Origin of the sequence: Paenibacillus contaminans, assembly GCF_003285015.1 — a bacterium.
GTDB classification, from domain to species: Bacteria; Bacillota; Bacilli; order Paenibacillales; family NBRC-103111; genus Paenibacillus_V; species Paenibacillus_V contaminans.
In genome coordinates this window covers 288,358-403,700 of the sequence record NZ_QMFB01000003.1, presented here as the reverse complement: position 1 = coordinate 403,700, position 115,343 = coordinate 288,358, and the positions used below count along the sequence as shown (strand labels likewise).

At 53.0% G+C, this 115,343-nt stretch carries 97 protein-coding genes and 1 other annotated feature (2 of these 98 only partly in view); of the genes, 78 read left to right on the top strand and 19 right to left on the bottom strand.

Features of this window, described 5'->3' with window-relative positions; translation table 11 throughout:
* The 13 genes from DQG23_RS08295 to hemL form a co-directional block, all read left to right on the top strand.
* Positions 1-217, top strand: the end of a protein-coding gene (locus tag DQG23_RS08295; protein ID WP_113030338.1) for a non-ribosomal peptide synthetase module. Its footprint begins 362 nt before the window's first position; 217 of the gene's 579 nt are visible here — the last part of the coding sequence; its start codon lies beyond the left edge, outside the window; its stop codon occupies positions 215-217.
* A gap of 378 nt (positions 218-595) precedes the next feature.
* Complete coding sequence (speD, locus tag DQG23_RS08290) at positions 596-997, top strand: adenosylmethionine decarboxylase (protein WP_113030337.1); 402 nt, start codon at positions 596-598, stop codon at positions 995-997.
* A 260-nt stretch (positions 998-1,257) separates the two neighbouring features.
* A complete protein-coding gene (locus tag DQG23_RS08285; protein ID WP_113030336.1) occupies positions 1,258-1,788 on the top strand; it encodes an S-adenosylmethionine decarboxylase in 531 nt (176 codons plus the stop codon).
* An 81-nt stretch (positions 1,789-1,869) separates the two neighbouring features.
* A complete protein-coding gene (gene hemA, locus DQG23_RS08280; protein ID WP_113030335.1) occupies positions 1,870-3,282 on the top strand; it encodes a glutamyl-tRNA reductase in 1,413 nt (470 codons plus the stop codon).
* A 118-nt stretch (positions 3,283-3,400) separates the two neighbouring features.
* Positions 3,401-4,225, top strand: coding sequence for a cytochrome c biogenesis protein CcsA (gene ccsA / locus DQG23_RS08275; protein WP_113030334.1), 825 nt, complete (start codon positions 3,401-3,403; stop codon positions 4,223-4,225).
* A gap of 30 nt (positions 4,226-4,255) precedes the next feature.
* Entirely contained in the window at positions 4,256-4,936 is a 681-nt protein-coding gene (locus DQG23_RS08270) for a precorrin-2 dehydrogenase/sirohydrochlorin ferrochelatase family protein (RefSeq protein ID WP_113030333.1), read from the top strand.
* Positions 4,937-4,998: 62 nt separating this feature from the next.
* Positions 4,999-5,958, top strand: a complete 960-nt coding sequence (hemC, locus tag DQG23_RS08265; protein ID WP_113030332.1) for a hydroxymethylbilane synthase — start codon at positions 4,999-5,001, stop codon at positions 5,956-5,958.
* A 132-nt stretch (positions 5,959-6,090) separates the two neighbouring features.
* The gene (gene cobA, locus DQG23_RS08260) at positions 6,091-7,659 is read left to right on the top strand and encodes a uroporphyrinogen-III C-methyltransferase (protein ID WP_113030331.1); all 1,569 of its coding nucleotides are present in this window, start codon (positions 6,091-6,093) and stop codon (positions 7,657-7,659) included.
* Between the two features lie 112 nt (positions 7,660-7,771).
* Positions 7,772-8,764: a porphobilinogen synthase gene (gene hemB / locus DQG23_RS08255; RefSeq protein ID WP_113030330.1), complete on the top strand. Its 993-nt coding sequence runs from the start codon at positions 7,772-7,774 to the stop codon at positions 8,762-8,764.
* Positions 8,765-8,792: 28 nt separating this feature from the next.
* A complete protein-coding gene (locus tag DQG23_RS08250; protein WP_113030484.1) occupies positions 8,793-9,704 on the top strand; it encodes a Gfo/Idh/MocA family protein in 912 nt (303 codons plus the stop codon).
* Between the two features lie 235 nt (positions 9,705-9,939).
* The gene (hemE, locus tag DQG23_RS08245; RefSeq protein WP_113030329.1) at positions 9,940-11,010 is read left to right on the top strand and encodes a uroporphyrinogen decarboxylase; all 1,071 of its coding nucleotides are present in this window, start codon (positions 9,940-9,942) and stop codon (positions 11,008-11,010) included.
* Positions 11,007-11,939, top strand: a complete 933-nt coding sequence (gene hemH / locus DQG23_RS08240; protein ID WP_113030328.1) for a ferrochelatase — start codon at positions 11,007-11,009, stop codon at positions 11,937-11,939. Before hemE ends, hemH begins: the two co-directional genes overlap by 4 nt.
* A gap of 77 nt (positions 11,940-12,016) precedes the next feature.
* Positions 12,017-13,318, top strand: a complete 1,302-nt coding sequence (gene hemL / locus DQG23_RS08235) for a glutamate-1-semialdehyde 2,1-aminomutase (protein ID WP_113030327.1) — start codon at positions 12,017-12,019, stop codon at positions 13,316-13,318.
* Between the two features lie 414 nt (positions 13,319-13,732).
* Here the strand turns inward: hemL and DQG23_RS08230 are convergent, their stop codons facing one another.
* The 4 genes from DQG23_RS08230 to DQG23_RS08215 form a co-directional block, all read right to left on the bottom strand.
* Positions 13,733-16,120, bottom strand: coding sequence for a helix-turn-helix domain-containing protein (locus tag DQG23_RS08230; RefSeq protein WP_238177800.1), 2,388 nt, complete (start codon positions 16,118-16,120; stop codon positions 13,733-13,735).
* A 231-nt stretch (positions 16,121-16,351) separates the two neighbouring features.
* Complete coding sequence (locus DQG23_RS08225; protein ID WP_113030325.1) at positions 16,352-17,227, bottom strand: carbohydrate ABC transporter permease; 876 nt, start codon at positions 17,225-17,227, stop codon at positions 16,352-16,354.
* Positions 17,228-17,262: 35 nt separating this feature from the next.
* On the bottom strand, positions 17,263-18,240 hold the full coding sequence (locus DQG23_RS08220; protein WP_113030324.1) for an ABC transporter permease: 978 nt from the start codon (positions 18,238-18,240) through the stop codon (positions 17,263-17,265).
* 144 nt (positions 18,241-18,384) lie between these two features.
* The gene (locus DQG23_RS08215; RefSeq protein WP_113030483.1) at positions 18,385-20,001 is read right to left on the bottom strand and encodes a type 2 periplasmic-binding domain-containing protein; all 1,617 of its coding nucleotides are present in this window, start codon (positions 19,999-20,001) and stop codon (positions 18,385-18,387) included.
* 349 nt (positions 20,002-20,350) lie between these two features.
* On the opposite strand from DQG23_RS08215, the gene DQG23_RS08205 reads away from it, so the two are divergent.
* A complete protein-coding gene (locus DQG23_RS08205) occupies positions 20,351-24,271 on the top strand; it encodes a polysaccharide lyase family 8 super-sandwich domain-containing protein (RefSeq protein WP_113030322.1) in 3,921 nt (1,306 codons plus the stop codon).
* A gap of 316 nt (positions 24,272-24,587) precedes the next feature.
* Here DQG23_RS08205 and DQG23_RS08200 read toward each other — a convergent pair whose 3' ends face one another.
* Positions 24,588-26,171 carry a phosphodiester glycosidase family protein gene (locus DQG23_RS08200; protein WP_238177799.1) on the bottom strand — a complete coding sequence of 528 codons (1,584 nt, stop codon included), beginning with the start codon at positions 26,169-26,171 and terminating at the stop codon, positions 24,588-24,590.
* 452 nt (positions 26,172-26,623) lie between these two features.
* On the opposite strand from DQG23_RS08200, the gene DQG23_RS08195 reads away from it, so the two are divergent.
* From DQG23_RS08195 to DQG23_RS08180, 4 genes are all read left to right on the top strand, one after another.
* Positions 26,624-27,511: an RluA family pseudouridine synthase gene (locus DQG23_RS08195; protein WP_113030321.1), complete on the top strand. Its 888-nt coding sequence runs from the start codon at positions 26,624-26,626 to the stop codon at positions 27,509-27,511.
* A 195-nt stretch (positions 27,512-27,706) separates the two neighbouring features.
* Positions 27,707-29,080, top strand: a complete 1,374-nt coding sequence (locus DQG23_RS08190; RefSeq protein WP_113030320.1) for a LysM peptidoglycan-binding domain-containing protein — start codon at positions 27,707-27,709, stop codon at positions 29,078-29,080.
* A 184-nt stretch (positions 29,081-29,264) separates the two neighbouring features.
* Positions 29,265-29,894 (top strand): TetR/AcrR family transcriptional regulator, encoded by a 630-nt coding sequence (locus DQG23_RS08185; RefSeq protein ID WP_113030319.1) that lies wholly within the window; start codon positions 29,265-29,267, stop codon positions 29,892-29,894.
* 40 nt (positions 29,895-29,934) lie between these two features.
* Positions 29,935-30,801, top strand: a complete 867-nt coding sequence (locus tag DQG23_RS08180) for an alpha/beta fold hydrolase (protein WP_113030318.1) — start codon at positions 29,935-29,937, stop codon at positions 30,799-30,801.
* Positions 30,802-30,946: 145 nt separating this feature from the next.
* Here DQG23_RS08180 and DQG23_RS42540 read toward each other — a convergent pair whose 3' ends face one another.
* Positions 30,947-31,111 (bottom strand): hypothetical protein, encoded by a 165-nt coding sequence (locus tag DQG23_RS42540; RefSeq protein ID WP_192894562.1) that lies wholly within the window; start codon positions 31,109-31,111, stop codon positions 30,947-30,949.
* Positions 31,112-31,355: 244 nt separating this feature from the next.
* On the opposite strand from DQG23_RS42540, the gene DQG23_RS08175 reads away from it, so the two are divergent.
* The 11 genes from DQG23_RS08175 to DQG23_RS08125 all read left to right on the top strand — a co-directional run bounded on the left by DQG23_RS08175 (position 31,356) and on the right by DQG23_RS08125 (position 47,764).
* Positions 31,356-32,972 carry a type 2 periplasmic-binding domain-containing protein gene (locus DQG23_RS08175; protein ID WP_113030317.1) on the top strand — a complete coding sequence of 539 codons (1,617 nt, stop codon included), beginning with the start codon at positions 31,356-31,358 and terminating at the stop codon, positions 32,970-32,972.
* Between the two features lie 132 nt (positions 32,973-33,104).
* Positions 33,105-34,025: an ABC transporter permease gene (locus tag DQG23_RS08170; RefSeq protein WP_113030316.1), complete on the top strand. Its 921-nt coding sequence runs from the start codon at positions 33,105-33,107 to the stop codon at positions 34,023-34,025.
* Between the two features lie 16 nt (positions 34,026-34,041).
* Positions 34,042-34,932, top strand: coding sequence for a carbohydrate ABC transporter permease (locus tag DQG23_RS08165; protein WP_113030315.1), 891 nt, complete (start codon positions 34,042-34,044; stop codon positions 34,930-34,932).
* 201 nt (positions 34,933-35,133) lie between these two features.
* On the top strand, positions 35,134-36,945 hold the full coding sequence (locus DQG23_RS08160) for a sensor histidine kinase (RefSeq protein ID WP_113030314.1): 1,812 nt from the start codon (positions 35,134-35,136) through the stop codon (positions 36,943-36,945).
* Positions 36,920-38,536, top strand: coding sequence for a response regulator (locus DQG23_RS08155; RefSeq protein WP_113030313.1), 1,617 nt, complete (start codon positions 36,920-36,922; stop codon positions 38,534-38,536). The genes DQG23_RS08160 and DQG23_RS08155 overlap by 26 nt, the downstream gene beginning before the upstream one ends.
* A gap of 589 nt (positions 38,537-39,125) precedes the next feature.
* The gene (locus DQG23_RS08150; protein WP_113030312.1) at positions 39,126-41,822 is read left to right on the top strand and encodes a valine--tRNA ligase; all 2,697 of its coding nucleotides are present in this window, start codon (positions 39,126-39,128) and stop codon (positions 41,820-41,822) included.
* Between the two features lie 137 nt (positions 41,823-41,959).
* Positions 41,960-43,312, top strand: coding sequence for a bifunctional folylpolyglutamate synthase/dihydrofolate synthase (locus tag DQG23_RS08145; RefSeq protein WP_113030311.1), 1,353 nt, complete (start codon positions 41,960-41,962; stop codon positions 43,310-43,312).
* Between the two features lie 7 nt (positions 43,313-43,319).
* Entirely contained in the window at positions 43,320-44,702 is a 1,383-nt protein-coding gene (gene murC / locus DQG23_RS08140) for a UDP-N-acetylmuramate--L-alanine ligase (protein ID WP_113030310.1), read from the top strand.
* Between the two features lie 142 nt (positions 44,703-44,844).
* The gene (locus tag DQG23_RS08135) at positions 44,845-46,320 is read left to right on the top strand and encodes an SPOR domain-containing protein (RefSeq protein ID WP_113030309.1); all 1,476 of its coding nucleotides are present in this window, start codon (positions 44,845-44,847) and stop codon (positions 46,318-46,320) included.
* 212 nt (positions 46,321-46,532) lie between these two features.
* Complete coding sequence (gene gap, locus DQG23_RS08130; protein ID WP_113030308.1) at positions 46,533-47,582, top strand: type I glyceraldehyde-3-phosphate dehydrogenase; 1,050 nt, start codon at positions 46,533-46,535, stop codon at positions 47,580-47,582.
* Positions 47,558-47,764, top strand: coding sequence for a GapA-binding peptide SR1P (locus tag DQG23_RS08125; protein WP_113030307.1), 207 nt, complete (start codon positions 47,558-47,560; stop codon positions 47,762-47,764). The genes gap and DQG23_RS08125 overlap by 25 nt, the downstream gene beginning before the upstream one ends.
* Positions 47,765-47,914: 150 nt before the next feature.
* Here the strand turns inward: DQG23_RS08125 and DQG23_RS08120 are convergent, their stop codons facing one another.
* Together DQG23_RS08120 and DQG23_RS08115 are read right to left on the bottom strand one after the other, a co-directional pair.
* The gene (locus DQG23_RS08120; RefSeq protein ID WP_113030306.1) at positions 47,915-49,015 is read right to left on the bottom strand and encodes a phosphatidylinositol-specific phospholipase C/glycerophosphodiester phosphodiesterase family protein; all 1,101 of its coding nucleotides are present in this window, start codon (positions 49,013-49,015) and stop codon (positions 47,915-47,917) included.
* A 165-nt stretch (positions 49,016-49,180) separates the two neighbouring features.
* Complete coding sequence (locus DQG23_RS08115) at positions 49,181-49,525, bottom strand: YckD family protein (RefSeq protein ID WP_113030305.1); 345 nt, start codon at positions 49,523-49,525, stop codon at positions 49,181-49,183.
* Positions 49,526-49,780: 255 nt separating this feature from the next.
* Between DQG23_RS08115 and DQG23_RS08110 the strand changes: the two genes are divergently transcribed.
* The 8 genes from DQG23_RS08110 (at position 49,781) to DQG23_RS08075 (ending at position 60,500) form a co-directional block, all read left to right on the top strand.
* On the top strand, positions 49,781-50,896 hold the full coding sequence (locus tag DQG23_RS08110) for a response regulator (RefSeq protein WP_113030304.1): 1,116 nt from the start codon (positions 49,781-49,783) through the stop codon (positions 50,894-50,896).
* 346 nt (positions 50,897-51,242) lie between these two features.
* Positions 51,243-54,698 carry an S-layer homology domain-containing protein gene (locus DQG23_RS08105; protein ID WP_113030303.1) on the top strand — a complete coding sequence of 1,152 codons (3,456 nt, stop codon included), beginning with the start codon at positions 51,243-51,245 and terminating at the stop codon, positions 54,696-54,698.
* 304 nt (positions 54,699-55,002) lie between these two features.
* Entirely contained in the window at positions 55,003-55,764 is a 762-nt protein-coding gene (locus DQG23_RS08100) for a DUF2087 domain-containing protein (RefSeq protein WP_113030302.1), read from the top strand.
* A gap of 31 nt (positions 55,765-55,795) precedes the next feature.
* Complete coding sequence (locus DQG23_RS08095; RefSeq protein ID WP_113030481.1) at positions 55,796-56,209, top strand: GIY-YIG nuclease family protein; 414 nt, start codon at positions 55,796-55,798, stop codon at positions 56,207-56,209.
* Entirely contained in the window at positions 56,206-57,444 is a 1,239-nt protein-coding gene (locus DQG23_RS08090) for an MFS transporter (RefSeq protein WP_113030301.1), read from the top strand. The genes DQG23_RS08095 and DQG23_RS08090 overlap by 4 nt, the downstream gene beginning before the upstream one ends.
* A gap of 256 nt (positions 57,445-57,700) precedes the next feature.
* On the top strand, positions 57,701-58,942 hold the full coding sequence (locus DQG23_RS08085) for an aspartate aminotransferase family protein (RefSeq protein ID WP_113030300.1): 1,242 nt from the start codon (positions 57,701-57,703) through the stop codon (positions 58,940-58,942).
* Positions 58,939-59,682 (top strand): amidohydrolase family protein, encoded by a 744-nt coding sequence (locus tag DQG23_RS08080; protein WP_113030299.1) that lies wholly within the window; start codon positions 58,939-58,941, stop codon positions 59,680-59,682. The genes DQG23_RS08085 and DQG23_RS08080 overlap by 4 nt, the downstream gene beginning before the upstream one ends.
* Positions 59,679-60,500 (top strand): amidohydrolase family protein, encoded by an 822-nt coding sequence (locus DQG23_RS08075; protein ID WP_113030298.1) that lies wholly within the window; start codon positions 59,679-59,681, stop codon positions 60,498-60,500. The genes DQG23_RS08080 and DQG23_RS08075 overlap by 4 nt, the downstream gene beginning before the upstream one ends.
* A 226-nt stretch (positions 60,501-60,726) precedes the next feature.
* Here DQG23_RS08075 and DQG23_RS08070 read toward each other — a convergent pair whose 3' ends face one another.
* Both DQG23_RS08070 and DQG23_RS08065 read right to left on the bottom strand, forming a co-directional pair.
* Positions 60,727-62,127 carry an extracellular solute-binding protein gene (locus DQG23_RS08070; protein ID WP_113030297.1) on the bottom strand — a complete coding sequence of 467 codons (1,401 nt, stop codon included), beginning with the start codon at positions 62,125-62,127 and terminating at the stop codon, positions 60,727-60,729.
* Positions 62,128-62,447: 320 nt separating this feature from the next.
* Positions 62,448-63,743 carry an N-acetylmuramoyl-L-alanine amidase gene (locus DQG23_RS08065; protein ID WP_158560349.1) on the bottom strand — a complete coding sequence of 432 codons (1,296 nt, stop codon included), beginning with the start codon at positions 63,741-63,743 and terminating at the stop codon, positions 62,448-62,450.
* Positions 63,744-63,952: 209 nt separating this feature from the next.
* On the opposite strand from DQG23_RS08065, the gene DQG23_RS08060 reads away from it, so the two are divergent.
* Entirely contained in the window at positions 63,953-64,195 is a 243-nt protein-coding gene (locus DQG23_RS08060; protein WP_113030295.1) for a DUF4321 domain-containing protein, read from the top strand.
* Positions 64,196-64,248: 53 nt separating this feature from the next.
* Positions 64,249-64,908 carry a Maf family protein gene (locus DQG23_RS08055; RefSeq protein WP_113030294.1) on the top strand — a complete coding sequence of 220 codons (660 nt, stop codon included), beginning with the start codon at positions 64,249-64,251 and terminating at the stop codon, positions 64,906-64,908.
* Positions 64,909-65,098: 190 nt separating this feature from the next.
* Here the strand turns inward: DQG23_RS08055 and DQG23_RS08050 are convergent, their stop codons facing one another.
* Positions 65,099-65,254 (bottom strand): DUF1540 domain-containing protein, encoded by a 156-nt coding sequence (locus DQG23_RS08050; RefSeq protein WP_113030293.1) that lies wholly within the window; start codon positions 65,252-65,254, stop codon positions 65,099-65,101.
* Between the two features lie 160 nt (positions 65,255-65,414).
* Here DQG23_RS08050 and DQG23_RS08045 point away from each other — a divergent pair, with 160 nt between their 5' ends.
* The 13 genes from DQG23_RS08045 to DQG23_RS07985 all read left to right on the top strand — a co-directional run bounded on the left by DQG23_RS08045 (position 65,415) and on the right by DQG23_RS07985 (position 78,608).
* Positions 65,415-66,248 carry a sensor histidine kinase gene (locus DQG23_RS08045; protein ID WP_113030292.1) on the top strand — a complete coding sequence of 278 codons (834 nt, stop codon included), beginning with the start codon at positions 65,415-65,417 and terminating at the stop codon, positions 66,246-66,248.
* Positions 66,245-66,904, top strand: coding sequence for a response regulator (locus tag DQG23_RS08040; RefSeq protein ID WP_113030291.1), 660 nt, complete (start codon positions 66,245-66,247; stop codon positions 66,902-66,904). Before DQG23_RS08045 ends, DQG23_RS08040 begins: the two co-directional genes overlap by 4 nt.
* A gap of 99 nt (positions 66,905-67,003) precedes the next feature.
* Positions 67,004-68,329, top strand: a complete 1,326-nt coding sequence (gene rpoN, locus DQG23_RS08035; protein WP_113030290.1) for an RNA polymerase factor sigma-54 — start codon at positions 67,004-67,006, stop codon at positions 68,327-68,329.
* A 658-nt stretch (positions 68,330-68,987) separates the two neighbouring features.
* A complete protein-coding gene (gene radC, locus DQG23_RS08030) occupies positions 68,988-69,677 on the top strand; it encodes a RadC family protein (protein ID WP_113030289.1) in 690 nt (229 codons plus the stop codon).
* Between the two features lie 57 nt (positions 69,678-69,734).
* Positions 69,735-70,769 (top strand): rod shape-determining protein, encoded by a 1,035-nt coding sequence (locus DQG23_RS08025; protein WP_113030288.1) that lies wholly within the window; start codon positions 69,735-69,737, stop codon positions 70,767-70,769.
* Positions 70,770-70,869: 100 nt separating this feature from the next.
* Positions 70,870-71,736 carry a rod shape-determining protein MreC gene (gene mreC, locus DQG23_RS08020; protein ID WP_272949034.1) on the top strand — a complete coding sequence of 289 codons (867 nt, stop codon included), beginning with the start codon at positions 70,870-70,872 and terminating at the stop codon, positions 71,734-71,736.
* A 5-nt stretch (positions 71,737-71,741) separates the two neighbouring features.
* Positions 71,742-72,272: a rod shape-determining protein MreD gene (mreD, locus tag DQG23_RS08015; RefSeq protein ID WP_238177798.1), complete on the top strand. Its 531-nt coding sequence runs from the start codon at positions 71,742-71,744 to the stop codon at positions 72,270-72,272.
* Positions 72,273-72,340: 68 nt separating this feature from the next.
* Entirely contained in the window at positions 72,341-73,000 is a 660-nt protein-coding gene (minC, locus tag DQG23_RS08010; RefSeq protein ID WP_113030287.1) for a septum site-determining protein MinC, read from the top strand.
* 125 nt (positions 73,001-73,125) lie between these two features.
* Positions 73,126-73,920, top strand: a complete 795-nt coding sequence (gene minD, locus DQG23_RS08005) for a septum site-determining protein MinD (RefSeq protein WP_113030286.1) — start codon at positions 73,126-73,128, stop codon at positions 73,918-73,920.
* A gap of 6 nt (positions 73,921-73,926) precedes the next feature.
* Positions 73,927-75,081, top strand: coding sequence for an FtsW/RodA/SpoVE family cell cycle protein (locus DQG23_RS08000; RefSeq protein WP_113030285.1), 1,155 nt, complete (start codon positions 73,927-73,929; stop codon positions 75,079-75,081).
* Between the two features lie 180 nt (positions 75,082-75,261).
* Positions 75,262-76,353, top strand: coding sequence for a M23 family metallopeptidase (locus tag DQG23_RS07995; protein WP_113030284.1), 1,092 nt, complete (start codon positions 75,262-75,264; stop codon positions 76,351-76,353).
* On the top strand, positions 76,346-77,221 hold the full coding sequence (locus DQG23_RS07990; RefSeq protein ID WP_238177797.1) for a M50 family metallopeptidase: 876 nt from the start codon (positions 76,346-76,348) through the stop codon (positions 77,219-77,221). Before DQG23_RS07995 ends, DQG23_RS07990 begins: the two co-directional genes overlap by 8 nt.
* Before the next feature lie 145 nt (positions 77,222-77,366).
* The gene (locus DQG23_RS07985) at positions 77,367-78,608 is read left to right on the top strand and encodes an Rne/Rng family ribonuclease (RefSeq protein WP_113030283.1); all 1,242 of its coding nucleotides are present in this window, start codon (positions 77,367-77,369) and stop codon (positions 78,606-78,608) included.
* A gap of 186 nt (positions 78,609-78,794) precedes the next feature.
* Here the strand turns inward: DQG23_RS07985 and DQG23_RS07980 are convergent, their stop codons facing one another.
* Together DQG23_RS07980 and DQG23_RS07975 are read right to left on the bottom strand one after the other, a co-directional pair.
* Positions 78,795-80,228, bottom strand: coding sequence for an SGNH/GDSL hydrolase family protein (locus tag DQG23_RS07980; RefSeq protein WP_113030282.1), 1,434 nt, complete (start codon positions 80,226-80,228; stop codon positions 78,795-78,797).
* A gap of 25 nt (positions 80,229-80,253) precedes the next feature.
* The gene (locus tag DQG23_RS07975) at positions 80,254-80,913 is read right to left on the bottom strand and encodes a GntR family transcriptional regulator (protein WP_113030281.1); all 660 of its coding nucleotides are present in this window, start codon (positions 80,911-80,913) and stop codon (positions 80,254-80,256) included.
* Between the two features lie 311 nt (positions 80,914-81,224).
* On the opposite strand from DQG23_RS07975, the gene DQG23_RS07970 reads away from it, so the two are divergent.
* From DQG23_RS07970 to obgE, 7 genes are all read left to right on the top strand, one after another.
* Positions 81,225-81,539, top strand: coding sequence for a cupin domain-containing protein (locus DQG23_RS07970; protein ID WP_113030280.1), 315 nt, complete (start codon positions 81,225-81,227; stop codon positions 81,537-81,539).
* Positions 81,540-81,601: 62 nt separating this feature from the next.
* Positions 81,602-82,723 (top strand): mandelate racemase/muconate lactonizing enzyme family protein, encoded by a 1,122-nt coding sequence (locus tag DQG23_RS07965; RefSeq protein WP_113030279.1) that lies wholly within the window; start codon positions 81,602-81,604, stop codon positions 82,721-82,723.
* A 128-nt stretch (positions 82,724-82,851) separates the two neighbouring features.
* Positions 82,852-82,931, top strand: a sequence feature (ribosomal protein L21 leader region).
* Positions 82,932-82,945: 14 nt separating this feature from the next.
* The gene (rplU, locus tag DQG23_RS07960; protein ID WP_113030278.1) at positions 82,946-83,257 is read left to right on the top strand and encodes a 50S ribosomal protein L21; all 312 of its coding nucleotides are present in this window, start codon (positions 82,946-82,948) and stop codon (positions 83,255-83,257) included.
* Between the two features lie 9 nt (positions 83,258-83,266).
* Positions 83,267-83,602, top strand: coding sequence for a ribosomal-processing cysteine protease Prp (locus DQG23_RS07955; RefSeq protein WP_113030277.1), 336 nt, complete (start codon positions 83,267-83,269; stop codon positions 83,600-83,602).
* A 14-nt stretch (positions 83,603-83,616) separates the two neighbouring features.
* Positions 83,617-83,928: a 50S ribosomal protein L27 gene (rpmA, locus tag DQG23_RS07950; protein ID WP_113030276.1), complete on the top strand. Its 312-nt coding sequence runs from the start codon at positions 83,617-83,619 to the stop codon at positions 83,926-83,928.
* A 155-nt stretch (positions 83,929-84,083) separates the two neighbouring features.
* Positions 84,084-84,809, top strand: a complete 726-nt coding sequence (locus tag DQG23_RS07945; protein WP_113030275.1) for a Spo0B domain-containing protein — start codon at positions 84,084-84,086, stop codon at positions 84,807-84,809.
* 31 nt (positions 84,810-84,840) lie between these two features.
* A complete protein-coding gene (obgE, locus tag DQG23_RS07940; RefSeq protein WP_113030274.1) occupies positions 84,841-86,211 on the top strand; it encodes a GTPase ObgE in 1,371 nt (456 codons plus the stop codon).
* A 205-nt stretch (positions 86,212-86,416) separates the two neighbouring features.
* Here obgE and DQG23_RS07935 read toward each other — a convergent pair whose 3' ends face one another.
* Positions 86,417-87,007: a PadR family transcriptional regulator gene (locus tag DQG23_RS07935; protein WP_113030273.1), complete on the bottom strand. Its 591-nt coding sequence runs from the start codon at positions 87,005-87,007 to the stop codon at positions 86,417-86,419.
* A gap of 182 nt (positions 87,008-87,189) precedes the next feature.
* On the opposite strand from DQG23_RS07935, the gene DQG23_RS07930 reads away from it, so the two are divergent.
* Positions 87,190-88,662, top strand: a complete 1,473-nt coding sequence (locus tag DQG23_RS07930; protein ID WP_337589393.1) for an MDR family MFS transporter — start codon at positions 87,190-87,192, stop codon at positions 88,660-88,662.
* A 265-nt stretch (positions 88,663-88,927) separates the two neighbouring features.
* On the opposite strand, the gene DQG23_RS07925 is transcribed toward DQG23_RS07930, so the two are convergent.
* On the bottom strand, positions 88,928-90,223 hold the full coding sequence (locus DQG23_RS07925; RefSeq protein WP_113030272.1) for an aspartate aminotransferase family protein: 1,296 nt from the start codon (positions 90,221-90,223) through the stop codon (positions 88,928-88,930).
* A gap of 277 nt (positions 90,224-90,500) precedes the next feature.
* Here DQG23_RS07925 and DQG23_RS07920 point away from each other — a divergent pair, with 277 nt between their 5' ends.
* Positions 90,501-91,307 carry an IclR family transcriptional regulator gene (locus DQG23_RS07920; protein WP_113030271.1) on the top strand — a complete coding sequence of 269 codons (807 nt, stop codon included), beginning with the start codon at positions 90,501-90,503 and terminating at the stop codon, positions 91,305-91,307.
* A 112-nt stretch (positions 91,308-91,419) separates the two neighbouring features.
* Here the strand turns inward: DQG23_RS07920 and DQG23_RS07915 are convergent, their stop codons facing one another.
* On the bottom strand, positions 91,420-91,941 hold the full coding sequence (locus DQG23_RS07915; RefSeq protein WP_113030270.1) for an NUDIX domain-containing protein: 522 nt from the start codon (positions 91,939-91,941) through the stop codon (positions 91,420-91,422).
* A gap of 1,651 nt (positions 91,942-93,592) precedes the next feature.
* On the opposite strand from DQG23_RS07915, the gene DQG23_RS07895 reads away from it, so the two are divergent.
* From DQG23_RS07895 to yajC, 13 genes are all read left to right on the top strand, one after another.
* Positions 93,593-94,027 carry an ACT domain-containing protein gene (locus DQG23_RS07895; protein ID WP_113030269.1) on the top strand — a complete coding sequence of 145 codons (435 nt, stop codon included), beginning with the start codon at positions 93,593-93,595 and terminating at the stop codon, positions 94,025-94,027.
* An 89-nt stretch (positions 94,028-94,116) separates the two neighbouring features.
* Positions 94,117-95,403, top strand: a complete 1,287-nt coding sequence (locus DQG23_RS07890; RefSeq protein WP_113030268.1) for a homoserine dehydrogenase — start codon at positions 94,117-94,119, stop codon at positions 95,401-95,403.
* A 191-nt stretch (positions 95,404-95,594) separates the two neighbouring features.
* Positions 95,595-96,578 (top strand): homoserine kinase, encoded by a 984-nt coding sequence (thrB, locus tag DQG23_RS07885; protein WP_113030267.1) that lies wholly within the window; start codon positions 95,595-95,597, stop codon positions 96,576-96,578.
* On the top strand, positions 96,575-97,471 hold the full coding sequence (gene pheA, locus DQG23_RS07880) for a prephenate dehydratase (RefSeq protein ID WP_113030266.1): 897 nt from the start codon (positions 96,575-96,577) through the stop codon (positions 97,469-97,471). Before thrB ends, pheA begins: the two co-directional genes overlap by 4 nt.
* A gap of 408 nt (positions 97,472-97,879) precedes the next feature.
* Complete coding sequence (locus DQG23_RS42740; protein ID WP_202865892.1) at positions 97,880-99,742, top strand: LysM peptidoglycan-binding domain-containing protein; 1,863 nt, start codon at positions 97,880-97,882, stop codon at positions 99,740-99,742.
* A 75-nt stretch (positions 99,743-99,817) separates the two neighbouring features.
* The gene (locus tag DQG23_RS07865; protein ID WP_238177796.1) at positions 99,818-100,513 is read left to right on the top strand and encodes a BofC C-terminal domain-containing protein; all 696 of its coding nucleotides are present in this window, start codon (positions 99,818-99,820) and stop codon (positions 100,511-100,513) included.
* Between the two features lie 328 nt (positions 100,514-100,841).
* A complete protein-coding gene (ruvC, locus tag DQG23_RS07860; RefSeq protein ID WP_113030264.1) occupies positions 100,842-101,414 on the top strand; it encodes a crossover junction endodeoxyribonuclease RuvC in 573 nt (190 codons plus the stop codon).
* A 42-nt stretch (positions 101,415-101,456) separates the two neighbouring features.
* Positions 101,457-102,089 (top strand): Holliday junction branch migration protein RuvA, encoded by a 633-nt coding sequence (ruvA, locus tag DQG23_RS07855; protein WP_113030263.1) that lies wholly within the window; start codon positions 101,457-101,459, stop codon positions 102,087-102,089.
* Between the two features lie 18 nt (positions 102,090-102,107).
* Positions 102,108-103,118: a Holliday junction branch migration DNA helicase RuvB gene (gene ruvB, locus DQG23_RS07850; protein ID WP_113030262.1), complete on the top strand. Its 1,011-nt coding sequence runs from the start codon at positions 102,108-102,110 to the stop codon at positions 103,116-103,118.
* Between the two features lie 210 nt (positions 103,119-103,328).
* Complete coding sequence (locus tag DQG23_RS07845; RefSeq protein ID WP_113030261.1) at positions 103,329-105,446, top strand: SpoIID/LytB domain-containing protein; 2,118 nt, start codon at positions 103,329-103,331, stop codon at positions 105,444-105,446.
* A 6-nt stretch (positions 105,447-105,452) separates the two neighbouring features.
* Complete coding sequence (queA, locus tag DQG23_RS07840; RefSeq protein WP_113030260.1) at positions 105,453-106,574, top strand: tRNA preQ1(34) S-adenosylmethionine ribosyltransferase-isomerase QueA; 1,122 nt, start codon at positions 105,453-105,455, stop codon at positions 106,572-106,574.
* A 97-nt stretch (positions 106,575-106,671) separates the two neighbouring features.
* Positions 106,672-107,808 (top strand): tRNA guanosine(34) transglycosylase Tgt, encoded by a 1,137-nt coding sequence (gene tgt / locus DQG23_RS07835; RefSeq protein WP_113030476.1) that lies wholly within the window; start codon positions 106,672-106,674, stop codon positions 107,806-107,808.
* 146 nt (positions 107,809-107,954) lie between these two features.
* Positions 107,955-108,326, top strand: a complete 372-nt coding sequence (gene yajC / locus DQG23_RS07830) for a preprotein translocase subunit YajC (RefSeq protein ID WP_113030259.1) — start codon at positions 107,955-107,957, stop codon at positions 108,324-108,326.
* A 328-nt stretch (positions 108,327-108,654) separates the two neighbouring features.
* Here the strand turns inward: yajC and DQG23_RS07825 are convergent, their stop codons facing one another.
* Together DQG23_RS07825 and DQG23_RS07820 are read right to left on the bottom strand one after the other, a co-directional pair.
* The gene (locus DQG23_RS07825; protein WP_113030258.1) at positions 108,655-109,491 is read right to left on the bottom strand and encodes a phosphatase PAP2 family protein; all 837 of its coding nucleotides are present in this window, start codon (positions 109,489-109,491) and stop codon (positions 108,655-108,657) included.
* Positions 109,492-109,580: 89 nt separating this feature from the next.
* Positions 109,581-109,970, bottom strand: a complete 390-nt coding sequence (locus DQG23_RS07820) for a TIGR04086 family membrane protein (RefSeq protein ID WP_113030257.1) — start codon at positions 109,968-109,970, stop codon at positions 109,581-109,583.
* A gap of 177 nt (positions 109,971-110,147) precedes the next feature.
* On the opposite strand from DQG23_RS07820, the gene DQG23_RS07815 reads away from it, so the two are divergent.
* Positions 110,148-111,458 carry an ArsB/NhaD family transporter gene (locus tag DQG23_RS07815; protein WP_192894561.1) on the top strand — a complete coding sequence of 437 codons (1,311 nt, stop codon included), beginning with the start codon at positions 110,148-110,150 and terminating at the stop codon, positions 111,456-111,458.
* Between the two features lie 187 nt (positions 111,459-111,645).
* The gene (locus DQG23_RS07810; protein ID WP_113030256.1) at positions 111,646-112,329 is read left to right on the top strand and encodes a DUF421 domain-containing protein; all 684 of its coding nucleotides are present in this window, start codon (positions 111,646-111,648) and stop codon (positions 112,327-112,329) included.
* Between the two features lie 25 nt (positions 112,330-112,354).
* Here the strand turns inward: DQG23_RS07810 and spoVB are convergent, their stop codons facing one another.
* Positions 112,355-113,926 carry a stage V sporulation protein B gene (spoVB, locus tag DQG23_RS07805; protein WP_113030255.1) on the bottom strand — a complete coding sequence of 524 codons (1,572 nt, stop codon included), beginning with the start codon at positions 113,924-113,926 and terminating at the stop codon, positions 112,355-112,357.
* 211 nt (positions 113,927-114,137) lie between these two features.
* Between spoVB and DQG23_RS43575 the strand changes: the two genes are divergently transcribed.
* On the top strand, positions 114,138-114,518 hold the full coding sequence (locus tag DQG23_RS43575; protein WP_337589392.1) for a post-transcriptional regulator: 381 nt from the start codon (positions 114,138-114,140) through the stop codon (positions 114,516-114,518).
* Positions 114,519-114,812: 294 nt separating this feature from the next.
* A protein-coding gene (gene secD / locus DQG23_RS07795) for a protein translocase subunit SecD (RefSeq protein ID WP_113030254.1) crosses the window boundary here: on the top strand, positions 114,813-115,343 show its beginning. 699 nt of this gene lie beyond the right edge of the window; the window shows 531 of its 1,230 coding nt (coding positions 1-531); it begins with the start codon at positions 114,813-114,815; the stop codon falls past the right edge of the window.

Below are 115,343 nucleotides of genomic sequence, written 5' to 3'. Positions count from 1 at the left end.
AATGAAAGGCGATCTGGAGAAAATTATCTATGAGCACAAGGATACTGTCGGAGATCTGGAACGAATGTACCGCAGCAGCGAAGCGGAGTGTGAAATTCAGAAGATCTGGCAGGAAATCGATTATTTTCTCGATTTGCGCAACCGAAGCGGAGAGAAGGCTGCAATCGACGAGCACCTGAAAATGCTCTCGCAACGATTGTTCGTGCTGGAAGCTTAAAACACGGAAACGAAAATTCTTGGCAATTATGACAAATAGTTGAACTGATGGCCCGCCATGTGCGGGTCTTATTGTTTATTTTCGCTTGCAAAATCGTTTGCGGCATCTTGCTTCGGCATGAAAATGGCTTCATTAAGGCACTTACGGAGATCGATCTGCATATGCTGTTCAGCGGGTGCCAAAAGCTTCCTTCATAAAAAAAAGTATTGCTTTTCTGGTCAATAGATGTTATTTTTATCTTCGTTGAAAACTTTATAGGAACCAGGATTCACTCAGGACATGTAATGTTGCGAGAGATTATTCCCTCGAGAAGTGAATGACGTAGGTCCTAGCGGATGAAATCAAACAATTTTATTCCTAGGAAGGGGGAACCGGAAGATGGAATATTCAACTTTCGGGCGCCACGTTGCCGTTGATACTTGGGGAGTAGATTTTGACCTTCTCAATAACGCGGAATGGCTGCAAGCACAAATGGTAGAAGCTGCTGAGGTTTGTGGTGCGACCGTACTATCTGTTCAAGCCAAACAATTCGAACCACAAGGTGCAACGGTCTTAGTCATGTTGTCAGAAAGCCATATCTCGATTCATACGTATCCTGAGAGAGGTTTTGCCGCACTTGATTGCTATACATGCGGTGAAACGGTTGATCCTCAGCTGGCTATCGATTATATGGTATCGGTACTGAAGCCAGAGACGGTACACGCGAAGAAGCTCATTCGTGGACTCGGCGAGCTGAAGGTAGAAACACCTGCGATCCGTCAAGCCGAAACGGTCAAATAGCCTACGGCGTAGATAATGAAGTTTTCCGTATATACGCATATAACCTAACCATGGAGCAATCCATGGTTATTTGTTTTGATCCATGTCCATACAATGAAACCATTGGGGCTACCAGTTTCGGGGGCTCCGCAAAGTACGCGGATTAACTACGAAGCTTTACTTGGCCGGGGATAATTTCAGGACCCGTTAAGTACTCGGTTCATGCTTCGAAAGTTAAGCGTCGCTTGGTGGCGGATAACGATGGATGCGGAGGGGACAAAATGGGAAAACTGCGTATAGGAAAGCTGGCGGTCTGGCTTTTTGCGGGACTTGTGATCGGGGTGACGCTCCTTCAGCTCTCCGGAGGAAAAAAAGGCGAGCAAGGGCACGAGAATGCGGCGCACTTGCTTTATCAGGTGTCGCAGTTTCAGATGGAGCTGCTGGCGAATGCGGTGTCCGAAGCGGAGAAGGCCAAAGATACCGGGCAGCTTGATGCGCTTAAACAAGCGGCTTACTCAGCAAATTTTACGCATGAGCGGCTTGTAATGGCGGAGGGGGAACAGCTCTCCGAGCTTGCCTCCATGCAGCAGGTGCTCCAATATATCGTCAGGCTGCAAATTGCCGGCAAACGGGCGCTTAAGCCGGAAGAGGCGGAGACGCTGCAAGCGGTCGGCAAGCTTTATCAAACGATGAGCGAGGACTATGCGAAGCTCATGACATCTGGCGGAGGCGTCATTTCGTCGCAAAACGACAAACTCAAAAAGACGGACAAAATGATTGTCGAGCAGTTAAGGGACATGCAGAAGCATTAATTTCATACATTTTTCAAAGATTGCGGTGGGGTTGTACCGGATCTATGCTATAATTGAGGTTGCGAAAGGAGGGTGAACACAATGCATATTATCGCGGTCGGTCTAAACTATCGGACGGCTCCTGTCGAAATACGCGAGAAATTTGCTTTTATGGCGGAAGAGCTCGCTTCAGCGCTGCAAAGGCTGCGACAAACCAACAGCATCCTCGAATGTGTAATTGTGGGCACCTGCAATAGAACGGAAATATACGCAGTTGTCGACCGGATGACCCTATGCGGTCATTATATCCGCGAATTTATGGAGAATTGGTTTGGCGTGTCGCGCCATAATTTCAATAAGCATCTGTATATTTACGAAGATCGCCAAGCTGTCGAGCATCTGTTCCGGGTAACCAGCGGACTCGATTCGATGGTGATCGGCGAAACGCAAATTCTCGGCCAGGTGCGCGACGCCTTTTTGCTTGCCCAGCAGGAGAAAACGACGGGGACATTGTTCAATACCTTATTCAAACAATCGATTACGCTGGCGAAGCGGGCTCACTCGGAAACGTCGATCGGCGAAAATGCGGTATCGGTCAGTTATGCCGCTGTGGAGCTCGGCAAACGGATTTTCGGAAGCTACGCGAATAAAACGGTCGTCATTATCGGAGCAGGCAAAATGAGCGAATTGACTGCCAAGCATTTGCATGCCGGCGGCGTACGCAAAGTGCTCGTGGTCAACCGGACGAGTTCCCGCGCCAAGGAGCTGGCAGAGAAGTTTCACGGCATTGCTTGTTCGATGGATCAGCTTGCCGATTGCCTGGCCGAAGCGGATATCGTAATCAGCTCGACCGGCGCTTCCAAGATCGTACTGACCAAAGCGGATGTACAGCGCGTTCTGCCTAAGCGGAAATCGCGTCCGCTTTTCATGATCGATATCGCCGTGCCGCGCGATTTGGATCCGGCTATCGGCGACTTGGCGAACGTATATCTTTATGATATTGACGATTTGCACTCCATTGTCGACAGCAACTTAGCCGAACGCCGTAAAGAAGCCGTTAAAATCGAAGGGATGATCGCGGAAGGGATCGCCGCATTCGAGCAATGGTACAAAATGATCGGCATGGGTCCCGTCATCAACGCCCTGCAAACGAAGGCAAACCGCATTCATGAGGATACGCTGGAAAGCATCCTCAATAAGCTGCCGGAGCTTGACGAACGGCAAGTGAAAGTAATCCGCAAGCTTACCAAAAGCATCGTAACGCAAATGCTTCGCGACCCGATCCAGCGCGTTAAGGAAATGGCGGGGGAGAAGAAGGGCGACGAAGCGCTGGAGCTGTTTACCCAGTTTTTCGCGTTGGAGGCCCTGCTCGAGGAGAAGAAGGAAACCGAACGCCTGGAGACGAAGGAAAGATCGGCCCCAGTTCACGTGCGTCAGCTCGTATCCGCGCGAGCGGACGAGCCGCAGGTAGACATCCGCGGATTGGCGGGGGCAGAGATGCTAGTTCGGCCATAGGAGCTTCGACCGTTTGCCTTTTCGTTCTCTGAGGCAGGTTATCGGGGCTCTCCGCAAAGTACTCGGAATAAACTTCGATGCCTCACTTCACTTTGTGGGGTTGATAGAGGAGGAACGCATGGTTAAACAAACCTGGCTATTCGATGCGATCCTTTACATATACGCCCTGGGCCTGCTGTTTTACTTCTCCGACTTCGCGAAAGCGAACCGGAGCGCCAAACGGATGGGAACAGGGCTGCTTATTTTTGTATGGGTGCTGCAATCGTTTTACTTGGCGTCCCATATATTCGAACATGAGCTTCTCAGCGCATACACCAAAACGGAAACGCTGCTCCTGTTCGCTTGGGCTGTTTTGACGCTTTCGCTTATCATAAACAGATTCCTGAGGGTAGAACTCTTCGTATTTATTATTAATATAGGCGGGTTCGCCGCATTCGCTTTTAACGTGTTCGGAAATCCGGAAATGGTGCCGAGCCGCCCAGGGTGGGAAATCGATGACGAATTGCTGTTTGTGCACATTTCGCTTGCGGTAGCCGCGTACGCTGCGTTTGCGGTAGCCGCTGTATTTTCCGGCATGTATTTGTTCTTGCACCGCCGTCTCAAGGGAAAGCAGTGGTCTCCGGCAGTGAAAAGGCTCCCGAGTCTGGAAAAAATCAACACTTACGCTTTTCGCGCTTCGATAAGCGGAATTCCGCTGCTTGTCGCAGCACTGGCGCTCGGCATCGTATGGGTTCTTTTGCAGGGAGATGCGGTTCTCCTGCTTGATGCGAAGGTTATCAATTCGCTCGTCGTACTTGCCGCTTATTTGTATTATTATTTGATGCGCCAGTTTTTCCAGCCTGCGGGAAACCGGCTTGCGTTATGGAATCTGTACGCGTTCGGCATCGTGCTGTTGAATTTGATATTGACGAACTATATGTCTTCCTTTCATCATTGGCTGTAAGTGGCGTAAGAAGCATAAGGGTGTGAGAAGATGGGCGACCGTAATGCCGGCAATTATTATCCGATCATGATCGATTTGACGAATAAACGATGCTTGGTCGTAGGCGGAGGAAAAATCGCCGAGCGAAAGATAGAATCGCTGCTTGCATCTAAAGCGGATGTCGTCGTGATCAGCCCGGCGTTGACGGAGCGGATCGCCGATTTGGCGGCAGCGGGGAAGGTAGCCGTTTTGCTCCGAAATTATGAAGCGGGCGATACGAAAGGCGCCTATTTGGTCATTGCGGCTTCAAGCGATTCGTTCGTAAACGAACGGGTTCGCGACGAAGCGTTGGCTGCAGATCGGCTTATAAGCGTAGTGGACAAGCCGGAAACGGGGAGTTTTATTCTTCCTGCCGCTTTTACCCGGGGGAAGCTTCAGGTGGCGGTATCCACCTCGGGAGCGAGTCCGACGCTTGCGCGCGATATCGTTAGCGGGTTGAAGGCGAAGTATGGGCCGGAGTACGAGGTTTATCTCGATTTTTTGAACGAGTTTCGTTTGAAAGTGCGCCGGTTGGTCAATGATGCAGAGCATAGGCAGGCGCTTGCAAGGGAAATCGTCAGACTCGATGTGCTGGGGCGCATACGGAGCGGCGATTTTATGCGATTTCGCGACGATTTGTTTCGCAAGCTTGAAGCGGAAACGGAAGCTTTCGGGCTTGAAGACTGGTTATAGGGACAGCTGGTTAAGGCGATAGATTACAAGTTCGCCGATTGAATAGACTTGGGGGTTATACTATGCGGACAATTGTAGTTGGGACAAGACAAAGCGCTTTGGCGATGACGCAAACGCTGCAGGTGATCGAGCATCTTAAAGAGATTTCCCGCAGGGATGGGATCGAGTGCGAGTTTACCGTTCGTAAAATTTTGACAAAAGGGGATCAAATCCTGGATGTTACGCTATCGAAGGTAGGCGGCAAAGGGCTGTTCGTTAAAGAAATCGAACAAGCGCTGCTTGACGGCGAAATCGATATGGCGGTTCATAGCATGAAAGACATGCCTGCGGAGCTGCCGGAAGGGCTCGTTATCGGAGCCGTGCCGAAGCGGGAGGATCCGCGCGATTGCTTGATCTCGCGTGAAGGCTACACGAAGCTGGAGGAGCTGCCGCAGGGAGCGAAGGTCGGGACGAGCAGCCTGCGCAGGGCAAGCCAGCTCAAGCATCAGCGGCCCGATCTGCAGATCGAATCCATTCGCGGCAATATCGACACGAGGATCCGGAAGCTGGAGGAAGAAGGCTTCGACGCGATATTGCTGGCGGCAGCCGGGCTTCATCGGATGGGATGGAAGGATCGCATTACGGCCTATTTGCCGGCCGATGTATGCATACCGGCAGTCGGTCAAGGAGCGCTTGGCATCGAATGCCGCGGTGCGGACAGCTTTATGCTCGAGCTGCTCGGCAAGTATACGGATAACGAGACAAAGCTTTGCGTTACCGCTGAGCGCAGCTATCTTCGTACGCTTCAAGGCGGATGCCAGGTTCCGATCGGGGCATATGCTCGTTTGGAGCCGGCCGGCGAAGGGGATAACACGGCTCCGCTTCTTACGCTTACGGGCATCGTCGGTTCGGCGGTCAGCGGAGAGCTGCTGCGTGAAACCGTTACGGGCAGCGAGCCGGAACGGATTGGAGATAAACTGGCGCAATCGATGATCGCGCTAGGCGCGGACCGGATGCTCGCGGAAGTTGCGGCGCAGCCGTAAACATATTCGCCTGCGTTACAGATTAATAAGCCCTGCTTGAGGCGGACTAAACCTGCGATAAACGCCGGCGTATTCAGGCGCGGGTAGGCGTTTATCCTTGAATATTCGGGGTTACAGGAGGAATCATACTTCATGCCGAACGGTACAGGTATCGTTTATTTGGTCGGCGCGGGACCGGGGGATCCGAAGCTTATATCGCTCCGCGGGCTCGAAGCGATCCGCAAAGCGGATGTCGTCGTTTATGACCGATTGGCGAGTCCGCGGTTGTTAAAGCATATGAAACAGGGCGCCGAGAAAATATTCGTCGGCAAGCTGCCGGACAAGCATATGCTCAAGCAAAGCGAAATCAATCGGCTGCTAGCCGATCTTGCTTTGCAGGGCAAGACGGTTACAAGGCTCAAGGGCGGCGATCCTTGCGTATTCGGCAGGGTCGGCGAGGAAGCCGAGCTGCTGGCGGAACACAATATACGGTTTGAAATTATTCCCGGAATCACTTCGGCGATCGCCGTACCGGCTTATGCGGGCATCCCGGTCACGCATCGGGATTTTACTTCGTCGTTTACGATCGTAACGGGTCACGAATATAACAACAAAACGTATTCCGATATCGACTACGCCAAGCTAGCTTCCGCTACCGGGACGATCATTTTCCTGATGGGCGTCGCCAATATAGCGAATATTCGCGACCAGCTGCTTAAGTGCGGGAAGCCTTCCGATTTGCCGGTTGCGCTTATCCGCTGGGGGACGTGGATGGAGCAGGAAACGCTCGTGGGGACGCTCGAGACCATCGTCGAGCAAGTTCAGGAGGCGAAGTTCCAATCGCCTGCCGTCATCATTGTCGGCGAAGTCGTACGGCTTCGCGAGAAGCTTGCCTGGTTCGAGCATAAGCCGCTTTTCGGCAAACGGATATTGGTGACGCGCTCGCGGACTCAAGCAAGCGAGCTGGCGGATCGAATCGATGAGCTCGGCGGAGAAGCGGTCGAATTTCCCGTCGTGCACATGCGTCAGCCGCTGGACGGCGGAAAGCTTCAGGAGCTGGACAACGCCCTATTGCAGCTCGATCGTTATGACTGGGTCATGTTTACAAGCGTGAACGGGGTCGAATTTTTCTTCCAACGGCTGAAGGAGCTTCGCATCGATGTGAGGCAAATGCACCGTGCCCGTATTGCGGCGGTAGGACCAAGAACGGCGGAATGGCTGCTTGACCGCGGTCTCGTTTCCGAATCGCTGCCCGCGAAATTTCAGGCGGATTCGTTATTCGAGCTGCTGGAGCCGATGCTAGAGGCTGGACAGCGCGTCCTGCTTCCGCGAGCGGACATTGCGGCCAAATGGCTTCCGGGCAAGCTCCGGGAGGTTGGCTTGGATGTGACGGAAGCCGATGTTTATGAAACCGTGCTGCCGGAAGAGGACGAGGGCGAGGAGATTATCGAAATGCTGCGGAACGGGCAAATTCATGCCTTGACGTTCACAAGCTCTTCCACAGTAACGAATCTGATGGCTATCCTTAAAAGAAGAGGCATCGAGAAACCTGCCGATTTGCTTTCGGGTATAACGGCTGTTTGTATCGGTCCGATTACAGCCGAGACCGCTCGTCAGGCGGGGCTTCAAGTCGAAGCTGTCGCCGAGGAAGCGACGATCGAATCGCTTGTGCAGGCGCTTGCCGCTGCGCCGATTACCGCGAAATCCAAAGGCGCTGAATAAACGCCTGGCCGCAGCTGCGGCGAAATGCGAACACATCTGATATCATATTCGTTATAAGTAGTAACGACATCTACATGCAGCGACAATACGAAACGATTTGGAGGCAGTTACGATGGCATTCCCCGTTGTTCGCCATCGCCGGTTGAGAGGCTCTCAGGCGATGCGCAATATGGTCAGAGAAAATCAAGTTACCGTACACGATCTGGTGTACCCGATATTCGTTACCCATGGCACGAATGTTAAAGAGCAAATTCCGTCGATGCCCGGCGTGTATCATTTCTCGCTGGATACGCTTGAAGAGGAATTGAAAGAGATCGTTGCCTTGGGCATTCAAGCGGTTCTCCTGTTCGGGGTGCCGGCTTATAAAGATGCGGTAGGAAAATCCGCTTCGGATGACGAGGAAATCGTCCAACAGGCGACGCGGCGGATCAAAAGCTTGTATCCCGAGCTTCTCGTTGTCGCGGACACTTGCCTTTGCCAATTTACCGATCACGGGCATTGCGGCGTCATTCATGTAGATCCGGTGACCGACCGCGCAACGGTCGACAATGATCTTTCGCTCGAGCAGCTCGTCAAAACCGCTGTATCGCAAGCCCGCGCCGGTGCGGATGTCATTGCGCCGTCGAATATGATGGACGGATTCGTTCATGCGATCCGCACGGGTCTTGACGAGGCCGGCTTCGAGCATGTGCCGATTATGTCGTATTCGGTCAAATATGCATCGGCATTTTACGGACCGTTCCGCGACGCGGCTCATTCGACGCCTCAATTCGGCGACCGCAAAACGTATCAAATGGACCCTGCGAACGTTCGCGAAGCGATGCGGGAAGCGGAGTCTGATGTTATCGAAGGCGCGGATATGCTGATGGTCAAGCCGGGCCTCGCTTATTTGGATGTCGTTCGTATGCTCAAGGACAGCTTCGATCTGCCTGTCGTCGTTTACAACGTAAGCGCGGAGTATTCGATGGTGAAAGCGGCGGCGGAAAAAGGCTGGATCAACGAGCAGGCGATCGTCCTCGAAATGATGACCGGCTTTAAACGTGCCGGCGCCGATATGATCCTGACATATTTCGCCAAAGATGTCGCCAAATGGCTGAGAGGGTGAACCGCTCGTGAAGCGCATCCGAATCGGTATGATCGGCATCGGAGATATCGCGCGCAAGGTGTATTTGCCGCTCTTATCCCAGCATCAATCGGTCGAGCTTGCAGGCGTGATGAGTGCGACAGCGGCAACGGTGCAGCGTACGGCGGAAACGTACCGGATTCCGTTCGGCACCACGCGTTTGGATGAGCTGCTGAACCTCGGCTTGGATGCCGTTTTCGTACATAGTCCTACGGAAACGCATCGCGAAATCGTGTTGGCTTGCCTGCAGCGGGGAATGGCGGTTTATGTGGACAAGCCGCTCTCATACGATATCCGGGAATCCGAGGAAATGGCCGCTTATGCGGAAACGAAAGGGCTGCTGCTTGCGGTGGGCTTTAACCGGCGCTTTGCGCCATTGTATGGGGAAGCGAAAGCATGGGCGGAGGCTTCCGGGGGCTTCGACAGCTGCACGGCGCTGAAGCATCGGACGAAGCTGCAGAGCCATGATGCGAAGCGGACGTTTTACGACGACTTGATTCATATGCTGGATTTGCTCGTTTGGCTCGGTGGTCCCGATTATGAATTGATCGGCAAGAGGCAGCGCGCGGACGGCGGAGGCAGGCTGCTCGACGCAGCCGGGATGCTCGCCTTCGGCGGCTCGAACGGTCCGCTCGGCAAGTACGAGATGGTGAGGACGGCCGGCGCCGATCTGGAGAAGCTGGTACTGCACGGCAGCGGCCGTTCCGCGGAGGTAATCAACATGGAGCAGGCGATGTTATGCGAGCATGGAGCCGCTCCGCTGCAGCGCGGCTTCGGCAGTTGGGATACCGTGCTGATGAGGCGCGGCTTTGCCGGTGCGGTCGAGCATTTTCTCGCAAGCTTGCAAAATCCGGATACATGCGGGATACGCGCCGATTTGACGCTGTCGACTCATCGGCTCGCGGAGAGGCTTGCGGAGTAGTGGCAATCAGAAACGAGCGCGGAAGGACGGCGAGCAATCGCGATGGCCGGTCCCGTGCTCGTTTTTATTTAACATATAACTCTACCGGCCGCGATAGGGATGTAAGCTTTTCATAATTCCGGATTGCATCGCTTTGTCATACTTTTGTCGGTTTCTGTGCACGTATGGATGTTGTTGCGCTCTCGTAAAACGGGCATAATAAAAAGTATTGGACATATGGAAATGAGGGGAACGAATGAGTTACAACGATACGTTCATTAAAGCTTGCCGGAAGGAGCGGACGGAGACGGTTCCGGTCTGGTATATGAGGCAGGCGGGACGCTACGATCCGGATTACCGCAAGATTAAAGAAAAATACAGCTTGCTTGAAATATGCAAACAGCCGGAGCTTGCGGCCGAAGTTACGCTTATGCCGATCCGAAAGCTGGGCGTCGACGCGGCGATTTTATATTCGGACATCATGAATCCGGTCGCTTCGATCGGCATCGATTTCGATATCGTCAAAAATATCGGGCCGGTTATCCATAATCCGATCCGGTCTGCGCAAGACGTAGAGCGGCTGCGTCCGATCGACGTCGAAGGGGATCTCTCGCATATTTTGGAAACCATCCGTATATTGGATCGCGAGCTTGAAGTTCCGCTCATTTCGTTTGCCGGCGCTCCGTTTACGATCGCGAGTTATTTGATTGAAGGCCGGCCCTCTAAAAACTATTTGAAAACGAAAGAGCTTATGTACAGTGAGCCGGCCGTTTGGCATTCGCTAATGCAAAAGCTCGGCGATATGGCGATTACATACCTGAAAGCGCATATCGCTTCGGGAGCGAAAGCCGTGCAGGTATTCGACAGCTGGGTCGGGGCGTTGTCTCCCGCCGATTTCCGCGAGTTCGTGCTGCCGACGATCCGCCGCATTTTTGACGAGCTCAGCCATCTGAACGAGCCGAAAATATACTTCCCCGGCGTAAGCTCGGGCGAGCTGCTTCCTGAATTGAACGGGATCGCGGCGGACGTCATCGGCCTGGACTGGCGGGTATCCTTGCAAGAAGGACGCCGGCGTATCGGCGACCGTTATGCGGTGCAGGGGAACCTGGATCCGACGGTATTGACGGCACCGATGTCCGTTATCGAGAAATACGCGAAGGACATTATCGATCAAGGCATCGAACGTCCCGGCTTCGTGTTTAATCTCGGCCACGGGTTGTTTCCGGAAGCGTCGCTCGAGAAGCTGCGCGAGCTGACCGGATTTATACACCGTTATTCGCGCGAAGCGATTGCGGAGCATTCAGCGGAAGGAAGGGATTCCAAGTGAGCAAAAAGCATATCGGCGTCCTCGTGATGTCCTACGGCACGCCTGAAAGCATGGACCAAATCGAGGCCTACTACACGCATATCCGCCGCGGCTCGCCGCCTTCGCCGGAGCAACTGCAAGAGCTTGTCGACCGGTACGACGCGATTGTAGGCGGCTTCTTCCCGCTGCGCGAAAATACGAATAAGCAAGTAGCCGCGCTCGAAGCGGCGTTAAATGCCGGCGCTGACGAAAATACGGCCTATCGGTGCTATCAAGGACTGAAGCATGCGTCTCCATTCATTGAAGACGGTATCGCCCAGATGGCGGCGGACGGCATTAAAGAGGCTGTAGGCGTCGTGCTTGCGCCTCACTATTCGGTTATGAGCGTCGGCAGCTACATCAAGCGGGCGCAGGAAAAAGCGGATGAGGCGGGCCTCAGCATCCGTTTCGTGAAAAGCTACGAGCTCCATCCGAAGCTGATCGAAGCGTTGACGAATCGCGTCAACGACGCATTGGACAAATTTGAGGATCGGAATGCCGTACGCGTCATTTTTACAGCTCACAGTCTTCCGGAAAAAATTCTCGAAATGCGCGATCCGTACGTCGATCAGCTTATGGCATCCTCCAAGGCGGTCGCCGAAGCTTGCGGGATTACGAATTGGCAGTTCGGCTGGCAAAGCGCGGGACGTACGGCAGTGCCATGGCTCGGTCCAGACATTCAGGATACGCTGCGGACCATTCATGAGGAAGAGCAAGTGAAAAATGTGCTTATTTGTCCGATCGGCTTCGTTTCGGATCATCTTGAAGTGCTGTACGATGTCGATATCGAGTGTCAACAGCTGGCCGCCGAGCTCGGCATGCATCTCGAGCGCACCGAATCGCTCAACACCGATCCTCTCTACATGGAAACGCTGCGCGATGTCGTCGTTTCCGAGGCGAGCGGGGACTAAAACTAGCGTCGAGCGGCAATTAGATGCTCCAAATAATCGGCTTCAAACAGCCATTTACGAGATAGGAGATGTTGTACATGTCGGATCATTCCAGCAGCAGAATCGACAAGCTGTCGAGCGAAGCGTTCGCCGAAGCGAAGCAGTACATTCCAGGGGGAGTCAACAGTCCTGTGCGCGCATTCAAGTCGGTCGGACTGACGCCGGCTTTCATGAAAAGGGGAGAAGGCTCGCGCATTTTCGATATAGACGGCAACGAATTTATCGATTACGTATGCTCGTGGGGACCGCTTATTCTCGGCCACGCGCATCCGGAAGTGGTGGAAGCGATCAAGCGGACGGCGGAGAACGGAACCAGCTTCGGCGCGCCGACCGAGCTCGAAACGGCGATGGCCAAGCTCGTTTGCGAACGCGTGCCGTCGCTCGATCTCGTGCGGATGGTCAACAGCGGCACGGAAGCGACGATGAGCGCGCTGCGTCTTGCAAGAGGCTTTACGGGTCGCAGCAAAATTTTGAAGTTCGAAGGCTGTTATCACGGGCATGCCGATTCGCTGCTGATCAAAGCAGGCTCGGGCGTAGCCACGCTCGGACTTCCCGATAGCCCGGGTGTACCGGAAGGCGTAGCGGTTAACACGATTACGGTTCCTTATAACGATCTTGATTCGGTGAAGGTCGCTTTCGAAACGTACGGCGAAGATATAGCGGCGATTATCGTCGAGCCGGTTGCCGGCAACATGGGCGTCGTGCTGCCGCTGCCGGGCTTCCTGCAAGGGCTTCGCGACATTACGAAGCAATACGGCAGTCTGCTTATTTTCGACGAAGTCATGACCGGCTTCCGCGCCGGCTACAACTGCGCGCAAGGCCGCTTCGGCATTACGCCGGACCTGACCTGCCTCGGCAAAGTAATAGGCGGCGGACTTCCCGTCGGCGCATACGGCGGCCGCCGCGATATTATGGAGCGGATGGCGCCGACCGGCCCGATTTATCAGGCGGGCACATTGTCGGGGAATCCGCTCGCGATGGCAGCGGGTTATACGACATTGTCGCTTGCTACGCCAGAGGTGTATGAGGCGCTGGAAGCGAAGTCGGCCCGTCTGGAAGCAGGCATGCTGGCGAATGCGAAGAAATACGGCGTATCGAGCACCATTAACCGGATCGGCTCGATGGTTTGCCCTTTCTTCACCGAGCAGCGCGTAATCAACTACGAAACGGCCAAATCATCCGATCTGAACAAGTTCAACCGCTATTTTGCGAACCTGCTCGACCTGGGCATCAATGTGGCGCCTTCGCAATTTGAAGGCATGTTCGTTTCCGCCGCGCATACGAACGAAGATATCGATGCCACGATCGAAGCGCACGGCGAAGCGCTGCGTAGATTGTAAGTTCACCCTGGCGGCTGTCGGAAGCGATTGCGCGCCTTAGTGTGCATGGAAAGCCCCTATCCTCTTCTATCGAGGGTAGGGGCTTGCGATTTTCAGGCAATGCATGCAGCACGTAAAAAGCTGCCCCTGAAGCCGGTTTATAGCTTCGAGGGCAGCTTTTTAAAGTAACTATCCGGCTGATTGTTCGATTTCCCGGTAAACGCGCCAGTGCTTAGCTTATGCTTACGAAGTCGCTTTCTTTGAAAGCGTTTAGGATGGGAAACCGTTCATCCTTACACTGCCATAAAGGCTCCTCGATGTGCTGTAGTCCGAAATAGCCCGCTTGGGGCAAGGAATCGAGGTTCGCTTACCTCCCACACGCGCAAAAGTATTGCGATGCACCAAAGGACCGTCCGTGATTCCGGACGGTCCTTTTTAGCCTGCCGGGTCCGGCTTGATCGTCTCGCGGTATTTGCCGGGCGTAATGCCCTCCAGCTTTTTGAAGGCGCGGATAAAGACGACATCGTTCGTGTAACCGACCATTTGCGCGATATGGGCGTTAGTCAGCTCTTTGTTTTCCATCAGCCGTTTGGCTTTCTCGATCCGTTTGCGGGTGATGTAATCCAGCAGGTTTTGCCCCTGGTTCTTCTTGAAGAAGGTGGAAACGTATTGCGGCGTCATGCGGAATCGGTCTGCGACGAGCGCAAGCCCGAGGTTCGGATCGTCGAGATTCGCATCCACAAGGCTGACGATCTCCTGAAGCAGGACGGTGCTGTGATCCGTTCGTTCGACCTTGAACGAGCCGGACAGCGTCCGGAACAGCTCCTTTGTTTTGACGTGCATGCCTTCGGCCGTCGGGTGGCTGAATACTTCCTTAAGCGGATCGAAATCCGTGCCCAATACTTCCTTAGGATTCATGTTCGTCGCGTTGACGATTTTCAGAAACGTGCTGATTACGTTGAAGAACAAGCATTTGCCCAGCTCCGGCGTGATATGGGTGGAATCGAAGTTCATCGCGTAAATCGTGTCGAGCAGCCGGTCTGCGCTGTCGGTATCGCCGCTGCGAACGAAATTGATGAGCTGTATTTCGGTTTCCAACGGGTAATAGTAATGCTGCTTGGCATCGGTAATGTCCTCGAAATGAATGATGGCGTTGCTGCCTTTGACCAGCCTATATTCTAGGGCGGCCAAAGCTTCCGGATAGGAGTCTCGTATCGATTGGGGCCCCTCGTGGATGCCTCCGGCGGCGACGGTGATGTCAAGCTTGAAACGGTCCGGGATGACTTGGCTGAACGCCCCGGTAATGTCCCGTACGTCTTTCGCTGCAGCCTCAATCCTGTCCGGATTCAAATTGACGAGAAACGCCAGGCGATCGCGATCGAGCTCTACCGCAAAGCCTTTATGATTTTGTCCGATCAAGTCGGCTCCGATATTCGAAATAATAAAACGGGCAAGCGCCCATTGCTGCTCGGATTTTTCCCCGCTAAAGCGGCTAATGTCCTCGATTTTGACAAGGAGAACGACGAAACGGTCGCTGATGAACGAAATGTTCATAAAATCCAGCGTTTTATCGTCTTTGCCGGCCGTATCGACATCCATATAACCCCGTACGAGCCGGGATAAGTAATTGGCGCGAATAACGGGCGTTTGTTGGGTTAACATGCTTCGAAGATTTTTCTCCTCGTGAAAGGAGCCTTCGATCGTCTGCCGTATAAATTCGTATTCGTTATAAGCGGGCGGCCCTTCCATTTCTTTGCCGCGCAGGATGGCGTTCACCGTTTTCTTAATGGGACTGTAATTGCGGTAAGCGACTGCATAAACGGCGGCAAGGCCCGCAATCAAGCAAAGAATGAACAGCAAGGTCGACCAATTCTGAATCGTGTTGACCTGCTGCATAAATACGTCGCTCGGCGTGACCGACACGTACTTCCAGCCTGCTTTTTGCGAAGATGTCACTGAAATCATTTGCCGGACGCCGTTCATGACATAATCGAAAGGCTCTCCGCTTTCGTTCACGCGTTTCATAATATCAACGGGAAGCGGTTCTTGGCTCGTTCCCATAATCGTTCTGCCTGTGTTGTCGACAATATAAATCAGACTGTGGCTTGCCGACTCCAGCTGGGCGAACATTTCCTTGATCTGGCTTACGTCGATTAAAATGATCAGATTGCCGAGCACATCGTTCTGCGACCGGATCGGCAGCGATTGCGCATATGTCACGACATCGCTGGGCACGTATTCGATATTCGAGGAAGCCTCATGACCCGGAACAAGCTCCGCTGCGGGCAAATACGTCATGACGTGTGGAGAAAGCAGCAGCGTTTGCCGCCACTCCTCGTACGACATGCTTTTGTAGGTGTAAGAGTTTTCGTAGAATGTCCGCGAATCCGTCAGCATATCCCCTTTAACGATCGTATCGCTGGCTGCGAAATATACGTAATAATCATAAATAAAGCTGCTGACCATGCTGCGGAAACGGCTCAGCTTGTTTTGCTTGAAATCGATAAATAAATACTTGTCCACGCTGTCCGCATCGGGCGGAATTTTCAGCATGTAGTCAAGCTTGGAATCGAGCGTAATTTGGCCCATCAGCACATCGACTTCCGACAGCTTGTTGTCGAGCGTCAGCTTCAGCTGCTCAAGCATCGCCTTATTGGAGCGGTTCGCGCCTTTTTCCAGGCTATTCTCGACCTTGGTATACAAGAAAAGCCCCATGGCAAGCGGAATCAACAGGATAAACAAATTCGATAGGATCATCGTCATCAGCGCGCTCTTGCGAACACCGATTTGAAGCCAGCGATGCGGCAATTTCACAAACGTCACGCCCATTCCTCAAATAACTTTGTCTGACCATTGTAACCCGAAGCTCTCAGGCAAGCAAAATGGTTATTTTGGGCAGAAAATATATTCTCCGCTGATTGTTCCAATTCCCTGTAAACGCGCCCGTCTTAAGCTTTTGCTTTCGAAGTCGCTTTCTCCGAAAGCGTTGGGACGGCGATGCCGTTTATCCTTGGGAGAGCGCACAACCTACTGCAGGATGGAGCCACGAGCTTATTATTCCTTGATCGCCCCGATCATGACGCCTTTGACGAAATACTTTTGCAGGAACGGATACAAGCAAATGATTGGAAGCGTCGATACGATAATCGTTGCGTATTTGATCGTTTCGCCGATCGCATACTTATCGTCGCTGGCAGCGCCCGTCATCATCGAGTCGGTGTTGTTGGCGATCAATATTTCGCGAAGCACGAGCTGAAGCGGGTAATCCTCACGGTTGCGCAAGTACACAAGCGCGCTGAAATAGGAATTCCAGTGACCGACCGCGTACCATAAAATCATAACAGCGATTACCGGCATGGACAGCGGGATAATGATACGGAACAGAACCGTCCAGTCGCTTGCCCCGTCCATTTTGGCGGATTCCTCGAGGCTTACCGGCACGCCTTGGAATGCGGTGCGCATAATAATCATGTTAAACGTGTTGATCGCTCCGGGAATAAGCAGCGCCCACATCGTGTTCATCATGCCGAGGTCGTTGACGAGCAAATAGGTAGGAATAAGACCTCCGTGGAAAACCATCGTGACGACGATAAAAAACATGATGATGTTTTTAAAATACAATTTCGGCCTGGACAGCACGTATGCGCCGATTGCCGTCATGACGAGGTTAATCGCCGTGCCGAGCACTACATAGAGCAGCGTGTTCTGATAGCCCTGCGTAATCATCGGGTTGTCGAAGACCGCTTTGTAGGCGCCGAGATCGAAGCCGACCGGCATAAAAAGAAGGCCGCGATGCTGCAGGAAGTTTGTGGCGTTGCTGAGTGAGGCGAACAGCACGTACAGAAACGGATACAAGGTGACGAGGCAAAGGCCGATCATCAAAAGGGTGTTGACGTATCCGAACGCTCGTTCTCCGGCGGAAAGTTTCATGATCGTTTCTCCTTTCTAAAGTCCTGCAAAGTCGTTTACCACAGCTTGTTTTCGCTAAAGCGCTTGCTGAGGCTGTTCGCGGCGACGATCAGGATGAAGCTGACCGCGGAGTTGAACAAGCCGACCGCAGCCGTAAAGCTGTAGCTCGCTTCAAGAACCCCTTTGCGGTATACATAAGTCGAAATAACGTCTGCCGATTCGTAGGTTAACGGGTTATAGAGCAGCAGCACTTTCTCGCTGCCGACCGATAGCATGTTGCCCATGTTCAGAATGAACAGGATGACGATCGTCGGCATGATGCCCGGAATCGTAATGTGGAGCGTCTGCTTCCAGCGGTTCGCTCCGTCCATGCGCGCGGCTTCGTACAAGGTCGGATCGATATTGGCGATCGCGGCCAAGTAAATGATGGAGCCCCAGCCGATGCCTTGCCATATGCCGGACGAGACGAATAGGAACCGGAACCAGCCGGCTTCCTTCAAGAAATCGATCGGCTCGGCGACGCCGAAAGAGGCGAGAATTTGATTAATCAGGCCGTTGCGGCTCAAGAAATCGACCATCATCCCTGCAACGACAACTATCGAAATAAAGTGAGGCAAGTACGAGATCGTCTGCACGACCCGCTTGAATATCGCATTGCGGATCTCGTTCAGCAGGAGGGCGAGGATGATCGCCGCCGGAAAGCCGAAAATAAGCTCGTACACGTTGATCAGAACGGTATTTTTGAGCAGCCGCCAAAAGTAGATGCCGTTAAAAAAGCTTTCGAAATGCTGTAAGCCTACCCAAGCGCTTCCCCATATGCCTTTGGCGGGAGAGAAGTCCTTGAATGCGATTTGCAGACCGTACATCGGCCCGTAGTGAAAGATGATATAGTATGCGATGACGGGCAGCGCCATCAAATAAATCGGCCAATGCCGTTTAATATCGGCGCGGATCGTCTGCCAGACGGTCGGATCTTGATAGATGGGCTTCGGGGCTGCAGTGCCCGTCAGCGCTTTAGCGGAGCTTTGCGCCATCGGCGTTCCCTGCCTTTCGTGTTTTGCGAGATATGCAAACCGGGAGATGAACGAAAATCATCTCCCGGTCCGCAACCGGTTTCATGTTCAGGGGATCCCCGCAGAGTCAACTGCAGAGCTGCACATCACTTTGCGGGGGTTATTTTAGCGTTTGTTGTAGCGCTCGAGCGCCGCTTGTTGAATTTTAACGGCATCGTCGATGCCCATGGATTGTATTTTCTTGACGTATTTATCGAAGTTTTCGATCGGCTCGGCGCCCATAATAAACTTGAGCAGCATTTCGTCGCGGTACGTTTCGATGTCGGTCATAACGGAAGCGAACTTGCTGGCTTCGTCCTTCGTCGGCGTTACAAGCGGCATTTTGCGTTCGGCTGTCGGCTTCGACCATACTTCGAGCGCGTCTTTCTGCGTAGGCAGCGCCAAGTATTGCATCTGGAAGTTGTCGCTCATCACGAACGGCGCGCTCCAAGTAGAGCGGTTGTGCTTGGCGAACGACTGCTGCAGGCTGACGCCGCTCGGCGGATTCAAGACTTCAGGCAGGAAGACGGCTTTACCGTTCTCCATTTTGTAGCTGACGCCTTCTTTACCGTAGTTGAACAGGAGATCGCCTTTTTCGCCGTATGCATAGTCGAGCCATTTGACGGTTTCGATCGGGTTTTTGTTCGACGTCGTGATTGCGGCGCCTACGCCGTTCGCCGCGAAGTCTTTTTGTCCCCAGATCGATTTGTCGCCCGCCTTCAGTACCGGGTATGGAGCGGCGACCAGCTTGAAGTTAGGATCCTTATCCTTCATCAGGTTGGCGTATTTGCCGATGCCTCCGCCATTATAAAAGACGGATGCGCCAAGCAGGTTCGTCGTCATTTTGTTGTCATACAGCTTGTCGTTCGGCGCCGCGAAGTCTTTGTCGAGCAGTCCTTCCTTGTACCACTTGTTCATCGTGGCGAGGAATTCCTTGTATTCCGGCTGAATCGGGCCGTATTTCACTTTGCCGCCGTCTTGATAGAAGCTGTAGTTGATGCCCCATGCGCCAAGGAACGGAGCGTCTACGCCGATCATCGCTTTGTCGAGGTAGAACGGAATTTCATCCGCTTTGCCGTTGCCGTTCGGATCCTTCTCTTTAAACGCTTTCAAGACGGTATACCATTCGTCGATTGTCGTAGGCATTTTGAGGCCGAGTTTATCTAGCCAGTCTTGACGGACACCAGGGCCGAAAAACACTCTGACCTTGTCGCCGCCGCGAAGGAACGGGAACGAATAAATACTGCCTTCGTCGGTCATGATTTGCTTTTTCCAGTCGGGATGATCGGCTAGAAGTTTTTTCAGGTTAGGCGCGTATTTGTCGATCAGATCGTTCAATTTAATTATTTTATTGTCTTGGATCGCTTTCTCCGGTCCTCCGGGATAATTGCTCGTCCAGATCGTTTCGATGACGTCGGGCAGCTGATTGGAGGCAAGCATCAAATTGAATTGTTCTTTAGATTGTTGAGCGTCAAGCGGCGGATGCTGAAATTCGACCTTCGTGCCCGTTATTTTTTCTAATTCTTTGTACATTTCCATCTCGGCGTACGTTTTCATTTGCGAAGCGGCCGCAGAGTGATTGGCTACCCAATAAGTAAGATTCGTCAGCTTCGGCGGCTGCGATTCTGCTGCCGGTTTGGGCGATGATGACGAGGAAGTATCTCCTCCGCTTTTGTCGCTGCCGCATGCGGCGACGGATACGGCGAGTGCGGATGCGAGTGCGACGGTTCCTGCTTGCTTCATTTTTTTGTTCAATGAAAGCGCCTCCCTTTTAATTTGAATGATAACGGTTGCTCTTTAAGCCGGACGGTTTAGCCGGCCTGTGTTCACAGTGTAGCCTTCGGAAGAGGAATTTGAAACTTTCACCTTTTCAATTCGGACAGTACTTTCGTAAGATTGCCGCGCCGGAAGAAAAGAAGTCAGTCTCACATTAAAAATCGGCAGTGTACTTTCGTATGCCTGTTGGTTATAGTCTTGGGCATCGGCCGCAGGGCCGGTAACCATGGAAAACCCCCGCAAAGTGCCGCTGACCTCTTAAGCCAATCTTACATTGCGGGGAGCTCCAATTATACAATAAAAAGGAGTGAAACATTTGCGGAAAAAAACGGCATTTGTTGCTGCAGTCGCCTTGATGTTCGGGACTTGTTTACCGGCAGTACCCGGCTCGACCTTTTCTGTAAACGCTGTCAATGCGGCGGAAGGGGCTCAACCGAATCTGATGCCGAACGGCGGATTCGAATCGACCGTTACGACTACGCGCAACAAATGGACAAACAACATTGAGCCTGCGGGCGGATGGGGGGAATGGTTTGCGAGCGGAAGCGGCAAAGTGACGGTCGATACGTCCGTCTATCATGAAGGGAGCAAGTCCGTAAGGATCGATCACGATTCGTCGAGCAGAACCGCGTTAAGCATTACGGTCCCGGTGTCGCCCGGGCAGCATTACAAGCTGGGCGCGTGGATCAAGACGGATAACGCAGTTTCATCCGGCGGGGTATTCGCAAGGACGCAATATCTCGACAGCGCAGGCAAAAAAGTCGGGGACGGACCGGCAACGGCCAAACTGAGCGGGACGAACGATTGGACGCTGCGGGATGCGTTAATGAGCGTACCGGCCGGCGCGACGAAGCTCAAGGTGGAGCCTTTCTTCGAAACCGGCACGGGAAAAGCTTGGTTCGACGATGTGTCGCTGACGAAATGGGACGGCTTGACGGGGCTGGGGCTCGACCGGAGTGCGGCGTCGATCGGAAAAAACGAGACGATCGCGCTGGCGCCTATTTTTACGCCTGCGGATGCGCTGGACAAAAGTGTCGTCTGGACGTCTTCGAATCCGGGCGTAGCGGACGTCGTTGACGGCTTGGTTACCGGTACAGGCTACGGCACTGCGGTCATCAAAGTTACGACCAAGGACGGAAAGCTATTTGCCGAATGCCAGGTTAGCGTCGAACCGCCGGAAACGATGCAATCGTATGACGAGCTTCGGAGCATTTGGCATGACAAGCTGGTCGGAGGGAAGCAGTCGAATACGTCGGATCCGGACATTGCCGCCTATTTGACCGGGCTGGCCGGCAAAGTGACGAATGCCGAGGGCACAGGACGCTGGGATACGATGGCCAAATCGTCCGGCCGTACCTTTTTGTGGAGCGATTTGACAAGTACGACCGATTCGTCCCAACTATCGACGGCTTACGGCGCATTACGCACGATGGCGCTCGCTTATGCGATCGAAGGCTCATCGCTTTATGGCAATGAGGCGCTGCGGGACGACATAATCGGCGGCCTCGATTGGATGTATGAGAATCGTTACAACGAGAGAAAGACGGAGTACGGCAACTGGTGGGACTGGGAGATCGGAACGCCTCAGATCGTCAACGACATTCTGGTGCTGATGTATGACGATCTGACGCCGGAACAAATCGGCAACTACATAAAGCCGATCGATCGTTTCGTCCGCGACCCGAAAGTCAGAACGCTCAACGGAGTGAAAGAAACCGGCGCCAACCTGTTGGACAAAGCGTTCGTCGTCAGCCTGCGCGGCGTGCTCGGCAAGCTCGGCGCGAAAATCGTTCAAGGCCGCGACGCAATGGGGCCGGAGTTCGTATATGCGAGCAAAGGAGACGGCGTATACGAAGACGGCTCTTTAGTTCAGCACACGAATATTGCCTACACCGGAGGTTACGGCTCGGTATGGCTTAACCGCGCTGCCGACATGATGCTGCTGCTGAACGGTTCTCCCTGGCCGGTCGAGGATCCGAACGTAAACAATGTTTACGATTGGGTATTCGATTCCTTCGAGCCTGTCATTTACAAAGGACTTATGATGGATATGGTTAACGGAAGAGGGATTTCGCGGCAAACGGCGGGTAATGCGAGAGGAGTCATTATGACGATCTTGCGGTTGGCCGAAAGTGCGCCCTCCGATCAGAAGCTTGCGATTAAGCGAATGGTGAAGGAATGGATCGTGACGGATAAGTCGTTCGCGAATTATACGGACGGATTGCCGGTTTATGAAATGAATCTCGTCAAAAAGCTGATGGGCGACGCATCGATAACGCCGCGCGGCGAGCTCGTCAAGCACCAAGTATTCGCCGGCATGGACCGAGTCGTGCATCTAAGGCCCGGTTACGGCTTCGGCATCAGCATGTTCTCCGACAGAATCAGCGCTTTCGAATACGGCAACGGCGAGAACGTCAAGGGCTGGTATACCGGAATCGGCATGACCTATTTATACGATGACGATCTCTCGCAATACCGCGACGATTATTGGCCGACAGTCGATTCCTACCGGCTGGCAGGAACGACGACGGACGGCTCCTATTTGACGCCGAAAGACTGGGCTTCTTATTTGAATCCCCGGTCGTGGGTTGGCGGTTCGTCGATCGAGGGGCTTTATGGGGCGGCAGGTATGGATTTCTCGCTGGACAAAAGCACGGGAAGCAAGCTGCAAGGCAAAAAATCGTGGTTTTCGTTCGATGACGAAATCGTAGCGCTAGGCTCGGGCATTTCGGGAACCGACGGACGCAAGGTGGAGACGATTGTGGATAACCGCAAGCTGAACGATAGTGGTGGCAATTCGCTGACGGTTAACGGCACGGTCAAACCGGACGCCGCCGGATGGTCGGAATCGTTGTCAAACGTGGAGTGGGCGCATTTGGAGGGCAATGCCCCGAATACGGGAATCGGTTATTATTTCCCGGGAAAGGCGGACATAAGCGGATTGCGCGAAAACAGAACCGGAGCATGGAAAGACATCAATTCGGGCGGCAGCTCCGATCCGCTGACACACAGCTATATGAGCCTGGCTTTCGACCATGGCGTGAATCCGGCCAACGCCTCTTATTCATACGTGCTGCTTCCGAATAAGGATGCGGCGGCGACGGAGCTTTACAGCCGAAATCCGTCCGTTGAAATCGTCAGCGGGACGAACGATGTTCATGCCGTAAAGGAAACGTCGCTGGGCATAACGGCGGCAAACTTCTGGAAAGCGGGAACGGCGGATTTCATTACGTCCTCCAATCCGGCATCCGTTATGGTAAGAGAGACCGATGGGGAGTTAAAGCTGGCGGTATCGGATCCGACGCAGAAGCAAGGAGTCGTAACGATCGAGCTGAACAAGAGGGAGCTGTCTCTTGTCGGCAAAGACGACACGGTGGAAGTTGTGCAAACGTCCCCGACCGTTATAGTGAAAGTAAATGTAGGCGGCTCGGCCGGCAAAACGCATGTCGCTTCATTTCGGGATACGGTTACGCCGGTAACGAGCGATGACGCGGCGAACGGCTGGCACACGTCTTCTCAAACGGTCACGCTGACGGCGACCGACGCGGGAAGCGGAGTAGCCGGAACGTTCTTCAGCATTAACGGCGGCGCGGAATCGCAAGGCGGCTCGGTCGAGCTGAGCGAGGACGGCGTGTTCGAAATCAGCTATTTCAGTGTGGATGTTGCAGGCAATCGGGAGCAAGCGAAGTCGGCGCAGGTAAGGATCGACCGGACCGGTCCGTCTGTGGAAGCCCCGGCAGCGGCCGGCGGCTCCGTCGCGATAAGCGTGTACCGTACGGACGCGGTGAACATATCGTTCACGATAACGGATCCGCTTAGCGGGGTAGCCTCGGCAGAGGTGAAGCTGGACGGGGGAATGGTCAGCCAGCCGGTCTCCTTGTCTCCATTGACGTTAGCGGCAGGCGATCATACTATCGTCGTTACGGCCGCCGACAACGCCGGGAACGTAACGGTTCAGCCGTTTACACTTAAGGTGCTCATGGATGCGGATCATCTTGACGATATGCTGCAGTACGCTGCCGCTCAAGGCTGGATCACTCATCACGGCATCTTGAACAGTCTGATGTCGAAGGCGGAGCATATCCAAAAGCAGCTTTCGGGCGGGGAAGTGAAGAGCCAAGCATTCAAGCCGCTGCAGAACGAAGTGCAAGCGCAGGCGGGCAAAAAAATCGAAGCCGGATTTGCAAGCAAACTGCTGGCCGATATCGAGTATATGATCAGTCGCTTAAGCGAGTAACGATACAATCGCGCAGCAAAAAACCGAATCTGTTCCGGAAGGGGCTTACTCCGATTTAATCCGAAATCCGATCGAAGCCGAATGAAAAAAAAGGCTGTCTTCACATCGTCCGAATAAGACGAGAAGACAGCCTTTTTTGTAGGGCGTGTCTGAAAACCCACTCAGTGGCATCTTTCACCGCCTTTTCGCCCCCTGCTTCGTTCCGTTTGCTTGACGTACCCCCGGTACGCCTTCACAAACGCGCCTTGCATGGAACGAAAATTCAGCAAAATCTGCTCCCCTCGGAGTTCTCAGACACGCCCTAGTATGTATGACATCAGTTTGGCTTGACCGTTTGGTTTTGCTGCGTTTGTCCTTGAACGGCGGCTGTCTGGCCGGATGGCGCAGTCGATTGCGTGCCGGCGCCGGTTGTCGTCGGCTTCGGCGTCGTTGCCGGACTAGGCGGTACGGTGCCGTTAGGCGATGCTCCGTTCGTTTCGGCGGGTGAGGCGGACGCCTTCGGCGTACCGCCCGTTCCCGGCGATGTTGTTGTTCCCGTTCCCGGCGAGCTTCCGCCGGGCGTAGCCGTGGAGCCAGGCGGCTTGGGCGAGTCGCTTGGCTCTCCGGCTGGTTTGGAGCTAGGCGTAGACGAAACGTTAGGCGATTCCGTCTGGCGCGGCGTGCCGCTCGGCTTCGACGTTACCCCGCCTCCTGGTTTCGTGCCGGTTGAATCGGGCGATTTCGAAGGTACCGGCGTCGTTTTCGGAGTGGAATTAAGCTGCCCTTTTTTGCGTAACTCCTCTTGCTCCTTCAAAAACTCCGGATGTGTCTTGGCGCCGCCCGCATCGATTTTCTTAAGGCCGTCCCAAATATGATCCGCATCATATTCTTCCGGATGGTCGAAAATAAGCAGGGCGGAAGGCAAGCGGCGTTCGCCGTATCGGCTAGCCGGCTTCGTAAGCAGCTCGCCGTCGACGACCAATTCCGACGAGGCCCCTCCGTCAAGGAAACCGGCGTTCTGAACGTCATCCTCGAGGAATAGATCCTGTACCTCACGCAGCGTCGCACCTAAACTGTAAGGCGGTTGCCGTCCGTCTATGACGATGAATATGAGCGTACCGTCCGCTTTCTGGCCGACCGCCGTACGCGGACCGATTCCCCAGCCGCCGTCGCCCTGGGTAATAAGCGGTTTGCCGTCGGCAATAATCCGCGGCTTCCAGAACACGGCTTCTTGCACGCCTTGCTTCATTAATTCGTCAATGCTGTACAAGCCTACGACAAGCTTGCCTTCTTTCGTAAATCCGATCGAATGCTGCGGAACGCTGCCTTCATGCTCGGTAAAAATAACTTCTCCGCCGGACATAATAAAGCCGATAGGGGCAAAACCGTTCCCAAGGCCATCCGGGTCGTAGAAGGCGCCGCCGTTCACGCCGGCCACCGCTCCGGTCCGCTTCACCATGTCGGTGATGCGCTCGCCTTCGCCTTGCTTGTTCGGCACGACGACGCGCACGGTCGTCGGATCGTATACGGTCATCTTTTTGCCTTTCCAGGTCGGACCGGAAATATCGTCAACTTTTATCAATTCGTCAATCGTACGGTTTTTCTTCGAACCCTGCTTCGTGATTTTAATGCGGCTCAAATCGACATGGCCTTGACCCATCGCATCGGTCGTATCCTGCAGCAGTTGAACCATTTCATCGCGCATTTGCGCGCCTACGAACATCCAAGCCCAATCTCTGTGCTGCGTCGTGATAACGGTCTCCGCCATCCATTTGCGGATTTTAAGGCCGGGCTCGGTAAGAAACAAGAAGCTGGAGGTCAGGAAAGCCAGGCCGAAAATAACAAACAGGCTTCGTTTCAGCCAGCTCCAGCGCCGAAGTCCGTTCAAAGCGCTCGTCCACATGTTGACTGCGATATGCAATTGTATTCCACTCCCATGAAATCTGTATTTGTCTAATAAACCGGATTTTAGTCGTCTGTCGAATGATGAAAATGAAAATACCACCCGAATATTTTAACATATCGGAATATGAAAAAGTAGTATGAAAGACTTACCTGAAAACCAAATTATTCCGCGGCGAAAACAAATACGCTTTCATCCACTTTACCAGTGTCTTGGAAGCGTATTTGTTTCTTTTAAGGGAATTGCCAGTTCGCGACTCTAACCTTCGGAATAGCCTTTTCGCCGCGTTGGCGTCGATATCTCCGTTTATTTTTGCTACAATCAGGATCAGCATACTATCGAACGATGCAAGGAGGAACGTTTGTGAGTAAATACAATTTTTGGGGTTTTCCGTTTGATTTGCTGGTCCTGTGCGGCTTTTTTGCCTTTTTGCTGGCGCTTATTTTATTTTTTGCGGCGAGGCGGCAGCGATGATCCCTTATAGCCGAAAAGGCGAGTGGCTGGAGCTGCCCCTCTCGGCAGCGCAGGCCGGATTGCCTGCTGTCGAAGCGGCGGCCGTCGTACTGCCGCCCGCTTTCGCTAAGAAGCTGAGCGATTCCGGAGGGATCCGGATGACGGGCGGCAAAATGCGGCTAAGACTGTTCCCGGAGGAAACGGACCGATATACGGACGAATGGTCGGATCAATGGCAGGATGTCGAGGTGCTGTATGAGGACGATTTTTGCCTGGTAGCGAATAAACCGGCCGGAATGGCCGTCCATCCGTCTTCCAGCGAGCAGAGGGGGACGCTTGCGCATGCGGTTGCAGGCCATTATGCCTGCAATGGAGAACGCTGCAAGGTTCGTCATATTCATAGGCTGGATGAGCATACGAGCGGCCCGGTTTTATACGCCAAGAGCGAATTGGCGCAATTCGCGCTTGATGAGGCGATGCGCCGCAAAGCGATCGGCCGTATCTATATCGCGTTCGTCGTCGGACTCGTCCGCGAGCAATCCGGAATCGTCGACGCTCCGATCGGCAAGGACCGCCATCATGGCTCCAGACGCCGTGTCAGCCAATCCGGCGATCCTGCGCTTACCCATTTTGAAACGGTAGAATCGCTTCATGGCGCTACGCTGATGAAGCTTCGCTTGGAAACAGGGCGAACGCATCAGATTCGCGTGCATATGAGCCATCTCGGCCATCCGCTTCTTGGCGACGTCCTGTACGGCGGATCGGACAAGCTGATCGGAAGACAGGCGCTCCACGGCGCTTCTCTCGTATTCGGCCATCCTTTTACAGGGGAAGAGATTACGGTGGAGGCCAATTGGCCGCACGATCTGGAGGAACTCTACCGGAAGCTGAAAAGGGACAAGTGAAAAATATAGTCATGCTCCCTCCCATAAGCCCATATATATGAATAGAGACCGTTTGACGGGAACGCATGTTGTTGGCGTCAAGACGGGACGGTTTCGCGTTATCGTTAAGCCTGAACGGCGGTAATGCACGGTTGACGATCCGTTCCGTCGGTAGGACGACTCTAGCTGGGGTAACACTTGAAGGGAGGGGTTTGCGTGACGGAGCGGCAAGGCGGCTTACGTTTTGACATTTATGAGCGCGTACATCTTTCGGACGAACTAGCGGGGATTAAAGAGCTGGATGAAATCGAGCTGCTGCCACAAATCCAGGTGCGCACGGAAGGCGATCAAGCGGTTTTGAAAGGGAATTTATGGCTGACAGGCAAATATGTAGGCGAAGAGGACGACAGTCTTCTTTCGCTTGAGCATTTTATTCCCGTTGAAATTACGCTGCCGATGAATCGCGTGCACCGGATGGAAGATGTAGCGGTGGAAATTGAAAACTTCGACTTTGATTTATTGTCGTCCCGGACGATGAACGTCACCGGCGTATTGTCGCTTGCCGGTATTGAGTTGACGACAACCGAGTCGAACGGCTGGCGCGAGGAAGAGGAAGTTGTTTTCGTCCATGAAGCGGCACAAAACAACGATTTTTCACCCGGCGAAATGTCGGATCCGCGTTCGGCACAGGAAACGCGAGGGACGGAGGCGCCTGAGTGGGAGTGGGAGCCGCATTCTACGCAGGATTCGCGCGGAATGGAAACGCCGGTGTGGGAGCCGCCCACGGTGCAGGAACCGCGCGGAATGGAAACGCCGTCGTGGGAGCCGCGCTCTGTGCAGGAGCCGCGCGGAATGGAAACGCCGTCGTGGGAGCCGTACACGGTGCAGGAGCCGCGCGGGTTCGAAACGCCGTCGTGGGAGCAGCGCCCTGTGCAGGAGCCGGCGCGTGGGATCGAAACGCCGGCATGGGAGCAGTACTCGGTGCAGGAGCCGCGCAGTATAGAAACGCCGGCGCGGGAGCAGCAAACCGGCCTTGAAGCACACGGCATTGAGGCGCTGGAGCCGGAGCGGGAAGAGGAGCCTGCCGAGCTGCAGCAGTCCGAACAGGAAGAGTTCGTGCAAGAAGCGAGCAGTCCTACCGCGGCAGCCGTAAGCAATCTCGACGAGTCTACATATACGGCAGAACAGTCTCGTCCCCCTGAGCCATCCGTTTCCCAGCAGGAAGCGGAAGAAGAGAAGAAGGAGATGAAAATCGCCTTCACGGGCAAGCCTGCCGGCGAGTTCGAGCACCTGCACCATCTGAAATCGATCGCGGTGAAATCGGAGACGCGCAATGTTTCACAAGGAAACGCCGCCGCAGATGCCGCCGCATCAACCGATCATACCCGCGAATCCATCGAATGGAAAAAGCTTCTCGGCGCATCAAGTAACGAAACGCAATTCCGCAGGCTGCGGATGTGCATCGTGCAAAAAGAAGAGACGGTCGAATCGATCGCAGACAGGTATCAAATCAATCCTCGCGAAATCGTTTTATATAACCGATTAGGCAGCCAGCCGCTGGCCGAGGGGCAAGTAATCTATATCCCCTAAAGGATTATAGTGCTATAAAAAACGCGTGCCGTATGCGGTGCGCGTTTTTATGTGCGCTTCCTGAGGTGTGCATGTTTTTATGAGACGGCGGCAAACGACAATTAAAACCTTTCCATTGACGAAGCGTCTGACATTTCTTACAATATGAATGAACGTTCATTCATAATCGAGAGGGGGCGGAAGCATGTCCGTCCAAAGCAAGGCGCTGGAAATGAAATTTTTTGAAAACTTCGAGCATGCGGTACCGGACGAGAAGGTCAGGCGCATTTTGCTAAACGCCAGCGAGGTGTTCGCGAAGAAAGGACTGGCCGGAACGAAGATCAAGGACATTGCCGCCAAGGCAGGCTTCAGCCAAGGGTTCGTGTACAATTATTTTCAATCCAAGGATGATATTTTTACCCGTTTAGTCGATTTGGCCGCAGAGGGTGCCGGGATATCCGTCAAATATGCCTCCGAGCAGGAGGGGACTCCGTATGAAAAAATATTTTGGCTTACGGAAGCGCTGTTGTCCGCCGACAGTATCGCTATGCAGCACTGGCGTTTGCTGATGACGCAAGCATCCAGCTCCGAAGCCGTTCCGGAAGCGGCGATTAAAATCGTGAAGGAAAAAGCGAAATTGCCATTCGAGCATTTTATCCCGATGGTCATGGATGGCCAGAAGGCGGGCGAAATCGCGGACGATCCCCCTTTGGTGCTGGCCGTCACTTATTTTTCCATTGTCCAGGGACTGGCGCTGACGAGAATTCAGAACGGGAACGGCATTCCGTTTCCGACAACGGAGATGGTGCTCCGTTTTATGCGAAAGGAAAGATAGATTCGAATCATCAACGCGCAATTTGGAGAGGCGGCCTGCAATGAAACGATTCAAAAAGCCGGAAGGCGAACGACTCATCTATGAATCTTACGACCGTTTATTGAAAGAGTGGGGAATCGCGATCGAGGAGCGGGGGATTGAAACCGCTTATGGTTTGACGCATGTGATCGTCGCTGGGAATCCCGAAAACCCTCCGCTGCTGCTTTTCCACGGCGTCGGCGACAATTCCGCCGTCATGTGGATTTACAATATGCGGAAGCTTGCGGAGCATTTCCATGTCGTCGCCGTCGATACGATGGGAGGACCGGGAAAAAGCGAGCCGAACGAAGCGTATTTCAAAGCTTTCGACCTATCGGTATGGATCGGCGATATTTTGCGCGCGTTCGGATTCGATAAAACCTATATCGCAGGCGTTTCGAACGGTGGTTACATGGCCAGCCGGTTCACGGCATTAAACCAAGAGAAGGTACACAGGATCGTTTGTATGGCTAGCGGGATTACGCTGAACGTATTTAAAATGATGACCGTCTTCCTTCCCGAAGCGTTGTTCCCGTCGGAAAAAAGCACGGCAAGCCTGCTGCGAAAGCTTACGGCGCCGGGCTCGGATGCCTTTTCGAAAAATAAGGAGCTCATGCAGCAATGGCGTTATTTGCTGAAATATTTCAACAATCGTTCCATGATGCCGCACAAGCCCGCCGCTTTCCGGGACGAAGAGCTTAAGGTCCTGCAGGATAAAGCTCTATTCCTGATCGGGGAATATGACAGATTGACCCATTACCCGAAATCGCTAGGGCAATTGCGGGACAAAGGCATGCGCTACAGCATTGTAAAACATGCCGGCCACGGCATCAATCACGAGTTGCCGGAGCTCGTTAACGAAGAAATCGTCCGCTTTCTATTAAATTGAAACGTTCAAGCTTTCGGGGCCGATGCGGCGCCGCTCTGCGCTGGGGAAGCTGCGCGGGATACATAGTAAGCCATACCAAAAAAGGCCGCTTCGAAAAGATCGACGGCTCTTTTTCAATTTGTCGGAACGTATTGTTTCGCCGCAATCAGAACCAATCGAACAGCATCCCGATATATAACAAAAATAATAAAAACAAAATAAGCACGTCGAACGGATTCGGCAGCAAAAGCGTGCGAATAAACTGGAAGACGATAATCGGAAGCAAGCATGCCTTCAAAGTAAAACGGACTTTCCACCACCATTTTTGCATGTTTGTGTCCCCTTCGCGGTTTCGGTTATATCCATTTTATGATAAGGACAGGCCCGGATATGCCGATAAACGGGAGGCTTTTCCACAAAGATGCATATGCGGGGCGAAGCCGGGGAATCCTGCTACATGCTTGATGTCATCAAATTCCTATGTGAATGTCATCATCGTTTTCTATTTTTCATGTTGCGCTTGTAATATGATTACAAGTGTAATCGGTTACAACATATAGAGGAGGGTTCAAGAGATGCGAGCATGGAAAACAGGGATAACAGGCACGCTTCTGGTCAGCTTGGCCGTGACGGGCTGCAGCAGCTCGACAAAAGAAAATGGAGCGGCATCTTCCAGTCCGTCCCCATCGGGGGGCGCAACATCGTCGGAGCCGGCGAAGGGCGAGAAGCTTACGCTGAAATGGTTTGTAAACGCGCCGAACAATTACGCTTTGCCTTCCAAAGATAAAGATTTTATCAAAAAAGCGATCGATGAGAAATTTAATGTCGATCTTCAGATCACACATATGCAAGTCGGCGACGAGTATACGAACAAGCTGAATCTGCTTATCGCAGGCGGCGACTTGCCGGATATGTTTATGGCCGACGGAGCGGCCTCCAACAAGTACATTTTGGACGGCGTGCCGGCGGATTTGACCAAGTATGTGACGCCGCAAACGATGCCGAACTATTTTAAATGGGTCAAAGAAGATGAGCTAAAGCGGTACCAGGTTCAGGATGTGTTCAAACGCGCGCCGATTCCGTTCGCGAAGCAGCAGTATGCCTCCTATTACGTCCGTAAAGATTGGCTCGATACGCTAGGACTTAAGGTGCCGGAAACGTACGACGATATGATCAATGTCATGAAGGCGTTTACGGAGAAGGATCCCGACGGCAACGGCAAGAACGATACGTTCGGCTTCACGACGTCCGGAGGCGGCACCACGGTCAGCCTCGAATGGCCGGAATACGGCAAAAACGGCTTGGTCGCAGGGTTCATACTCGAAAACGGACAATTTATCGATGCGCAAAGCGACATCCGGGTCGGTACTGTCATCGACGACATCCGCAAAGTAATCAACATGAAAATCGTCGATCCGGACTGGTTCCTGCAAAAATCGCCTGAGCATGTAAACAAAGCGGCTTCCGGCAAAGCGGGCATCGTATACGGGGGCACTAGAGATTTCGCCTTTGATAACGGTCCGAACAGCGTGCAGAAAAAAACGAAGGATATTTTGAAGGACGATAAAGCAAAAGCGGATAAAGTGGACTGGCAGCCGTTCCATCCTTTCGCGAGCGTCGGAGTTGGCTATGAAGCGCTGCCGGCTTATCCTTTCTTGTTCGGCGCGAAAACGTCCGAAGCCAAAATCAAACGGAGCGTCGAAATTCTCGACTGGCTTGCCAGCGAAGAAGGCTTCCTGCTGACGCACTACGGACAAAACGGCGTCCACTACACGAAGGAAGGCAATAAAATCAAAATTAACGCCGAAGCGTACAAAAAGGATATTCTCGATCAAGGCAACTTTGCCGGGATCTACGCATTCTATACGCCGGATGAGCCGCAGGTGCTCGGACTCGAAAAAATCGATCCGAACGAAACCGACCGCGACCGGGCGATTTTGAAAAAGGTTACCTCTTATAAATACGTGCAATCGCTCGGAACGAACGTAGCGCCGCCGACGGGACTTGATCTTGGGGCATTCCGTACGCAAATGCGCAAAGTCATATCGAAGATGCTGCTGGAGGATAAAGATTCGTCCCAATGGCCTGCTTACCGCGAAGAGCTGATGGGCAAATACAAAGGCAAGGACATTTTCGACGCTTACGCAACGCAAGTTTCGAAGGTACAAGGCAAAACGTACACGTTTAAATAAAGGCTCGTCGAAATAGATGAACATGCGGCGGTGAAGCATTTCGGTTCACCGCCCTTGTTGTCTAACGCAAGGACTCTGAAGTCCTGCGGCGAACGAACGTTTGACTTTTGCAGGAGGAGAAAGGAGCAGAACATGAATGCGATCCGTTTAAACCCCAAATGGCGATCGGTCTTCCGGTTTCGCTGGTTTTACTTGATGATGCTGCCCGGGATCGCGTATTACGTGTTGTTTCATTACGTTCCGATGGGCGGCCTAGCTATCGCCTTTAAAAGCTATAATTTGATGAAAGGCATTTGGGGAAGCCCTTGGGTGGGCTTCGATAATTTCAAAGTATTGTTCGATACGCCCGATTTTCCGATTATCATGCGCAACACGATCATCATCAGCTTATATCGTATCCTGTTCAACATGCTGCCGGATATTATGCTCGCGCTGGCGCTTAATGAAATTCGCGTAAGATGGTTCAAAAAAATCGTCCAAACCGTTACTTACGGGCCTTATTTCTTATCCTGGATTATCGTATTCGGATTGACCTTCGCCTTCTTGGCGCCAAACTCCGGCTTGGTCAGCACATGGTTCCGGGATAACGGTCTCGGCTCGATCGATTTGCTGACGAACAAAGATTTTTTCAGACCGCTGATCATTTTGACCGACTTGTGGAAAAATACGGGCTTCGGCGCCATCATTTATTTGGCTGCGCTGGCCTCGATCAACCCTGAATTATACGAAGCAGCCGTCGTCGACGGCGCCGGGCGATGGCGGCAAATGTGGCACGTCACGCTGCCGGGCATTCGCGATGTCGTCGTGCTTCTGCTCATATTAAGGCTCGGAAGCATACTCGATGCCGGCTTCGAGCAAATTTACATCTTCGAGAACGCCCGCGTATACGAAGTGGGAGATATTATCGACACCTGGGTATTCCGCCGAGGGATCGAGCAGCTTGATTTCAGCGTAGCCGCAGCAACGGGCTTCTTCAAGTCGATTATCGGCTTCACGCTAGTCATCACTGCCAATAAAATCGCCAAGAAATTCGGCGGCTCGGGAATCTGGTAAAGAAAGGAGTATAACCATGGCATTTGTCCTGCATAAAACGAAGTCGGATAGAGTCGTCGACGCAGCGCTGTACGTAAGTCTCGCCGCGTTTGCCTTATCGACCCTGTTCCCGCTTTACTACGTCGTGGTCATGTCGATCACTCCGTTCTCCGAGGTGCTTAAAAACGGAGGATTTGTCGTCATCCCAAGCAAAGTGACCCTCGAGGCGTATACGCAAATATTTTCAAGTCCGCGCATTCCCGAGGCGCTTAAAGTATCGGCGACCGTGACGATCGTCGGAACCGCGCTTAATTTGCTCGTTACGACTTTGCTTGCTTATCCGTTGTCGAAAAAAGCGATGCCCGGCCGCAACGCCATTCTGCTCGCCATCGTATTTACGATGCTTTTCAGCGGCGGGATCATTCCGACTTATCTGGTCGTAAGCGGACTCGGCTTGACGAATACGCTCGGGGCGCTCATCGTGCCGGGACTTGTTTCCACCTTCAACATGCTGATTATGAAGACGTATTTTGAAAATTTGCCGTCCGAAATCGAGGATGCGGCTCATGTCGACGGGTGCAGCGATATGCAGACGCTCGCGAGAATCATTTTGCCGTTATCGATGCCGATTATGGCCACGCTGGGTTTGTTCTACGGCGTCACTCACTGGAATGCGTATTTCGGCGGTATCATGTATTTGACCGATAAATCGCTTTACCCGATCCAGGTCGTGCTCCGCAATATGATTCAGACGCCGAACGTGAGCCAGGAGCTGCAGATCGTCAATGCGGCGGAGCTCAACACGCTGCCCCCGGAGACGGTCAAAATGGCGACTGTCGTCGTAGCGGTTTTGCCGGTGCTGGCGGTATATCCGTTTCTGCAAAAATATTTTATCAAAGGCATGCTGATCGGCGCCGTGAAAGGATAAGCTTCCCCCGGCTGCGCTTGGAATCCGCTATTATTCGGAATGTATTCCGTAGCAAAGGCTCCGGCAAGGCGGTAAACGCACGCGTCATAGGCGCGTTAAGCGGTTATCCTCGGCAGGAATTCGGCTTTCCGGGCAGAATACGCTGTATAGGAGCTAAGCGCAGCATGGGGGGCGGTTATCATTTGGGGATGGCTGAGTTACGTGAAAAGGTTGTTTCTGCAATCGACGCAGGTTCGATTGACCAGTTATTTTCTGCTTATTCTCGTGCCGCTTGTCGCGATCAGCTTGTACGGCATGTACAAATCGCAGACGATTCTCGAGAAGCAGGTCAATGAGCAGATGAACAGCGCGATGCAAACCGCGATGGCCTACATCGACCAGACCGTTAACGGAATCAGCGAGCTGTCAATCTTGTTCTCAACTGACCCGAGCTTGAATCAAAATTTGCTGTACGAAGGAAACGAGCTGACGAACGCGGCTATGCTCGACTTCCAGAAGGTGCTTGCGCAAATATCGAACGTAAACGGCATTAACGCGTTCATTTCGCATGTCGATATTTATCACGGGGCGTCCGGCATGATGGTGTCGTCCAAAATAGGCGGCCGGACGAATTTGGATTATCGCGAGCAAACTTGGTACCGGCAGGCGGTTGAGAATAAGAGCGGCCTGCTGTTTTATTTATCGCGGGAAGAAGCGGGCATGACGCCCGACGATTCGCTGTTTAGCGAAGACGACGCTTATATGGTAAGGATCATGAATATGTTCGGCAGCGACAAAAGCAACGTGCTAATCATGGCCATCAAAAAAAACGAGCTGCTTTCGCTTGTCAAAAACCTGCTGCAGACCGAAGGGGACCGCGTGCATCTTTTCGATAAAGCGGGACGGCTTGTCGTCTCTTCGGCCGATCGCAGCTCGCTTGAGGATAAAAAAACGAACGCGGAGCAGCGCTTCAGCAACGTGTCGGTCGACGGCGTGCCGTATATTGCGGCTACGGTCAAAGGAGCGAATTCGGGCTGGATGCTCGAGCTGGAGCGGCCTAGAGCAGCCATTTATACGCAAACGGACAAGTTACGGCTATTTATCTATTGGATTATCGTGGTCAGCATTTTGCTTACGCTTGTCATTTCATGGGTCGTATACCGGGGGATTGCGTCGCCGCTGTCGGCGCTCGCACACGGGATGAAACAGATCCGGCTGGGCAATTTGAACGCCAAGCTGGCGGAAGGACGCAAGGACGAGTTCGGCTTCTTGACCCGTTCGTTCAACGAGATGGCAAAGGAACAAAAGCATTTGATCAAAAACATTTACGAGCAGCAGCTCATGCGCGCGCAATCGGAGCTGCGGTTTTTGCAGTCGCAAATCAATCCGCATTTTCTCTATAACACGCTTGATGCGATTTACTGGACCGCCAAAAATTACGCCGCTCACGAAATAAGCGATATGGTATATAATTTATCCAAGTTTTTCAGGTTAAGCCTCAGCAAAGGAAGAGAGATGCTGACGATCGCCGAAACGGTCGAGCACTTACAATATTATTTGCGAGTGCAGCAGCTTCGCTACATGGATATATTCGAAGTCAAATTCGAAGTCGCTTCGGAATGCCGCGAGCTGCCGATCTTGAAGCTGCTGCTGCAGCCGCTTGTGGAAAATGCGATACTGCACGGGCTTGAGAAAAAGCAGGGCGACGGCCTGCTGACGATAATTTGCGCCCTGCAAGACGATATGGTGGTCATTGAGGTGCGGGATAACGGCAAGGGGATGCCGCCGGAGCGTCTGGAGAAGCTGCGCGAGCAATTGCAGTCGCTGGATGCGGACACGCTGCTGGCCGTTTCGGAAGCGAAAACCGCGGCCAAATCATCCTACGGGCTGTGGAACGTGAAAGCGAGACTGAAGCTGCATTACGGCAGCCGAACGGATATGAAGATCGACAGCCGGGAGAACGAAGGAACGTCGGTTACAATCAGGATTCCGATAGGAGGACGCGACGATGAACCTGTTGATAGCGGAAGATGAAATCAGATTGCGCACGAACATCGCTACGCACATCCCCTGGGAGGAGCACGGCATCGAGGTGATTGCCGTCGCCGAGAACGGGCGCGAGGCGATCCGGTTGTTCGATCAGACGCGGCCGGACATCGCCCTGCTCGACATCCAGATGCCGGAGGCGGACGGCTTGACGGTGGCGCGGTATATCGCCGGCAAACAGCCGTATACGAAGATGATCATCCTGAGCGGTCATGACGAATTCCGTTACGCGCAGGAAGCGATCGAGCTGGGCGTCGTCAAATATTTGTTGAAGCCCGCAGGAGAAGAGGAGCTGCTCGAGGTTGTCCTGGAAGCGCGCGACAGGCTGCGCGAGGAAAGGGCGCTGCATTATAACCAAGCGGAGCTGCAGAGCCGCTGGGAGGAAAATTTGCCGCGGCTGCGCGAGCTTTTTTATCAGAGCCTCGTGTTAAGCAAATACGATAGCTTGGAAATCAAGCGCAAAAGCCGGGAGCTTGGAATCGCGCTGAACGCGGCGAACGGGATTGCGGCCGTCGTCCTCGATCCCGATCCGCTGCCGGATACGGGTTCGTCGTTTACGGCCAAGGACATGGCGCTTCTGCAGTTTGCGCTGAAGAAGCTGGCCGAAGAGTTTCAAGCTCAGGAGGCGGACTGCGTCGTTTTCCCCGATTTGGAAGGTCGGACGGTGCTTCTGTACGAGAACCGCCAAAACGCTGCGGCCGATGTCTTTCTGGCGGAGGTGCAGCAGCATGCTTCCAGGCTGCTCGGATGCGTGAAAGAAATATTGAAGGTTACCGCAAGCGCGGGCATCGGCATGCCGGCCTCGGAAGCCGAGAACGTTTCCCGCTCCTATGAGCAGGCTTGCCGCGCGCTTCGCGAACGGGTGCTGTACGGACATGATATCGTCATCCCGTTCCGTGAAGCTCCTCATCCGCTTTCCAGCATTCCGCAGGATGCCGTCATCGAGAAACGGCTTATGCATGCGCTGGAAGCGGGCAACGCCGAGCTCGCCAAAAAAGCGATCGACGAGCTGATCGTTCGGGGAATCGGCAAAGCGGGCTCGGTGAACGAAGTATTCGAACACGTGCTTTATTTCTCCAGCTTGCTAGTGCGAACGATCCAAGGCCAAGGCTGGAATGTAAGCGAAGCGCTCGGCGAATATGCGGACAGCCTGCGCCAGCCGGAGAAGCTGACTACCAGGGAGCACATCGTCCGCTGGCTGCACGGCGCCGTCGGCCGGATTGCCGACTATGTCAATCAACGGAACGCGACGCACTGTCACGAAGCCGTAAAGGGCATGCTGGCGTTCGTCGAGGAAAATATGGATAAGGAAATATCGCTGCAAACCGTCGCGGAGAAGCTGTTCGTCAATTCCTCCTATTTATCCCGCTTGTTCAAGCAGCAAATCGGGCAGGCATTCTCGGACTACGTGCTGGAGTGCAAAATGAAGCTGGCGATGAAAGGTTTGTCGGACGGCATGAAGGTCGTGGATGCGGCCAAGCTGACGGGTTATCGCGACGTTAGCTACTTCATTAAGGTATTCCGCAAGTATTGGGGTTACACGCCGGGTGAAATCAAGCATGACAGAGAAACGACATAACGCGCTTCCGAAGGTATAGAAGAACGGGATAGATGGTTATGCTTGGAATATGAAAACGAATTTCGCGGAAGCGGCTCTATTTACGGTAATTGCAGCGTCTTAAACGCGGTCCGGGATTCTCCTTGGAACGCACATTTTGCGCCAGAGCGTTGACTCTATGTCCGAATACGGGTATCATAATGAGAAGAAAACTGAATAATATGCCAGAAAAACGTCGAACGGGAAGAGTAAGCATTCGCCCCTGTCAGAGAGCGGAGCCGATAGCGCTGAGAGGTTTCGCAGGAAGGTCATGCCGAAGGTCGCCCTGGAGTTGCGGAAGGAGCGTACGTCAGCACAGCTGAACGTTTCCTTTGCCGCCGGTAGCAGCCGTTATGTGCTTGAGTGTCGCTTCCGTTTGCGGAATGCGAAATGAAGGTGGTACCACGGAAGATCAACCTTTCGTCCTTTGCGGCGAAAGGTTTTTTGATTTTTTCTGGAATACTTTGGGGATTGTTTAAGGAGTATTTTGGGGCTCCCCGAAAAGTACTCGGAATCAACTGCAAAACAATGCGTCACTTTTTGGGGAATAATTTGAGGGGGTTTGCCGACTATGACCGAAGCGCAAGAAACGAAAACGCTGTCGATGCCGACGACATACGATCCGAAGGCAGCGGAGCAAAAATGGTACGATTATTGGCTGAAGGGCGGTTATTTCGCCGCGGGTTCCCGCAAGGACGCGGAAACATACACGATCGTCATCCCGCCTCCGAACGTAACGGGGATGCTGCATATCGGGCATGCGCTCGACTTTACGCTGCAGGATATCATGGTCCGTACGAAGCGGATGCAGGGCTACGACGCGCTTTGGCTGCCGGGCTCCGACCATGCCGGCATCGCGACGCAAACGAAGGTCGAGCAAAAGCTGCGGGAGGACGGATTAAGCCGTCACGATCTCGGACGCGAGAAGTTTCTCGAGAAGGTTTGGGAGTGGAAGGAGCATTACGCAAACACGATCCGCGAGCAGTGGGGGAAGATGGGCTTTTCGCTCGACTATTCCCGGGAGCGTTTTACGCTCGATGAAGGTCTCTCCAAAGCGGTTCGCGAGGTGTTCGTGAAGCTGTACGAGAAAGGGCTCATTTATCGGGGCAACTATATCATCAACTGGGATCCCGCGGCTCGTACGGCGCTGTCCGACATTGAGGTCGAATACAAAGAGGTGCAGGGCAATCTGTACCATCTGAAATATCCGCTTGCGGACGGCAGCGGCCATATAACGGTGGCCACTACGCGTCCCGAAACGATGCTCGGCGATACGGCCGTGGCGGTTCATCCGGAGGATGAGCGTTATAAAAGCATGATCGGCAAAATGATTTTGCTGCCGATTATCGGACGGGAAATTCCGATTATCGCAGACGAGTACGTCGAGAAGGAATTCGGAAGCGGCGCGGTCAAAATTACGCCGGCGCACGATCCGAACGACTTCGAGGTCGGCAAGCGTCACGATCTGCCGCAGGTGCTCGTCATGGACGAAGGCGGCACGATGAACGCAAATGCGGGCAAATACCAGGGATTGGACCGGTTCGATTGCCGCAAGCAAATCGTGGCTGATATGAAAGAGCTGGGCGTGCTGGAGAAAATCGAAGAGCACGTTCACCAGGTCGGCCACAGCGAGCGCAGCGGCGCGGTGGTGGAGCCGTATTTGTCCACGCAGTGGTTCGTCAAGATGAAGCCGCTGGCGGATCGCGCGATCGAAGCGCAAAAATCCGGAAAAGGCGTCAACTTTGTTCCGGACCGCTTCGAGAAAATTTATTTGCAATGGATCGAGAACGTCCGCGACTGGTGCATCTCCCGCCAGCTGTGGTGGGGACATCGAATTCCGGCTTGGTATTGCGAGGACTGTGGCGAAACGCATGTGGCGCATGAAGCCGTCGAGGCTTGCTCCAAATGCGGAGGCGATAAGCTTAGGCAGGACTCCGACGTGCTCGATACTTGGTTCAGCTCCGCGCTGTGGCCGTTCTCGACGCTCGGATGGCCGGAACAGACGGACGATTTGAAACGGTTTTATCCGACGAACCTGCTCGTAACGGGTTATGATATCATTTACTTCTGGGTTGCCCGGATGATCTTTACGGGGCTTGAGTTTACGGATCAAGTGCCGTTCAAGGACGTGCTGATGCACGGTCTCGTGCGCGACTCCGAAGGCCGCAAAATGTCCAAATCGCTGGGCAACGGCGTCGATCCGCTCGATGTCATCGAACAGTACGGCGCAGACGCAATGCGGTATATGCTTTCAACTAGCAGCACTCCGGGGCAGGATCTGCGTTACCGGTTCGAGCGCGTCGAGCAAGCCCGAAATTTTGCGAACAAAATATGGAACGCTTCGCGTTTCGCCTTGATGAACCTGGAAGGCGTTACGGCTGACGATGTGAAAGCAGTACTTGACCGCGCGGCGCAAACCGAGGGCGCAGGAGGATTGTCAACGGCCGACCGCTGGATTCTTCACCGGCTGAACGAAACGGTGAAAGACGTCACCCGGCTGATCGACAGCTACGAATTCGGGGAAACCGGCCGCTTGCTGTATAATTTCATCTGGGACGATCTTTGCGACTGGTACATCGAGTTTAGCAAGCTGTCGTTTTACGGCGCCGATGCGGACGCCAAGCGGAACGCGCAGGCGGTTATCGCCTATGTGCTCGACCGCACGATGCGTTTGCTGCACCCGTTCATGCCGTTCATTACGGAGGAAATTTGGCAGCATTTGCCGCATGAGGGCGAAACGATCGTACTGGCTTCATGGCCGGTATACGAAGAACGGTTCGAGGCGACGCAATCGGTACGCGAGATGGAGCTGCTGATGGACGCGATTCGCGCGGTTCGCAACATCCGTGCCGAAGTCAACGTGCCGATGAGCAAGAAGGTCGAGCTGCTGATCAAGCCGGCGAACGCGGATACGCAGGCGATTTTGCAAAGCAACGAGGAGTACGTCAAGCGGTTCTGCGGAACGTCGCTGCTCGAAATCGACAGCGCGCTGCAGCCGCCGGATAAGGCGATGAGCGCGGTCGTTACCGGCGCCGAGCTTTATTTCCCGCTCGCCGGACTGATCGACATCGGGCAGGAGGTCGCGCGTCTGGAGAAAGAGCTGCAATCGCTGCACGGCGAAGTGGAGCGGATCGAGAAGATGCTCGCCAACGAAAACTTCGTGGCGAAGGCGCCTGCGAAGAAGCTCGAGGACGAGAAAGCGAAGCTTGCCGATTACTCGGATAAACGCGATAAAGTGATTGCCCGTATTGCAGAGCTTAAAAACTAGTACGATGAAGCAGGTTATGTTTGCCGATAAGCTTCACAAGGAGCGAAAATACTAACTGCAAATCCGGAGGAGCCGCAGCGACGACAATAGGTCCGCGCGGCTTTCTTCCGTAAGCGGAATAAAGGTGTGATCGAACGATGAACAGCTTTCAAAGCTATCAGGAAGCCGTGCAATGGATTACGGAACGGGCGCCGAAGCTCGGAATCAGGCCCGGTCTTGGACGGATGTCGATTCTGATGGAGAAGCTCGGCCATCCGGAACGGCGGTTGAAATTTATTCATGTTGCCGGAACGAACGGGAAAGGCTCGACTTGCGCATTTTTGACGAAAGCGCTCGTGAAAAGCGGATATGACGTAGGCACATTCACTTCGCCGTATATGGAGAAATTTACGAACAGGCTTCGTTATAATGAGCAGGATATCGAAGAAGAGCAGTTGCTGGCGCTCGCGAATCAGCTTAAGCCGCTATGCGACGAAATGGCCGAGAGCGTCGAAGGGCAGCCCACGATGTTCGAAATATGCACGGCTCTGGCCATCTTGTATTTTGCCCGCGTGACCTACCCGGATTACGTCGTTTGGGAAACCGGTCTGGGAGGAAGGCTCGACGTGACGAACATCGTGACGCCGGTCGTTTCGGTCATTACGAATATCGGGCATGACCATATGGACATTTTGGGCGATACGCTCGAGCAGGTTGCGCACGAGAAGGCCGGCATCATTAAGCCGGGCGTCGCGGTTGTCAGTGCCGTCGAGCAGCCGGAGGCGCTGCGAGTCATCGAGGATACGGCGAAGTCGAAGAAATCGACGCTTTATTTGATGGGGCGTGATTTCCGGTACGAGACGGAAGTATCCGAGCTGAACCGGCAGCAGTTTCATTTTCATGGGCCGTTCCGCAGCTTGAACGACGTAACCATCGCGATGAACGGCGCCCATCAAGTCAAAAACGCCGCCGTTGCTTTGATGACGCTTGAGGTGCTTCGTCAATATAATGCGCTTGTCATCGAGGAAGAGGTCGTTCTGGAATCGCTGAAGCTGACGGAATGGCCGGGACGGCTCGAGATGATTTCGCTGGAGCCGCGCATTTTGCTTGACGGCGCGCATAATCCCGAAGGGGCGGAAACGCTCGCCAAGGCGCTGCAGGAAACGTACGAATACAAGAAGCTGCGTTTTATGATGGGGATGCTGTCGACGAAGCATCATTCCGGATATCTCAGGCATATACTACCATTGGTGGATACTTTAATCATTACGGAGCCTGATTTTCTCAAAAAAATGAATGCGTCCGATTTGGCGGAGCTCGTACGAGAGCTGCTTTCCGAAACGGGGCGGAAAGTGGACGTCATCGTCGAGCCGGACTGGCGGAAGGCGCTGGCCCTCCTGCATAAAGAGACGGGACCTGACGAGCTCGGCGTCGTATCCGGCACGCTTTATTTGATTTCCGACGTACGGACATGGATGTTATATCAAACCGATTCTGAAAAAGGCTGGTGAGCGGGTCGTGAATACGTCTGAACGCGTACATTTTATCGGCATCGGCGGGTACGGCATGAGCGCGATCGCCAAAGTGATGCTGGAAATGGGGTATCATGTGACCGGCTCCGATCTAGCTCAGCAGGAGCTCACGGAGAAGCTTGCGGCCAATGGAGCCCGCGTTTATATCGGGCATGAAGCGGCTCATGTGCAGGGTGCCGATCTTGTCGTCTATTCGACGGCTCTTTCCAAGGATAATGTGGAAATGAAGCGAGCCGGTGAGCTGAACATACCGGTTATTCATCGCTCGCAAATGCTCGCCCGTCTGATGAATGAGCGCAAGGGCGTCGCGGTAGCGGGCGCGCACGGCAAAACGACGACCTCTTCGATGATTTCGCTCGTCATGGAGCGGTGCGGACAAGATCCGACCTATATTATCGGCGGCGAGATCATGAATGTCGGCAGCAATGCGAAGGCGGGGAAAGGCGAATACGTCGTAGCGGAGGCGGACGAAAGCGACGGCTCCTTTCTGCAGTATCGGCCGAGCGTCGGTATCGTAACGAATATCGAAGCCGACCATCTGGAGCATTATGACGGCGATTTCAACAAGCTGAAGCAGGCTTATGCGAAATTTCTGAGCCAGGTGAAGGAAGACGGAATCGCGATCGTTTGCCAGGACGACCCGGAAATACGGGAGCTGATCCCGATGATCAAAAGCGAGGTCGTAACATTCGGCATCGATGCCGATGCCGATTATATGGCAACCGATATTGCGCTCGGCGACCGAAAAGTATCGTTCCGCGTCAAGCACCTCGGCCAACAGCTTGGCGATGTGACGCTGTCCGTTCCGGGCCGGCATAATGTCTATAATGCGATGGCGACGATCATTACCTGTTTGAAAGCGGGCTTGACCTTCGGGGAGATTGCGGAAGCGATTACCGAATTCAGCGGAGCGAAGCGGCGGTTTCAGGTACTGGGCGAGATCGGAGATATTCTCGTTATCGACGATTACGCTCACCACCCGACGGAAATTCAAGCGACGATCAGCGCGGCTAAAGCGACCGGCAAGCGCATTATCGCGGTGTTCCAGCCGCAGCGCTACACGCGTACTTATTTCTTGTTCGACCAGTTCAGCAGAGCGTTCCCGGAAGCCGACGAGGTCATTATTACCGACATCTACAGTCCGGCGGGGGAGCAGCAAATCGAAGGCATCACCTCGGCGAAGCTTGTCGAGCTTATTCGTCAGAACAGCAACCCGAACGTTTGTCATATTCCGACGAAGGAAGAAGTTCTCGACTATCTGCAAGGCCGTGTCAAGCCGGGCGATCTCGTCATTACGATGGGCGCCGGCGACATTTGGAAAGCCGCGGACGGACTCGCCAAGGCTTTGAAGGCAAGGCAAGGACAATAAATGGAAAGCACGGGACATACTTCGGTATAGCCCGTGTTTTTTTTATTTTTCGGCAGTAAAACTATTCGCCGCACATGTCATATCCTTGTCTACTCTCTCATATGGTTTAGTAGAGAACCTTTTGGACAAGGGAGAGAGTCGGATGAACAAAGCGAAGATTACTTATCGTATAAATAATAAGAATAACCGTCCGGATAAGCCGGAACAGACGGAAGAGCCAAGAGTGATTCAATTGCACGAAGAAGAATTCCGGGTCGAGAAAGCGGCTCGGGAGATGAACCCGTTTACGAACGACTACGGCGCCTGGGACAGTCCGTACGATGCGGAGACGAGAAGACTTGAGCAGCTTATTAGGGAAGCGAACGGGCGAAAGCAGAAGCAAGCGCCGGAGCGCAGGGAGGAAGCCCGCTTTGAGCGGGAGGAGCCTGCTTTTATGCCGGATGAAGACATAACGGAAAAGCAGGAAATCGTTCGCGGCGTGAAGAGCGATATTGCGGAATGGCCGGAACAAGAGGAGCAGGCTTATTATCCGCAAGCCGGCAGCATGGAGAGAGAGAAGCAGCACGCAGGCAACGGTTATGGACGCAATCCGCAAGCCGGCAGAAGCGGAGGAGAGAACCGGTACCGCGATACGCGTTACGATCCGGTCAGCGGTTATTATGGGGCGGACGGCGATTCCGACAGGCATGGGTCCGGCTTCTCCGGCGTTTCGGTGACCGGGTCCCGGTATATCCGCCATTCCCGAACGCCGTGGATGAAAATTACCGCTTCGGTTACCGGTGCGGTCGTGACCGGGGTGGCGCTCGGATTTTTCGTGCTCTCGATGTTTTCCGACGATAAAGCGGCCGAGACGGACAAAATGCCGGAGCTGAACGGCAAGCAGGAGACGGCTGTATCCGCGCCGAATAAAACCGGTACGACCGACACCGGCAAGCAGACAACAACAAGCGGAGGGACTGCGACGGGGGCGAACGTTTCCGCTGCCGGCACGACTAGCGTCAATATTCCGGCCAAGTCTTATGTAGTCCTCCAGGGCGGCAGCTTTACGACGGCGCAGGGCGCCGAAACGGAGCAGGCGAACCTGCGCAAGAAGGGGCTTGCGGCCGTAACGGAAACGTCGGATAAATCCTATGTGTATGTCGGCATGGCGGCAAATAAGGAAAGCGCACAAGAACTGAGCAGCCGGCTCAAGGCTGCGAATACCGACATCTATGTGAAGGAGTATACGCTGCCGGAATTGAAAAGCGCGAATTGGAGCGGCAATAAGGATGCCTTGCAAAATTATTTGACGCAATCCGATAAGCTTGTGCAAATGGCCAGCAAACTGACGCTTATGCATCTGGAGGAGCAAAATTTGACACCTCTCGACGATGCCACGGTTCAATCGGTCAAAGCCGCGCACGAAGGCTGGACGCAAGCCGCCGCGGCGGTAGCGGAAGGGGCTCAAGAGGAAGCGAAGACGCAAATCAATAAAATGAACAACGCGATGAATTCGATGAAAAAATCGATTGACGAGTATAAGAAAAATCCTTCGTCAGCCATGCTTTGGCAAGCGCAGACGTATATGATGCAATTTGTGATCGCCGAAAAGGAGCTGCTCCAATCGATTGCCGTTTAATATAGAGAAAGGCTGTCTTTCGTTAACGGAAGACGGCCTTTTTTTGTCGTGATGAAGGTATCGATCGCGCCTATTTATTATCCTAATCGTTAATAAAAAATATATAATACATACTAATTACGAAAATATGCCTTTATATATTGCGTCATAAATAAAATAATTGTATGATATACATAAATCAAGACGTCTTATTTACGAACTGGGGGGCGACGATGAAACGGAGAATAGCAATAAGCGGGATGGGCAGAATCGGAAGGCTGCTCGTAAGGCGCGCATTTACGGAAGGGCTGGCGGAAGCCGAAATTGTAGCAATCAATACGACGAGTCCGGCGGAAACCGTCGCGCACCTGCTTAAATATGACACGGTACACGGCAAATGGAATGCGGATATCGCGATTGAAAATAAGCGTCTCGTTATTAACGGCCATCCGATCGAAATCGTTATGGAGCGCGATCCGCTGCAGCTTCCTTGGGAACGTCTCGGCGTTCATATTGCGATAGACGCAACCGGGAAATTCAATGACCGTCAAGGCGCGAGCAAGCATATGGCGGCCGGAGCGGAGCGGGTTATTATAACCGCGCCTGGAAGCGGAGTGGATTTGACGGTCGTGATGGGCGTAAACGAAGCATTATACGACCCGCAGCAGCATAAAGTATTGTCGACAGCTTCCTGTACGACGAACTGCCTGGCGCCGATTCTCCAAATTCTCGACGAAGCGTTCGAGGTTGAGCAGGGCTGGATGACGACCGTGCACGCGTTTACCAACGACCAGAATCATATGGATAATCCGCATAAGGATTTACGCAGAGCGCGCGCTTGCACGCAATCGATTATTCCGACCTCGACGGGGGTTGGCAAGGCGCTTAGCGGCGTACTGCCGCATCTCGCTTCCAGAATACAGGGCATTTCGCTTCGCGTTCCGACGCAAGACGTATCCTTGGTCGATTTGACAGCTTTGGTAAGCCGTCCGGTTACGAAGGACGAGGTTAAAGAAGCGCTTCAAAAAGCGGCCGGGGGCAAGCTTGGAGCAGTAGTGGAATATAACGAGCTGCCGCTTGTATCGAGCGATTACATCGGCAACGAGAAATCGGCGGTGATCGACGGGCTGTCGCTGATGGCGGCCGGGAATCAAATCAAGCTTCTCGCGTGGTACGACAACGAATGGGCTTATGCAAGCCGGGTTATCGATTTTGCCGAATATGTTGCGAAAGCCGAAAAAGGGAGCGTGGAGTTACAATGGAGCGAAGCGTTAACGATGTAAATCAAACGTCCGTAACGAAGCATCAGCTTGGCGTCATCCTCTGTCAGTGCTGCGGAGAAGTTATCGATACGGTTCCGACCAACGGCGTGAAAACCTTATACGGCATTTGCGAAGACAACCATTGCCGTGCGCTGTCCGTTCTGCGGATCGATGCAGCCCCCGCCGCAGTCATGAACGATTGAACGAAGAACTCATACAGTATTATATAATAAGACGGCGAAGCCGTTTATCCTTGTCAAACTGTAAATAGCCGTAGAAAGCCTCCATCTCCGCTTGCTTAAAGCGCGGATATGGAGGCTTTTTTAAACGGCTTGCAGAAAGGGGGAATACGATTAAAAGCCGGGAAAGCTTTTGTTTTTCCCCCAAGCGAAGCGCAGCGTAACGAGCGCTATCAGAAAACCGGCGGTGGCGCTTACGTAGACCGTTTGCAGCGTTCCCCAGCCTTTTGATTTGACTGCGGGCGCTTCCGCCGTTTCGGCTGCTTCGGAGCTCTGCACGACAGCGGATGCCTGCATGGGAGTAAGCTTCTGCTCGTGAGCGGGCGATTGCTGCGTTCCAGCCGCCATTGCTTCGCCGGTACCGGCGAAAAATCGCTCCTGCTCGTTGCCGAGAAAATCCGTATATACGCCGTAAACGCCCAAATCCGTCATCGCCCGGATTTCTTCTTCGCTGTTTACCGAATGCACATACGTTTTGACGCCAAGGCTGTTCAAGCCTTCCATCAAATCCGGCATCATTTGCGCCCGCTCGACCGGCATGGCAACGGTTTGGATGTCTTGCTCTCGAACGAAGCTGACGATTTCTTCCGTCGAATCAGCGGACTGGTAGAGGGAGTAGAGCTTGTTGGGGAACGGATAAATGTCTTTGACGGTCTCCACCATTTCTTCCGTATACAGCTCCGGAATGATCCGGTTCAAGATCGTTGGGTCCACCGTTTCCGCGCCTTCCTTAATCAGTCTGAACTGTTCGCGCACAAGATCGGAATCCGTTTCCTTCGTATCGGTAATGAGATAAATATCCGGGTAGGTCTGCATCAATTTCACGATATCCTTGAAGGATAACGCCTTGTATTTGTCCAAGATCGGGAACCCTTTAAAGTCCCTTAACGTTAATGAAACGCCTTTTTTGTCTTCCGGAAGCCCCGGCTGAAGCAAATCGGCCGTATAAGCAAGCCAATCATGCCGCGCAGCCAGCTTGCCGTCCTCCGTTAAAATCAGATCGACCTCGAATATGCGATGCCCTTTCTCATAATTGACCAAAAATGCTTCATACGAATTCGTATAATCGTGACCATTAATACCGCCCATGGCATGAGCGATCATACGGTATTGGGTCCAGTCGGGGGAAGAGTCCGCATTAACGGGGAAAGCCTGAAGACATCCGCAAAGCGCAAGCAGCGCAATAACCGACAAGCGTCGAAGGTAAGAAACCATTGTAACCCTCCTAACATGCGTACTTGACTATACATAGTGTAGCGAACCGAACTTAAGCTAAGATTAGAAAATTGTGAAATCCGGACTTTTGGAACAAAAAGGAAAACCACCGGCGAAAACCGGCGGTTTTTGAGCGAGCCCGTTTCGGGCGATAGAAATCCAAAGCTAGTTCTCGCGATGCTTTTCCTTGTCTCTTTTTTCATGTTTGTCCCATTTGGGGACGAAGCCGTTTTTCTCCAGCATTTCATATCGCTTCTCCATGCGGTCGATCGCATGCTTCCCTTTTTCCTCGGACAAAACGCCGAATTGGACGTATTTGCCGATAACTTCTTTCTTCTTCGCCAAAATGTCTTTATGCAGAGCCGCCAATTCGCTCTTCTGTTGTTCGGATAGCGTAACCTTCGCCGCTTGCTCCTCCGCCGTATGATGATCCGCATATGCCTGCAAGCCGCCGAAGCCGAGTGCAGCAAGCAGACCGGCCGATACGAGAACTGTCGTTACTTTTCGCATGCCCGCACACCTCCTTATTATTTATGCTCGATTAGTATGAGTCCGGATAAGCGTTTTTATGCAGGAATTGGCTTTCCCGGCAGACAAGCGGCAAACTGAAAACATGAAAAGAGCTCCTGTATTCCTGTAAAATGTACTATGATTGTTTTAGCGTTCAAGTTTGGCGTTATTCTTGTCGATAAAACGTTACGACGATCAACTTTCCGATCGCTTGCTAAGGGCAGCTAGAGCGTGTGCATGAAGGAGTGAGCCTGATTGATAAGAGCAATGCTTATTGACGATGAAGAGCATGCATTGGATTTATTGGAAATCTTATTGAACGAAATCGGCGGCATAACGATTGTCGGTCGCTTTATGAACCCTTTTGACGCTTTAGAGCGGCTTGAAGAGCTGCAGGCCGATGCCGTATTTTTGGACATCGAAATGCCCGGCATGTCAGGGGTGGAGGCTGCACGGCGGATCAAGGCGGCGAATTCCCGTACGCAGCTTGTTTTTACGACGGCCTATTCGGAATATGCGCTGGAGGCCTTTGAAATAAATGCCGTGGACTATTTGCTGAAGCCGGCTACGAAAAAAAGGCTGACGGAAACCGTCTCGCGTCTGGCTGTCGTCGAAACAGGCGGTCGTTCCGCAGACGTTCAAGCGGGAGCCTCCGTTTATGTTCAAAGCTTGGGAGGATTTCAAATCCTGACGGAAAGCGGACCGCTTCCTTGGAAAACGAGCAAAGTAAAGGAGCTCTGCGCTTTTTTGATTCATCAAGAAGGCAAGTACATAGATGCGGCAGTCATTATAGAATCGCTATGGCCGGAAGCGGACTACAAAAATGCCAGAACTTATTTTTATACTTGTATTTCATTCTTAAGAAAAAGCTTTCAGGAGTACGGCGTTCAAGCGAACGTGAATAAAAACGGCGGAGGTTACGCCATTGAGGCGAAGGGGCTGGTCAGCGATGTGGCGGAAATTTCCGCTATTGCCGATATGGCGTTGACGGAGGAAGGCCTGGACGTACGCCGGTATGACAAGCTGATCTCGCTGCATAAAGGGGAATATTTGGCGGGGGACGATTTCGGTTGGGCGGTATGGCGGCGGGAGGAGCTTAATTCCAAATACATACTCGCTTTGCGGACCGCGAGCGATCGATTTATGAAAAGCGGAAAACCGATGCTTGCGGCTGACAGCCTGCACCGGATCCTCGCGCTTTCGCCCGATTCCGAGCGTGACGGCCGCGAACTGATTAAGCTATACATAAACGAGGATAAGCGCAATGAGGCGATTAACGTTTACCGCCAGTTGAATGAAGCGGTTTGGCTGCATTTGGGCGTTGAACTTGAGAAAGAAACGGTGCGTTTATACGAGAGCATTTTAACCTAGCCAGTGAAACTTTGCTGCAAGAAGTGGAAATCGATCTGCGGCGTGCTGACTCTAAAGTCAGTTTGTGAATAATAGAGCCCCACTTCGATCTTCCATCAGAAAAAAAGGACCTCAGCCTCCACTTTTGCAGTGGAATTTGAGGTCCTTTCGTTTGGAATTCGGATCGTTTCCATGTGTATCTTTATAGGAAGAACTGCCGCTTTTAAGATTTCTTTAAGATCCTTTGTCGTATGATGGAACAGCGTCGATTAAGCGAAGTTTATGGCGATTCATGCGATAGGTTGTGTCGGAATTCGCAAGGCGATTCGCCCTTGTACGAAAATTCAATCAGAAGGAGTGTATCCGTATGTTATCGAAGCATTTGTCCCGCTATGTTGCCGTCTTAATAAGTTTGGTCGTATTTTGTACGGTTGCCGTACCCGTTTCATGGGCGGCGTTAACCCCGGATTGGAGCGGCTGGATCTCCCCGACGGGTATCGCCAAGGATTCGCAAGGCAGAATCATTGTGACGGATTACGACAAGAAAGTCGTCCGTATTTTCAACGAAGATGAGACTTTGCATCAATTGCTCGGCGCCAATCCGGACGGATCAAGCGATAACCGGTTCAGTGGTCCTATATCCGTTGCCGTTCATCCTGTTACGAAAAATTTGTATGTACTGGATCGTGCGAACCGGAATATCCAAGTTTTCGGCTATTCCATCACCACAGGCTTGTACGGCTACTCCAGCACAATAGCTTTGGATTCAACGGTTTCCAATGCGCGCTCCATTACGATCGATGCAGCGGGGAATGTGTTCGTGGGGCAAGCCTCCAGCATTCTAGTAATTAATGCGAATCAAACCACGCAAATAATTACAGGATCCTCCCTGCTTGGCGCGGCGTCGGACGGAGCAGGAAATCTTTACATATCCCAGTATTGGAACCATACAGTGGTCAAATACGTGAAAACCGGCAGCTCCTACATTTATAACTCCATATTTGCCGGAGTTCAAGGAGTAGCGGGGGCTGACGATGCCCATTTAAATAACCCTAACAACATATTCGTAGGTCCCGATAAAAAAATATATGTTACGGATTCTCAAAATAAGCGAATTAAAGTATATCTGCCTGACGGTACCCTTTCAATGATTTTAAATCCCGCGCAAAATGGCGACCCTGTCAGCTTGTTTGCCGACGGGAACGATATTTTAGTTACTAACTCTTTACTACGCGGAGTTTTTAGATACACAACCTCCGGTCAATTGCTGGGACAGCTAGGGGTGGCAAAGGATAGTACGATCAGCCCGACGAGCGCAAGCTTCGACAAGTATACATCGTCGCCCGGATATGCGGACATCGCCGTAACGATGACGCTGAAGGGGAACACGCTGGCGAGTATCAAGAAAGGGGGAGCAACGCTTACGGCCGGCACGGACTATACCGTATCGGGCAGCACGGTGACGATCAAGAAGGAGTACCTCGCCGCGCAGCCTGCCGGCCCTCTGAACTTGACGTTCGCATTCAGCGCGGGAGCGGATCAGACGCTTGCGGTGACTGTTAGCGATTCGACGCCGGCTCCGCTTCCGGCGCCTACGAACCTGGCGGCGGCTGCCGGAGACAGCCAGATCGCGCTGACTTGGAACAGTGTAACGGAAGCGACTTATTACAATGTTTATATGCGTACCGGCGACGGTTTCTATGACGCGGCTCCGGTTACGACCGTGACAGGCACTACCTATTCGATCACTGGCTTGACGAACGGAACGCTCTACTATTTTATGGTGAAAGCCGCCAATACCACTGTTGAAAGCGAAGCTTCGAACGAAGCCGGCGCGACGCCGCAGGCTGTTGTTCTTCCGGTGTTAACGATGGTGCATATTGCCAGCGATAATGCAAATCCCGTCTATGCGAAAACGGGCGATACGGTAACGTTGACTTTTACCGCAAATACGGCTCTGGACGGCCTTCCCGCTGCCGCGATCGCAGGACGGGCGGCGAACGTAACGGAAATGGGGAATCATACTTATATCGCCTCGTATACGTTAACGGACAGCGAGAACGAAGGAATCGTGACTTTTACGATCGATTTTACAAATGCCGAAGGAATAGCGGGGACGCAGGTATTCGGAACGACGGACGGCAGCGGCGTGATTTTCGACCGGATAGCACCTGAAGGCAGTTTAAGGATTAACGGCGGTGCGGGGTCCGCAAGCTCAGAATCCGTCGTTCTGACGATCGCGATCGGAGACGGGGACGGTTCGGGCGGCGTCCGGATGCGTTTCTCGAACAATCAAGTGAATTGGAGCGAATGGGAGACGGCATCAGGAACGAAAGCGTGGACGCTTGGCTCGGGCAATGGAGCGAAAACCGTATACATGCAATTGATCGACGCGGCTGGCAACGTAACGTCAGTGGCCATTGCAGCATCGATTCAACTGCAGCAATATGTGGAAACTTCGGATCCGAACGTCGACAGCCCGGCTCCCCAAACGGAAACCATTTCGGCCAATGTGCAAAACGGCAAGGACGGAAACGGTTCGGTCGTCTCCTCCACCGTCATTAAGCGAACGACCGATACGGACGGTCAGAAAAAGGATGAAGTGATTTTTACGGTGCAGCAGGCGGCCAAAACGGTGGAACAGCTCGCAGCAGCCGGTTCAAGCTTCGCTAAAATCGTTATCCCTGACCTGAAGGATGAAGTCAAGGAATTAAACGTTACAATTCCGGCGGCTTCGGCGGATTTGCTGGCCGAAGGAAACGTGAGTCTCGAGGTTTCTACCGGCAATGCTCGCATTATCATCCCTTACGATTCGCTGACAGGGCTGAAGGAAGACATATACTTCCGTATCGTACCGGTCAAAAAAGAGGAAGAACGCAAGGAAATCGAGCGGCGGACCAAAACGGAGCAACTCGTTCGTGATGCAGCCGGCAGCGGCAGCGTCCAGGTCGTCGGCCGTCCGATGACGATCGAGACGAATATGCAGAACCGTAAGGTCGAGCTCGTGCTGCCGCTCGGGAATGAAACGTTCAGCGAAGCGCAGCTTAAGGAATTGGGCATTTTCATCGAACATAGCGACGGTACGAAAGAACTTGTCGAAGGGGAAGTCGTTTCATTCGAAGAGAGCGGAAAACGTGGTATCCGTTTCAATGTCGACAAATTCAGTACGTTTACGATCGTTCATATGGAAGGCAAGCAATCGCTCTCTCATGAAACGAAGCATAAGGCGTATATGTTCGGTTATGGGGACGGAACGTTCGGGCCGGACCGGAATATAACCCGCGCGGAAATGGCGGCGATTTTGACCCGTGTTTTCGTTAAAGAAGAGAAGCAAGCGTCGCCTTCCTATACCGATGTTTCGCAAACGCATTGGGCGATGGAGGCTATAAACAAAGCAGCGAAAATGGGAATCATGAACGGATATCCCGAAGCAAGCTTTAAACCGGACGCGCCGATCACCCGCGGGGAGACGGTAAGCATTTTAGCCCGGCTGCTGGACGGAGTGAATGAAGAAGCCGGCAGCTTCGCTGACATAGGCGGTCATTGGGCCCAAGCGGCAATTGAGAAGTCGAAGGCGGCCGGGATTATTGCCGGATACGAGGACGGGACGTTCCGCCCGGAGCAAGCATTGACCAGGGCGGAAGCCGTTGCGATGCTGAATAGGCTTTTAGGCAGAGGTCCGCTATATGGCGCAGAAGCGATGTTTACGGATGTTCCTGAGACGTATTGGGCTTACGGTCATATCCAGGAAGCTTCCTTGGAGCACGGGTATGAGCCGAATGCGGCGGGCGGCGAACCATTTATTTCCGCACGGGAATCTTAATAGGGCTGTTCCAAAAGTCGCTTTTGGAATGATCTGTCCCCACTTCATACGTGATTTCGTTTAACAATAGAACCTTCATTTCCACTTGCATAGTGGTTTGAAGGTTCTTTGCATTCTTTATGGGATTTGCTCACTTGAGAATACTCCTTCCGGGACAGCCTCGTTTTGTTATGAGAAGCTATCGTCAGAAAACTAGACGTTTTGATGAAATGTCTAGTTTTTTTTGTATATGTCGCTTGATAAATAATAAACAATCGTTTATGATGTCTATGTATTAGATAAACGAAATTGAGGGGTGTTTATAATGTTTGATGTTTCGGAGCTGTTTTGGAACGCTACCCTTGACGATATGAAGCGCGGTTTCGTCTATAACGATGAAAACGAGCAATATGTATGCTTGATTTGCGGCGTCGGATTCGAGGAAGGAATCATCTACCCGAGAGACGGCCTTTTCCTCGAAGCGAAGAAATACGTTCGTAAGCATATTGAAGACGAGCACACGTCGATGTTCGATTATTTGATGGGACTCGATAAGAAGCTGACCGGATTGACCGACCTGCAAAAACAGCTTATTCACAGCTTTCAGCAGGGGCTGAGCGACGCCGAAATCGTGAAGGAGCTCGAGGGAGGAAGCACCTCGACCATTCGCAACCACCGCTTTACGCTGCGGGAGAAAGCGAAGCAAGCCAAAGTATTCCTCGCGATCATGGAGCTGATGGTCGATAAGCCCGGGAAGCAGCAGCTTATCCCGATTCACAGAACGGCAACGGTTTTGGACGAAAGATTCGTCATAACGGAAGAAGAGAATGCATTGTTTTTGAAAACGTACTTCAAGGAAGGTCCGGACGGTCCGCTTAGTGAATTTCCCGCGAAGGAGAAGCGGAAGGTCGCCATACTTCGCCATCTGATCAAGCGGTTTACGATCAACAGGAGATACACGGAGAAAGAAGTAAACGCGGTGCTGAAGGCGGCTTTTGCCGACTACGCCACGCTGCGCAGATATTTGATCGAGTACGGCTTTATGGATCGGGAGCCCGATTGCAGCGCATATTGGGTCAAGGTCTAGAAGGGCGAGATAAATGGGAGGAAACAAGGAAATGAACAGAAGAGAAGAACTATTGATGCAATATAAACAAACCAAACGCGAGATGGGGATCGTGCGCATCCATAACGAAGCGAACGGAAAATCGCTGCTTGTCAGCAGCCAGAACGTCCAGGGGACGTTAAACAGCCAGCGGTTTCAATTGAATATGGGCAGTCATGGTAATAAAGAGCTGCAGGAAGAATGGAAGGCTTTCGGCGAAAATCGTTTTTCGATTGAGGTGCTGGAGCTGCTGGATACGGGCGACGACGTCCTGTTCGATTATAAAGACGTGAAAGGCCCCGAAGGATTTCGATACGATATTGCCCGCGACTACAAGGAAAAGCTGCAGGCGCTTGAGCTTAAGTGGCTGAACGAGCTTCAGCCTTACGGCGAGCGCGGGTATCAGCGGAAGGAGGAGGAACGATGAGCGGCAGCCGCACGGATAAAAGCGGTCTTTTCCAAAACCGCTTTGTCCGGACCATTCTCTTGTCCAACACTATGCTGCAGATCGGCATTTGGGTACGGAATTATTCCATTCTTTTGTTCGTCATGGACCAGACCGGCAACGATCCGTATGCCGTATCGCTTATTTCCGTGGCGGAATACGCCCCGATTTTTCTGTTTTCGTTCATTGGCGGAACGTTCGCAGACCGCTGGCGTCCGAAGCGGACGATGGTTTGGTGCGATGTGCTGAGCGCGGCTTCGGTTTTTGCCGTCTTCGCCACGCTTATGTTCGGCACCTGGAAGGCCGTGTTTTTTGCGACGCTCCTGTCCGCCATATTATCGCAGTTTTCGCAGCCTTCCGGCATGAAATTGTTCAAGCAGCACGTTCCGCCTGAGCAGGTTCAGCAAGGAATGGCGCTTAACCAAACGATTATGGCCGTGTTTATGATTCTGGGTCCTGTTCTTGGAGCGCTCGTATTTCAATCTTTCGGTATCCAAACGTCTATTATCGTTACGGGCATCGCCTTTCTCTTGTCGGCCGCGGTCCTGACGCGGCTGCCGGCGGACCGTAAACCGGTGGAGGATAAAGCCCCGAGCGGTTTTTGGCGGGAGCTCGGCGACGGAATCCGTTATGTAAAGAAGAGTCAAGTGTTGACCGCGTTGGCCGGAACGTTTGCCGCCATAGGGCTTGCAAGCGGCGTTATGCAGCCGCTCGGGGTGTTTCTGCTGACGGAACGGCTCGGCTTGCCTAAGGAAAACCTGCAATGGTTCATGATGATTAACGGAGCCGCGATGCTGATCGGGGGCGGACTTATCGCAGCGCTTTCGAAAAAGCTGCCGCCGCAGCGGCTGCTGGCGATCGGCATGCTGGCGGATGCGGTCGCGGCCGCGACGATGGGAATGTCGACGTCAGTCGCACTGACGATGGTCGCGCAATTCATGATGGGCTTTTTCTTCCCTTGCTTCATGATCGGCATCAGTACGCTTATTTTGCAAAACACGGAGCAGTCGTTTATCGGGCGGGTCAACGGGGTGTTAAATCCGTTTTTCATGGGGATGATGGTCATATCGATGAGCGTGGCAGGCTGGCTCAAAGATCAATTATCGCTGGTAGTCGTCTTTGAAGCGGCGGGAGCGGTTTTCGTTATCGGCCTGCTGTTCGTTTTCCCGCTGTTTAAGCTGAAGAAACAGGCGGATAACAGACAAACGGCGGTATGAACGAGAACAGGGAGTCGGACTTCGGTCCGGCTCTTTTCACGTTTTCCGGACTTGACGGTTCATCGGTAATGATCACGTCGGCAATGGAATGAACGGCGAAACCGCTACTTTTTGCCGGCATCCTTCGACGCCGCCGGACTCTCAATGTTACGATTGACAGTGAAATGTATGTATCTTAATATTAGAGTTGTATGATACATTGATTAAAATAAATACAGGTTGTACGGCTTGTATCCAATTTAGGAGAGTGATCTCGATGGGCGTATCGAAATCGCAACAATGGGCGGAACGGAGCCTCAGGTCGATCCCTTGGGGATCGAGCACTTGCTCCAAAGCTCCCTCTTTTCTGCCTGAGGAACCGGGTGTTATCGTAAGGGGTAAAGGATGCCGCGTTTGGGATGCGGACGGTAAGGAGTACATCGACTATCGCAACGGGCTGGGACCGGTAACGCTTGGGTACGGTTATCCCGCAGTCGATGAAGCGATACGCGAACAGCTCGCGAACGGGATCGTATTCGGACATCCGCATACGCTCGAATGCGAGGTGGCCGAGCTGGCTTGCGAGCTTATCCCTTGCGCGGAGCAAGCGCGGTTTTTGAAGACGGGGGGCGAAGCCCTTGCCGCCGCCATTCGCATTGCACGGCATTATACGGGCAGGGATCATATCGTGCAGGTCGGCTACAATGGCTGGGTGAACGCCCTTGCTGCAGGGAGCGCTACGCTTCCCGGACAAAAGGCGCAGTCGGTACCGGGGGTTCCTGCAGCTGTGAGCGCATTGCACCATGCGTCCGCTTGGAACGATATCGGTCAACTGGAGCGTTTGTTTGAGCAATATGACGGGCAGATCGCTGCGCTGATCGTTGCCGCCGACTATGAGCATATAGGGGCGGGGAAAACATTTTATCCGGCAATCCGCGCTCTGACGGAAAAACATGGCGCCCTGCTTGTGTACGACGAGATCGTCACCGGATTTCGGATCGCGATCGGAGGCGTACAGCAATATTTCGGCGTGAATCCGGATTTGGCGGTATTCAGCAAAGGAATTGCGAACGGCATGCCGTTATCCGTTTATGCCGGCCGCAAGGAAGTCATGAAGGCGTGCGATGTCGGCGGAACGGTCATTTCCTCGACGTTCGGCGGAGAAATGTTGTCGCTTGCCGCCGCCAAGGCAAGCATGACGATCTATAAGGAGCAAGACGTCGTCGGGCATTTGTGGAAACAGGGAGAGCGGATGTGGGGCGGTTTAAACCGCATCTTTGCGGAGAAGGAAATTCCGATGAAAATGGCGGGCCTATGGCCTTGTCCGACATTCGTTGCGGAGCCGGGAGCGAAGGCGGATTTGAAGGAACGGTTTTTCAGGCTTGCTTATCGGCATGGCGTCTCTTTGTATAACGTTTCTTATGTGAACTACAGCCATGGCGACCAGGATATCGACGAGACGCTCGAAAGGCTGCAAGGTGTTTGCGAACAGCTGCAGAAGGAGATGGAAGCGGAATGATCGATGCCCATATTCATCTGACGGGAAGCCAGCTGCCGCCGGAGACGCTGGAGGAAGGGGATCGGTTAGGCGTGAAGCTGTTCGTCGGCAGCTGCCTTGGCGCATTCCATTACCAGCCTACCTTCGAAGAAGTGAGCAAGGCGAACGACGATATGGCAGCCGTTGTGCGCTCCTATCCTGACCGTGTCCGGGGTTATTGCTACGTGAATCCGCGGCATGGAGCCGCGGCGCTCGACGATTTTCGCGCTCGTGTCGAGAACGGCGGCATGATCGGCCTTAAGCTGTGGGTGGCGACGCTTTGCAACGATCCGCTCGTTTATCCGTTCATCGAAGCCGCGATCGAATACCGGTTGCCGATACTTATCCATGCCTGGGATAAAACGATCGGCCAGCTTCCGTACGAATCGAAGGCGGTCCATGTCGCCGATCTCGCCCGCCGGTACCCGGAAGCGCGCATTTTGATGGCACATCTCGGCGGGCAGGTCGAAAGCGCCGTCAATACGATCGCTCCTTACCCGAACGTGCTTACCGATACGTCCGGTACGCCTATCGGAGGCGGAGAGATCGCGATATCGGTTGAAAGACTCGGAGCGGAACGGGTCGTCTTCGGATCCGACCTGCCGATCGGCTGCCTGGCCGCAAATATCGGGAAAATATTCGCCGCCGGTTTACCGCCGGATGAACTCCGCCTTGTAATGGGCGGCAATATGGAACGACTGCTGGCGGAGGTAAAACAATGATCGATACGAGTTCCTTTTATGCGCCTTTTCTTGCGCAAAAAGCAATTGACGTCACCGCGTTCATCGGCACTTGGCCGACTCGTTACCAGTCCCGTGCGACGGCCGCGGACTTATCCGCGATGGCCGACCGGCTGCAGCTGGAAGCTATGTGCGTAAGCCATATCGCATCCATTCACGGTCACGATACGCGTTCCGGCAACGAAGCGCTGTTCGCCGAATCGGCGTCCGACGACCGGCTCTTGCCTTTCGTCATTATCACTCCGGCGGAGACGAATTGGGAGGCGGAGCTGGAATGGGCGGCCGCTTCGGGAGCGAAAGGCGTGCGATTGGTTCCGGGCTACCACGGGTACGATCCTGCCGGGAGCGACGCGAAGGCGCTATACGCGGCCGTTCGCCGTCTCCGGCTGCCTCTGCAAATCGCCGTAAGGCTGCAGGACGAGCGGCTTCAGCATCCCCGCTTCATGGCGGAGCATTTGCCGTTCCACATCGCGGCTGAGCTTATCGTTATGCTGGAAGGACATCCGCTCCTGCTTAGCGGTTTTCGCGAGCACGAATGGGAGCAGGTTAAGCGAATGCTTCCGCAAGGCGCCTGCTTGGAGCATGTTTGCTGCGACCTATGGTTCTGCAACGGGCCGCTTGCGGTCATTTCCAAGCTGTGCGCGCGGGGCGAGGCCGAAAGGTTCGCATACGGCTCCTGCACGCCGATCCAGTCGGCCGAAGCGACGGCGCTGCAGCTTGCCGCAGCCGCGATCGGAGAAGCGGACCGGGCTCTTCTTTGCCGCGGCAATGCAGGGCGATATTTATCAACCGGGGAATAACGTTATAGGCGGACCGGCCGCCGCCATGCGGCAAAACGGGGACAGCCCCAAAATAGGTAGAGGCAAATGGAACAGTCTCATTATTTAAACAAATAGCTTCCAAAACCACCCTTAAAGTGGTAGCGGAAGCTATTTGTTTGCTAATTTAACACTTTAAGCGGGCGTAAAAATGGAAATACCGACTTTTGGGACGGACTGCGAAAGAGCGGCGCGGCCCGGCCCGGCGTTACACCATTCGCGGCACGATACGTTTCCATTTGCGCGAGAAAGCGGACGCCGTTTCCAAGCCGAGCCAGAAAAATGTCATTTGCGAGGACAGCTCCTCCATGACGCTCACATCCGGGAACAGCTCGTTTACGTAATAGTTATAAGCCATTCTATCGTGCGACGCGTTGAGCGCTTTAAGCAGCGCGGCCGGCTTAGCCGCTTCATTCACCTCCGGAACGACCGATAAGAAATCGGTCGTTTCGATGATTTGGCGCTGTACGTCGGGGTCGATCGCCGTACGTATGAAAGCTAGCGCCAGTTCTTCATGCGAGGACGAATGCGGGATGAGCAGACTGTTCGAGGAAATGATCGTTGACGGCACGTTTCCGAACGGAAGGGGAGCAATTTCGGGCTCGAAGGGCAGCCCTTCGTTTCGCCAAGCGGACAGCTCGAACGTCGTCGTCAGCGTCATGGCGGCTTTGCCGTTTTTAAACGGCTGATCCGCCGACCATTTCGAAAATGGCGCAAACAACAAGGCGCCTTTTTTGGTATAAAGCAGCTCGTGAATAAACGTGCAGGTTTCGCTCAGCACGTCCTCATAGGAACCCGCGTCGGGATTCATCAGTCCGTGTTGCAGCGCGAAGGGCAGCCACCGGTTTATCCACGGGCTGAGGGTGAAACCGTATTGGTCAGGAATTCCGTCGCCGTTGGAGTCGAACGTCAGCTGCTCCGCCGCTTCCAGAAAGTCGCTGCTCGACCAGCCTGTATCGGGCTTGGCGACATGCCGGCTTTCGAACAAGTCCGGATTATACACAAGAAATACGGTGGAGAACGTGATCGGAACCGCCTTCTTGCCCGACGAATCGCGGTGGATGCCGTTCAGGAGCTCCGGGTGCAGAGGCGACAAGGCGTCCCCCAGGTCAGGCTCGAGATCGAGGAACATGGACAAATCCTCCATGCCGGTCAGCTGGGAGTCGTGGCAAAACACCAGATCCGGATGGAGCCCGTTCTCATGATGCTTGCGCAGAGCTTCATCAAAGTGGGTATCCCCGGAAAGCTTGAGCAGTTTTACGTTGACGTGCGGATATTGACGCTTGAAGGCATTTTCGATAGCGGCAAACCCGTCGTTTTCAATAAAATAATGCGGAGAAGTCGCTAAAATATGCAGCGTCCGGTTTTGTTCCTTCGGCACCTGGAGAGCCGGGTCGACCATCGTTCCCGCGCCGACTTTCTTGATGATGAGCCCTTCGGCGGCAAGCTGCTCCAGCGATTTGCGGACGGAGGTGCGGCTCAGGCTGTACTGGTAGCAAAGCTGGTGCTCGGAAGGCAAATATTCCCCGGGCTTGATATAGCCCGAATAAATTTGATCCTTCAGAATGCCGGCGAGCTTCGAATAACGGAACTGCTTTTCATTTTCCATCGGATAACCACCTGATCGTTTATTATTGTTGTATGTAATGGTAAACGAAAAGATACAGATTCACAAGTAATTGCAATAAAATAGTACAGGTTGTCGGGGGCTCGGCTTGCCGGCTATCGGGCTTCCGTACTTTTCGCCGATGCCCGTCAAGCGCAGGAATGGAATGAAAAAAAGAAGCCGCCAGAACCACTGAATGTGGGCTGGCGGCTTCTTTTATCGGGATTATGAATGAGTACGGCAGTTTCGTTCTTCCTAAGTGAATGCGGTCATGCAAACGACGGTTGCCGTTAATCATGGGATGTTAAACCTCATTAGAAAACTTACGGTTTTTGCGAGCCGTTTACATACCTGTCCATCATCGCGCTGATCTCGGCACGCGTTATGCTGCGGGAAGGCGCGAACTGCGTGTCCGATACGCCGCCGATAATGCCTGCGGCATACAAGCGGCCGATCGCCTTCGACGCCCACATATCGGCGGGAACGTCGGCAAAGCTTTTCGTTGTCTGCGGCAGCTTGGATCCGACGATGCGGTCGAGCAGAGCGGCTGCTTCCGCCCTCGTAATCGGCTGGTCGGGACGAATAGTGCCGTCTGCATAACCGTCCATATAGCGGAGCTTGGCGGCTTTCATAAGCGTTTCGTAAGCCCAGTATGTAACGGGTAAATCGCGGAACGACGCGGGCACGGGGCTGCAATTGCCGCTGCCGCCGTAGACGTTGGATGTCACCGTAACGCCGGATGCCGGCTTGGCGCTTCCCTTATCGGCATTTGCGAGCTTCTGGCAGCTGCCGTTCGGATCGGCGGCCGGTTCCTCGAAATGGAACGTACGATCGAGGATCGCTGCAAATTGGGCGCGGGTGAGCGGCCTGTCCGGATAAAAATAATGGTTGATGCCGTTGACGATTCCTTTTTCCTTCAAGCGCATGATCGATTCCTTGGCCCAGTGATTCATAATGTCCGGAAACGGCAGCGCCGCGTATTCGGCAATGCCTGCTGCGATTCCTTCCGCCATCGCTTGGCGAACCGCCGCATCGGCCAGGAGCGCCGCATCCGAGCGATTGGACAAGAAAGCCGTTTCCACGAGAACGCTCGGAATCGTTCCCATTCTGACGACATATACGGCGCTAGGCACGAGTCCGTCATTTTCGGTTCCGGCCTTCGCCACGACCCCGTCCAGCGTTTGCCGGGCAAGCATCTTGCTTACGTCGCTCCAGGTGGTCATCTCCGCGCTTGACGGGTAGTCGCTTTGCGGATATGCCGCATCGTAATACAGAACCATCGATCCTTTGGCGGACGTCGACGGATGTGAATTCGCGTGGACCGACACGAATATATCGGCATTTTGTTCGTTCGTAAATTCGACTCGCTCTGCGAGCGATAAGTAGACGTCCGTGTCACGCGTCATCGCGACTTCGTAGCCGCGTTTTTGCAGCTCGGTCCTGAGCCGCTGCGCGATGTCGAGATTGACGTATTTCTCCTGCAGACCGCCCGCGCTTACCGCTCCGGGATCTCGTCCGCCATGACCGGCGTCGACGACGACCTTAAAGGCGGAGGCGGGAGCCGCTGCCACCATCATAGCGCATGTTGCCGCGCATAGGGTTACCCATAACTTTCTCATCGTAAGCTGTACCTCCCCAGCGTCCATTTTACCATAGGATACGGGAACGTTTTCGATGAAAAATTTACCTGTTACGGCTTGTGCCGATTAAACGGTTATTGATATCCTATGGACCGGAAGACGGAGGGCAGCGGGTTCATTGTATTGAAACGCCCGAATCCGTATAATGGGAATGACGGTTTTGCGGGCGAAAATGAGGAGAGAAGCGGATGAAAAAGTCGAACTGGACGCTGTTGTTGTTTATCGTAATCGGGCTGATTGCCGGAGCTATCATTACGCAGCTGCTTGCTGACGTGCCGGGCATTTCCTTCCTCACGAAGTCGGCGGAAATCAGCTGGCATCCCAAAGCGGACCTGCAAGTGATCCGTTACGATCTGCTGCTGGAAATCAGGCTTAACCTGATCAGCATCATCATGCTGATCGCCGCAATATGGATTTACCGGAAGCTATAGTTCAAGCATGATCCCTTGGAGTATTAAGATACGAACCGGAGGTAGAAGAGAGGATGGAGAAGCAACCCGTATTGATTTTAGCGTCGTCTTCGCCGCGGCGGCAGGAGCTTATTCGGATGCTCGGCTTGCCCGTGCGAATCGTAGTCAGCCATGCGGACGAAACGGTAGAGCCGGGAACGGCTCCGGATGCGATGGTGGAGCAGCTGGCGCTTCGCAAGGCGGAGGCCGTGGGCCGGCAGCTCAGGACGTCCGGTGCCGTTTCCGTTCCGTCGGATAATGCTGCGAATTTCGGAACGAGCACGAACATTCAAGACGGAGAGCCAGGCATTATTATCGGAGCGGATACGATCGTCGTTCTGGACGGAACGGTTTACGGCAAGCCGATTGATGCGGAAGACGCCTTCCGGATGCTGAAAAGGCTGCAGGGCGCCGTCCATCAGGTGTTTACGGGCATCGCCTGCATCGATCAACGCACGGGACGCAGCACGGTGCAGAGCATAAAAACCGACGTTACCTTGCAGGCCCTTACGGACGAGCAGATCCGGCGTTACGTGGCCACCGGGGAGCCGATGGACAAGGCCGGGAGCTATGCGGTCCAAGGGCTCGGCTCCACGTTCGTCGTGAGGGTCGACGGGGACTATTATTCGGTAGTCGGCCTTTCGCTTCATGCTCTCAGCGGGATGCTGCAGCAGTTCGGCATTGCGGTTCCATAAGGCGTTTCCAAGCTATTTCCGCCGCGTTAAGCGCTACCCGATAATCGGCGACGTTATTTACTTACGTCGTCTTTTTTTGGTGACTTGTTTGATAATAATTATCATTCTTGGTTACACTAATTGCTGAGGCAAATAAAAAGGGCAACCTTTTGCCGAAGGTTGCCCGCATTTGAACCCTTGAAGCGTAAAACTAAATTTTCGGTTCGAACGTTTTGCAGTCCGTTTCTTCCGAGTTTACGGCTTGCTTTCCGCGATGGCTGACCACATAGATCGAAGAAGCGTTGCATTTGTTCCCGTTAGCCCAGTATTTGCAAGAATTTACTTCGCATAATACGTCTTTTGCCATTTTGTCGTCACCTCCTTCCGTTTAGGATGGACAAGTATCGCACTGATTTATACAATGAAAGCACCAGTCTGTCCCAATTTTCGGCGAAGCGCTCGCCGCGGGGCAGCCTAATGGTGCGTTTTTGGCGTTAACCGCCTGATGCATGCCGGGAGGGAAACGGATGACTTATAAAGAAATCAAGTGGCTCATTTTAACCATTCCTACGTTGACGATCGGGATATGGGAATATGTCAGGCACGAATTGCTCGTTTCTTTCGTGTCTATGGAGGTCGGCAATATGCTTGCGCCGATTTTGATTTTTGTCGTAACCGTGCCGCTTTCGGCCAAGCTGTTTTCCATACTCGAAAACACGCAAGAGGAGCTGAACAAGGAAAGGTCGCTGAAGGCGGCGCTGGTGGAGCGGGAAAGGATTGCACGAGAGCTTCATGACGGAATTGCGCAATCGCTGTTTCTGCTGTCGGTCAAAGTGGATCAGCTGGAGCGGAGCCGCGATGCGGAAGCATCCGGCGAACAGCTCGGCAAGCTGCGTAAAACGGTGCATCAGGTGAACGAGTACGTAAGACAAGCAATTGCCAATTTACGCAAGCCGCCCGTGCTTGATACGATGCCCTGGATGGAATCGATACGATCCTTGGCCGATGAGACGGCTAGCGAAGCGGGAATGTCCGTAGCCTTTCGCTGGGAGCTGCCCGAAGAGCGGCTGACGGCCAAAGAGAAGGTAGAGCTGTACGCATCGCTGCGGGAAGCGCTGTTAAACGTACGGAAGCATGCGAATGCAGGACATGTGGAGATCGAATGCGCTGCGGACGATGAAGGCTGGACGTGTTCGGTTGCCGACGACGGCAAGGGGTTCAGCGGCGATCCATTTGCCCATGCGAGCCGGTACGGCCTGCAAATATTGCGCGATAGAGCCAAGGAGATGGGCTGGGAGTTAACGCTTGAACGGCTGGAGAAACGGACGAAAATGGTTATTCGAAAGAGGGGAAACGCATGAGCAAGCTGTACCGCGTATTGATCGTCGACGATCATGAGCATGCAAGAGAAGGCATGCGCGATATTATGAGCATGGATCCGATGTTCGAGGTCGTCGGAGAGGCGGACAATGGGAAGCAAGCGATTGAAATGACCGGGCAGCTGATGCCCGACCTTATATTAATGGATATCAACATGCCGGAAATGGACGGGCTTGAAGCGACGAAAGCGATCAAAAGCCAGTTTCCGTACGTCAAAATCGTAATCGTCACGGTTTCGGACGAAATCGCCAATCTGTTCGAGGCCTTGAAGAAGGGGGCTCAAGGATTTTTGCAAAAAAATTTGCACCCCTCCTCCTGGCACGAGTATTTACGGGCGATTGCGACGGACGAGGCGCCGATGTCAAAGGAGCTGGCGATCCGCATTTTGCAGGAATTTACCCCGCGGGAGCAGGAGCAGGCCGTTCTTGACGATCGCGGGCCGCTAACTGCGAGAGAAAGGGAAATTCTCGAATGGGTGGCGCGGGGAAAGTCGAACCGCGAAATTTCCGAGCAGCTCGTCATTTCGGAGCATACGGTCAAAAACCATATGAAAAACATTTTGCAGAAGCTTCATTTGGAAAATCGCGTGCAGTTAATGCGTTATGTGTATGAGAAAGGCTGGGTTTCGCCCAAATAACCAAAATTTCTAAAGCATATCGGACAATCGATTCCCAATATTGTGAAAGTAGAACTACAGCTAGGATGTAAAGCATAAGCTCAAAGGCGGTGAACCGTTATGTCGCTAAAGTCCGCTTTGACGCAGAATCAATCGCTCAGGCTGGGTATGACCGTGCAGCTTCGGCAGTCGCTCCACTTGCTCCAGCTTTCTGCGGCGGAATTGATGGACTATGTGCTCGAGCAGTCTACGGTCAATCCGATGCTGGATATTTCGTGGCGCGACTCCCTTAAAAAGCCGAAAAGCCGCAAGTCTTCCGGGGCAGTTTCGCCAAACGACATGGACGCCGTAAGGCGGCAGGAATTCGGCTGCGTGCCGGAGACGCTGGAATCGGTCTTGATCGGACAGCTGCGAACGATCGATGCAGACGATACGCTGCGTAAAACAGCTGTTTTTATGGCGGGAAATTTGAATGAAGACGGGTATTTGGAGATGGAGCTTGACGAGGTTTGCACAGCGCTTCAGACAGATCGGCGGAAAGCGGAGGCGTCGCTGAAACTGCTGCAATCGCTTGAACCGGTGGGAGTCGGCGCGAGAAATTTGCGGGAATGCTTGCTGCTGCAAATCGAGCGGGATCCGGAAGCGGATACGCTTGCCGCTCCCGTCGTGCTCGAATATTTGCAGGAGCTTGGCAGCGGCAAGCTGAAAAGGATTGCCGAATCGCTTCGCGTTCCGCTTCATGCGGTTATTCAGGCGCTGGACTATATAAAACGGCTCGATCCGCGGCCGGGACTTGCTTTCTGCGTTTCCGCAGAGAAAAATATCGCGCCCGACGCTTTCGTTTACGCCGACCGCAATTCGCTCGAAATCGTCCTGAACGACTCGCTAGTGCCGCAAGTCTCGCTAAGCGGATGTTATCAAAGCATGCTGGGGGCGAACGGGTCGCTTGAGGTGAAGCATTTTCTGCGCGAGCATATGCAAAGCGCGAAGTGGCTGATACGCAGTCTTCAGCAGCGAAATGCTACGCTTTATCGCGTGATCGAAGCGATCGTTCTGGCGCAGCGAGATTTTATGAAGAACGGGATCGCGCAGTTAAAGCCGATGAACATGAAAACGATTGCAGATGACCTCGGGATGCATGAATCGACCGTCAGCCGCACGGTCCGCAACAAATATTTGCTGACGCCGCAAGGGTTGTACGAGCTGAAGTTCTTTTTTAGCAGCGGCATCGCCGCGGAGCAGGAGCATGTTTCCGCCGAAAGCGTCAAAGCGAGAATCAAGCAGCTCATTGATAGCGAAGATAAGAGAGCCCCTTTGTCGGATCGGAAAATCGCCGATTTGTTGACCGAGGAAGGCGTTTATATCGCGCGGCGAACAGTCGTGAAATACCGGGAGGAGCTGCGCTTGCTGTCCTCGAAATTCCGTTCTACCGCGGGTCGGTTGTAATATCAGGGAAATTTCAAGCCAAGCTCCGCAAAAATTTATAGAAGCCCGTAAGCCGTTTGCGGCCCAAGGGCTTTAATAATTTTTTGCATGCAGTCTAAACCCGCGGTAAACGTCAAGTGAATGAGCCCACAGGCGCTTTACCCTGCGTTTTCAATACTAATTTTTGCGTAGTCCGAAGGCGCCTTTTGCTGTAATACGAGTTTGCCCGCTTGGAGCAATGAATGGAGGCCCTCCTTACGCTGGAATCCGAAATTCCCTGCTTGGAGAATGGATTTACCCGTTTGTCTTGCGAAAAAGCGGCTCAAGAGGGTGTTTTCGGACTCCAGGCGAGGGCAGCAACTCAAACTCGATTCCAAGCGGGCAAAATCGGACTCCCTCATGCAAACGTCGAGAGTTACTTGGAAATAGAGGCGCATCACCTGACATCAAGGCGATCCAGCAGAAGCATGGCGTGTTAACGTCGGCCCCAAAAGACGACGAAATGCGTTGATTAAAGGGGAAAACGGTCGATTTCAGCGACACTCGGCGAGTAAGAACGCGAAGTTTCGGCACGATTCGTCGAATAGGCAAAAACATGATATAATGGGCTTTGGCAGGAAAGAATATCGCGCATGCGATACTAAGCTTGCCGTTACAGCCGAATGAAAGAGGGGAATTGATGGAGTCGCACAATTTCACATTGCGCGATGTCCCCAGCGAGGATAGACCGAGAGAACGCATGCTGCATCATGGGGCTCAGTCGCTAAGCAACGCCGAACTGCTCGCCATTCTTTTGCGTACGGGAACGTATGCGGAGTCGGCGGTAGTGCTCGCGCAGCGGGTTTTGATGGAGACGGGTTCGCTCCGCAATCTAGTGGAAACGAGCGTCGATCAGCTCACGCGCATTAAAGGAATTGGCGCTGCAAAAGCATTGCAGCTTAAAGCAAGCATCGAACTGGGCAAGAGGATCGCCCGCACCACGATGGACGACAAGGTGACGATCCGCTCGCCGCAGGATGTGGCTGCGCTTGTTATGGAAGATTTGCGTTATTTGCAGAAGGAGCATTTTGTTTGTCTGTTCCTCAACACCAAAAATCATGTCGTTGGCCGGGAAACGCTGTCCATGGGCAGTTTGAACGCTTCGATCGTTCATCCGCGGGAAGTGTTCCGGGCGGCGATTCAGCGAAGCAGCGCTTCGCTCATTTGCGTTCATAACCATCCGAGCGGCGACCCGACACCGAGTCCGGAAGACATAGCGATCACGCGGCAACTGATGGAAGCGGGGCAAATTATCGGGATCGAGGTGCTCGACCACGTTATTGTGGGTGACAACCGTTTCGTAAGTTTGAAGGAGAAAGGTTACGTATAATATAATAATGACTCGGGAAAGCGTAGAGGGCTTTTCAATATTGAAGGGAGCATAACCATGTTTGGTGGATTCACGAAAGATTTGGGAATCGATCTCGGAACGGCCAATACGCTAGTATATGTTAAAGGAAAAGGGATCGTCGTACGCGAGCCGTCCGTAGTCGCGCTGCGTACCGATACGAAAACGATCGAGGCCGTAGGCGAAGCGGCCAAGAAAATGATCGGACGTACGCCAGGCAACATTCGCGCCGTACGTCCTATGAAGGACGGCGTCATAGCCGATTTCGAGACGACGGCGACGATGATCAAATACTTTTTGCGCCAGGCGCAAAAGCAGCGTTATTTGTTTCAGCGCCACCCTTCCGTCATGGTTTGCGTCCCGTCCGGCATAACGGCCGTTGAGAAACGGGCGGTCGAGGATGCGACGAGGCAAGCGGGCGCGCGTGAAGCCTTCACGATCGAGGAGCCGTTCGCCGCTGCGATCGGAGCCGATCTTCCGGTATGGGAGCCTACCGGGAGCATGGTCGTCGACATCGGCGGCGGTACGACCGAGGTCGCGGTTATTTCGCTCGGCGGTATCGTCACGAGCCGTTCGATCCGGGTTGCCGGAGACGAGATGGACGAAGCAATCATGCAATACATTAAACGAACATACAATTTAATGATCGGCGAGAGAACGTCCGAAAGCTTGAAGATGGAAATCGGCTCCGCGCTGCCGATGGAGAAGATCGAGACGATGGAAATCCGCGGCCGCGATCTTGTATCGGGCTTGCCGAAGACGATTGCCGTCACGTCCGACGAAATTACCGATGCGCTGACCGACACGGTGACAAGCATCGTTGACGCCGTGAAGGTTACATTGGAGAAATGTCCGCCGGAGCTTGCCGCCGACATTATGGATCGCGGCATCGTATTGACCGGAGGCGGCGGTCTGCTTCGCAATTTGGACAAGCTTCTGGCGCGGGAAACCGGCATGCCGGTGCTTGTTGCCGAAAATCCGCTAGATTGCGTAGCCATCGGAACGGGCCGTGCGCTTGAGAACATTCACCTGTTCAAGCTCAAGTCGGGCCCTGCGAGCAAATCAAGAAGATAATACGTGAGCGTTCGAGCAGCGCCGGCTTCCCCGTGCAGAGCGTTATAAACCGGGAAAGGCGCTCCTTGAACGACCTTTTACGGGCAGAAGGTGTTTGGTTTTGTTTAAATTAATGGGGAATAAGAAGCTAATCATTCTGATGGTGGCATTAATCGCCTTTATCGCATTATTCGGTTTAACGCTCGTCAAGAGAGAGAAGCTGACTTGGCCAGAACGGTTTATCAAAGATACCGTTTCGTGGACGCAGGGGCTGTTTTACAAACCCGCTGGCATTGTGGCGGGTTTCTTTGAGGACGTTCACAACCTGCGTGTCGTCTATGAAGAGAATAAAATTTTGAAAATGACGCTTTCCCAATATGCGCGCGATACGATGCGCCTAAACGATCTTGAAGCGCAAAACAAACGCTTTAAAGAGCAGCTAGCCTTTACGGAGAGACAGAAGCAATCCGACAACTATACGTACCGGATTGCGGAAGTGATCGCGGTCAGCACGGATCCGATCGTGAAGACGATGAACATCAACCTGGGCGCCAAAGACGGCATCAAGCTGAATATGGCGGTCGTATCCGTTGACGGATTGATCGGCCGCATCATGGTCGTTTCCGATTTTACCTCGACCGTGCAACTGCTTACGGATATCGACGATACGAACAATATGTCCAAAGGAATAGCCGCAACCGTCAAAGGCAAAGAAAGCGAGTCTTTCGGCCTGATCGAAAGATTCGTCGGCGAGACGCAACTGCTCGCTATGACCAAAATCGAGAGACCAGAGGAATTCAATGTCGGGGATACCGTCGTAACGTCCGGACTCGGTCAAGTATTCCCGCCCGGACTGGAAATTGGAACGGTCGTTTCCAACGAAGTGGGCGAGTTCGGCATCACGTATAAAGCGATGATTCAGCCGAAAGCGAGCTTCCGCCACCTGCGGGAAGTATTCGTCGTGGACGTTCCTGTTCCTGGGAGGTGATCGGCATGATGAGGCAGCATTGGCTGATCGCTTTATTACTGTTGGTATTCATGCTGGAAGGCACCCTTTTGCAATTGCTCGTTCCTGCCTTCTGGCAAAGTAAAGTGATGGTATCTCCGCAGCTTATTCTTATCGCCGTACTTTATATATCCGTCTTTTTGGGGCGGCACCGGGGGGCGCTGTACGGTCTCGGCTTCGGCATGCTGCACGATATCGTCTATTACGGACCGATGCTCGGCACGTTTTCGTTCGGGATGGGCTTGTCCGCCTATTTGGTTGGCTGGCTGGCGCAGCGGACGCGCGGCGGGCTTTTGAGCAGCTTGTTATTGATCGCACTAGGCAATCTCGTTTTCTTATGGACGCATTACGGCATTTATCGGGTTTTTCAAATTACGCACAATGAAGTGGAGCAAACTTTCCTTTACCAAATGGTGCCGAGCCTTATGGTCGATCTGCTTATTGCTTTAGCGATCTACGTTCCGATGCGTAAGCTGCTTGAACCGCTCGCCTTCCCGCAAGCGGCGAAGGATGAATAATTTTGCGTCCCGGAAGGAAATGAGGGCGTCCAAGCAGAATTGTAAGTGTCAGGAGGTCGTGTAGGCATATGAACGCAGCAAAGCATCATGTGACGATCAAAGGCGTGAAGGACGGCCTAATCTTCCTGATGGACGATTCATGCCCGTTCGACATGCTGTTGAACGAGCTGGAGCATAAGCTCAGCAATACGCATCAGCAATTTTTAAGCGGTCCGCTTATCCACGTGCAAATCAAGCTCGGCAAGCGGTATGTCGCCGATGAAGATAAAGAGCGGCTGCGCGCGCGGTTTGCCAGCTGCGGAAACTTGCTCATTCAATCGATCGAATCGGAGGTGGCGCTCCAGTCGGAAGCGGCATCCTCTTCTTTGTCTATCATGAAGGGCATGATTCGTTCCGGACAGGTCGTCAACTATGAAGGAAGCGTCATGCTGCTCGGAGATATCAATCCGGGAGGGACGCTTACGGCGACGGGCGATATTTTCGTAATGGGCGCGCTGCGGGGAACGGCCCATGCCGGGGCCAAAGGCGATAAAGAGGCGATCATCGCCGCTTCGCAGCTCTGTCCCACCCAGCTTCGCATCGCGGAAGTAATCAGCAGGCCGCCTGACGAATGGGTAGTGGGCTCCCTGTACATGGAATTCGCATACGTACGCAACGACGCTATGGAAATCGAGAAAATTCAGCATTTGCACAGGCTGCGGCCCAACTCGCCCGTAGCGGGAGCATGATTGGGGATTGTCGGCGATAAAATCGCTTCACTTTTTGGGGCAAGCAAGTTTCGGTCCCGCGAAAAGTAATCGGAATATGATTCGTCAGGTTAAGATCACTTTTTGGGGAATGGGAGAGTGGAACAATGGGCAAAGCAATAGTCGTAACGGCGGGCAAGGGCGGAGTCGGCAAAACGACGACGACGGCTAACATCGGCACCGCTTTGGCTCTGCAAGGCAGGAAGGTCGTCATGGTCGACACCGACATCGGGCTTCGCAACCTGGACGTCGTTATGGGGCTCGAAAACCGGATCGTATACGATCTGATCAACGTAGTCGAGGGACGCTGCCGGCTGCCGCAAGCGCTTGTGAAGGACAAGCGTTTCGATGAGCTGTACTTGCTGCCTGCGGCGCAAACGAAGGATAAAGACGCAGTAAAGCCGGAGCAGGTGCGCGACATCGTCCTCGAGCTTAAGAAAGATTTCGATTTCGTTCTGATCGATTGTCCGGCAGGCATCGAGCAAGGCTTCAAAAATGCGGTTGCCGGGGCGGAGGAAGCGATCGTCGTAACGACGCCGGAGCGCACCGCCGTCCGTGATGCGGATCGCGTTATCGGCCTTCTGGAAGCGAGCAAGATTCACTCGCCTAAGCTGCTGATCAACCGGGTTCGCCAGAATATGATACGCAGCGGCGATATGCTTGACATCGACGAGATTTGCTCCGTGCTTGCCGTCGAGCTGCTCGGCGTCGTACCGGATGACGAAGCGGTCATTAAAGCTGTCAATACCGGCGAACCGACAGTCGTGAACCCGTCCTCGAAAGCTTCTATCGCTTACCGGAATATCGCCCGCCGTATGCTGGGAGATTCGGTCCCCCTTATGCCATTGGACGAACGTACGGGCTTTATGAGCAAGGTAAGAAAGATTTTCGGAATGGGATGATAAGCTTTGCTCGAAAAAATTAAAAAAATCGACTGGTCGATCGTCGTTCTGCTTTGCGGTTTTGCGGTTATCAGCTCGCTTCTTGTATACAGCGCTACGCTGGACGATCCGGATATTACGGTTCCCGTAAGCAAAAGCTTAACAATTTATACGATCAGCTTCGTCCTGTTTTTTACTGTCGCCTTGGTCGATTTTCGCATCTTTATCAAAACGTCTTGGTTTACGTACGGATTCGGCATTATTCTGCTTATTGCCGTTTATTTGTTCGGTGCCGAAATCAACGGTGCGAAGGGCTGGTTCAAGCTGCCCGGAAGCTATTTGTTTCAGCCCGCAGAGCTTGTAAAGCTGCTGATCATTCTTGTCATATCCTCGTATATGGCCAAGCGGAACGGCGAGCAGATGCGGCTGGGACAAGAAGTTATTCCGATCGGCTTGCTCGTGTTCGTTCCTTTCGTGCTCGTTCTTATTCAGCCCGATCTGGGGAATGCGGTCATTTACCTTGTTATTTTGCTCGGCTTGTATTGGATCGGCAATATCAAATATTCGCACGTGCTGATCGGTACGGCTATCGTGGGCGCTTTACTCGCCGGCTTTTTCTACTTGTTCATACACTATCACGATGAAATCAAGCAATACGCCGTCGATCATAAAAAAACGCACTGGGTGCAGCGGATCGATACGTTCATCATGCCGGACCAAGTGTCCGAGGACGAAAAGTATCAGGCCAAACGGGCCAAAATCGCCATCGGCTCCGGTTCGCTTACCGGCGACGGCTATTTGCAAGGGAACTCGGTTCACAAAAACTTTATTCCTTTCGCTTATTCGGATTCCATTTTCGTCGTAGTCGGGGAGGAGTTCGGCTTTGTCGGCGGGGCCGTTTTGCTGATGCTGTATTTCCTGCTCATTTACAGGATGATTCTCATCTCGATCCAATCGACCGATTTAAGCGGATCGTATTTAATCGTCGGCATCGTCTCGATGTATGTGTTCCAGGTATTCCAGAACATCGGCATGTTTATCGGATTGATGCCGATTACGGGGATCACGCTGCCGTTCGTCAGCTACGGGGGAACGTCGCTGCTTATCAACATGATCGCCATCGGCTTGGTCGTAAGCGTCAAACTGCATCAGGACAAGCCGTCCATGTTTAAAGAGGCATAAAGGGTACGGAAATTTTCGTATCCGCCGCAATCAAAATTTCATAACTTGATCGAACTCTGTAAAGGGGAGCGGCCGCGGCCGCTCCCCTTTTTGCAGGACCTGTTTCGAGAGGAGGACTTGCTTCATATTCCGCCCATCGCCGTCATAAGCTGTACAAGTAGGGTGTAGGAGGAATGAGCAATGGAAGTGAAAAATAACGTGCGTCAGCGCAGACAGGACAGAATCCGAACGCTGCAGCTTCATCATAAGGACGAATTGCCGGATGACGAATATGTGCCGGATGACGATCCCGTCTATGAAGAAAATCGCTACGAGAGGTTGCCGGCCGGGCAGCCCCCTTCCGCTCCGCGAACGAAACATGCCGCTCCCGCCCGCATGGAAATGGCCGAACGCGATCCGCGGCTGGAGGATCCCGAATACGTATGGAAGCTCAGGGAGAAGGAACTGCTTGCCGAGTTCGGTTATGGGGAACGGGAGGGCGTTTACGCGCCGGAGGGCCGCTCAGTCGCGCCTGACGTTTTCGGCAGCCATGCGGACGGCGGATTTTCCGGACCTTATGCCGATGCTTACGGCGGTCGCCATAGAGTGCCGGGCGGATACGGCAGAGAGGGCGCTTACGCTCCTCCAAGCCATACCTCGGAGCCATGGCGTTTCGTGCCGACGAAGCGTTCGATCGCACTGAAGCTGATCCTTAGCGGGATTTTATTCGGCGGGGTGTGGGGCATGTTCCAGCTTCCGCATCCGTGGGCGCAAACCGGGCAAAAATGGGTGCGCTATGCGCTCACCGAAGATATGGAATTCGCCAAAGTCACGGCTTGGTATAAAGAAACGTTCAGCGGGGCTCCGTCATTTCTGCCGACGTTTCGGGCTTCTAAGGAGCAGGAGTCGCAGAAGGTCGTGGCCAAGACGACCGACGGCTTCGTCCGTCCCGCCCGCGGCAAGCTGCTGGAGCCGTTCTCCACCGCGCATCCATGGGTTGTCGTTCAGACGGCGGACGGTGCAGTGGTAAGGGCGCTCGATACGGGAAGAGTCGTTTATGCCGGCACTCGCGAGGCTTCGGGTTTTACCGTTGTCGTTCAGCATGCTAGCGGTTATCAATCGACCTACGGACTGCTTCAGCCGTCCGGCCTTCAGCAGGGCGACTGGCTGGAGGCGGGCGAGTCGGTCGGCAAAGTATCGCAAGAGCCGGGACAAGCCTTTGGCAGGCTTTATTTTTCATTGACCAAAGAGCTTCATGCGATCGATCCGGCGGATGTGGTGACATTTGATTAGGGCGTTCGGCACGGTATACCGGTTTCATCCGCTCTTCGTACTTATGCTTGTCGTTTCGCTGTTTGCCGGGCATTTCGTCGAGATGATCACGCTGTTTGCCATCGTTCTTGTGCACGAGCTCGGCCATGTGGCCGCCGCGCGCGGCTTCGGATGGCGGGTGAAAGAGGTGCAGCTGCTGCCCTTCGGAGGGGTGGCGGTCGTCGAGGAGTCGGGGAATATGCCTGCCCGGGAAGAGCTGCTTGTGGCGCTGGCCGGTCCGCTGCAAAATGTGTGGATGATCGCGTTCGCATTAGGCATGAAGCTGATCGGTTGGCCCGAGAGCGAGTGGTGGGACTATTTTATACGCTGCAATGCGATGATCGCGCTGTTTAATCTGCTTCCTGTCGCGCCCCTTGACGGCGGCAAGGTGATGCAGGCGCTGCTCAGCTACGCGATGAGCTACCACCGTACGCTTCAGTGCTGTACGATCGTCAGCTTGTTTATGAGCGTCGTCATGATCACGGGTTCTTTGTTTCAAATCGGGGGAGACGGCGGCGTGCAGCTCAACCTGCTAGTGATCGGATTGTTTCTTTTTTATTCGAACTGGTACGGCTACAGAAATTTACCTTATCAATTTGTCCGTTTCCTGCTTGCGCGGGAGAACAGGGCGTCTTCACGTCCGCTTGAAGCGGAGGCCGCGGAGCCGATAATCGTCTCCAGAGACCGTACGATCGGCGAAATCATGCAGCTGTTCATGCGCGAAAAATATCATCTCGTTTATGTGATCGGAAAGCATGGAACGATTGAGCGGGTTTTGCCGGAGCAGCGGCTCATCCAGTCGTTTTTCGCAGCTTCCGGAAATATTAGGATCGATGCAATTCCGTCATAAGGATGCGGCCGGCAATCGGTTCATGGTATGATAGAATAGATATTCTCAGCGGTTGTCAGCAGCGTCGACTTATCTATCGTTATAGAGATTGATAGATTCGAAGCGGTCGTTCGGAACCGTAACGAAAAGCGTAAGAGGTGAGCGGATGAAGCGGATCGTGGTTCACGGCTCTGAGCAAAATTGCCAGGTCGCCGTAATGGAGAACGGTCGTCTGGTCGAGTTTTATGCCGAGCGTTCGTCCGAGCGCGGAAGGGCCGGCAACATTTATAAAGGACGCGTCGTCAACGTGCTTGCGGGCATGCAGGCGGCGTTTGTCGATATCGGCATGGAGAAAAACGCGTTTTTGTATATCGACGATTTGCTTCCCGCGCACTTGGAGAAGCAGCCCGCCGAAAAGCCGTCTATTCTTGAACTTGTAAAGAAAGGCCAGGATATTGTCGTTCAGGTCAAAAAAGAGCCGATCGGCACCAAAGGGGCGCGTATCACGACGCATTATGCGCTTCCGGGGCGCTGGCTCGTTTATATGCCGCATGCGGATTACGTTGCCGTATCGAAAAAGGTGGAGCCCGACAAGGAAAAATCGCGTCTGAAGGAAATCGGCGATTCGCTCCGCCGTAGCGGGGAAGGGCTTATTTTGCGGACGGTAGCCGGCGGCGAGACGGCGGACGCGCTCCACAACGATCTTGTCCAGCTGAGGGAGTCTTGGGAAAGGCTCGAGCGGGCAGGCCGGATAAGCCAGCCTCCAGCCCTATTGTACCAGGATGCCGGAATGCTGGAGAGGATGATCCGGGATTTATTCACGAATCAAGTGGATGAGCTGCTGGTCGACGACGAGGCGATGTGGCGGGAAGCCGAACGATTGGTTGCGCAGATGGCGCCCGCCATTTCCGGAAGACTCAAGCGGCATGGCGGAAAAGAGCCTATTTTCCAAAGCTACAATGTCGAAGAAGAGTTGGAGCTGGCGTTCCGGCGGAAAATATGGCTGAAGAGCGGCGGCTACTTGGTCGTCGACCAAACGGAGGCGCTCACGGTCATCGACGTGAATACGGGGAAGTTTACCGGCTCGTCGGGATTGGCCGAAACCGTCTTTACGACGAACCGCGAAGCGGCCGAGGAAATTGCCAGGCTGCTGCGGCTTCGCGATATCGGCGGAATCGTCGTCGTCGATTTTATCGATATGAACGAGGAGCGGGAGCGTAAAGCGATATCCGACGAGCTGGAATATCATGCAAAGGGCGACCGCGCCAAGCCGAACGTCGTCGGCTGGACGAAGCTGGGGCTGCTCGAGCTGACGCGCAAAAAAGTGCGCCAAACGGTGGATGACATGTTTTACGAGCATTGCCCGCAGTGTGCGGGCACCGGAAAGCTGCTTCGCAGCAGAAAATAGACGTGCGAAGTCAAAAGAAAGGGCGTTTTTTACCTCCGCTTTGCGAAGCGGTCGTAAAAAGCGCCTTTTGTTCAATATAAGGAATTTATATGTTTCACGTATCAAGTGCTTATATTCAACGGTAAACGCACCTGTCCTTAAAGGACAGGCGAAGCCGTTTATCCTTGAAATCTCGAACAGGGATCGTTACCAGAGTAGGTCGAATGCGCCGGTCAAGCCTTTGGCGATAAATTCGTTGACGAACGGGCTCGGATGAATGGCGTCGTCGTACAGCAGCTCATGATCGAGGCCTGCTTCAACGGCATCGGCAAAATAACGCTGAAAATCGATAAAGCCGCAGCCGCTGCTTAGGCAGAAGCGATGAACCGCTTCATAATAAGACGAATAGGTATTGGGAAGAGAAGCGGCGCCCCGATACAAAATATTTTGATCGCCGGGCGTCGTAAAAACGAGAACGTCCATTTTACGGCTTCCGCTCGGATTCAAATGACCGTTCAGCTTCCCGATCAAAAGAGAAAGATGATGAGTAAAGCTGCTTAATTCCGTCTGCCGCAAATATTCATTAACGACGGGTGCTTGGATAACGGCGAGCGTAGGGGTAAAAGGAATATAGTCCAGCAGCTCGTCCGCGTGGGGATACGATTCGTTATGAAAGCTCAAGGTTCCGTCGCCGAGCCATTGACCGACCGTATGCCCGCCCATCGCAAAATTGCGGATTCTGTTGCCGTCATATACGATACCGCGAATCAGAACCGAAGGGCCGGCAAGTGTAAGCCCGCCGAGGCCCGAGGCATCGGCTGCGTCATGTGCGCCGGCATGGCGGAGCAGGATGGTTCCTTTCTGCTTAGTTCCGTAATCGATGCAGTACACGTATTCGCTTAATGATTCCGAATACGTGTCGATGATGACGGAATCGGGAGCAGCCGTTTCGGCTTCGGGCCAAACCACTTCCAGCAGTTGACCTGCCGAAACCCGATAAACCTTCGGGAAGGCCGGAGGTTTGACATAATAAGGCGGCGTTCGAAGCTTGATCTCAAGCTTGGCGCCGTGCGGTCCGGCTGCGATCGCGATAAAAAGCTTGCGGGCGTGCGCGTCCATCGTCAAGCTGCAGCAGGGCTCCTCCGATTTTTCTCCGCTCTCCGGCAGGTCCAGAACGAAGACCCCGTGTCCGAATTTGCCGTCCTCCGCTAAATAGCCGAGATGCTCAAACGCTTTGTCGCGATTAGCTTCGTGCGAATAAAAGCCGGGTGCTTCCAACGGCCCGCTGATTTCGTAACGGCCCTCCCGGAAGCGCCCCTGCAGCAAAGCTTCGGCGGAAAAGGGCAGGACGGCGGCCTGCGTCATCTCCAGCTTCTGCTCAACGTGCCGGCTCAAACGCGCATAGTAGCCTTTATTGTACGGAACAGCCATATGCGGCGAATAAATATGGAGTCCGTCAAAATCAGGACTTCCTTGCCCCCAGCTGTGGCTGTCTCCTAACAGCACAATCTCGCGCTCGGTCGTGCGGCCCGCCCGGCGGTTCGCCGTCAAAACCGGAAAGGCGGAGGCCGTCAAATTGCAAGCATACCGCAGGAAAAACGCTAGCGTCCCCAAAGCGTCATCGAAGCCGTTCGGCGTCATATTCCAAATTCCCCTTCTCCGTAATCTAAGTGAAGCAAAGCAAGGAATCGTCATGCTGGATATGCGTTCTCCACTGCTTGACGATGCGCTCTTCGTCCTGGGATTTCAGTGCTTCCAGCAGCTCGCTGTGATCCTGCACCACCTTGCCCAAATCGTCGAATAAAGGAGTGTTTTTAATGAAGTGAATGCGCAGCCGGTTTACGATGCTGTTCCAAATTTGCAGCGTGAAGGCGTCTCCCTTGAAGTTGACGATCATCTCATGAAAGCGGATATCCTCCTCGATTAAAGCGAATAAATCTTGCCGCTCGGCATGAGTTTTCATCGTCTCGATGATGCGTTCCAGCGACTGGTAGAATTCATCGTCATATTCCCGGAATCCGGATTTCAGCGAAAAGATCTCCAATTGAAGGCGGATCGGAATAATAAGCTCGACGATTTGTTCTCTGCTGACATCGGCGACGACGGTTTCGCGGTACGGATGGCATATAACCAGACCCATCGCTTCAAGATCGCGTATCGCTTCCCTGATCGGTCCGCGGCTTACGCCCATTTGCTCGGATATGTCCAGCTCCCTTAGCTTATCGCCGGGCTTCAAATTTCCTTGAATGATAGCCGTGCGGATCTCATCTGCGACGCGATGGCGAAGCGAGGCGTTGGCTTGGGCTTTGAATCGGTATTGGCTCATAGAAAACTCTCCTGTATGGTTAGCATTTGTCGTATATCTACGCTGATTGTTCGATTTCCCGGTAAACGCGCGAGTCCAATAGCATATGCTTAGGAATTCGCTCTTTCTTCGAAAACGTTTAGGACGGCGAAACCGTTTATCCTTGTGTCTAAGTATATCGTAAATAGGAGAAATGACAACAACAATATAGTCATCAATCAAATTGTTGACAATAGTACAATATCGTCGATATAATCAATGCAAGGCTCGAAGATGGCGATAAACCTGCAGGCGGCCCGACGGCCGATTCTTATGAAATGGAGGCAGTCTTTATGGCTATTAATGAATGGATGCAAATAAACGATAAAATCCGGCGCAAAGTATTTCCTCCCGGAGAGAAAATGATGAGCATGGCAATCGCATTCGAGCAAGGCGGCATCGGACCTGAGCATAGTCATCCGCATGAACAAACGGGATACGTCATCAACGGCAAAATCGAAATGCGCATCGCCGGCGAAACGTTTATTTTCTCGGAAGGAGATTTCATACACGTTCCTTCCGGTGTTCCGCATGCCGTGCTGGCGCTGGAAAAATCGCTCGTGCTGGAAAGCTTCACCCCGCTTCGGGAAGATTTATTGAGCGGATAAACGCAGGCCATTTTCAAAAGGAAGCCTGCATGGATAAATATTAACGAGGGAGAGAAGAAAAAATGAAAATTACCGAAGTGGAAACAATATACCTGAAATTGCCCGATATCGATGCAAGCCGGTGCGACGGGACGCAGGACACGCTTGTCATACGCATTCATACCGACGAAGGCATTACGGGCATCGGCGAGATCGATTCGTCGCCGGTTGTAGCCAAAGCTGTCGTGGATGCGCCTGCTTCTCATTCGATAGCTACAGGGCTTCGCAGCCTCTTGATCGGCGAAAATCCGATCGAAGTCGAGCGTCTTTGGGATAAAATGTACCGCGGCACGATCTATTTCGGTCGATCGGGTCCGGCTCTTCATGCGATCAGCGGCGTCGATATGGCGCTCTGGGACATTCTGGGCAAAACGATGAACCGCCCCGTAAGCGAAATGCTTGGAGGCGTCTACAACCGCAGATTGAAGGCTTATGCCAGTGCGCTTATGCCGGATACGATCGAGGAAGCGGCTGCACAAGCGGAGCAATATGCCCGCCAAGGCTATAAGGCGATGAAGTTCGGCTGGGGGCCGATCGGCCGCGACGCGAAATTCGACGAGTTGCAAATCAAAGCCATCCGCTCCGCAGTCGGCAATGATATCGACATCATGATCGACGCCGGATTGGCCTGGGATTTGAAGGGCGCGCTCAAAATGGCGGAAATATACGAGAAATACGGGGTATACTGGCTGGAGGAGCCGCTTCATTCGAACGATATTGCCGGGTACCGCGAGCTGGCGGACCGCTCGAGCCTGAATATTGCCGGCGGCGAGCAGGAAAGCGGACGTCTTGCCTTCCAGCGACTGCTGGACGAAGGGCATTTGGACATCATTCAGCCGGATCTCGGACGATGCGGCGGACTCACGGAAGGCAAGAAAATCGCATATATGGCTTACGACAAACATAAGAAGGTCGTTCCGCACGCCTTCAAAACCGGGATTCTCGTCGCGGCCAGCACGCACTTTGCGGCTTCGATCCCGAACGGCTTCATGATCGAATATACGGTATCCGATTCTCCGCTTTCCAGAGATTTGGTACACCGGCCGATCGAATTCCGCGACGGATATGTGACCGTGCCGCTGGACAGCCCGGGATTGGGCGTCGAGATGGATGAGAAGGTCGTCAACCGTTTCCGGGTAAACTAACTATACGGTCTTTCCCAAATGCGGAAGCCGGATTCATCAGGCAAACGAAGCAATTGCGATTTGCAAAATAGCAAATCGCAATTGCTTTATGCCTAGCGTTGTGATATTATACTTTGGTATGTTCCCGTAACATGCTGTAACCGCACGAATCGGGTTCCCAAGCGCGCCGCAAGGCGCCACCTGGAGTGAGGCGAGTCTGAGACATGGAGGAGGTGCAACACAATGTACGCAATTATCGAAACTGGCGGCAAGCAGTACAAAGTTCAAGAGGGCGATGTCGTTTATATCGAGAAGCTTAACGCAGGCGAAGGCGAAGCGGTTTCTTTCGACAAAGTGCTTCTTGTTTCCAAGGAGAGCGGTGTCGTAATCGGTTCCCCGACTGTAGCCGGTGCATCCGTTTCCGCGAAAGTGGAAAAACAAGGCAAAGGCAAAAAAGTCATCGTTTACAAGTACAAAGCGAAGAAGAACTATCGTCGCAAACAAGGTCATCGTCAACCTTATACGAAGGTTGTTATCGAGAAAATCCAAGCGTAAGAGGCCGTCATGATTCAGGTCACGATCGTTCGAAACGTTGCGGATAACGCGATTCTGTCGTTTTCCATCAAGGGCCATGCGAAGTATGCGAATCCGGGACAAGATATCGTCTGTGCGGGGGTATCCGCTGTGACGATCGGTACGGTGAACGCAGCCGAGAAGCTGCTTGGCATTCCGATATGCAGCGGTCTACGGGACGGGTTCGCTTCGGGAGACGTTCCCGGCAGCCTCGAACCGGCATTGATGGAGAAGCTCCAGCTGTTGCTGGAAACGATGGTGCTCACGTTACAATCGATTGAAGAAACGTACGGTAAATATATCGCAATACGCACAAATATTAAGTAAGGAGGTCGACAACCATGTTGCAAATGAACCTTCAGTTATTTGCCTCGAAAAAAGGGGTAGGTTCCACGAAGAACGGACGCGACAGCCACGCGCAGCGCCTTGGCGTTAAACGTGCTGACGGTCAAACGGTTACTGCGGGAAGCATTCTCGTTCGCCAACGCGGCACGAAAATTCACCCGGGTAACAACGTAGGCATCGGTTCGGACGATACGCTTTTCGCGAAAATCGAAGGCGTAGTGAAGTTCGAGCGTTGGGGCCGCGACCGCAAAAAAGTGAGCGTCTACGCAGTAGAAGCTACTGCGGTTGCTGCAGCAGTTGAAGCTTAATCCAGTACCAAGAAGCTCCGGCCTTTGTGCCGGAGTTTTTTTTGAAAATCTTAGAAAGTATATCCTCCGCTGCTTGTTCGCGTGAAATCATTTTAAGTTTGCGTATGGAAATGTTATACTGTTTTGGTTGACTAGTGTTCGGAAGGAAGATATGCATGCGGCAGTGGATAAACGCCAGAACGCTGCTATGGACGGCGAATGCGCTCGCTTTGGGTGCGATGATCGCTTTTGCCGTTCCCTTATACGGCAGACTGCTTCTGGGCCTCTGGCTGGTCGCGAGCATCATGTATTTGCATCGAGAAGAGCGGCTCCGGCGAAAGAGCGAGAGCGATCGGCATCTGATTCGCACCCTCAGTCATCACCGGCATGATTGGATGAACGAGCTGCAAGTACTGTACGGCTATATCCGTTTGAAAAAGTATGAGAAATTGCAGGACTATGTGGACAAAATAAAAGAGACCGTCATGCAGGAAAGCTACATTTCCAAGCTGGGCGACCCTCAGCTTGTCGCTTATTTGCTCAGCTTTCGGGTGGACAAGCGGAATATGGCGCTGGAAATCGAATTCGAACAAGAAATCGAGCTGCAGTCGCTGCCGCTGCATACCGCGAAAACTGCCCGTCTCCTTCGCGAGACGATCGATTTGTTTGACAAGTGCGCCCGATCGAGCGATGGTGAGCCGAACGTGCTCAGCTTAAACGTCGCTGTGGAGGAAGAGAAGCTGCTGCTCGATTTCGTTTATGAAGGCAGCTATGAGGAGTTTGTTTTGCGATCCGCGCTAGCCGATAAAATGAAAGCATTTGCGCTTTGCGCGCCGGAAGAAGAGAGCGAATATTCCGAGAATCGCGCTGTCGTAGCCATACGGCTGCCGTTTCAGGATTAACATACCAGCAAGTACATAATGAGGTGCATTTATGTTTGTAGATAAGGCGAAAATTTTTGTAAAAGGCGGAGACGGAGGAGACGGCATCGTTTCGTTCCGGAGGGAGAAGTATGTCCCGGAAGGCGGTCCGTCCGGCGGCGACGGCGGCGACGGCGGCGACATCATTTTTCGTGTGGACGAAGGTTTGCGTACGCTCATGGACTTCCGGTATCAGCGGCATTTCAAAGCGGAGCGCGGTGTTAAGGGACGCAATAAGAGCATGCATGGGGCCAATGCCGACGATATGATCGTTCGCGTACCGCCGGGTACCGTCATTATCGACGATGATACGCAAGAGGTCATTGCCGACCTGACTCGGCATGATCAAGAGGTTGTCGTAGCGCGCGGCGGACGCGGCGGACGCGGCAACATGCGTTTCGCGACGATAAGCAATCCGGCGCCGGAAATTGCCGAGCTTGGCGAAGAAGGACAAGAGCGCTGGATTATCCTTGAGCTGAAGGTAATGGCGGACGTAGGTCTTGTCGGCTTTCCGAGCGTAGGCAAATCGACGCTGCTGTCCGTCGTTTCTGCCGCGCAGCCGAAAATCGGCGCGTATCATTTTACGACGCTGACGCCGAATTTGGGCATGGTCGATGTCGGCGACGGACGCAGCTTCGTAATGGCTGACCTGCCGGGTTTGATCGAAGGTGCGCATCAAGGCGTCGGACTCGGACATGAATTTCTCCGGCATGTGGAGCGGACCCGTATTATCGTGCATATTATCGATATGGCCTCGACCGAAGGACGCGATCCTTTTGACGACTGGCTGAAAATCAATGACGAGCTGCGGTTGTACGACGGGAACCTGGAACGGCGCCCGCAAATCATCGTGGCCAATAAAATGGATATTCCGGAAGCCGAGGAGAACTTAAGCGCGTTCCGCGAAAAGCTTGCAGCGTATGAGGCGGAGCGCGCCGTCGAAACGGCTGCTTCCGGCGGCGGGGATGAAGGGGACGATCAGGCGGCCGAACCGTTGGTTCGCGAGGTCGTGGCGATTTCCGCGGCTTCCAAGCAAGGCGTTCAAGAGCTGCTGTACAAAGTGGCCGATCTGCTTGATTCGATTCCGGAAATGCCGCTTGTAGAAGAAGTGGTCGAGGTGAACGAACGGAAAATTTTCCGTCTGAACCCTAAAGACGATCAGCAGTACACGATCAGACGGGACAACGAGGCGTTCGTGATCGACAGCCCAAGCATCGAGAAGCTGATTAAACGGACCAATTTCGGCTCGATCGATGGCGTTCAACGGTTTGCCCGCATTCTGCGCAATATGGGCATCGATAAGAAGCTGCGCGATCTCGGAGCGGAAGAAGGACAGACGATTCGGATCGGAGATTACGAATTCGAATTTGTCGAGCGGATTTAGAGTTAAGATTTCGATAGGAAATAAGCGCTCTCCGAACAAGCGGGAGCGCCGACAAACGGTTTAGCAACATGCGAGTCCCTCAGGGGCTCGTTTTTTTGTTTTCGGAGTAAGGTGAAAACCGGCTTTTGAGGCATAAATGCGGCAGAGTCGAGCATTCTCCGTTCGTTTTCTGCGGGCACTTAGGTTAGGCAGCCTTCTGCATCGCTTATAGCTGTCGCTCGGCCAGATGTTTCTCAAAAAGCTTTAAAGCCCACTCGCACCATTGCAGATCGGATGTAATGTTCCACACTGCCTTCTGTATGAGGAGGTACCCGCCGAAATAAGGAGAGTCGAACGGGATTTGCGATAAATCGTCAATAGCGAGCTTCTCTTTGAGCAGATTTTCTTTGTCCTGCAAATCTTTAAGATTTTGTTTGTAAAACCCGATGCGGGCTGCAAACAGGCTTCTGGCTGTTGCCGGCTCCGTCTTGCGGATGCAGAACGTTTTGAGCGCCAGCTCGTCCCGCAGCGCAGGCGCCGCAGTCGGCTTTGCGATCCAGTCCAGGAGAGCGGCTTTACCCGACTCCGTCAACGAGTATACTTTTTTGTCAGGCTTGTCGCATTGCTGCACTTGCTCGTAGGAGACGAGCCCGTTATCGACGAGCTTTGCGAGCAGCGGATAAATTTGACCGTGATTCGCCGGCCAGAACAGCTTGATTTTGGAAATCAGATCGTAGCCGTAAGACGGAGATACCGTAAGCAAGCTTAATAAACCGTAGGCAAGCGTATTGATGCCGATGACCTCCCGTTTATGCACCGTGAAGCGCAGCGTTTGATTTCGTACGATTCAACATTACTGGAGCTCGAAGGAAACAGAATCGGTTTCGCATATTTCCTATATGTTAGTTTTGACATACGGAATTGAGCGTAGTATGATAATTGTTATCTTTTATATTATATGTCGATATTGACATATTAACAACCATTGGAGGCTGTAGCGTGAGTAAAGAAGAGCTTCAACAAATTAAATTTTTACCGGTTATGATTGCCATTTTTTTCGGGTCGTTCGTCACGATTCTGAGCTCCAGCACGATCAACATCGCCATTCCCGTATTGGTGAACGATTTTCATTCGGATTTAAGCACGATCCAATGGACGTTGACCGGGTTCATGCTGTCGATGGGGACGTTCGCTCCGATTACGGGTTACTTGGGAGAACGCTTCAGCTACAAAAGGCTGTTTCTTTATTCCCTCGTCGGCTTCACGATTGCTTCAGCCTTGTGCGCGCTTGCTTGGGACGCCTCGTCGCTGATTGCGTTTCGGATTTTGCAGGGGGTTTTTAGCGGTTTAATCATGCCGGCTACAATGGCCATCATTTATCAGATCGTTCCGCGCGAGAAGCAGGCGATGGCGATTAGCTTATGGGCGGCTTCCTCGATGCTGGCTCCGGCGATCGGACCGACCTTCAGCGGTTGGCTTTTGCAAAACTGGAGCTGGCCTTGGCTGTTCTGGATGAACGTTCCGATAGGGATCGTTGCCATTATTATGGTCGCCCGGTACATCCCATACTATCGTTTGAATGTGCCGAAGTCCTTTGATTTGGCCGGCTTAATAACAGTTGTATTGAGCAGCTCGTCGATACTGGTGTCGCTGTCGCAAGGACATGCCTGGGGCTGGTCGTCGTGGAAAACGGTGTCGCTGCTCGTTTTCGGACTCGTTACCTTGGTGTTGTTCGTTTGGCGCGAGCTGAAGGCGGAGACGCCGCTCTTGAATTTGCGGGTGCTGAAGAACGGGAGGTATTCGCTCACGCTGATCATTACATGTATCGTTACGATCAGCTTGTACTCGGGTACGTTCCTGACACCTGTGTTTTTGCAAAATATACAGCGGGTAACGCCTCTTGATACAGGCTTGATTTTGCTTCCCGCCTCGCTTGCTATGGCAATCGTGATGCCGTTCGTAGGGAAGTTGTACGGCAGCATCGGTCCGCGCGCCCTGATGATTGCGGGCATCGTGCTGATTGCCGCAGGCAGCCTGCCGCTAAGCTGGCTTAGCGTCAACGTGCCGCACGGCTATATTTTGTTCTGGATGATCGTCCGGAACGTCGGGATCGCACTAACGATGATGCCGGCGAGCAATGCGGGCATGGAGCAGATTTCACCCGAGCTCAGCGGCCATGCGTCATCGCTCAGCAATTGGCTGCGCAACGTATTCGGTTCCTTCGCCATTGCGGTATTCACGACGATTTTGGCTTCGCGGTCGGCAACGCACGCGACCGATATGGTCGCATCAGGGATGACCGACAAAGCGTCGATCCAGATGATGTCGTTCACGATGAGCGTCAACGACGTTTATTTGGTCGCCACGATCATAGCGCTTGTCGCTCTGCCGCTCAGTCTGTTCGTACGAAGCAAAGGCGTGAAGCCGAACGTTTCGGCGTCTGTCGGGAAGACGGAAGTGGCTGAAGCGTAAAACCTGCAATTGCAGATCGATCGGGGTTGTCCCAAAAGTCGTTTTCGGCGTTTTCGGCCCCCGCGTTTCACACGTGAATTCGTGTAACAAAAGAACCTTCAATTCCACTTACATAGTGGTTTTGAAGGTTCTTTTGCATCATTTAAGGGATTCGCTCACTTGAGCGTACCCTTTGGGACAGCCTCTTCCGGACAAGCCAAAAACGGCGCGTTTCCTATTAAGGAAACGCGCCGTTGGCATGCAATCGATCGAATGAATCCGGTTATTACTTATTCAGCATTTCTTTCAGGACGGTTTCGATCACGTCGAGCGTGTGGTCGATGTCCTCGTCGGTGTGGCTGTAGCTGACGTGGTTGCGCTTGATGTTCATCGGCATTTTGTAGATGCCGCGCTCGATCAGCTTGTGGCGGTATTTAACGTAGAAGTCGGCGTCGTTGTGCTGAAGCTCCGCGTAATGCTTAGGCTCGAAGTTCATGAAGTAAGTCGTAAATACCGAACCGAAGCCGGCGACGAATACGTCCATGTCGAGACGGTTGTGAATTTCGCGAAGGCCGGAGCGCATTTTTTCGCCGAGACGGAAAATATGCTCGTGAACCGGCTCGTTCTCCATCAGCTCGATCGTGGCGATCGAAGCGGCAGTACCTACGGCATGGCCGTTGTACGTGCCGGCAAACCAGCAATCGCCGCCCGGCTTCGTGTTGAAGCGCTCCATCAATTCCTTCTTGCCTGCGATAGCGGCGATCGGATAACCGTTCGCCATCGCTTTGCCCATTGTCGTCAGGTCAGGCGTTACGCCCGCAACCTGCTGATAACCGCCGATGCTGTGACGGAAGCCGGTAATGACTTCGTCGAAAATAAGAATCGTACCGTTCGCGTCGCACAGGCTGCGAAGTCCCTCGAGGAAGCCCGGCTGCGGCATAATGCAGCCAATGTTGTGAGGAATCGGCTCGATGATGATTGCGGCGACTTCGCCTTCGTTCGCTTTCAGCGTACGTTCTACGTCTTCCAGGTCATTGTACGTACAAACGAGCGTGTTGTCGATCGCATCGTCGAGCATGCCTGCAGAGCCCGGATCGCGTTTGCCGATCATATCCCATGCGCTCAGCATGTTGCGGGCTACATAGTCGTGCCAGCCGTGGTAGCAGCCTTGGAATTTAATGATTTTATTGCGTTTCGTTACGGCACGGGACAAGCGGATCGCATGGTAGGTCGCCTCGGAGCCGGAGTTGCAAAGCAGCACTTGGTCCGCGGACGGAACGTGCTTGACGATTTTCTCGGAAAGGATGATTTCAAGATCGGTCGAACCTACGCCGAACATGTCGGTGCGGGAAATCGCTTCGATTACCTTGTTGTTGACGTAAGGGTGATTGTGCCCCAAAATGTAAGGCCCGAAAGCCGCTTGATAGTCGAGGTATTTGTTGCCGTCGGCATCGTAAATATATGCGCCTTCGCCTCTGGTGAAGACCAGATGCGGTTCTACGTTACGGGTTGCGGAATGAACGCCGCCTGGTGTATATAGGTTGGCTTTGGCGTACAGCTCTTGACTGCGAGTCGTGTTCATGCGAATAATCGTCTCCTTATTCAATATTGTGAACTTGGTTCTATATGTTGATTATAGGCTTTCGGTTTAGCTGCCGTCAATATATAAAATAGCCGCTGCTCCCGAATCGGATAAACCCCATGTATAATGAAGAATCGAAGTCGGACGGAAGCGGCGGTTTTGACAAATTTGAACCGGATGGAGTAAGATGAACAGGTATATGGTTTCAATATATTGAACTTTCATCAATGGAATAATAAGTTATATCATCCCTAGTTCCGGGAGGCGCTTTGCGATTATGGCACGAGTAGCGAAAGAGAAAGACAAGGATAAGGAATATTCCGTTCCCGCGCTGGATAAAGCGATTTCGATATTAAACGCGCTTGCGGAGTCGGAGCTCTCCATCAGTGAAATTTATACGCAGCTCGAGCTGCCCAAATCGACGACGTTCGTCATTCTGAATACGCTTGAGCAGCACGACATCATCAAGAAATCGGCCGAAGGCAAGTACAGGCTCGGTCAGGGTATGTTCCGTTGGAGTATGAGCTACCTCAAATCGATGGACATGCTGAAAATCGCTCGGCCCCATATGGAGCAGCTTGTTAAGGAAACGCCGTATACCGCCCATCTGGCTGTCTTGTACAATGAAAAGGCGGTTTATATCGATAAAGTGGAAGGAGCCGGCTTTGTGCGGTTTGCCACAACGGTCGGACAAAGTAACGAGCTGCACGCTTCCGGTGTAGGGAAAGCTCTTGCATCGGGGTTGTCCGACGAAACGATTACCAGAATCATGAGCGGCCGCCAGACGGATTCGGAGAACAAGAGCAGCCGTTCTTTGGATAAAATGATGGAGGATATCCGGTTCGTGAGGGAGCACGGATTCTCGATCGAGGACGAAGAGTTCGAGGAGGGAATCCGGTGCATCGGCGCCCCGATCTACGATTATACGGGCGGCGTAGTCGCTTCCTTGAGCATAACCGCCCTTAGTAAGGACTTGCCGGGAGTCAAGTTCATTACGATAGGCGAATCAGTCAAGCAAACGGCTGAGGGCGTCTCGAAGGAGTTGGGTTATCAGGGGAAATATCCCGGGGGTTCTTCCAGTTGAATTTCATGTGTTTTCGTATGATTGCATAGGTGATTACCACTCGAAAAGGCTGTCTCAAAAGCGAAAGCTTCGCTTTGAGGCAGCCTTTGTTTTTCGAGTCGATAGATAAGGGTTATACTAGCGGATCTAGCATCGGCGTCCAAATCATCGCCGGTTGACGAACGTTCCCGGAGGGAGCGGCTTCGTCGACGAGGGAGGCCGTAGCGATCCATACATGATCGGCAGGGCCGTTAGTCAAATAATGCCGAAGCAGTTCGTGATAAACATAAGGAATATTTCTGTCCAAAATGCGGTCGCGAGGAATCCAGTGCAGCTCTCCCTCGTCCGTTTCGCCGACATTCCGGCGGTTCGCGTGACCGATATAAACGAACTGTTGGCGAATTTCATTCTCCCTGAGCCTGATCAGCACGTACTGGAGTCTTAATTCCGATATGTCGGAGGGGGTGAGGCCGGTTTCTTCCTCGATTTCGCGAAGGCAGGCCGCTCTCGGGTCGCCGATTTCATGCGGCTCGAGATGACCCCCGATTCCGGCCCACATGCCGGGCGAAAGCGTACGGTTCGGGGATCGCATCATCATCAGCAAATCGTTTTCGTTAAACAGGACGGCAGTCGCCATCAAGCGCAGCTTTATCAATCCGTTCTCCTCCTAAACCGCCCGACGGCCGGCTTCATGTTGTGTACAAACGGCTGGGAAACAAACCATTCAATAATTATGGAGGAACAGTGCGGGGTTTGCAAGATGAGGCAAACGGAATCCAAGCAAGAAGTCAAATCAGCAAGTTCTTGAAATGATTAGCATCATGAAGCATTTGCGAGAAAGCGCGGAGAAGGAAAGGAAAAAAGAAACAAAACGGAATATTCAGAATATTTACAAAATTACGACATCTAAGTTAATATAAACACAAGCAACAACAAGCAACAAGCAACAAGCAACAAGCAACAAGCAACAAGCAACAAGCAACAAGCAACAAGCAACAAGCAACAAGCAACAAGCAACAAGCAACAAGCAACAAGCAACAAGCAACAAGCAACAAGCAACAAGCAACAAGCAACAAGCAACAAGCAACAAGCAACAAGCAACAAGCAACAAGCAACAAGCAACAAGCAACAAGCAACAAGCAACAAGCAACAAGCAACAAGCAACAAGCAACAAGCAACAAGCAACAAGCAACAAGCAACAAGCAACAAGCAACAAGCAACAAGCAACAAGCAACAAGCAACAAGCAACAAGCAACAAGCAACAAGCAACAAGCAACAAGCAACAAGCAACAAGCAACAAGCAACAAGCAACAAGCAACAAGCAACAAGCAACAAGCAACAAGCAACAAGCAACAAGCAACAAGCAACAAGCAACAAGCAACAAGCAACAAGCAACAAGCAACAAGCAACAAGCAACAAGCAACAAGCAACAAGCAACAAGCAACAAGCAACAAGCAACAAGCAACAAGCAACAAGCAACAAGCAACAAGCAACAAGCAACAAGCAACAAGCAACAAGCAACAAGCAACAAGCAACAAGCAACAAGCAACAAGCAACAAGCAACAAGCAACAAGCAACAAGCAACAAGCAACAAGCAACAAGCAACAAGCAACAAGCAACAAGCAACAAGCAACAAGCAACAAGCAACAAGCAACAAGCAACAAGCAACAAGCAACAAGCAATCCTCTCCTAATCCTCGTTATATGATTCGGCAAGGGAAGCCGGATGGCAACGCTGCTCCTAATACGGACAGGCCATCAACCACTTAATCCCTTCCGAATGATATAAAACATCTGACAGAGAAAGGGGATAGTCCAATGGACTGAGTCAGCGAAGCATGCCCCTTTAAGCAGGAAGCGACAATTGAAGGAGGACAGCGATAGCAGCTAATACCGATTCAATTAGGGCATGCGGGGACCGTAAGATCAAAATATGAAAGTAATCCGATACGTACGATGACCGACGGTAATGGATTCTGAGTAGGAGGCTAGTAATTACAAGTGAATACGCTTTACGAATGATAGACCCTGTTTATTCTGGTATAATAAACGGGGTCTATTTCATTTTGTCTGAAGGTTTTTCCAGTTCAAGCTGCTCAATTGCATGCCTCTCACTATCCCCCATAAAATCAAACCGCACTTATCCTTTCGAAATGAATCCGTTTCCAAACGGTTTTTTATAAAGCGTTCCATTGATCAGACTGGCGTTCGACTAAAAGCCTATTGCCGAGGGCGTCGGTTTTCGTTATAATGTCCACATACGGAATACATTAGTCTTCCTACAGAGGACGGGTGGACAGGGAGAACATGGAACGATATTATTTGGTAAGCGAGAATATTTTGCCGGAAGCGGTATTGAAAACCGCGCAAGCCAAAGAATTGCTGTCCAAGGGAGAAGTCAAGACGATCCACGAGGCCGTGGACAAAGTCGGCTTGAGCCGGAGCGCCTTTTATAAATACCGGGACGGCGTCTTTACGCAAAGCCAGCTGAACCGGGATCGTATCGCGACGATATCCATGCTGCTCGAGCACCGGTCGGGTATGTTATCGAAAGTGCTGCTGCTGATTGCGAGCATGGAAGGCAATGTCCTGACCATTCACCAGACGATTCCGCTGCAAGGAATGGCGAATGTTGTCGTCACGGTGGAAACGTCGAAGCTCGCCGAGAAGCTGGATGAGCTTGTCGAAGCGCTTCGCGCCGAAGAAGGCGTACGCCGAGCGATCGTCTTAGGCCAGGGCTGACGGGCAATGAAAATATGAAAAGGGGTTCCGCGCAAAGGAAGAGGGTTATAGCAGCTTGCACTTTTGTGAGGATAATAGGAGGATAAAGCATGAAGCCGATCAAGGTTGGACTTCTTGGATTTGGAACGGTCGGGACGGGGGTTGTCCGGATCGTCGAAGGTCATCAGGAGGATTTGCAAAGACAGACGGGCGCTCCCATTGAGGTTGCCAAAGTTTTGGTGCGCGATTTGGAAAAACAACGCAATCTTCGTATTTCATCCGATTTGGTAACGGCCAATCCGTGGGAAGTGATTCGTAATCCGGAAATCGACGTTGTCGTCGAAGTGATGGGCGGCATCGAGCCGACGAAAGGGTACATTCTCGAAGCGCTTGAGCAAGGCAAGCATGTGGTGACGGCGAACAAGGATTTGATGGCGCTGCACGGGCCGGAAATTTTGGCCAAGGCGGCGGAGAAGGGCTGCGACGTATTTTATGAAGCGAGCGTTGCCGGCGGCATCCCGATCATCAGAACGCTGATCGAGGGCTTTTCCTCCGACCGGATTACGAAAATTATGGGTATCGTGAACGGCACGACCAACTATATTTTGAGCAAAATGAGCCAGGAAGGCGCGGATTATGCCGAAGTGCTGGCGGAAGCGCAGAAGCTCGGCTATGCGGAATCCGATCCGACTTCCGATGTGGAAGGGCTGGATGCGGCCCGCAAAATGACGATTTTGGCGACGCTCGGCTTCCACTCCAAAGTGGCGCTGTCCGACGTATCGGTTAAAGGCATTTCGAACGTTTCGAAGGAAGATATTTTATACGGCAAAAAGCTGGGCTACGAAGTCAAGCTGCTCGGCATTGCGGAGCGCAAGGATGATTCGATCAGCGTCAGCGTACAGCCGACGATGGTTAAAATGTCGCATCCGCTCGCTACCGTGAACGGCGTGTTCAACGCGGTATACGTATACGGCGAAGCGGTCGGCGAGACGATGTTCTACGGTCCGGGCGCAGGTGAGCTGCCAACGGCGACCTCCGTCGTGGCGGACCTGGTGCGCGTCGGCAAAAACATGGGGCTTGGCGTAGCCGGCCGCAGCGGGCTGATGGCTTATAAAGAAAAGAAGCTGAAAAGCGACGAAGAAATCGCATCGAAATTTTATATCCTGCTTCACGTAGCGGATAAAGCAGGCGTGCTGCACAAAATTACGGAGGTATTCTCCGATCAGGACGTCAGTTTGGAATCCGTGTTCCAGCAGCCGAATCCGGCAATCCCGCAAGCCGAAATCATCATTATTACGCATAATGCGATCCAAGCAAGCATGAACAAGGTGCTTAAGCAGTTCGAAACGCTCGACGTCATACATGAAATCAAAAGCGTATACCGGGTCGAAGGCTAAGCGGCGGATCGATAAGCGGATCGCAAATCGGACGAACGCTCGGTGAATGAAATGCGGGCACTAAAGTCGAACACGCTTTAGTGCCTTTTCTATAGGGAAGCGCATAAGGTAGTTATATTTTCTAAGAATCGGCTTGCCGTCCGTCGTTAGTGGCGAAGCGGCCTTTTCATAAGATGAGGAGCGAATTTGGAATGGAGCGTAAAGTGCGCGTCAAAGTACCGGCCAGTACGGCGAATTTGGGTCCGGGCTTCGATTGCCTCGGCATGGCGCTTGAATTGTACGCCTGGATCGAGATGGGACCTTCGGAGGAGACGGTTATCCGCCTGCATGGCGATAATGTAAAGGGAGTTCCGGTCGATAAGACGAACCTGATATTTGAAGTGGCTCAGCTTGTTTTCCGTGAAGCCGGCGTCTCGATGCCGGAGCTTGAAATCGATATGCAGAGCGATATTCCGCTTACACGCGGGCTTGGCAGCAGCGCTTCGGCGATCGTCGGGGCGCTTGTCGCGGCGAACGCGCTGATCGGCAACCCGCTTACGAAGGACAAATTGCTGCAAATGGCGACCGCGCTCGAGAATCATCCCGACAACGTCGGCGCATCGCTGTTCGGCGGCCTTGTCGTGGCCAAATGGGACGGCGTGCAGGCGGATCTTATCCGGCTGGAGCCGGACAAACGTCTTGAAGTGCTCGTCGCTATACCGGAGTTCCAGCTTTCGACGGAAAAAGCACGTCATGTGCTGCCTAAAGAGGTGGCGATGAAGGATGCGGTCTACAACCTGAGCCATTCTTCGCTTTTGGTTGCCGCTCTTAGCACCGGCAGGCTCGATATGATCAGCCATGCGATGAAGGATGCGCTGCACCAGCCTTACCGCAGCGGTCTGATTCCGGGAATGGCTCGCATACTGGAGGAAGCCGTCGACCACGGGGCGCTCGGCATCGCTTTAAGCGGAGCAGGCCCGACGCTGCTTGCGCTTGTCGATACGGAAAGCGGACGCAAGCGGGAGCTTGAAGCGTTTTTGACCGATACGTTCGGCAAAGAAGGGGTAACGGCCCGGACGTTATGGCTGAAGCCGGCGCTTCAAGGCGCCGAAGTGTTGACACACGCAGCTGAGAGTAGTACATTATTCCAAACCAATCAGATACGCATACCTCTTAAAGGAGAAATACGGGCATGAAGCGCATCGCATTTCTGGGGCCGGAAGGGACGGTTTCCCAGGAGTCCTCGTTATGTTTTCTAGGCGATAAGGAATACGAGTTTGTCAGCTATCCGCAAATGTACGACGTCTTCACGGCTACGGTGAACGGCGAGACCGATTTCAGCGTCATTCCGATCGAGAATGCGATCGACGGCTCGGTCAGCCTCCATGTCGATCTGCTTGTCAACGAATTCAGCCTGCCGATTTTGGCGGAATGGGTATATCCGTCGATTCAGAACTTGATCGGCTACAAGCAGGATTTGCTTCCCGAAAGCACGGGCAATCCCTATGCGGGCATTAGCAAAATATATTCCATACCTGTAGCGACCAGCCAGTGTTATAAATTTTTGCGCGCCAATATTCCGGGCGTTCAGTCGGAAGGCGTCAGCAGCACGGCCAAGGGCGTGCAGATCGTGAAGGAAAGAGGCGAGTCCGAGGGGCCGGGCGGGTTTGCGGCAATCGGTACCCGGTTGGCTGCGAAGCTGCACGGGCTCGACATTTTGGCGGAGAACATTACGGATCATCAGAACAACTATACTCGCTTCGTACTGGTCGGCAGCCAAACTCCTGCGCTGAGGCCTTCGGATAAGTTGAAGACAACGATCGTGGTGACGCTGCCCGAGGATTTTCCCGGAGCTCTGCATCAAGTATTATCGGCTTTTGCCTGGAGACGGATCAACTTATCCAAAATCGAGTCGAGGCCGACGAAGCTCAAGCTGGGCAGCTATTATTTTTATATCGATGTCGAGGGTTCGCTGGATTCCGTGCTGCTGCCTGCGGCGATCGCCGAAATCGAAGCGCTCGGCTGTCAGGTTCGCGCGCTGGGTTCGTATCCATGCTACGATTACGACACGATTAAAGCGGAAGCTTGAGAGCGCCGGCCGTACGCCTAGTGATGAAAACTCATTATTCGTTTACGCGAACCGCACTGGTCAACCGGCACACGACTTGTTCCAGCCGATTGGTTTTTTCCTCATCAACGCTAAGCATTATTAAATTCTAAGCAAAAAACAGCTTCTCATTATACATGATGAGGGCTGTTTTTTATTTTAGCTAATGCTGTGCACCGGCGATTCCGGTTCGGATCGAGCCGTCTTCGCTGAAAAAAGACAAGCTTTTTATGAAAATGTTGAAATCGGAATGTTTTTTTCGCAAAGGGATGTCAAATGCCTAGATGCTGCATAAACTGTACTGTTCTTTTTCGGATAAGTGTTCAGTATCGTCTTCAGCTCTTGAACCGCCGGTGCAAACCGCGTCAATCTTGGAGGAGGTAATAGGCTTTGAAAATCCATATCGTCAAAAAAGGCGACACCCTTTACTCTTTGTCGAAAAAGTACGACGTCGAGCTTTCCACGCTGATCGAAATGAATCCGCAGCTGGAAGACCCGAATATGCTGGACATTGGGATGAAAATCAAGGTGCCGTCTGCAGAAAAACCGACCGTTCCGCCGAATAACAATGTGTTTACCTATGTCGTCAAGCAAGGGGATTCGCTTTGGAAAATTGCGAAGGCTTGGGGAATCCCGCTTAAAGCGATGATCGATGCAAATCCGCAGCTTAAAAACCCTAATATTTTGATGACGGGGCAGACCGTATTCGTGCCGAAGACAGGCACTGAAACGCCGCATCACATGCAGCATAGCGGGGGCCAACAGATGCATCATCATATGCATCACCAATCAGCGGGCATGCAATGGCCGCAATATGGCGGACATAAGCCGTATACGGGCGTGATGCCGACACCGCTGCCGGCCCCTGTTCCGACTCCAATGCCGGCTCCCGGCATAGAAGAGGCGCCGATGCCTCAGGTTCAGCAGCCTGTCGCCGAGGCGCCAAGCGCGCAAGTTCCGATGGCGCAGCCACCCGCTGAAGCGCAGCAAATGCCGGAGCTTCATTTGTATACCGAGCATTTGTTCGCTCAGTACAATGTGCCGGCCGTTGAAGTTCAAGGTCAGCCGGCGGCACCGGAATTTATGGCGCAGTCGGCAAACTTCTACATGCCGTTTTACGGGCAGCCGGCCCAAACGGCTCCGGCATTCGAACAGCCGATGCATCACGAACAGCAGGCGATGCAATTTATGCAAACGCCGGACGTGACGATGTTCCAGAGCGCCCCGGCTTTCCCGCAAATGTTTGCTATGCCAATGATGCCAATGATGCCGATGCCAATGGAAATGCCGATGCAAATGCCGATGCAAATGCCGATGCCGATGCCAATGCCAATGGAAATGCCGATGGCGCAGGCCCCTGCACAAATGGAAATGCCTATGCAAGCAATTCAGCCTATGGGAGGCGGCTGCGGCTGCGGGCCAATCGGCCCGATCGGACCGATCGGACCGAAGCTGCCCTATGCGATGGCTCCTGTGCAGGAAGCGCCCATGCATGTAAAAAGCTGCGGCTGTATCGGCGCATGCGGCTGCGGAGCCAAACACCATCATCCTATGCCGCAGCCGTACGTTCAGCCTGAGCAAGTTGCGGGCGCAGCTGCGCCTGAACAGCCTCAGCAGCAAATGCCGATCTGGGGGATGCCGGGCCATTGGGACGGCGGATGCGAACCGCACGGCAATCCTCATTGGCAAGGAGCGGGCTGGGCGCCGGTACCGACGCCTTACACAGCTGCAGGCATGCCGCAAGCGGCTTTCCCGGCAAGCGCCGGCCCGATGACAGCTTCGCCGCAGGCGATGTCTCCCGGCTGGGAAATGCCGCAATCGGCCTATCCGGCAAGCACAAGCCCGATGACGGCTTCGCCGCAAGCGATGTCTCCCGGCTGGGATACGCCAGCCGCGGCAGGGCAGGGGATGATGATGCCGGGTGCAATGGCGCCGATTACGCAGTGGCAGACGCCGTTCGTTCAGCCATGCGACCCATGCGGCGTATATGCAAGACCTTACACGGAGCCGTTAAACTTCGGGCAGGTTGTTGGAGAGCGTGAAGCGGGAGGTGCGGACTTTCAATCTCCGCATGCGATGAACGGCTATGCCGGGATCGAAAACCGGACCGCCGAAGAGAACGAAGAGCACAGCGATCCGAAGTTGAAATCCGGCGGCAGCGATAAGGCGGTCCTGCATAACGCTCCCAAGAAAAGAAACGTTAAGCCGGTCCAAAAACGCAGAAGCAGAGGCCCTTGGATTAACATGCGCTGAGCGGGCCAATTATACGTATAATCCTTTTCCTCTCTGGGAAAAATAAAGAAAAAGTCTCAGAAGAAGGGGATTCGCGTGAACTTAACGGGCTTGTTAAAGCAGCTGAAAAGGCGTTTGCGGTCGAAGAAGCGTTGGCTGACGTTAGGCTCTTTACTACTCGTGGCAGGCATTGCTGCAGGAATTCGTTTGTATGCCGGTTCAGGCATTTCGGGTGATTCTGCAACCGTCCCCGTTCAAGCGTCGGCATCCGACCGTCTAAGAGAGCGGCCGGTTGTGGAAATGTCGCGCGAGCAGGAAGAAACGCTCCATGCGATTGCGAACGGCGTCGATGAACGAATGGTTACGATGCAAAAGAGCTTCATATGCGGAGAAGAGACTCAGCAGGTCGGATTGATGGGCAAGGACGATATTTTGAAGTTATCCGAAGAGCATCCGCAGTGGGAAATAACGGTTCATGCAGGCGGAGACGTCCGGTTTATCGAGCGGATCGATGATTTATCGCCCAAATGCAAAGAAACGGCGTATTTCGGCATCGATAAAAACGGGAATTTGTCACTTTTTGAAGGGGTACCCGGCGGGGATCAAGTGATCCGGACCTTCTTTCAGCTGAATGTCGAGCATTTGAAGAGCAGTCTGCCTCAAGAGTCGATCAGGCAGCTGTATGAAGGAATCCGCATCAGCGATTTAGCCGATTTCAACAGCGTACTTTCAACCTTCAGCGATTTCGCGGTGGAAGCGGTGAAGGAACGCGGCGAGAAGCCGAAAATATGACGACGGCTTGCGGGCTTATGTTGGCTCAATAGCCCGATAAGCATTGCCGCATTCCGCTTCCGATTTGCAAGGGAGAAAAAGACCTCAAGTTCCTTTTCTTAAGGGGAACGGAGGTCTTTTTCTTTTTTGCCGGCGTAAGGAAGGGCGAAATTCGAATTGCCGGTCGATTGCGGCAGCTGTTTTCCTGGGGGAAAACGGCTATGTTTTTGCGTGCAGCCTTAACGTAGCCCCAACTATCTGCTATAATGGCGGAAGGAATACATATGTTCGCGTATCCTGGCCGATACGAAGTAACGAGCGCCGTATGATCGGATGGGAGAGAACAATCTTGCGCATATTGGGAATCGACCCGGGGATTGCGATAGTCGGCTTCGGCTTTATCGACAAGAACGGAAGCAAGCTGACGCCTGTGCAGTATGGCTGCATCCAGACGGAGGCGCATACGGATCCGGGCGAACGATTGAAAATGGTTTATGACGCGGCAAAGCAATTAATCGATACTTATAAACCAGACGCCGTGGCGCTGGAGAAGCTGTTTTTCAACAAAAACGTCACGACTGCGTTTGCCGTCTCGCAGGCTCGGGGCGTCATCATACTTGCCGCAGTGCAGCAAGGACTGCCGCTTGCGGAATATACGCCGCTGCAAGTCAAGCAGGCAATCGTCGGCTACGGGAAGGCGGAGAAAAGGCAGGTGCAGGAAATGACCCGCATGTTCCTTAACCTCTCGGCCATTCCGAAGCCGGACGACGTTGCGGATGCGTTGGCGGTTGCAATCTGTCATGCCCACTCGCATGTGATGGTCTCCAAGATTAATGACAATCCGCCCCCTGCGGCAAGCAGGCTTGCCGCGTTGATGGAGGAAGCGAAGAAGCAGAATAGAAGGTCAACAAAAATCAAATAGATTGAAGAGAAGCCTCTGGGAGAAGAGGAAGGGAGTACGAACATGATCGACTTTTTGCGAGGCCAGCTGGCCCACCGGGAATCGGAATACGTCGTGCTGGACGTGAACGGCGTCGGCTATCGGGTATTTTGTCCGAATCCATATGCGGTCGGCGCGAATGGGGATGCTGCTCCCGTCACGATGTTTATCCATCATCACGTCCGCGAGGACGCCATCCTGCTGTTCGGCTTTTTGAGCCGCGAGGAGCAGGCATTGTTCCGCAAGCTGCTGGACGTTTCGGGAATCGGCCCCAAGGTGGCCCTCGGCATTTTGTCGGCGGGACGGCCGGAAGCGGTCATTTCGGCGATTTATCAAGAAAATATCGCATTTCTGACGCGGCTGCCGGGAATCGGCAAGAAGACCGCTCAGCGCATTATTTTGGATATGAAGGATAAGCTGGCGGATTTGCCTGTGGGCGGTCTGATTCCTGTAGCGGCGGCATTTGCGACCGAGAAAGAGATGGCGGAGGGGCAGGGCGGCGGCGCCTGGAAGGAAGCCAAAATGGCGCTTGTCGCGCTGGGCTACAGCGAGACCGAGATAGACCGCGTTTGGCCGGCGGTACGGGATAAGGCTACCGGCTTGGAAAAGCCGGATACGTTTGTCAAGCTTGCGCTGCAGGCGCTTTTTAGAGGGTAACGGACAAGGAGGACGATTATGGAAGACCGCATCATTTCGGCTCAGTTGATGGTGGAAGACCAAGCCGCCGAGCTTAGCCTTCGTCCGCGTTTATTATCGGAATATATCGGCCAGTCTAAGGCCAAGGAAAACCTTAAGGTGTTTATCGAAGCGGCCAAGCAGCGCCGCGAGGCACTCGATCACGTGCTGCTGTACGGCCCTCCGGGGCTTGGCAAAACGACGCTGTCGAATATCATCGCCAACGAGCTCGGCGTCAACATCCGCACGACCTCCGGCCCTGCGATCGAACGGCCCGGCGATTTGGCTGCGCTGCTGACGAATCTGCAGGAAGGCGACGTGCTGTTTATCGACGAAATACACCGGCTTCACCGTACGGTGGAAGAGGTGCTTTATCCGGCGATGGAGGATTTCGCGCTCGACATCATGATCGGCAAGGGGCCGAGCGCCCGTTCGGTGCGCTTGGACCTGCCTAAATTTACGCTGATCGGCGCAACGACGCGCGCAGGACTGCTTTCCGCCCCGCTGCGCGATCGGTTCGGCGTCGTAAGCCGGCTGGAATACTATACAATAGATGAATTAACTTATATCGTCAGCCGGACCTCGGAAATTTTGCAGGTGCCTATCGTGGGGGAAGCGGCGCAGGAAATCGGCATGCGCTCGCGGGGGACGCCGCGTATCGCAAACCGGTTGCTAAAGCGGGTCCGCGATTTCGCGCAAATTCAAGGCGACGGCATTATTACCGAAGCGATAGCCGGTACGGCATTGGAGCAAATCCAAGTCGACAAGCTGGGCCTCGACCTCATCGATCATAAAATGATTCATTCGATCATTACGAGCTTTCAAGGAGGGCCGGTAGGACTCGAGACGATTGCCGCGACGATCGGCGAAGAAAGCCAAACGATCGAGGACGTATACGAGCCGTATTTGCTCCAAATCGGCTTCCTGCAAAGAACGCCGCGCGGCCGGATGGTGACGCCGCTCGCCTATCGCCATCTGGGCTATGAGCCGCCGAAGCGCGGGGACAATTGAAATTCTTTTCGTTTTGCACCGGAACTTTCGTAACATGCAGGCGTCTTTACTGCTAGTGCGAGTTTTAAATGGCTGCTTTTCAGAACCGAAAAGGGTGGATGTAAGCAAGTTTCGATGTCGAATAAACCCTCCGTTCTACTTCGTTATCAAAAGTGGGCTTTTAAAACAACCTCTGCTAGCGACAACATGTGAGGGGGGAATACGTTAGCGATGAACAAACGTAATAAACGGCGTCTGATCGCCGGTTTGGCCATATCGATGTTAACGGCGGCGGTGCCGTTTCAGCAGCCGATGCCGGTTCACGCGGATGCCGGATCGAGCGCTTTGACACTGGATACGATCCGGGTAGCTTTGTTTTTGGATAACGGGAAATATAGGGCTTCCAAGCCGATTGCGACACTATCTTCCGACAAAGGGTTAACGGCAGGCCTTACATACCCTTCGGCATTCATACCTTGGCTGGGCGGGGATACTTTGCAAACCGTTCGGCTAAGCGCCGATCAGTACGGGTTTACGGCGCTTGAGACGGAAGATGCGGCTAAAGCAGGAGCGTTGACGGACAAGCTGCAGAAAATGGGTTATGCCGTATCGACGTGGAAACGGACCCGGCAAGGGAAGGCCGTGTACCAAGTGTCGGCAGGCGCTTATCCTACGAAGGATAAAGCGGCGACAGCGATGTTCGAGCTTATGAAAAATGCCGAAATCTCCAAGCTTTCCGCGGCTCCGTCGCTTACCGGTCCTTTATATTTGTCGGCAGGCGTATTCGTAAGCGAGCCGGAGGCCGCCGCCAAGCAAGCCTCGCTCGCGGCAGCGGGAGTCGATTCGGAGCTCGTTTATACGGAAGACGGCAAAGGCGGAGCGGCATACGCCGTTTGGATAGGCGGAGAAGCCGATGCGGATCGTTTGAATGCCAGACAGCAGCTTGCCGTCAAAGCCGTTCCGGATCTCGCCCTTCAGCCGGCTGACGCTAAAGCCGCTTATCTGGTGAAGCGGGAGGATGTTTCGTCAGGGGCGGGCAAGCCGTCCGTCATCCATTTGCAGTTCAGCGATAACGGACGGAAGATCACGATCGTCCCGAAGCAAGGCGAAATCAAGGTAGCCGAAAAATCCGGCCGGACCTATCGCGGGACGATGGAAGCAAGCGTTTATAACGGACAGCTGGCTTTAATCAACGAGCTGCCGTTCGAGCAATATTTGTACTCGGTCGTAACCGCCGAGATGGGCAAAGGCTGGCCGGCGGAAGCGCTGAAGGCGCAAGCGGTCACGGCTCGCTCCTACGCCCTGAAGCAGGGCAATAAATACGAAATCGCCCATGTCAGCGATTCCACCGTGGATCAGGCTTATTACGGCGAAGAAGCCGCGGACGTCATGCAAGCCGTCGATGCGACGCGGGGGGAAGTGCTGGTCGGTCCCGACGGAGCGGTAGTGATGCCGTATTTTTCCGCGAATGCAGGCGGGAAGACGTCTGAGCCGACGGAGGTTTGGGGCAATCCGGTTTCGTATATCCAAAGCGTAACGAGCCCTGACGAGGGTGCAGCCAAAGGCCGCGTGCCTTGGTATCAAGTTGCATTGGCGGACGGCTCGATCGGCTACGTGAATTCGGCACTTGTCCGCGATACCGGATCGGTAAATGCTGCGGGCTTGACGATTATGGAGCCGACGGAGAACGGCGTAAACATACGTTCGGCGCCGACGACCGACAATGCCAACGGTCCGGTTACCGGCACGCTGAATATGAAGGACAAAGTGACGGTCATCCGCAAAGTGGAGGATTCGAACTCGTATCAATGGCAGCGCGGCCCGTTCAAGGCTGCGGAGCTGCGAGACAAGATCAATTCGGTCGTACCTAAAGCCGTTACCGGCGATTTACGGCAGCTTGAAGTTACGAAGCGGGGCGAATCCGGGCGCGCGGCGGAAGTGAAGGCGAACGGGCAAGCCATCAACGTTCCATATGGCGATACGTTTCGATCCGCATTTATGAGCTTGCCGAGTACGAAGTTTGAAATTGAAGAAACGGGAAGTTATACTATATTGGGAGCGGGCGGGGCATCCCGTACGCTGCCTGAAGCAGGCGGAACGCTATATGTGACCGGAAGCGCCGCATCCGGCAAACAGACGGCGTTGACCCAGGAACAGTGGGTGGCCGTGGGGAAAGACGGGCAAGCCCGCGTATTGACCAAGGAGACGATGTTTACGTTTACCGGGCAAGGGAACGGTCACGGACTCGGCATGTCCCAATGGGGAGCGCGAGGGCTAGCAGAACAAGGGTATGACTATAAACGCATTTTGCAATACTACTATACAGGTCTCAAAATAGGTAAGGACTGAAAACGGATGGACGTCGAATTGTTTGATTTCGAGCTGCCGGAGCGGCTCATCGCGCAAACGCCGCTTGCCGATCGGCTGCAATCGCGTTTGCTAACGCTGGATAAATCTACCGGTGCAATCGGGCACCGGCAGTTTTCCGATCTTATTCAATATTTACAAGCCGGGGACGTGCTCGTGTTGAACGACACGCGGGTCATTCCAGCCCGGCTTTTTGGCGTAAAATCGGATACGGGCTCCAAAGCGGAAATATTGCTGTTAAAAGCGCTGGGCGACGATCGTTGGGAAGCGCTGGTCAAACCCGGCAAAAGGCTTAAGAAAGGCGCAACCGTATCTTTCGGCATACGCGGGAACGAAACGATCGGCGGTGCAGGTGCTTCCTCGTCCGCTAGCGAAGCTTCGGTAAACGAAGAGCCGCTTTTGAAAGCCTTTATTGAAGAAGAAGGCGAAATGGGAATACGCGTGCTTCGTTTTACGTACAAGGGCATTTTTAATGAAATTCTCGACCGGCTCGGACAGATGCCGCTGCCGCCTTATATCAAAGAACAGCTTCCTGCCGACGAGAAGGAACGCTATCAAACGGTATATGCCAGAAACGAGGGCTCTGCCGCCGCACCGACGGCAGGACTTCATTTTACGGAGCCGTATCTGCGCGAAATTGCCGCTAAAGGTGTCGAGATTGCTTATGTAACGCTGCATGTCGGGCTAGGAACGTTTCGTCCCGTAGCCGTGGAACGCGTCGAAGAGCATACGATGCACGAGGAATATTTTCATGTGCCGCAGGAAACGGCGGATGCCGTAAACCGGGCGAAATCCGCCGGACGGCGCGTAATCGCAATCGGCACGACCTCCGCCAGAACGCTGGAGACGGCGGCGCGGATAAGCGAAGCGGACGGGCTGCGGCCGGGAACGCTGAAGCCATGCGACGGATGGACGGGCATTTTTATTTATCCGGGCGTGAAGCTTCTGGCGGTAGATGCTCTTCTTACCAATTTCCATTTGCCGAAATCGACTTTGCTGATGCTGATCAGCGCGATTGCAGGGCGGGAATCGGTGCTGAAGGCCTATCGTGAAGCGGTCGAGCAGGAATACCGGTTTTTCAGCTTCGGCGATGCGATGTTTATTTATTGAGATACGGCTCGCGCCAAGGGTCGAATCCGCATGTTACATCTTTGCCGGAGGCTTGGTTTCGTATTTATTTTCATTATGTTAAAGGATGCGATTGTTTGTGGCAGCAGTTACGTATGAGTTATTAAAGGTATGCAAGCAGAGCGGCGCGCGGCTCGGACGCGTTCATACCCCGCATGGCGTTATCGAAACGCCGGCGTTTATGCCGGTCGGCACGCAGGCTACGGTTAAAACGATGAGTCCGGAAGAATTGAAGCAGATGGATGCGCACATTATTTTGAGCAATACGTACCATCTGTTTCTTCGCCCGGGGCATGACCTGGTGAAACGGGCCGGCGGCCTTCATAAATTTATGAATTGGGACCGCCCGATTCTGACCGACAGCGGAGGGTTTCAAGTATTCAGCTTGAGCGACATCCGCAAAATACGCGAAGAAGGCGTCGAGTTTCGTTCGCATTTGAACGGCGATAAGCTGTTTATTTCTCCGGAGAAGGCGATGGAGATTCAGAATGCGCTGGGCTCCGACATTATGATGGCCTTTGACGAATGTGCGCCTTATCCGGCGGAGTACGACTATGTCAAGCAGTCGCTGGAGCGGACTTCCCGCTGGGCGGAGCGCTGCCTGCAAAGCCATGCCCGACCGCATGATCAGGGACTTTTTGCAATCGTTCAGGGCGGCATGTATGCCGATTTGCGGAAACAAAGCGCTGCCGATTTGACTTCCCTTGATTTCCCGGGGTATGCTATTGGTGGATTGAGCGTAGGCGAACCGAAGCATCTGATGTACGAGGTGCTTGAAACTACTGTGCCGCTTCTTCCCGGAGGCAAGCCGCGTTACTTGATGGGCGTAGGCTCGCCGGACGCTTTGGTGGAAGGTTCGATCCGCGGCATCGATATGTTCGATTGCGTACTGCCTACGCGTATTGCGCGCAACGGCACATGCATGACCAGCGAAGGCAGACTTGTCATCCGCAATGCGAAGCATATGGAAGACTTCGGTCCGCTGGATCCGAATTGCAGCTGCTACACATGCACCAACTACTCCCGCGCTTATATCAGACATCTGATTAAGGCCGATGAAACGTTCGGGATCCGGTTAACGACCTATCATAATCTTCATTTCCTGCTGGAGCTGATGCGCGGCGTTCGTCAAGCGATTCGCGAAGACCGTCTGCTCGATTTCCGGGACGAATTTTTCGATAAGTACGGCATGGAGGCGAACGGCAAAGGGTTCTGACGCAAACCGTCAGTTCTCGTCTGTCCTTTCGCGCAAACGCATTCAGAACGGGATCCGATAGCGAAAATTCAAAAACTTGAAACCGTTGTTCTCTCTTTACGTATAAGTATAAGTTGAGTTGATTCTAAGGAAGGGAGGGAAACCTCATGTTATATTTAGCTGATGCCGCGGGCGAGAGTTCACCGAACATGCTTTTATCGCTGTGGCCGCTAGCTTTGATGTTCGTCGTGCTTTACTTCCTGCTTATTCGCCCCCAGCAAAAACGTCAAAAGACGCGTAACGCCATGCTGAACCAGGTGAAAAAAGGGGACAAGGTCGTAACGATCGGCGGTTTGCACGGAACGATTATCGAGATTACCGACGATATCGTCGTGCTGCGCGTTAATGACGCGACGAAAATGACGTTTGACCGCTCGGCGATCAATTCGGTTTCGCAAGCGAGCGCTTCTGTTGCAACCGAGGAGAAGAAAAGCGAAGAGAAAAAAGCGGATAAAGCCGCTGGCGTCGAAAAAGATTAGATTCATCGAAGGATACATAGGCAATGACCCAAAGAACGACCGGTTTCCGTTAAGGAGATCGTTCGTTCTTTTTGTTGTTTATGCAAGTGGCTTCCTACAGATCCTTTTAACCTGTATGATTTTTCGAATAGAATGATCGGAGATTCACGAAAACGATGAATTCTATATGATGTTTCGCGAAGAAGTAACGAAATTAACGCAAAGTGACGAATTGTATATGATAATTCGCATAGATTCGAACAATCAGGGAGATATGCTTTCTAAGATTAAAAAAAAGCAGGCCGCTTCGCCTGCTTAGTGTCATGGCCCCAGTTCGTCGGGACTTTAGTTATTTGCCGAAATGTCTTTCTTTCTCGTAGCCCATGAAAGCGCCGATCAGCGAACGGCCTTCGCTTATGCGAAGCGCCATGCGCGATGCGAATATGCCGAGCAGCAATCCTCCGCCCATATCGGTCAGCCAGTGGACGCCAAGGTAAAAAATCGAGAAGATGATGAAAACGGCGCTGATAAGGGTAAACCATCGCCAAAACTTGTTGTTCGATTTCATCGCAATAACCGCCATCGAAACGGAGATCGACGTATGCAGGCTCGGGAAGCAATTGTCCAGGCCGGACAAAGGGCGATAATCGGTTTCAAAGGTCGGAAAAACGTTCGTCATCAGCAGCTGAACATCCGGATGATAGGACCAAACCTCGTTTACCGGAAAAAATAAGTAAAACGGTATAGCGATCATGTAGTTGAACATTAAAGCGTAACAAATCGAGTAGAACAACGTGTATTGTTTTCTATAGGTATAAAGACCGATAGATACGACCATCAGGGTCGGAAATATTACGACATAAAAAAAGGTCGAAATATAAGTCAATATGTCGTTCTGGAAGTAGTGCTGAATGAAAGGCACGATATCGCCTTCCAAACGGTGAACGGCCGATGTAAAATCGGTTTGATACGTCATACTGTCCTCAATCATCTGCTCAATTTTGTTGAAAACGAGTATGGCGATCATCGCTGCAAAATGAAATAAGTATTTGCGGTTCGTAAATATTTCCTGGACGAACGACCCCGCAACAAGAAGCGGATTATTGCGCATCGATACCAGCAACAATACGATTGTCGTCGCTACGATGGCTATCGTCACGGTATTCATCGATTGGAATACAAACATCGAACGTTTCCTCCTAAATTATGGTCGGAAAGGAACGGCAAAGAAATAGCTATGACAGTATACCATAATTTCAGAAGAAAGGTGAAATGTTATTTTGATGCGTTTACGCCAAGTATTCCGCCTATAACGCCCGATCCGAAAGCTGTGCCGAGAAACTTAACCGATTGCAAATCGATACCTTGATCGAAGCTAAGAAAAGCAATTATAAATATAATAACAGCATACAGGACGCCCAGCAAACCGCCATGGTACCAGCCTTTGTTTTTTGCACGCTTTCCGCTGACAAAACCGCCTATTAGAAGGGATCCTGCATGAATGATGTAGGCGAACGAAGGAAGCGATTCTTCTTTTTGATCCGTCAGCATAAGGATGAATGAAGTGACGAGCGTCGCTAAGCCCATTGCGATAAAAGCGTAGACCAATCCCCTTATAAGCGGCGATCCTATGCGCACTTGGGAGACTTTGTTCATTGCATTCATAATCGGTCCCTCCAGGAATCATTTTCGTTTGGACAAATTCTATCACCATTTTATGGTCAAGCCGTGTAAAATAGTACTGTGCCGGCATAATATCGCAACCGTTTCGGGGACAAGGCGTAATAAGGTATGGTTTTCTGGCAAGCGATTGGAACGTTCTATGGAAAGGAAGTGCGAAATATGGAAATAGCTTCACAAGCGGCAACTTGGCAGGTGGTCAGCGCTGCAGTCATTTTTCTCGTAAGTTATGCCGTCATCATTACCGATAAAATCAACCGGGCGATCATTGCCTTGGCAGGCGCCTTGCTTTTGATCCTATTGGGTATCGCCGATATGAAAATGGCCTACAGTCATTATATCGAATGGCAAACGATTTTCTTGCTCGTCGGCATGATGCTGCTTGTCGGCATCGTAAATAAAAGCGGTATTTTCCAATACATAGCGATCAAGTCCGCACAAATAGCCAAAGGAGAGCCTATCCGCATCTTGCTGATGCTGTCGCTCGTGACGGCCGTCGGATCGGCGTTTATGGACAATGTTACGACGGTGCTGCTGATGGTGCCGGTTACTTTCACGATTACTCGCGTGCTGAAGCTGAATCCGATTCCGTATTTGATTTCGGAAATACTCGCCGCCAACATCGGCGGTACGGCAACGCTGATCGGTTCTCCGCCAAACATGATGATCGGTACGGCGACGCATCTCGATTTCAACGATTTCCTCCTCAACCTTGCGCCGGTTGCCGTCGTTATTTTGGCCGTTACGCTGCTTTTTCTTCGCTTATGGTACGGTGCGCAGCTGCGAATCGCCGATAAACAAAAAGCGGAATTGATGACAATCGACGCGGGAGGCTGCATCAAAAACAAAGCGCTCGCCATAAAATCGCTTATCGTCCTCGGCCTGACGCTGCTTGGCTTCTTGCTGCACAGCGCGATTCAAGTAGAAGCGGCGGTTGTGGCGATTGCCGGCGCGACGCTGCTCATGCTGATCAGTGTCAAAGATATAAAGGCTGAGGATGTGTTTCACTCGGTTGAATGGGTTACGGTGTTGTTCTTCGCAGGGCTCTTCGTACTTGTCGGCGGTCTGACCGAAACGGGCATTATCGGTAAAATCACGACCTCGCTGCTGGAAATGACGGAGGCGAACATTCCATTTATCGCCATGATCGTTCTGTGGGTGTCGGGGATCGCCTCAGCTACGGTTGACAATATCCCGTTCGTAGCGTCGATGATTCCGATGATCAAGGATATCGGCGTACAATTAGGGGTTCAGGATGAAGCATTGGATCCGATTTGGTGGTCGCTTGCGTTAGGCGCGTCTCTGGGGGGGAACGGAACGCTGATCGGCGCATCGGCGAACATGATTGCGGCAGGTATGGCTGGGAAGGAAGGAAAGCCGCTTTCTTTCGCCGCGTTTTTGAAAATAGGCTTACCGGTTACGCTTATCTCCTTGGCGATTTCCACGATTTACGTTTCCTTTATTCTCATGTAAAAATGGCGTTTGCCAGCAATTGAGCAATTCCGTTTCCGTATGAGGAACGGTCTGGGCGGTCAGAATACCCATGAACGATCAAGAACGGCCTTCTTCGCCAAGCGGCGGTCCGTGCTTTCGGGCCGGTCCGGACCGCTGTGGCGAAGCGGGCCTTCTTTTCCCGATGAGGGCAGCAGGGAGGGCGTCAATGGAAGTATGGAGCCTTTTTTTTCGAACATTGCTGACTTACTTTATCGTGTTTATGGTTATGAGGCTGATGGGCAAACGGGAGATCGGCAAGCTGTCCGTATTCGATCTTGTCATCTTCATCATGATCGCGGAAATCGCCGTATTCGTTATCGAGGATATTCATAAGCCGCTTACGTACGGGATCGTTCCGATCCTGACGTTGATGCTGACGCAGATCGGGCTGGCCATGCTGGCGCTGCGCAGTCAGCGCATCCGCAGCCTGTTTGACGGCAAGCCGAGCTTCCTGATCAAAAACGGGCAGCTGGACCGTGAAGAAATGAAGCGGCAAAGGTACAATCTGGACGATTTGATGCAGCAGCTGCGGCAAAACCGCGTAATCGACGTAGCGGATGTCGAATTTGCGATACTGGAATCCTCGGGCAAGCTGACGGTTCTCGAGAAGAAACGCAACGAAGAACAACAACCAATTGCCGGAGCGCCGAATGCATTCCGATTTACAGGGCTGCCGCTGGCTTTGATTATGGACGGCAAGGTGCAGGACGAAAACTTGGAGAAGATCGGACAAACCCGGTTTTGGCTCAAAAATCAGCTGCAGCCGCTTGGCGTGTCCGATTTCAAAGACGTGTTTTTTTGCTCGATCGACCATCGGGGCAAGCTTTTTGTCGATAAGAAGAGGAAGTAGCCTGTTCCTTGGGGGGAACAGGCTTTTACAGTTTTTTGCCGATCCACGGAATGCGGCGTAGATCGTATAGATCGATCAGCTTGAACCAGGCCATGCACAGCAAGTAAACGGCGATGCCCAAGCCTGCCGATACCCCGAAGCGCAGTGCGGCATTGTCCGTCCAATCGGCGCGCATGACGGCATAGCTGGTGAGTCCCATTACGAGGATGGCGGCCCCAAGCTTGTAAAATTCGGAAGGCGGCAGCGAAAGCTTAATGAGCTTGGACACGCTGTTCCAGTGCAGGATCGTCACGACGACGATATTGATATTGATTGCGATGACGGCGCCCAAAATACCGAGGTTCGGCTTGCTGGCGAGCAAGCTGATCAGCAGCAGCTTCAGCGCGGAGCCGACGAACGTATTGACGAGCGCCGTGCCGGGTTTGTCTAGCGCCTGCAGGGCGGCCTGCAGAGGGGCTTGGACATACATGAACAGCGCGATCGGAGCCATCATTTTCAGCATCGAGCCGATTTCCGTATTTTTGTACAAATAATAGCAAACCGGATCCGCAAGGACATACATAATAACCGCGAACGGCGCTCCCGTAACGAGAGCAAGCCGAATGGACTGATGCATTCTTTTGTGAATCGTCTTCATATCGTTATTCGCGGCCGCCTCGGATAAAGACGGAATGAGCGATACCGACAGCGAGTAGGTCAATGCGCTCGGCAAAAGAAGCACCGGAATGATCATGCCTTGCAGCATGCCGTATTGCGCGGTAGCGACGGCTGCGGCTACGCCGGCAATCGCTAGGCTGTGGGCGATGAAAATCGATTCGAGCAAATAAGACGTCGAGCCGACAAGCCTGCTTGCAGTCACCGGCAGGGCGATGCGGATAAGTCTTTTGAGCAATGGCGCATCGGGCGAGCCGGAGGCGGCTTTCGGTTCCGTTTGCGGCTTGCCCTTCTTTTTGTAAGCATTGCGGCTGAAATAGTAGTGGAAAAGGATGACGGCCATCCCGCAAAGCTCGCCGATCGTAACGCCGATCATCGCGCCTGCCGCGGCGAATTCGATTCCATACGGCAGCATCCAGTACGCGAACAACAGCATGCCGAAAATACGGACGACCGTTTCGGATACTTGCGACGAGGCGGTCGGGATCATATTTTGCCGGCCTTGAAAATAACCGCGTATGACGGCTGTAACGGAAACGAGCAAAATGATCGGACTCATGCACAGAAACGTGTAATAAACGCGCGGATCCGTCATCAGGTGAGTCGTAATCCATTTGGCGGAAATCATGGAGCAGACCGTGAAAAACAACCCCAGGCTTGTGGAAAGGATTAGCGATCGCTTTAAAATGCGTTTAACCTTCGCTTCGTCGCCATCCGAGTCCGCCTCCGCAACCAATTTGGCAACGGCTAGCGGAATGCCCCCGGTAATAATCGTAATAATAAAAATGAGAAAAGGATATCCGAGCTGATAAATGCCTACTCCCTCCGGACCGATGACGCGAGGGAGCGCGATGCGAGGTACGAAGCCCAAAATCCGGTTCACGACACCGGCCAATAAAAGGATCACAGTTCCTGTTATGAACGACTGCTTCAATTTGCTCACGTCTCTACCTTCTTCCTATGCAAGGGTGGTCTTGTACAACAATATGCGGCTCGTGGCCAAGCTCATGCTACATTTTTGCCGAAGCGCGATGATAGGCTTGTTAGGGCGGAATAGAGGATTTGCCGATAAGCGGCGTACAGGAAGGAATTACCGCCGTGCGCAGCGAATACATAACCGATCGGCATTTCGATAGAGGGGGCGCATAACCGCCATGGACGACACCCGCGAACCGCAAGACAGCTTGCCCTTCTGGGAGCTTGCACAAAAAGAAGTGAAACCTGAAGCAACGGAACGATTGCAGATTCCGTTCGGTCGTCCGATCGAGAACCAGACGCCGGAAGAAGAAGAGCGGCTTGGCGAAGAGCAGATGACCGTCGCGCTTGAAAACCTGTGCATCAGCAAAGCGGCGGAAATTCGATCGCTTGGCTATGAAAGCGTGACATGGCGCGATGTATGGGCATGCGTCACCGATAAATACAAAAAGAAAGGAACGCCGCCGCTGCATCAGGTCGTTAACGACATTATGTCGCTCAAATCGACTCAATTCATGAACTGGATGACGATGCGCATATACAAGGACGGCTCCTTTTAGTCATTAGGGGAGCTTTTTTTCTGTTTTACGAGGAGCTTCCATGAAAGCTGATCCTTGACCGGTCAATAGCTGCATCCGCCGATCCAATTAATGGTTCGTGGCTATGCAAGCAACGTGTTAACCGTATACAGGTTGAACGGGCTGTATTAAAGACTTTTCGGTTTGCAGGCGCCTGCTTATCCTGCTCTCCGGAGGGCGTCTGGGACGTAATTGCAGATTTTGTCGTAAATTGACTCGTTTTTGGCACGTGAGTATAATAGGAATATTGAGTATGGAAGGGAGACAAGCAGCGGAATGAATGCCAAAAGGTTCGTCGCATTTTTGCTGATCGTGGTTTTAACATTGGGCGCGGTCGCTATTACGAGTCCTCATTTAGTGAAACAGATTAGACTCGGCTTGGATTTAAAGGGCGGTTTCGAGATTTTATACGTTGCCACGCCGATAGACGAGAACGGAACGGTAACGAAAGCGTCTTTGAAGGAAACGGCAAGAAGCTTGCAGAAACGTATCGACAAACAGGGGATTGCGGAGCCGGACATTACGACCGAAGGCGAAGACCGCATCCGGGTACGGATCGCGGGCGTGACCGACGAAGAAAAGGTGCGCGAAACGCTGAAGAAGCCGGCTAACCTCCTGTTTAAAGGACCGGACGGCACGGTCGAGCTCGACGGGCGCGATTTCGTTCCGGGCGGGGCGACTGTACAATACGACAACAACCAGCCGATCGTTGCGATCAAGCTGCAAAGCGCGGAAAAATTCGGCGAAGTGACGAAAAAGCTTCTTGGCAGCTCGCTGGGTATCTACTTGGATGACGAAATGATTTCG

Excerpts from the sequence above, each read along its gene's own strand:
- speD (WP_113030337.1), top strand. The coding sequence starts at position 596 with ATGGAATATTCAACTTTCGGGCGCCACGTTGCCGTTGATACTTGGGGA.
- DQG23_RS08285 (WP_113030336.1), top strand. The coding sequence starts at position 1,258 with ATGGGAAAACTGCGTATAGGAAAGCTGGCGGTCTGGCTTTTTGCGGGA.
- hemA (WP_113030335.1), top strand. The coding sequence starts at position 1,870 with ATGCATATTATCGCGGTCGGTCTAAACTATCGGACGGCTCCTGTCGAA.
- ccsA (WP_113030334.1), top strand. The coding sequence starts at position 3,401 with ATGGTTAAACAAACCTGGCTATTCGATGCGATCCTTTACATATACGCC.
- DQG23_RS08270 (WP_113030333.1), top strand. The coding sequence starts at position 4,256 with ATGGGCGACCGTAATGCCGGCAATTATTATCCGATCATGATCGATTTG.
- hemC (WP_113030332.1), top strand. The coding sequence starts at position 4,999 with ATGCGGACAATTGTAGTTGGGACAAGACAAAGCGCTTTGGCGATGACG.
- cobA (WP_113030331.1), top strand. The coding sequence starts at position 6,091 with ATGCCGAACGGTACAGGTATCGTTTATTTGGTCGGCGCGGGACCGGGG.
- hemB (WP_113030330.1), top strand. The coding sequence starts at position 7,772 with ATGGCATTCCCCGTTGTTCGCCATCGCCGGTTGAGAGGCTCTCAGGCG.
- DQG23_RS08250 (WP_113030484.1), top strand. The coding sequence starts at position 8,793 with ATGATCGGCATCGGAGATATCGCGCGCAAGGTGTATTTGCCGCTCTTA.
- hemE (WP_113030329.1), top strand. The coding sequence starts at position 9,940 with ATGAGTTACAACGATACGTTCATTAAAGCTTGCCGGAAGGAGCGGACG.
- hemL (WP_113030327.1), top strand. The coding sequence starts at position 12,017 with ATGTCGGATCATTCCAGCAGCAGAATCGACAAGCTGTCGAGCGAAGCG.
- DQG23_RS08225 (WP_113030325.1), bottom strand. The coding sequence starts at position 17,227 with ATGAAACTTTCCGCCGGAGAACGAGCGTTCGGATACGTCAACACCCTT.
- DQG23_RS08220 (WP_113030324.1), bottom strand. The coding sequence starts at position 18,240 with ATGGCGCAAAGCTCCGCTAAAGCGCTGACGGGCACTGCAGCCCCGAAG.
- DQG23_RS08215 (WP_113030483.1), bottom strand. The coding sequence starts at position 20,001 with ATGAAGCAAGCAGGAACCGTCGCACTCGCATCCGCACTCGCCGTATCC.
- DQG23_RS08195 (WP_113030321.1), top strand. The coding sequence starts at position 26,624 with ATGATCCCTTATAGCCGAAAAGGCGAGTGGCTGGAGCTGCCCCTCTCG.
- DQG23_RS08185 (WP_113030319.1), top strand. The coding sequence starts at position 29,265 with ATGTCCGTCCAAAGCAAGGCGCTGGAAATGAAATTTTTTGAAAACTTC.
- DQG23_RS08180 (WP_113030318.1), top strand. The coding sequence starts at position 29,935 with ATGAAACGATTCAAAAAGCCGGAAGGCGAACGACTCATCTATGAATCT.
- DQG23_RS42540 (WP_192894562.1), bottom strand. The coding sequence starts at position 31,111 with ATGCAAAAATGGTGGTGGAAAGTCCGTTTTACTTTGAAGGCATGCTTG.
- DQG23_RS08175 (WP_113030317.1), top strand. The coding sequence starts at position 31,356 with ATGCGAGCATGGAAAACAGGGATAACAGGCACGCTTCTGGTCAGCTTG.
- DQG23_RS08170 (WP_113030316.1), top strand. The coding sequence starts at position 33,105 with ATGAATGCGATCCGTTTAAACCCCAAATGGCGATCGGTCTTCCGGTTT.
- DQG23_RS08165 (WP_113030315.1), top strand. The coding sequence starts at position 34,042 with ATGGCATTTGTCCTGCATAAAACGAAGTCGGATAGAGTCGTCGACGCA.
- DQG23_RS08155 (WP_113030313.1), top strand. The coding sequence starts at position 36,920 with ATGAACCTGTTGATAGCGGAAGATGAAATCAGATTGCGCACGAACATC.
- DQG23_RS08150 (WP_113030312.1), top strand. The coding sequence starts at position 39,126 with ATGACCGAAGCGCAAGAAACGAAAACGCTGTCGATGCCGACGACATAC.
- DQG23_RS08145 (WP_113030311.1), top strand. The coding sequence starts at position 41,960 with ATGAACAGCTTTCAAAGCTATCAGGAAGCCGTGCAATGGATTACGGAA.
- DQG23_RS08135 (WP_113030309.1), top strand. The coding sequence starts at position 44,845 with ATGAACAAAGCGAAGATTACTTATCGTATAAATAATAAGAATAACCGT.
- gap (WP_113030308.1), top strand. The coding sequence starts at position 46,533 with ATGAAACGGAGAATAGCAATAAGCGGGATGGGCAGAATCGGAAGGCTG.
- DQG23_RS08125 (WP_113030307.1), top strand. The coding sequence starts at position 47,558 with ATGGAGCGAAGCGTTAACGATGTAAATCAAACGTCCGTAACGAAGCAT.
- DQG23_RS08120 (WP_113030306.1), bottom strand. The coding sequence starts at position 49,015 with ATGGTTTCTTACCTTCGACGCTTGTCGGTTATTGCGCTGCTTGCGCTT.
- DQG23_RS08115 (WP_113030305.1), bottom strand. The coding sequence starts at position 49,525 with ATGCGAAAAGTAACGACAGTTCTCGTATCGGCCGGTCTGCTTGCTGCA.
- DQG23_RS08105 (WP_113030303.1), top strand. The coding sequence starts at position 51,243 with ATGTTATCGAAGCATTTGTCCCGCTATGTTGCCGTCTTAATAAGTTTG.
- DQG23_RS08100 (WP_113030302.1), top strand. The coding sequence starts at position 55,003 with ATGTTTGATGTTTCGGAGCTGTTTTGGAACGCTACCCTTGACGATATG.
- DQG23_RS08095 (WP_113030481.1), top strand. The coding sequence starts at position 55,796 with ATGAACAGAAGAGAAGAACTATTGATGCAATATAAACAAACCAAACGC.
- DQG23_RS08090 (WP_113030301.1), top strand. The coding sequence starts at position 56,206 with ATGAGCGGCAGCCGCACGGATAAAAGCGGTCTTTTCCAAAACCGCTTT.
- DQG23_RS08085 (WP_113030300.1), top strand. The coding sequence starts at position 57,701 with ATGGGCGTATCGAAATCGCAACAATGGGCGGAACGGAGCCTCAGGTCG.
- DQG23_RS08080 (WP_113030299.1), top strand. The coding sequence starts at position 58,939 with ATGATCGATGCCCATATTCATCTGACGGGAAGCCAGCTGCCGCCGGAG.
- DQG23_RS08075 (WP_113030298.1), top strand. The coding sequence starts at position 59,679 with ATGATCGATACGAGTTCCTTTTATGCGCCTTTTCTTGCGCAAAAAGCA.
- DQG23_RS08070 (WP_113030297.1), bottom strand. The coding sequence starts at position 62,127 with ATGGAAAATGAAAAGCAGTTCCGTTATTCGAAGCTCGCCGGCATTCTG.
- DQG23_RS08065 (WP_158560349.1), bottom strand. The coding sequence starts at position 63,743 with ATGAGAAAGTTATGGGTAACCCTATGCGCGGCAACATGCGCTATGATG.
- DQG23_RS08060 (WP_113030295.1), top strand. The coding sequence starts at position 63,953 with ATGAAAAAGTCGAACTGGACGCTGTTGTTGTTTATCGTAATCGGGCTG.
- DQG23_RS08055 (WP_113030294.1), top strand. The coding sequence starts at position 64,249 with ATGGAGAAGCAACCCGTATTGATTTTAGCGTCGTCTTCGCCGCGGCGG.
- DQG23_RS08050 (WP_113030293.1), bottom strand. The coding sequence starts at position 65,254 with ATGGCAAAAGACGTATTATGCGAAGTAAATTCTTGCAAATACTGGGCT.
- DQG23_RS08045 (WP_113030292.1), top strand. The coding sequence starts at position 65,415 with ATGACTTATAAAGAAATCAAGTGGCTCATTTTAACCATTCCTACGTTG.
- DQG23_RS08040 (WP_113030291.1), top strand. The coding sequence starts at position 66,245 with ATGAGCAAGCTGTACCGCGTATTGATCGTCGACGATCATGAGCATGCA.
- rpoN (WP_113030290.1), top strand. The coding sequence starts at position 67,004 with ATGTCGCTAAAGTCCGCTTTGACGCAGAATCAATCGCTCAGGCTGGGT.
- radC (WP_113030289.1), top strand. The coding sequence starts at position 68,988 with ATGGAGTCGCACAATTTCACATTGCGCGATGTCCCCAGCGAGGATAGA.
- DQG23_RS08025 (WP_113030288.1), top strand. The coding sequence starts at position 69,735 with ATGTTTGGTGGATTCACGAAAGATTTGGGAATCGATCTCGGAACGGCC.
- mreD (WP_238177798.1), top strand. The coding sequence starts at position 71,742 with ATGATGAGGCAGCATTGGCTGATCGCTTTATTACTGTTGGTATTCATG.
- minC (WP_113030287.1), top strand. The coding sequence starts at position 72,341 with ATGAACGCAGCAAAGCATCATGTGACGATCAAAGGCGTGAAGGACGGC.
- minD (WP_113030286.1), top strand. The coding sequence starts at position 73,126 with ATGGGCAAAGCAATAGTCGTAACGGCGGGCAAGGGCGGAGTCGGCAAA.
- DQG23_RS07995 (WP_113030284.1), top strand. The coding sequence starts at position 75,262 with ATGGAAGTGAAAAATAACGTGCGTCAGCGCAGACAGGACAGAATCCGA.
- DQG23_RS07985 (WP_113030283.1), top strand. The coding sequence starts at position 77,367 with ATGAAGCGGATCGTGGTTCACGGCTCTGAGCAAAATTGCCAGGTCGCC.
- DQG23_RS07980 (WP_113030282.1), bottom strand. The coding sequence starts at position 80,228 with ATGACGCCGAACGGCTTCGATGACGCTTTGGGGACGCTAGCGTTTTTC.
- DQG23_RS07975 (WP_113030281.1), bottom strand. The coding sequence starts at position 80,913 with ATGAGCCAATACCGATTCAAAGCCCAAGCCAACGCCTCGCTTCGCCAT.
- DQG23_RS07970 (WP_113030280.1), top strand. The coding sequence starts at position 81,225 with ATGGCTATTAATGAATGGATGCAAATAAACGATAAAATCCGGCGCAAA.
- DQG23_RS07965 (WP_113030279.1), top strand. The coding sequence starts at position 81,602 with ATGAAAATTACCGAAGTGGAAACAATATACCTGAAATTGCCCGATATC.
- rplU (WP_113030278.1), top strand. The coding sequence starts at position 82,946 with ATGTACGCAATTATCGAAACTGGCGGCAAGCAGTACAAAGTTCAAGAG.
- DQG23_RS07955 (WP_113030277.1), top strand. The coding sequence starts at position 83,267 with ATGATTCAGGTCACGATCGTTCGAAACGTTGCGGATAACGCGATTCTG.
- rpmA (WP_113030276.1), top strand. The coding sequence starts at position 83,617 with ATGTTGCAAATGAACCTTCAGTTATTTGCCTCGAAAAAAGGGGTAGGT.
- DQG23_RS07945 (WP_113030275.1), top strand. The coding sequence starts at position 84,084 with ATGCGGCAGTGGATAAACGCCAGAACGCTGCTATGGACGGCGAATGCG.
- obgE (WP_113030274.1), top strand. The coding sequence starts at position 84,841 with ATGTTTGTAGATAAGGCGAAAATTTTTGTAAAAGGCGGAGACGGAGGA.
- DQG23_RS07925 (WP_113030272.1), bottom strand. The coding sequence starts at position 90,223 with ATGAACACGACTCGCAGTCAAGAGCTGTACGCCAAAGCCAACCTATAT.
- DQG23_RS07920 (WP_113030271.1), top strand. The coding sequence starts at position 90,501 with ATGGCACGAGTAGCGAAAGAGAAAGACAAGGATAAGGAATATTCCGTT.
- DQG23_RS07895 (WP_113030269.1), top strand. The coding sequence starts at position 93,593 with ATGGAACGATATTATTTGGTAAGCGAGAATATTTTGCCGGAAGCGGTA.
- DQG23_RS07890 (WP_113030268.1), top strand. The coding sequence starts at position 94,117 with ATGAAGCCGATCAAGGTTGGACTTCTTGGATTTGGAACGGTCGGGACG.
- thrB (WP_113030267.1), top strand. The coding sequence starts at position 95,595 with ATGGAGCGTAAAGTGCGCGTCAAAGTACCGGCCAGTACGGCGAATTTG.
- pheA (WP_113030266.1), top strand. The coding sequence starts at position 96,575 with ATGAAGCGCATCGCATTTCTGGGGCCGGAAGGGACGGTTTCCCAGGAG.
- ruvA (WP_113030263.1), top strand. The coding sequence starts at position 101,457 with ATGATCGACTTTTTGCGAGGCCAGCTGGCCCACCGGGAATCGGAATAC.
- ruvB (WP_113030262.1), top strand. The coding sequence starts at position 102,108 with ATGGAAGACCGCATCATTTCGGCTCAGTTGATGGTGGAAGACCAAGCC.
- DQG23_RS07845 (WP_113030261.1), top strand. The coding sequence starts at position 103,329 with ATGAACAAACGTAATAAACGGCGTCTGATCGCCGGTTTGGCCATATCG.
- queA (WP_113030260.1), top strand. The coding sequence starts at position 105,453 with ATGGACGTCGAATTGTTTGATTTCGAGCTGCCGGAGCGGCTCATCGCG.
- yajC (WP_113030259.1), top strand. The coding sequence starts at position 107,955 with ATGTTATATTTAGCTGATGCCGCGGGCGAGAGTTCACCGAACATGCTT.
- DQG23_RS07825 (WP_113030258.1), bottom strand. The coding sequence starts at position 109,491 with ATGTTTGTATTCCAATCGATGAATACCGTGACGATAGCCATCGTAGCG.
- DQG23_RS07820 (WP_113030257.1), bottom strand. The coding sequence starts at position 109,970 with ATGAATGCAATGAACAAAGTCTCCCAAGTGCGCATAGGATCGCCGCTT.
- DQG23_RS07815 (WP_192894561.1), top strand. The coding sequence starts at position 110,148 with ATGGAAATAGCTTCACAAGCGGCAACTTGGCAGGTGGTCAGCGCTGCA.
- DQG23_RS07810 (WP_113030256.1), top strand. The coding sequence starts at position 111,646 with ATGGAAGTATGGAGCCTTTTTTTTCGAACATTGCTGACTTACTTTATC.
- DQG23_RS43575 (WP_337589392.1), top strand. The coding sequence starts at position 114,138 with ATGGACGACACCCGCGAACCGCAAGACAGCTTGCCCTTCTGGGAGCTT.